This is a genomic window from Pseudoalteromonas sp. 68 DY56-GL68 (assembly GCF_041414825.1).
GTDB lineage: Bacteria > Pseudomonadota > Gammaproteobacteria > Enterobacterales > Alteromonadaceae > Pseudoalteromonas.
The window spans coordinates 807,400-889,467 of the sequence record NZ_JAOCZL010000006.1 but is presented as its reverse complement, the minus strand read 5'-3'; the positions used below and the strand labels follow the sequence as shown (position 1 = coordinate 889,467).

Sequence of the window (82,068 nt, the reverse complement as noted above, 5' to 3'; positions counted from 1 at the left end):
CAATGCGTTCAACCAATTAAGCAGCTTTAACAACAACGGTACGCTCACGCATTACGACTACGACCCGCTGGGTCGACGCATCGCCAAGCATACCGAGCATGGCAAAATTGATTACATTTGGGATAACGACCAGCTAATTGGTGAATACCAGCACGGCGAGTATACTTGGTACATCAACCTACCAAATCAATTTCACCCAGTCGCACTGATTAAACAGGGTGAGGTGTATTACTATCACCTAGACCAGCTGAACACCCCACGTTTTGTGACTAATATAAACGCAGAAGTTGTATGGCAAAACCACGCGGATGTGTATGGCTATGAAGAGCCAGAAGCCGATACTGACTTTAATAAAGAAAACACCTTCACTCAGCCAATACGTTTTCAAGGGCAATATTTTGATGAAGAAAGCGGCTTACATTACAACCGCTACCGCTATTACAGCCCAAAACAACAGCGCTTTATAAACCAAGACCCGATAGGCTTAGTAGGTGGCATAAACCACTACCAATATGCGCCAAATCCAGTTAATTGGGTGGATCCGTTGGGGTTGAGTTGTAAAGAAACTAAAACAATTGAAGTGCCTGCGTATGATCATAACGACCCTATGGCTGATGCAATAACCCCTGTTGCAATTGTGCCCGTAGAGTGGTTCGTAGAAGGGCTTGCAGATGCTGCCGAGGCAATAACCCAAATGGTAGAAACAGGCGTAACAGCCGCAGGGGTTGCGACAGCGGGTATTGCACTTATACCTGGGAGAGTAGCTGACAGAGCGCTCGAGCCTGCTGTTAAAAAGTTAGACGACATTGCAGATGCTGCACAAACAACCGTAACTCAAGCTGCTAAAAAAGTGGCTAGAGAAATGGACTTACATAAAGTAGCCTGTTTCAAAAAGAATAAAAAAGGCACAGATGCTGAGTATGATCGTCAATTGAAAGGCCAGCAAGATGGCATTAATGATATGACAGTTAAGGAATACTTAGATAACCGAGAGGCTTATAAAAAAATTGGCCGTAAAGGAACAGGGGCTGCGCAGCAAAAGGCTAGAGATGAATTTAAAGATAAATTGATCGATAAATATGAAAATGAGCTAGTCGAAAGTGGCGAATATTTTGGTGAAGAAGCACTTCAAAAAGCCCAAGAGCTTGCTAATAACGAAATGAGAACTCTTAATGCTTTACATAACCCTGATATGATAGCAGGTGGTTATGATAGTGTAGTGGACTTAGGCGATGCGAGTGTGAACAAGTCAATTGGTTCACAGTGGAAGAATAATGGTAAAGATGATGCGGGCAAAAAGTTTGCTGCAAGCCGTGTAGAGGTAATGGACAAACAAGCTCAAAAAGCACTCGAAGAACTAGGGCCAGACGCTAAGATGAATGTAGATTTACATAGGTGTAAATAGATGAATAAATTTTTCGATAACTTTTACAATTTTAAAGGCTTTGGCCCCGCGATAAAAGCGACAATGCCAAGCAATGAAACGCTTGAATTTTTTAAAGGCAAACTTCCTGAACGTTTGCTTGAATACTGGCAAGAGTACGGTTTTAGTGGCTGGGGTGATGGCATTTTTTGGATTGTTAACCCACAGGATTACCATGAAATTTTACAAACTTGGCTTGAGGGTACCGAATTCGCTGAACGTGAAAAAAGTGGGTCAGACAGTTATTATGTTATTGGCCGCGGTGCCTTTGGAGATTTAATCGTTTGGGGCAGAACATCAGGTTTGAGCATTAAAATTAATTCAAATTTTGGCATGATTTTCCCAACCGATTATTCAGAAAAATTAAGGGAGAGAGGAGAAGAGCGATCGATCGAATTATTTTTTGCTACCATGAGGAAAGAGCCTCTTGATCAAAAAGGTGTTGATGAAAAGCCTTTGTTTGAGCAAACACTAAAAAAACTAGGTCCATTAGAAGCCGATGAAATGTATGCATTCGTTCCTGCGTTGGCTCTTGGTGGTGTAAATAAGCTTGAAAATTTGCAGAAAGTAAAGGCGATTGAGCATTTGAACTTTCTGGCTGAATTGGGCGAGAAACGCATAATGGCCGATATTGTCGCTATGTCTAATGAACTACATAAGAAGTAACGCTTTAGCGGTTAATCACTTCAACTAAGTAATAATAAATTGAGTATCCCTCGGTGAACTAAATAAGCCATTTCATTGAACGTTAATATGAAATGGCTTTGAAAATAAATACATGAAAAGGACTTTCATATGTCAGTAATTAGAATCCCCCAATCTGTTGGGCTAGGTGGTGTTAATACCCCAGCCGATGTAAAAACAGTACAAACCGCTTTAAATAAATTACTAAAACTTATCTCACCAACAAAAGCGTTGGTTGTGGATGGACGTTTAGGTTCTCGCCCAGAAAACTCTAAAACTGTTGCCGCAATAAAACAGTTTCAAAGCAAAGTTGTAGGTATGGTACGTCCCGATGGCAGGGTAGATCCAAATGGTCGTTCTCACCGAAAAATAAATGAAAAGCTGACAACGATAGGTCAGGTTCATTTTAAATTACCAGTGGCCTCTTCGAATGTACAAGCATTGTCAGAATCTGATTTTCAAGATGTTGCGAATCAACTTGGGTGTAAGGTTGCTGCTATTAAAGCTGTTGCTGAGGTTGAATCCGCAGGTGATGCTTTTTTCTCAAACGGCAAACCTAAGATTCTATATGAAGCGCATATCTTCTCTCGCCTAACGAATCATAAATATGATTCAAGTCATCCGTCTATTTCGAGCAGAAGTTGGAATCGTAGTTTATACGTAGGAGGTCCGCAGGAATACGCAAGGCTTGAAAAGGCTATGGAATTAGATGTAACAGAAGCTTTAAAATCGACTTCTTGGGGGCGTTTTCAAATTATGGGGTTTAACTATAGTGCAGCAGGATTTGCTAGTGTAGAGGCGTTTGTTCAAACAATGTTTACATCACAAAGAAAACAGTTAGATGCATTTGTCAACTTTGTGAAAAGTAAAGGATTAGAAAAACACTTAATAACACTGAATTGGGCTGCATTTGCTGAAGGTTACAATGGTTCTCAATACGCACAAAATAAGTATGACGTGAAATTAAAAAAGGCTTTTGATAAATATGATAAAAAGTAAATTTTCTTCGATTTTTATTGCATTACCAATATGCTTTATTGCTTCGTGCAGCGCATCGCAAAATGAGTCAGCGATTATTTTTAAATGCCATGCGGATAAACCCACTCCGATTGATGTGGTTGTCAGTGAACATGATGGCAGTTATAAGCTTATGCAATTTAACACCGCACAGGTCAAGCTTACTGAAATGACCTCTATCAGTGATGCGAGTAAATCCAGTTATCATCGTTCTTTGGTTAATGAACACAGTATGACGTTTACACACAATGGTAATAAAATAACCGTGAGTGACTACCATAGTGAAGAGCTGGGTATGATTACTAAAGAGAAATCAATCACTATTGAACATGATGCCAAAAAAGACTATTGGCTTTGTGATGATTCAAGTGTTAGCAAATTACCTTCTATTGAGAACTTTTAGGAATGGCTACTAAAAGGGAAGTGGGTAATTAGTTGTAACTTGAATTTTGCACATGATAGTTTAGTAATAAGGCTAGCATATTCAGTCATGGTCTCTGCAAACAGGGCCACTAGTCAACATTTTGTATTTGATATTAAAAAATCAGCTTTTACAGGTGCATTAGGAACAACTGCAGAGGATTTTTGTGATTCTACCTCAGTTACTTTTAATTAAACGGAGGTATTCTCTTTCTCGCTATAAAAAGATAATCTTAAAAAATAAACAAAGTGCCGCAATCCTCGTCACTGAAAAAGGAGCTATAAACGCGAACTCCAAAGCGTTATAGAAATATTATGGAACAACAACACCAACAAACTCTCACACAGCTTGTAAACGATGTTTACAACAAGCCTGATTTAATTGAAGAGCATCAGCCGCTTATTGAGCCTTTGCTGACTGATTTAGTCTCAAATGCGCCTTCAGGCTTTGAAGGCATGGCTGCTATGATTAATACGCATATTTCCAATGGGTTTAAGTTTAAAAATCCTAAAATACAACAGTTTGAGCTTGAGTCAGGGTTGTTAAAGTTAAAAACCTACTTTCAAAAGATTAATCTTTAACAGGAATTTAGACAGGCCTCTGCTAGAAAAACCTAGTTTCAAGGATGATGTGTGACATTAATTAATACATGTATGTTAATGGTGGTTTTACAGCCGTTGTTTGTTTATTTGGCTCTATTTAAACAGCCAGAATTTCCCCCTATGACAGATACACCGGTCAAAAATGATGATGCTCTATTTTTGTTTGTCACCCCTGGGGTATCTGTTTTCTATTTTAGCCAGTTTTTTGAGGCGTTACTCTACCTAGGTGGGGTCTGGGTATTAGGGTTATTACTCGCTGTAATTTTGGCAAGTAAAGCCAAAAAAACCGTCACAAAGGATGATGCGATCAGCTTTACGATTGCAGGCTTTATCTTTTTTGGGATTATAAAATTAATTGCTATGGCAATTGCGTACTTTTTTATGGATGACCCCGCAAAGGCCGCACAGACTGCTATACCCCCCGCAAACGATGAAAGCGTTTTTTCAGTGAGTCAGCTATTCAGTGTAGATTATTTATATAACGCATTGTGGCCTACATTGTACTTTTTAGTCCTCATGATTATAACGCTTGTGATAAAGGTTATTGAACATCATAGTTCATTTAAAAAAGCACCTTCCGGCCTGCTTATTACGCTGGGTGCAGCGCTGGCGGGGATCGCCCCGTTAGCTGGAGAAGCCTATATTGTTGGGATTATTGCTAACTTTATTATCTTTATTGTTTTTTGCTCCTTGTGTTTAAAAATTGATGTAAAACAGGATCCATCAGCAGGGGCTATTGGGCTTTTTTTTGGGTATATACTCATGACGGGAATAGGCTTTAGTGTGATATGCAAAGTTATTTATGAGCTGTTTTTTAATTAAGTTTAAGTGAATTTGCAGTATCTTTTTTGCGCAATTTGCTTGTTATCCGACTTGTACCTTATTAGAATAAATAATTATATTTTTTAGCTGTATTAGTGTGTTTAGCGCTTAAATCGTATTTAAGTCATTATAGATTCTTATTACACGTTTAAAGTAGCTTAATTACAGAGCCTATTTTTTATCAGAATGCTAAAAAGGAGTTTTGCTGTTGTCGCGGTTAAAGTGTTCATTGTTGGCAGTAATCGTGACGATTATGGCGTTATTTACTGGCTCACACGCTTTTGCAAATACTTTTGGTTTGTTTAATAAAGACGATTTTTTGTTATCGGCTCCTATTAAGGGGATTTTATTAGATAATGGGGTGCCCGTTGTAAATACAAAAGTTATTCGTTCACTCACCTATGGCGACGAGTACATAGATGAAACAATAACAAATGAAGAGGGCTTTTTTGTCTTTGATGAAAAACGAATTCGCACCTCAAAGAAATCAAATATGTTTGATAATGATGCACTAATTCAGCATGTGTACCTTGACAATGGCACACCCGAAGGCATTGTGCTGTGGTATGCGGGTATTGCAATTTATGAAAATAGTGAAACGCTAAGGGAGCTTCTTAACGGGTTACGGTGTGATGTTGCTAAGAAACCACACACCTATGATGTGCCTATTAAAGAAGCATTAGATCATTATTTTACAATCTATGGCGCTTGTGAGTTGTGATTTTAAGGAGATTATATTGTTAATAGAGCGATTTAAATTGCCAATGCTTATTGCAGCAGTGGCGTTGCTAATTTTATTTACTACAACACAGGTTTTTGCAAATATGTTTGGTTTTTTTAGTAAGGAAGAGTTTGAACTATCAGCGCCGGTTGAAGGTCGTTTGCTATACGAAGAGCAGCCTGTTGCTGGTAAAAAGGTATTTCGTAAACTAAATTATGGCGATGATTATATTGATGAAGTAACAACGGGTACTGATGGCCGTTTTTCTTTTCCTGAAAAAGTGATCAAAACATCAAAGCCATCAAACATGTTCGACAATGAATCTGTTATTCAACATATTTACACATTAGATGAAAATGCAGAGGAAGTAACTATTTGGGCTGTTAGAGTATTTCCTTATGAGCACAAAGATACACTCACCGAATACTTGAATGATTTGGTGTGTGATATCGCACATGAACCACAAACATATGATATAGCGGCTAAAGAAGATAAGCAGCATACATTTGCTGTTTTTACCACTTGTAAGCTCTAACGTTTAAAACCAATAAAGGGATTTAAAATGAATACGTTAACACCTACTCAAGCAGTTCAATTAGCGTCACTTGCCTATGATGCTAAAGAATTAAAAAATACAAAACTTTTAAATGGGCTGTTGCATGCGTCTTTGCGAGACCAGTTTGATTTCTCTATCAATAGTAAGTCTATACAGGGCGTTTCAGGCGGCTTTTTCTCTCACCTATTTGGCTTAAGCACAGGCTTTGGTCTGGTTGCACATGGTAAAAATGCATTCCAAGGGCATTCAGTTATTACCATTCGCGGGACTGCTTCACTGAGAGACGGCCTAACTGATGCACATTTCGGTTTAAGTGGTGGCGCTAACGGCAGCATGGTTCATGCTGGTTTTAATAAAACGTTTTATACAATGAAGCCAGCTCTTCAAGAGTTTATGGCAGCGAATGTAAGAGATAAAATTACAGCGGGTGTTCATTTGGTTGGCCACAGCTTAGGGGGCGCTTTAGCAACGCTGGCTGCCGATTGGATTAAAGCTGAATATTCGTTACCAGTAAAACTTTATACATTTGGTTCGCCAAGGGTAGGTTTAGAAGACTTCTCAAGATCGGCTACTTCAAGAATAGATCACATTTACCGATGTACGCATGGTGCTGATCCGGTAACTAAAGTACCGTTATGGCCATTTTCTCATGCGCCTTATAACGGTCAAGAAATACGCCTAGACAGCGGCCAAGGCCTTAAAGGTGCGGCACATAAGCTTAGCGGAAACCCAGGTTACGTAAATACAGCCAATAGTAGTGATTGGAATAACTTAACTGTTAAAGCAAACCATTACCTTAACACGCCTGTAAGACTCAACTTTGAAGATAGAAACCAAGCATCATTTAATGCCCATTGGGCCGATAAATTAGGAGCTGCGTTAGTCACTTTATTAAAAGATGCGGGTTATTACAGTGCTGTGGCGGCACAAGCGGCAATTGGTACAGGTTTAACCTTTTACGATATGTTGGCTCGCACATTAGATAAGATTGCTAAAGCGTCTGCTTCATTCGCATCTCAGACTTTGGGCTTAATTGGTCATATGCTGGTTTTTGCAGGGAAAGTGATTGGTAAGGCTGTAGAGCTAACATACAGTGTGATTAAATGGGCATTCGACTCGACGCTTGGTGCCTTATATCAAGCTGCAAGAGATGGTTTAAATGGCCTAGACTAAAATATTTGAGGGCATGCACTGCATGCCCTTTTTATTAGTTGTTATTCCCTTTTAACGTGCCGATATCGATCCCGTTTTTACTTAGCTCAGTTTTAAGTAATGCTGCACTGCTTTGTAGGTTCGGTAAGGTTTGGTTTTCAATTATCGCTACTGCTTTTTTTAGCTCTTCAGATGCATATTTGGCTGACATTTTTCGGTTTATTGCGGCATCTATAATAAATTGGCTCTTACTGTAAAAGCGACGCACTTGAGTTAGAAACTCGCTTGGTGTTTCTAATGTTGTGGGCGAATATTGCATTGTTTGCCAAATGTACTTTTCGATTGTTGGCTTATTATATTCAAGCTCAGACTTAGGTGGGCTTTTAGCCAACAAGGCTGCAAACTTACTAAGATTATCTGCGTTATCCTTCACTTCATCGTACAAAGAAGTACGAAGGTAATAGTTATCTTCCATCTTGCTAAAAGTATCAAACTTTAGCGCTTGCTCTAAACCACTTTGCGCTGCGAGATAAACACCAAAAACAGTTGATAGCACTAAAAAAACTTGATTGAGCCAAAAGCCGGTACTCTTTAGCTCTTTATTATCCACTGTTTTGAGGGCGTTGCTGATCTTTGGTGGGTTTTTATTACTGTTATCCATGATTAGATTCCTTTCATTTATACTATTAAAACATTGTAATAGATAAAGAAAGTTTAATCACTAGATAACAAAGCTAATCTCTTTCTAAAAGCACAGCACCCGAGTGTTCTTCACCTAAATGATCTTCTTTATTATAAATAGGGCACTTAGCCATGGATAAACAGCCACAGCCAATACAGCCGTTCACTCGGTCTCTGAGTCGTTGCATATAGTGAATTTTTTCATCTAATTGAGTTTGCCAGCGTTTTGAAAGCTCTGCCCAGTCTTGTTTTGTTGGTGTGCGTTGCTCAGGTAGAGTACTCAGCGTGTGCTTTATAGCTTCTAGGGTAATGCCCATGGCCTGTGCTGCTTTTATCACGGCGATACGGCGAAGTACATCAGGCTTATAACGACGCTGATTGCCATTATTACGCCAACTACGGATTAAGCCTTTTGTTTCATAAAAATGCAGTGTTGAGACTTTAACGCCACTGCGCTTAGCCACAAAACCAACCGATAGGTTTGCATCAACGAGTTTTTTTTCTGATCCTGACATAATTTGCTCCAAAGTGTTGACCTAAAGTTAGCTTGAGGTTTTACGCTGCGCACATCATAAAAAAAGGAGCAATAATAATGCAACAAAAACCGACTGAAAATACAGTAATCATCTATTCAAGTGCAAGAAAACAAGGAAATACGAGCTTACAAGTTAATGATTATAAAAAGCAATATGGAGGAGATATCATCTGTCTTGATGATTATATTATTTCAGCTTACCGCTACGATAAACAGTATAAAAATGATGATTTTTATGCCGTTTTTGAAGCTCTATTAAGCTATCAACATTGGGTGATAGCATCACCGGTTTATTGGTATAACACAACGCCACAATTTAAAGCTTTTTTAGACCGTATAACTGATTATATGGACGATGAAATTCTCAGACCTAAGCTTAGAACGCTTCGTGAAAAGCAGTTCTCACTGCTATCAAATGCAGGTTCGGTTAACGCGCCAAGTGCGTTTATTGATATGTTTAAAAATACCTTTAACTATTTAGGCATGACCTTTAAAGCACATCAGCATATTGAGGCTAGTTAAAGTCAGAAAAAAAGGTTAGGCTAGAGATAAAAAACAACAGGGTTACTTATGAAATTAACATTGTTGGGTTTATCTCTCGCATTGGTAGCAAATTTAAGTCATGCAGAGCAAAAAGAGCCCGCGATTAAAGGATTTGGTTTTTATTATACTGTGCCAAATCATACGGCTATTGATGAGCAAACAAGGTTTAAAATTGCCTTTGATGTGGCCGATGCCGCAGAAAGAGGTAAGCAAAATAACAGTATTAACTCGCTAGCACGTTTTATTAATATGCACATTGCCCATGGGGTGAAACCAGAAAACATTGAACTTGCTTTGGTTGTGCATGGCAGTGCAAGTGTTGATGTACTCAAAACGGGCGCTTATAAGCAACGTTTTAATAGCGATAATAAAAATCAACAATTGATTTCACAATTACTCGCGCACAACACCGTTGTTTATGTATGTGGTCAGTCGGCAACACATATGCAGGTTAAGCAAGAGCAACTGATACCAGGTGTGCAAATGGCATTATCTGCCATGACAGCGCACGCACAACTACAGCAGCAGGGCTATACCCTGAATCCATTTTAATGAATATTCTTTGTTTTGGTGATTCTAATACCTATGGGATTTCACCGCTAGATGGTAAGCGCTTTGACGAACATACACGTTGGCCATGTTTGCTTGCAGACAAGCTCGGTGCTGGGCATTTGGTTATTGAAGCAGGGCTACCAAATCGTACGATGGCTGATGAGCCACCATTTAGTGGTGATAAATTAGGTGTTAAGTACTTAGAGCCATATCTTAGAGCGTATCATATTGATGTCATCATTATTCAGCTAGGTACGAACGATTTAAAGCGTCGTTTTGGATTAGCAGCCGATGATATTGCCAAAGCACTGGATACGTTAATAGTCGACATCGAAAATCACTATCTGCATCGAGAAATGCCTAAAATAGTGGTGCTGAGTCCATCTGCGGTTTATGAGGTTGGGGCTTATCAGTCTATTTATGCGGGCGCTGCCAAAAAAGCGAAGCAATTAACAGTTGAGTATAAATTAGTCACAGAACGCCATGAGTGTCACTTTATAAACGGTTATGCTCTCCTTGCTCCTTGCCAAACAGAGGGCGTACATTGGCAGGCCCAAGAGCATAAGTTACTTGCCGACTATTTATTTGAATATCTTTAAAGTAGAGTTTGTGAAAGATCTTTAAAAGATTTACCTATTTTCAGGGTTTTACCTGTATTTAGTTCAACAAATTCACTGTTTACAGCTATCACCTTTTGTTTGTTTACTAAAAACGATTTATGAATTTGGGTAAATGAATGGGATAGCTGTTCACTAAGCTGTTTTAGTGTTGTGCTCGCAAGTGTTACTTGCTCAGCTTGATGCACCTTCACATAGTTGCCATATGCCTCAATATACTCAATAGAATCTAAGTTAAACTTTCGTTTTTCTCTATCTACTTTAAGCGTAATGTTATTAGGCTCAGTTATATTTGGTTTAACTAAACGCTCACGCACCTTATTGAGAGCCTGTTCAAGCCTTGGCGCAGACACGGGTTTGAGTAAGTAATCCGTCACATTCAATTCAAACCCTGTTATAGCGTATTCTTGGTACGCGCTTACAATGATGACTTGGGGAGGGTGTGCCAGAGTTCTTAATAATTCGATTCCTGTTAGCTCTGGCATATTTATATCTAAAAACACTAAATCAACAGTGGATTTAGCTAACCCATAAAGGGCATCTTTTGCGCTAACATATTGAGCTATAATCTTAATATCAGAATGTGCCTGTAGGTGATGTTCAATCACTTGATGGGCAAGGGGTTCATCGTCAACGATGATTGCTCTTATCATTTTGATAACTCCAAAGTTAAGGTTGTCTGCCAGTGTGTCGCGTGTTTTTTAGCCGTTAAGGTATGTTTATTTGGGTATAACAGTTCTAGTCTTTTTTGCAGATTACTAAGCCCCATGCCTGGGTGGCTTTTTTCAGTTTGGGTATTTATGGAGTTTTCACAAAAGAGAGTTAGCACAGTGTCATTTATAGTAATTGTGAGTGTTACTTTTGTTGAGTCCGATGCAGGTTCTACACCGTGTTTAATGGCATTTTCGACGATTATAATCAGTAATAAAGGCGCTATATGAAGATCGTCGACTCTATCAGGCCAAGTTAGGTTAAATAAGTATTTGTTTGCGCTTCTAATTTTTTGTAGCTCTATAAAGCTTTTTAGGTATGCCAATTCTTTTTCTAATAAAACCACTGGCTTTTGTCCTTCATAGACAGTGTACCTTAATAAATCTGCTAAATGCATAACCAACTGTGGCGCATGCTCTGATTTTGTGAGCGTGAGTGCATATAAATTGTTTAGGGTGTTAAATAAAAAATGTGGGTTAACTTGTTGTTGAAGAAGTTTTAATTCGGTTTTGGTTTGCTGTTTTGCTATTTCATTTAATTTACTTTGCTGTTGCTGTCTTTCAAAAGCAAGGATGATAGGTGTAGTAATGATCAGAAAGAAAAACATAAACTGATAATTATATTTAGCAAAAATATTTTGGTTACCACTTGGTGTTAGATTCGCAATATGTTGTGGTAAATCATTAATAGGTAATGTTAGCACCAGTGCGACAAGTAACGGGGTTAGTGTAGCCATAAAAATGAGGCATGAGGCCACAAAAGTGAAGACACCGTAGTTTGCTAATAAATGGCGAATAAGCACGTAGCGATTTATTAAATATAAGCTGTATATGATAACGGCATAAACGCCAAGTTGAAGAAAGTAAAATAAAAACTGATCAAACTCTGAAAAGAATTTGCCAACATCAAAAATTAGTTCGAATGGTTGATTTAATAAAGGGTCTTGATGGCTATTAAGTATACCTGCGAACAAAAAAGCCCAACAAATCAGTATCATTAGCACCACGTTATCTAATGATATAAAAGATATAAACCACCTAGCAATTAAGCTGTTTTTATTGGTCTTATTACGCTGTGAAACCAGCCAAAGTAAGCTGGCTAACGAGCACAAAATCCAACATTGCACGCTTAAGTATTGCCATTGAGCGTAAGTTGAAGAAACTAGAGCAAGTGTATATACGCTGAGCGGATACAGAGTGAAGCCTGTAAGCCACACCAAGGTTGGGCTTTTATATGTTCCCTTGAATGTTAAAAGGTGGGCAATTAAAAAGGGCAGGCATTCCAATAACAGTTGCAGATTTATTTTTAAATATAAAGCAGGGGAGTCAAGCCTTAACGACAGGTAGCGTGTATGACCTTCAAGCAAAATGGCCGCAAATACTGGCAGTAACGCAATCAAATATTTGTTATTTGAATTGCCTGATAGAAGAGAAAAAATAGCCCGCAAATGCTACTCCATTTTATTTTTACAACCTAACAAACCAGCTTAATACATGATGACCTATGAGCATAGTTAAAATCATGCTGTTTCATGCCCTTATATACCTAAGTAAGATTAATGATTTTCGTTGTTAATGCACGAATGTAATGATGAAAGTACTATTTTTACTGATGAACGCTAAATACTTACTTTTATCCTGTGCTTTTATAGTTTGATCATAATTGGCTAACCGACTTGGTTACAGTCACTTAATGTAACGATTCGTTAATTAAGGAATGTACCTATGCTTACACTCACAAATATTAATAAGAAATATGCAGATGGCACACATGCATTAAATGACATAACAATCCATTTGCCCAAAGGAATGGTGGGTTTACTTGGGCCAAATGGAGCAGGAAAATCAAGCTTAATGCGAACATTAGCCTGCTTACAAAATGTAGACACAGGTCATATTAATTTTGATGGTTTAAATATTTTAGAGTCCCCAGATGAATTGCGTAAGCAGCTTGGCTATTTACCACAGCAGTTTGGTGTTTATCCTGCAATGATTTGTCATGCTTTGTTAGAGCATATTGCCATATTGAAAGGCCTTAATTCAGAGCAACGAAAGCGACAAATTAATGAATTACTGTCACTTTTAAATTTAACAGGGTTTGCAAACAAAAAAGTAAGTAAATTTTCTGGTGGTATGAAGCAGCGTTTCGGAATCGCACAAGCCTTACTAGGTAATCCTAAACTCATTATTTTAGATGAGCCAACCGCAGGCCTTGATCCTGCTGAGCGTGAGAGCCTTAATAACTTATTAGTTTCAATTAGCAAAGAGCGTTTAGTTTTATTATCTACCCATATTGTTGAAGATATAGAAAATCAGTGCCGCTTTGTCGCAATGATCAATCAAGGCAAACTCATTCAAAGTGGCAATGTTGATGAACTAGTGCATCAACTGGCAGGTAATGTTTGGTTATTGAAACGCTTACCATCAGAGCTACCCGCAGGCTCCCTAGTGTTGAGCAAAAGTTATCGTTATGGTAAGCCAATATTTCGTGTTTACGCCCCTCAATGCCCAGAACCTGAGGCCGTCGCTGCAACGGCGACGCTACAAGATAAATATTTTTATGAGTTGAAATCGCAAGGGGCTAAAAATGCGACTTCGTAATGAATTAAAGTACCTTTTTACTCAACCTATTGTTTGGTTATGTTGTGTGTTTGCGCCACTTTTTGCATTTACGTTATCTTCCGGTTTGGCTATTGCAGAGGGAGATACCCTTAAGCAATTTTCTTTACACTTAATATCAATACACATGATGCAGCTTGCCGTGCTAGTGGGAATACTTGCCCCCGCTATTTTTTTACGGGATCAACTACACAACATGGATGAGCTTATAGGTGTCACCCCGATTACGTCAAAATACAGAGAGCTGTTTCGTGTAGTGAGTTTACTACTATGTCTTATCATGATTTCTTTTATTGGATCTTTGATAGTTTGGCATTGGCAGTTAAGAGTGCAAGGCTTGGATTGGGAAGCTGTTAACTCTCTATTGTTAAATAGTTTTTTGCTACTTATTCCAAATTGCAGCTTTTTGGTGGTTTTGGCTTTTTGGGTTTGTAAGCGGTTTCAAAGTACATTGGTTACTTACACTATTCTGGGTGCCATATGGGTTGGTTATTTGTTTTTCGCAAGTATTACCGGCAATCCCATTTTGGCAGGTAGTGGTATTATAAGTGAGTCTTTATATCAGGCATCTATTTGGCTTGATCCTTTTGCTTACTCCACGATTATTGCGGGCTTCATGGAGCCTCAACATTGGGCGCTTGTAATAAATCGGTTGATGGTAGTAACGCTTACAATTGTTATCTATATTGTGGCAGTTCGCACTACTAAAAAAAATATTAGACAAGGTACAAAGGCCTCAGAGTCAGTCTTAAATTTAAAAGCGCGATACAAGGGTATTGCGCCAAAAGGGCATAATTGCTTCATATTTTTTACACTTTATAAAGTTTCAATTTTAAATGTACTCAAGCTCCCCATAACACAACTGACTTTAGTATTGTGGTCAGTCATTGTATTTAACAGCGTTGCGTCTTCTTTTGAATATGCAGAAGCAATGAGTGTGGTTAGCCCTACGAGTATCGATGCAATTAATCATTATGCGTTTGATATGCATTTGCTCATTGGCTGTTTATTACTTGTGCTTTGGAGTTGGCAGGTTAGTTGTGCGGCAAAACGGTTTCATATGGCTGAACTGATTGCTGCATCGCCAGTAAAAACGGCAACGCTTTTACACAGCCAATTATTCACGGTGGCGACTTTAGCAATTGTTTTTTCTGTGATGAGCTTTTTGGGAGCTTCTTTTGCTGAGTGGTTTGCTGGCAGTGAGTACCATGCTAGTCAGCATATTTATATACTCGCTCTAATGCTGTTACCACTTACATTAGTTGCTTGGGTGAGCGTGTGCATTTTCAATATTTGCCGTTCGCCTTTAGTCGCTGGCTTAGTTGTTATTGTTATCTTAATACTCAAGTTTACGCCAGTAATGACTTCCTTTGGTCTCACACATACTTTTTGGAGCTTAGCTTGGACACCATTACAAGCACCTAGCGAGTTTTGGGGATACAGAGCTAGTTTAAACAGTTATTGGCCATATATGAGCGTGTGGATTGTCGCGGTACTCAGTTTTGTTGTCATAAGCCAGCTTTATAATCATCGTGGTGCTGGGCTTGGAAGACGGGCCATAAAAGTGAAAGACACATGGTTAGCGCTGCCAGTCTTTTTATCTGTTTATTTATTTGCGCAGTTGCATTTTAATTTAGTGGCAGAAAAGCCGTTAACTAACTCACATAAACGTGAAGCATTTAAAGCCAACTATGAAAGCACATTTGCTCATTGGAAATATAAAGAGCAACCAATCATTAGTCATATTGATGCTAATATAGACTTTTGTCCTGACAAACAGCTTGCACAATTTGAACTTAAATATACTCTAACCAACCCTCATTCTACTGCTATAAAGCGCATCCTAGTTGGCAGAGCTGGCTTTTATAAATGGGCAGACATAAAAATTGCAGGTGCAAACCAAGTTGCTTTTTACCCATCATTAAATCAAGCGGTGTATGAGTTTGAGGATGCTATAAAACCCGGTGAAATAAAAATACTCACCACGCAGTTTGAAATTCACCAAGCAAAGCTTTGGCCCGCAGTGGGGCATCAAATTCTTACTCCTGAGTTTAGTTATATTCGTGCTGTTCCTGTGTTGCCAACGATTGGGTATCAGGTTAATTACGAACTAATAGACAAGCACCTTAGGGAAAAGCATGGTTTGTTCGCTAGGACAAGTTCCTTACCTTCAGAGCTGCTTGCTGTTAAGGAAAATCGACCATCAAGGTATGATCGCATAACTATGTCGAGTACGGTATCAACCGCATCAGGCTACTATGTTGTGACGCAGGGCACTCGAATAGCCCATCAACGCGAAGATAATCGCGAAGTTTTTAAGTTTAAAACCGATTCGGCATTTAATAATCTACCTGCATGGCTTACGCTTCCAAGCTCACCGATAAGCGAGCAACTAGGTGAGGTAAAACTACAAATATATGCAAATCGAAAAACGCTTACGGAACCAGCCGATTCAATAGCCGTTAATTTACAGGCGATGAAAGATACACTGACTTGGTTTAAAAATAATATTGTTGCTTATAAAGCAAAGACATTGAGCATGGTTGCCGCGCCCAAGTTTGGTGGAACGGGTTATGCTTTACCTGAGATTATACTTATTGAAAATAATGTGGGGTTTAGGGCATTCCCTAGTTTTGATGCTGGTTTTGATCAGCGCTATCGGCGCGCAGTTCATGAAACGGCTCATCAGTGGTTTGGTCACGATATAGGTAACAGCGTTCCTGATGACAGCGCCTTTTTAGTTGAGTCGATGGCGAAGTACATAGAGTTGGTCATGGTAGAAAAACGCTATGGAAAAGCAGCGATGAATGCACTTGTTGACTACGAAACTAGGCGATATAAGCAAGCTTTAAGGGTTGACACTTTAGCTAAACAAGCACTTGTAAACTCAACAAAAAATTATGATCAATATTCTAAAGCAACGATTGTTTTTGCAAGACTCAGAGAAAAAGTGGGCGATGAAGTCATTATAAAAGCACTTAAGTCTGTTTGGAGAGAATATGCATACCCTAACCGGCCAGCAACTTCTATGGATTTCATACGTGCTTTGCAAACCCATGCTAAAAATAGCGATAGAGTATTAATTAAAGAGTTGTTTTTAGAAATTTAAACAAATTAGCACAAGAAACTTTTAATGTTACTAAGGGAGAGTCTTTGCTGGTTAATGAATCATCGTTTATTTGGTTGGTTTTAACAAACCCTAAAGGATGAGTTTTTTTAATAATTATGTTGCCATATGTTTATTTTTATGTTGATGCTTGTGTCTTATTTAGGTATTGTGTAGAAAATATTTCAAGGAAGAAATAAAATGATTCAGCCAACTTCTGTATTCCTAAAAGCCCAAGCAACGTCACAAAATCGCAGTCATAATTATCAATATTTAATTAAAATGTTAGATGCGTTCTTCGTGCGCGTTAAAATTGATTCGCGGCTGCCATTAGAGTCAATGCGAGAGGAGTTTGATCTTTATCTTATTGATAGTGCAGGGTCTTATTGGCTCGACTTGCTTCCAGCTGAGTTAGTTCAACTTGCCAAAAAACACACTGTGGTTATTTTCAATGCTGAAGTTAACTCTGTGTGTGAAAAGAATTTACTGCTTAATGGTATTAAAGGTGTCTTTTTTGCTGAGCAATCGCCAGAAGATATTTTTGCTGGGCTGATGAAAGTGCTTAATGGCGAGCTACTTTTTAGTTCAAAGAGCATTTCCACTGTGTTTAACTATATGTGGTCAGCTATTTCTCGAAACCAATTTAATACAAATAATGAGACCGCTGGAACAGCAATAGAGCTAAACTCACTTACTAAACGCGAAAAATCTGTTATTCATTTGCTAGCACAAGGAGCAAGTAATCGTGATATTGCTGAAAGTTTGAATATTAGTGACCATACTGTAAAAACCCATCTCTATAGTGCATTCAAAAAAACAGCGTCGCGTAATCGAGTTGAACTTGCTAATTGGGCACAAAACTATATGGCTGTGAGTTTATCTTTGCAAAGATAGTAAGACATCGCTTGGGTTTTATAAGCCGTTGTATAAATAATGGTGCTGATAATCAGCACCATTATTTAGCTTACACCGTTTTAGCTGACCAAATACCTTTATTGATGCCTTTTAGAATTAAGTCACTAAGGGCTTTCTCGATAGCCTGAGTAACACAAATACTCATGGGTTCATTGTCTGTATAGCCTGCTTCTGCTTCGGCAAGTCGTTTATAACTCACATAGCGAAAAAAGCCTGCGCGCATTTCTTGGCTAAGTACTTTTTTGCTGGTGGCGACTGAGAGTAATACCTGTCCTGTTCGTACATCAACAGCGCGCAAATAGATTGAAATCGCATCCTCTCTGTATAGCTCTGATGCACCAATACCAAAATATTCCATACCGATACCGCCCGTTTTAATATTGGTATCGTAGCTAATAATTCCTCCTTCAAGAATTATTTTTGCAGTTGTAAGAGGGGGGAGATCTGGTAAATCCTTATTTTCTGCTTGTGCAGCACGGATTATCTTCCGTTCAGTTAAGATATTTTGTAAACCTTCACGCTCCACAGGAATAAACCAATCAGATTCATGTAAAGCTTGTACAAGAATTGAGTTAGCACCTTGCGTGACGGCGGTTGAGAATGAACTCACATTGGCTTGCGGTTTATATTGACCCGTTTGATCTCTAAATGAATAAACAGAAACAGGAATACTGCCCATAGGATTAGGCAGTGCTTGAAGGGCTTGAAATGTTTCAGTTGGTTCTAATGTCTCGGCTAACTCCTTGCTTGGTGGAACAAGGTTGCCAATTGATGAACAGCCAGTAAGTATCAATAGTATCGCACTTAAAATTACCTTAATCATCATTCAAACCTCGGTACTTCAATAACCGTCACAGTGCCATCTAGTATGCTTGTTATTCTAACAGTGATGGTATCGGTGGTACTGGTGATAATTTGTATTTCATAGTCTCCGGTGATAAATGACGAGTCGCCATTGAAAATGCTGTCATCTACTTCTTCACCAAATGCCATATCGGTGATTTCTCTCACCATACGGTTTAGATAAGTACGCTCAAGTGAATCTTGAAATTTATCTGCATAATTTTGCTCAATAATGGGGGCTTTATGCTTATTCTGTGATTGTGCTTTACTTAATAACATATTGCCATTGAGCGGGCTTCCGCCAAAACTGGGGTTAATTGGGGTATAAACGAGTTCGGTCGCCCAGCTAGTTTGTAAGTTGAAAATTATTATTAGGGTAATGATATATTTCATTTTACCATCCATTTTTTGCCATATCCGGTGATGATTGTTGCATCTGACTGCGCGCCATCGCGTCCATAACACTGTACATTGCTTGTTTTACACGCTCATCCAAAGGTTCAAGGCGACGGCCTAGATAAGTGACATACACGATTTGATTATTCATTCTTAGTACGAGTCGTGTGCCTGCTCGTGGTAATACCGTTTCTTTTATTTCGATATTAAAGCCAGCCGTAGAAGGAAGATCGCGCCAGAGGTTCGCAAATTCAAAATAAAATTGGTGCCCCAAACGGCTTATGCTCCTGTCGAGCACAAGGCCATCAATCTCTAGCTCTTTAGCTTGGCTTGTAAAACAAGTGAAAGCTAAAAAAATGCAATAAATACGGGTTAAAAGTTGTGTTTTCATAATTGAATGAGGGAGCAGAGCTCCCTCCTAAAAGTTTATTCTTGAGTGACAGTTGCGATATTGCCATCACCAATTTGGGTGATCATAACTGCGTTGTTAGAACCAATAATTGAGCCCTCAACAAGGTTCGCATTACCTTCTTGCACAACAACAAATGAGTTATTCTCGCCACCAATTAAAAAAGCACCTTGATCAACACCTACTACAAAGTTTTCAGAGCCAGTCTGACTGATATCAACAGAATGGCCGCTACCTTCCATAATGAGATCTATGGCATTCAACTCACCACTTTGCGCAAATGAAACTTGGTTACTGTTACTATCAAGAACGCTTGCAAATGTAAGAGCGGCTTCATTTAAGCTACCTTCTTGGTTAACGGTAATTTCGTTGTTATTTGAAGTGAGAGAAGTGTCAGGGTATGACGACTGCACAAGTACAGTGTTTTCATTACCAGCCTGGCTAATATCAACGTCATTATCACTACCATTAAAGTTTGCGATATGTGCGCTGTTAGCATCACCAATTTGATTGCTGGTAAATTCATTTTCGTCACCAACGGCACCTAGGTAAGCGTCATTGCCGTTACCATTTTGAAATGCTGTTAGTTCATTATCATTGCCAATGGCATCAAGTGTGACGGTATTACCATCTTGCGATTGGTTAACTAGCAGAGAGTTTCCATCACCCATCATTACAGCAGACTCAAAGCTATTGTTATTACCTTCTTGATCAGCGTTGATTGCATTATCATTGCCAGTGATTTCAGCAATAACAACACTATTTGAATCGCCATCTTGTTCAAACTCTACTTCATTGGCATCTCCACGCAATGAGGTGAGTATAGCGCTGTTGAAAGAACCGGTTTGATCAATAATAATTTCATTACTGTTTCCAACGATTTCATCCGAAGTAAACGCATTGAATACACCGTCTTGTGCTACCTCAAGTGTATTGTTATCACCTTGCACTACATTGAATGTAGCTTCATTTAATAAGCCTACTTGTGATGCGGTAATTGTATTGTCGTTACCTTGCATATTGAAGTTATATAACCAGTGACCGCCATCACCTTGGCTTACTTCAATAGTATTTGCATCACCTTCGATGATATTTATTGACTCATTATTAATGCCAAAGAAACCAGCACCTTGCTGTGTTACATCAATTGTATTGTCTGTACCAGTAACTTCGGATAAAGCACCATTGAGTGTGCCGTTTTGATTGTGGGTTATGGTATTAAAATTACCCGTTGCATTTACGAGTGATAAGTTACTAGTTTGTGTTTGAGTAACTTCAAGTAAGTTGCCATCACCAACACTCACTGTTTCAGTAGTTTGACCAGTACCTTGTTGTATAACAACATGTGAATTACCGATTCCCGATGTCGATGTTTGGTCAATCGAGACTGAGCTGGTCGTGCTTTGTACAGCTACTTGCGTAGCAAGCTCTGAGCTGGATTGAGCTTTATCATCAATATTCGCGGATGCAGTAAAGCTTGAGCCCAAAGCGAAGGTGATTGCGCATGTGAGTAGAGATTTTTTTAACTTCATGATTATTTCCTTTCAGTTATTATTAATCAAAGTTCTAATCAATTTTTGACTTAGAACTATGTACCGGCATGCCTTGCCGGATTAAGTGCGTGATATTCCGTTTGTGACGTTCAGAAGTGTATGAAACGTATTTACTACTCGTTGATAATCTGAATTTTAGATTAACAAGTAATTACTCTAGGCCGATTTTTAGGAATAAAAAATCATCATTTTTTGCTGTTTTTAATATTATTTATTTTCAATGGCTTAAGTCTGATTTGTTAATTTATTGTTTAATTTCTGCTTATCGGTTGGTTAAAAAGTGCTAGTTATTGTGTTTGAGGTTCCTGAATTTGGAACCGGTTAAAAAGTGCTGCATTTCACTTTTTTCTATCATTTTTCCCATTTAAAAGTATGAATCTTTTATTTCGATAGGTATTTTTCTTGCTAGTTGATTGTGATTTGCCATTTATAAAATATGCCATGTGATATTCATTCAGAAGTAATGAGCTTTGTTGGTCGAGCCTACCTCTCGGCCAGCCTAACTAATTATGGATAGAAAATATGAAAACTAAATTATCTGTACTCAGCCTAGCTTTATTACCATGTTTAGGTACTGCGCAAATTAGCACTCCAGCAAAAGCGACCGTAGTCGGTGCAAGTGAAGACTCAGTTTTGGTCATGTATAAAGCTGGTACGTCTGTCGCGATGCGAGAAAATGCTCGCAACCTAGTGAAAGCGACGATTAGTGATGTTAACAAAGATGGTGTTGATGATAATTACTCTGCAATTTTATCTGGTCGTTTAGCTAAATTTAAAATTGTTGGTATGAGCAGCAAAGAAGCTATCAAGCGTCTACAAAGCCATGCTGCAATTGAATATGCCGAACCTGACTATCGTGTGTCGATAGCTAATGTGCCGAATGATCCTGATTTCTCTCAATTATGGGGTTTGCATAATGAAGGTCAAACCGGTGGTATAGAAGATGCTGATATTGATGCTGTTGAAGCGTGGAATATTTCCACAGGGAGCCGTGATGTTGTTGTTGGTGTAATCGATACTGGTGTTGATTACACCCATGAAGATTTAGCGGACAATATGTGGATCAACCCAGGTGAAATTCCAAGTGATGGTATTGATAACGATGGTAATGGTTACATCGATGACGTACATGGTATTAATGCAATCACTGATGCAGGTGATCCTATGGATGATCAGGGTCATGGTACGCATGTATCAGGTACTATTGGTGCATCGGGTAATAATAGTACAGGTGTCGTCGGTGTAAACCAAGAAGCATCAATTGTAGGTTGTAAATTTTTAAGTGCAGATGGTACAGGCTCAACGTCTGATGCGATAAAATGTATCGACTATATGGTTGATCTTAAAAACCAAGGCGTCAATGTACGTGTTTTAAATAACAGTTGGGGCGGTGGTGGCTTTAGCCAAGCATTGGCAGATGCGATCACTGCAAGTGAGCAAGCAGATATTTTATTTGTTGCAGCCGCAGGTAATGATGCAGTAGATAACGATCAAAACCCGCATTACCCGTCAAACTACGAGCACGAGAGTGTGTTATCCGTTGCCAGTACTGATAGCAGAGACAATATGTCGAGCTTTTCACAATGGGGTTTAACCAGTGTTGATTTAGGTGCACCAGGTAGTGCAATTTTATCAACGGTACCTGGTAATGGTTATGCAAGCTATTCTGGTACTTCAATGGCCACACCGCATGTTGCAGGTGCTGCGGCACTGGTGTTATCAATCAACCCCGATTTAACAGCGCTCGAGCTAAAACAACTGTTAATGAATAGTGGTGATCAAAATGAAGCATTGCAAGGTAAAACGGTATCGGGTAATCGTTTAAATGTGCATCAAGCGCTTGAACAAGCTGATCCGACACCAAGCTTCAGAATTTCGGTTTCGCCAGGTTCGCAACAAATCACCGCAGGTGAAACTGCAACCTATACCTTTGAAATTGGCTCAATTGCCGAGTGGGAAGGCGTTGTTAACCTAGCGCTTCAAGCTGATTTAGACGGTGCAACGCTATCGCAAACTGAAGCTGTGCCGGGTGATCTAGTTACATTAACAGTTCCCACACAAGAGGAAACGGCTTGGGGTAGCTATAGTTTTGTTGTTGATGCAACGTCAGGTGAACTAGCAAAACAAAGCACTGTGTCACTATTTGTTAATCCTGTTGGCTTAAATGATTTTACTTACTCAAATGAAACACCTTTGACTATTCCAGATAACGATGACACAGGTATTGATTCAATAATAACTGTTGCTGACGAGCTGACAGTATTCTCAACGGATGCAAGTATTGATATTGCTCATACTTACATTGGTGATTTGATCGTTACGTTAACTTCGCCACAAGGAACAACAGCCACGCTTCACAGCCAATCAGGAGGTGGCGCAGATGACTTAGTACAAAGCTATTCGCTGGCTAACTTTAATGGCGAAGTTGCAACCGGTGATTGGGTACTTAATGTCAAAGATGTACTGGCTGCTGATACAGGTACATTAAACAGCTGGTCACTTACTTTCAGCGCCATTGGTGAGGTAAGCCCGCAGCCACCACAAGCAGGTTTTGCATTTGAAGCATCCGGTTTAAATGTAACGTTCACCAATACAAGCACAGATAGCAATAATGATATTGTTTCTTGGGCGTGGGATTTTGGTGACGGTGCATCATCGACAGATGCAAATCCACTACATACTTATGCCGAAGCGGGTAGCTATGAAGTGACGCTAACAGCAACAGATAGCGAAGGCCAAACAGATACGTTTACGCAAACAGTCGTCGTATCTGATGTTGAAATCGAGTTATCGCTTAAACGCTCAAGTAAAACGCGTTTAGGCACTATGCGTGTTGATTTAAGCTGGCAAACAGTCGCTGATCAAGTAAGCATCTACCGTAACGGAGAACTACTTGAAACAGTAGCTGATCGTGGTTTCTATCGTGATGTAGAGCGTAATGCTGAGTTACCAAGTTATGAGTACAAGGTATGTGTAACTGAAACCGTTTGCTCTAACCCTGTAGCGGTATCGTTCGACTAATAGAATTCCACTTTGAAAAAGCCCAGCTTATACGCTGGGCTTTTTAATTTGTATTACAAAATGAAGTTTTCGCTAAAACGGTGTATAATTTGCGCCCTTTATATCTATTCACGTGTCATATTATTGTGGGGTTGTCGTGAAAGCATTGCTGAAACAGCATGGTGTAATTTTTATTCTGCTAAGTATGCTAACCGGGTTAATGGGAGCATTCGTTAACCCGTTGATGAGCCTATTCATTGTAGAAGGGCTGCAAACACCGCCCGTTTATTTGGGTGTTTATATGGTGGCGGTCACTATTACGGGTTTAGTTATCAGTCAGTGGCTGGGTGGCATGGCTGATAATGGCACCAGTGCGCGTAAGTTATTTATGGTGGCTGTATCAGGTATGGTGTGCGCGTTAGTGGCCTTTGCGAATGCTACTGCATTTTGGCAAGTCCTGCTCGCAGGCGTGTTGTTTCTCGCGATGGGCAATGCGGCAATTCCGCAAATGATGACAGTGGCAAGACAATGGGCAGGGCGTCAACAGAACATCGACATTACCAGCTTTAATTCCCGTTTACGTGCTGCTATTTCCTTTGCTTGGGTGGGCGGTCCGCCGCTTGGTTATTTGTTAGCTGCGGGAGGCGAATTTAGCCGCTCGTTTTACTTTGCTGCGGTGTGTGCATTGGTTGCACTTATTTTTGCATGTAAGTTTATTCCTGACTACAGCGCGAAAAAGTCACAGCACAGCTCAGAGCCAGCAGCCGCAGCGAGTTTTCATTTTGGTTGTTGGGATTAGCCATTACGCTTGGTTCAACGGGCAATATTATGTATTCATCTGCCTTGCCACTTTATAGCATCACTGAACTAGGGTTTGCACAGCATACGCCAGGGCTGTTTATGGGTGTAGTGGCACTGTTAGAAATTCCTATCATGCTGTATGGAGCAAAGTTTGCTAAAAAATACAGTAAAGTCTCGATGCTTGCCCTCGCATTTTGTTGTGCCATTGTATTTTATTTAGGGGTGTTTTTTGCCACTCAAGTATGGCATTTAATCGCGTTGCAAGTTTTAAATGGGCTGTTTTACGGTATTTTTGCGGGCATTGGCTTAACCGTATTACAAGATCAGCTCCCCGAACGAATAGGGTTCACCTCTGCGTTTTATACCAACGCAATTAAACTCGGCGTTATGTGTGGGGCAGGGGCAACAGGGGTTATTGCACAGTTTTATAGTTTTAGATTCGCAACCCTTGGTTCTATGCTAGCTGCAAGCTTGGCACTAGGGTGTTTGCTGTTGTTTAAGCTAGTTAAACATAAAGAATTAACTGCAAAACAAACATTGTTATCTCAGACTGCTATTTAACGAAAAAGCCCAGTAAATACTGGGCTAAAACGAGGGAGGAGAGTAATTAATAAAAAGAGTATTTTAAAGTAAGCGACGTTGTACGGCCGTTAATAGTACGGGCACGGATAATGTCGTTATCTGGTACTGAGCCTTCTTCTGCTTCTGTGATACCTACGGTGTCGAACAGGTTGTTCACGTTAAACGAAAGGCTTAAGTTTTCAGATAGATTGTAACTTACAAAACCATTCACTTGTGTATAGCCATCGAACTCAAGGTCGTTACTGTCTTGTGCGTAAGCATCTGTTGTACCAATAAAGCTTAGACCTGCAGCACCTTTGTCAAAGTTGTAAGTTGCCATTAGTGAGTAAATAAGGTCAGCTTGACGACGTGGTGTATTACCGACTAATTCTGGCGATAACGCATCTTTAGCAATTTCTGCGTCTGTCCAAGTAAAGTTACCACGGAAATCCCAATCACCTACGTAGTAGGTTGATTCAACCTCAATACCTTTTGCTTCGTACTCGCGGTCAAAGAACTTTTGTGATGTGGCTTCAAAGTTTTGCTCTTCAGTTTCTGCGTAAAATGCTGTTGCAAATACTGATAGTGAATCAAAACGTTTTTTCACACCGATTTCGTATTGGTTTACTTCATCAATTGCATCGGCTTCGGCAACCGAACCATCTGCTTCTACTTTACCAAATAATAAGCGGTCTGCATTTGCGCGGCCGCCTTTACTTAAACGGGCAAATGTCGCAAAGCTTGGATCAATTTGGTAGTTCGCACCAATTGAGTATGAGCTGTAGTGCCAGTCGTAGTTAACAATGCTTGGGTTCGCGTTATCAATACCAACAACACTTTGCTCAGGAATTGAGATGGTACCGTCGCCATTCATATCAATAGTAGATGTTACTGCACCTGCGTAGTTACCGCGTGCTTCACCTGAATCATAACGAGCACTTGCATCAATGCTTAAATCACCAAACTTAGTGGCTAAGTTAATGTAAGGTGCGCGTGTTTCGTATTCTGTATCGTAGTTACGTTGACAGCAGTTACCCCAGTAAGGTGTGCCATAAGCGTACAAGCCATTATCTGAGTAGCTGTCGCCATTTGCAGCGTAAACGTCAAGCAATGCAGCGTTGTCGCCTTTTAGCTCCATAACATATGAGTTCCAAAGCCACGACATATCAATTGATTGGCTTGATGCAAAGTAACCAAAGGTTACACTGGTGTCATCAGAGAACGACTTAGTTAACTTAAGGTCATTAACTATTGAACCCATGTCGTTTAGCGTTACATCGAAAGTGTGAATACGCATTGCTAAATCGTCATCGCTATAAGTTTGGCTTGCTGAACCACCATTTGCATAAACAAGCGATGCACCATCACCAGCAATACTAGAAGCGATAGAGCTTGCAGATGCAACTTCAGCTGGAATAAGAGAAATAAAGTTACCGCTTACTGATGATGTTCTGAAGAGGTTTTCGATGCGCCAGTCGTTTTCTAAATCAAATGCCGCTTCAAAGCCAACCGAAGTAACAACCGGGTTCATACCGTCAGTCATATCGCCCGTGCTGATTTGGTTATCACCATTTAAACGCAGAGTTTGTGTGAAAAGCGCTGAATGCGGTGTATCTGATTGCGCATCAAAACCTGGGATTGAGTCACCATTTGAATACATAGGCATAGGTAGGTAACCTACGCTTTTATCATCGAGGTGTTTAAAGTAAACACGCACATAACCGGCATCAAATTCTTTGGTCAGGTTTGCCTTAATTTGGCCACCTTTATTAGATGTATAACCAGTTTCACGAGGGCCTTCACCTTGGCGAACAAAGCCACCAATGTGATAGCGCACACTGTCGTTTAAATACGTACCATACTCAAAGTCTGTACGAATTGAGTCATAATCAAGGCCAACAGTGGTTGATACACTACCTGATTCGTTCTCACCCGTTTTTGAAATAAAGTTGATGATACCCCCAGGAGCATCACTTGCTGCTGTTGAGGCTGAGCCACCACGGATTGATTCAACACTTTGTACTGTTGAATCTAAGCGCATGAAAATATCTGCGTTACCAAAGGCAATATCGCCAAACTGCATAACAGGTAAGCCATCTTCTTGCAGTTGCAAGAATTTAGCACCGCCCGATGCAACCGGTAAGCCACGTACCGCGATATTCGCGTTACCTTCACCGCCCGTCGATTCTGAGCGCACACCAGGGATTGTTCTGAAGGCTTCTGCAGTAGAACGAGGTGTTGATACTTCAATTTCAGCTAATGTCACACTGCTAACCGATGAGCTTGATGCCATGATAGTTGTGCGGCGTGGTACACCTGTTACAACGATTGTTTCAAGGCCGCTTTTTTTGGCCTCTGGTTGTGCTTGCTCTTCGGCGTGTAAGTTTTGGCTTATTGCTAATGCAAGCGCGCTTAATGTGTAAAGGGCATGTTTGTGTGTTGTCATAATGTGCCTCGTCTCAATCCCAGATGGTTTGTTGTCTAAATTGTTATCTTAATCGATTAAGTAAAGATAACAATAATTTTACACAGTGCAAGTCTTTTTAGCAGGAAACTTGCACAATTTATGTTCGATAATTGATTTTTAACGATTTTTATTTAGTGACTTAGTGCACTGTGTTGCGCTAACGCTTGCTCAGCAGGGTTACGTAAGTAGTTATATAGCATGGCTAAAAACAATAAACATGCGAAGCCTGTAGCGAGATAAAAGCCGTACCGAATGTGGCCAAAATAATCACTGATCACACCCATTAATAATGGGCCTGCAGCAGCCGAAAGGGCGGTAAAAAACAAAATAACCCCAGCTACCGCACCGTGCTGTTGCACCGCAAAACAAGAAATACCTTTTGAGTTTAAAGTTGGGTAGATCATTGACATGAACAGCCCTGATAAGGGTAATAAGAATACAGCCCAATCAACGCCACCAAAAATTAAACCTAAATAACACAGTGCGATCCCTAAGCTTAAATACAGCATCGCCGCTTGCCAGCTTAAGTGATTTAACAGCCACACCGCTAAGAAACGCCCCGCAGCGCGTAAAATGAAAAATAAAGTCAGTGCATAGGTTGCCAGCAATTGCCACGGGCCAATGTAGTCGCCAAGCAGAGTAGGCATCCATACGTATATTGCCACTTCGGTTGCAACATAAAGAGCAATCGCTAACGAAAAGCCAAGTGCATATGGGTTTTTCATCATACTCATGGTGGTTGCAAGAGAGGCCGGTTTTGCGTGCTCTTCAAGCTTTTTAGGTTTAGGGTAATCTGCACGCCAAGCAATTAAGGTTAGAACTAAGCATAAAACTCCAGCAATAACATAAAGGTATGTCCAGCTTACTTGTTGGGTGATCAAAAAGCTGACAAGAGCAGGCCCTACAATGGCGCCAACACCAAAGAAGCCTTCGACCAAATTCATGGTTTTTGTATGCTCTAAATTGTTTTTAGAAATATCACCTAACAGCGCTAAAGCACCGGTTTTAAATAGTCCAATTGCAAGACCAATACAGCTAAGCAGCACTACAAATATGCTAAAACTACTGCTAACGGCAAACAGAAAACAGCAAATAGTGAAGATGCCGAGTCCCAGTATGATGGTTTGCTTGCGCCCAAAACTGTCGGCCAAAAAACCTAAAAATAAGCCACTAAAAGCAATAAGTGCCATAGGCGCATAATGAAAGGCACTGGCTTGAGTCATAGTTAAATTAAATTCTTCGATAAGCTCAGGAATAATCATACCAACCGCATCAGAGGTCATCGCAAACATAAAAAACATCATGTATGTCAGCCATCTAATGGTTTGCAAAGGATCGTGTGTTCTATTCATTGTTGTATCCCCACCGAAAGGTCTGCGCCTTTACTATGTATATTAGTGTATAAAAACGATAAAAACTGCTTGAATAATTTGCTGTCGTGGTTAAAGATATATCTTAATCGATTAAGTTTCAACTTGGTATTAACAATTATGATCAACAATAAAGTGCAATTAATCACCTACGCAGACCGTATTACTGGTCAAGGTATTGATGAATTAAGTAATTTATTAAATGGCCCACTTAACAATGTGTTTGCAGGTGTACATTTGTTGCCATTTTATAACCCGATTGATGGCAGTGATGCTGGCTTTGATCCTATTGATCATAGTGAAGTTGACTCGCGTCTTGGTAGCTGGGACGATATTTACGTGCTTGGTGCAAATTATGATCTTATGGCTGACTTAATTGTTAACCATGTTTCAGCACAATCTTTCCAATTTAAAGATGTACTCGCGAAAGGCAAGCAATCTGAATTTTGGGAGTTATTTTTAACTAAAGACGATGTATTCCCAAATGGCATGTCTGAGGCTGAGCAACAAGCGATTTACCGTCCACGTCCGGGTAGCTGCTTTACACCTATTGCGTGTGGTGATGGCCAAACCTATGATTTTTGGACCACATTTACCGATAACCAAATTGATATTAATGTGAAATCAACGGCGGGTATCGAGTATTTAAATACGGTGCTTGGCAAATTTGCTGATAATAATGTCAACATTATTCGTTTAGATGCGGCAGGCTATGCGATCAAAGAAGCTGGCACAAACTGCTTTATGTTGGATGAAACCTTTGAGTATTTAAATAAGCTTTCGGCGCAAGCAAATGAAGCAGGTATGGAAACTATTGCCGAGATCCATAGCCATTTCCAAACTCAGGTTGAAGTCGCAAAGCGTGTAAATATGGTTTATGACTTTGCTTTACCACCCCTTATTTTACACAGCTTGTTTAGCAATGATGCGCAAGCCTTATTGAACTGGCTAACCATTTCGCCGCGTAACTGTTTAACGGTACTCGATACCCATGATGGCATTGGCATTATTGACGCAGGCCCAATGGGTGATAAACCGGGTTTATTAAATGCAGCTGAAATTGATAACTTGGTTGAAACCATTCATGAAAAGAGTGAAGGGCAAAGCCGCCTAGCAACCGGTGCAGCAGCAAGTAATGTCGATTTATATCAAGTAAACTGCACTTACTACAATGCCTTGGGTGCGGATGACTTTGATTACTTATTAGCGCGTGCAATTCAGTTCTTCGCACCAGGTATTCCGCAAGTTTATTATGGTGGCCTGTTCGCTTGTGAAAACGATATGGAATTACTGGCTCGTACCAATGTAGGTCGTGATATCAATCGCCCTTACTTAAATGCACAAGACATTGATGCTGCGCTTGCTAAACCTGTGGTGAAAGGTTTAATTAAGCTGATTCAATTACGCAATGAGCACCCAGCATTTAACGGTGAGTTTATTGCTAAAGGTGAAGGCAGTGTGTGCCGTTTAAGCTGGCATGATGATACCAGCTCAATCGAGTTAAAAGTTGACTTTGCTAGCCGTGAAGTAATTATTGTTGATCATCGCGATGGCGAACAAAGCATTGTTGATTTGGCTGACCTTTTAGCTTAACTACTTTGACCCAATTGCAGTTGGTAGTCGATTTCGGCTGTTTGCTGCTCTTTCGATAAAAACAAGGTCGCTGCAATGCGGCCTTTTTCTTCGCTATTTTGATGGACAGTGGTGAGTTTTGGCACAAATCGTTGGCCTTCATCGATGCCATCAAAGCCAACAATCCTGACATCTTCAGGAATAGATAAGCCCATTTTTAATGCTTCGCGCATGGCGGCAAGGGCGATTAAATCACTCATGCACAACAACACGTTTGGCCTTGGTGTGCTGCTAAGCGCCTCTTTAGCGGCAATGCTAGCAAAGCGTTCGCTGCTTTCTGGAATATTCCATGTTCTATCATCGCCAAGGGTAACACCAGCATCGCTGATTGCTTGGTGATAACCGCGTAGTCGTTGATGAGCAATAGACTGACCGGCTTCAAACTCATGATGTTCGTATACTCGGCATAATACGTCGTTATCGAGTAAACGCAGGCCTAAAATAGCAACCCGATCATCACTTTTGTGCAGTGCATGCTTGGCAATATCGAAACTGGCTTGTTGGTTGTTTACGTTTACTGAGGCATCGCGACCAATATTAAAATCAACCGTCACCACATGCTTGGCAACCTGTTTTAACTGCTCAACAAGTTGTTTATTACGTGGGCGACCGTAGCAAATAAAGCCATCAACAAAATCAACCACGCTATTAAGGTTATCATTGTTACCTGAAAATAATAAAAGATTAATGCCATTTTTTTCGAGTACCGCCGATACACCCCGCATAAAACTGCTAGCAACTGGATCTGACACCATATATTCAACGCTGTCTGGCAATACTAAAGCAACAATATTAAAGGTGCCTCGGCGTAATGATTGCGCCGCCTTGTTAGGACCAAAATAGCCGAGCTTTTTACAGGCCGCCAAAATCTCTTCGCGGCGTGCTTTCGATAATTGATCAGGACGATTAAACGCATTTGATACGGTGGCATTTGAAACGCCTAACTCTTGGGCAATACTTTTCAGCGTCCAGCTTTTTGGCTTTGTCATTGTCGGTTCTTAATCGATTCACTTAATGGTAAATTACCATATAAAGAGTCGAAAAAAAGTGTTTTTAGTCATTAAATTAGGCGTACCATAAGAGAATGAGTTCGAGTATGAGAAAAAGGCGAATAGCGAGTGATTTCTAAGTTACCAAAATGGGTTGAGATTGGCGCATTTATTTTGGCGCTGGTGGCTGGGTGCGTAAATGCAGTTGGTTTACTTAGTTTTGAGCATCAAGCTGTATCGCATTTATCGGGGACTGCCACCTTGCTTGGCGCAGATCTTATGCAAGGTAATAGTCTTGATGCTTTTCATTTATTAGGCGTATTACTGTCATTTTTAGTCGGATCTGGTATTGCTGGGTTTTTACTGCATAGCTCAGCACTTAAACTAGGTCGTCATTACGACACAGCATTATTGATTGAGGCAGGGCTTTTATTGGGTGCACTTTGGTTACTGTTTAATGGCTCTGGCTACGGACACTTTTTAGCCTCTGCGGCATGTGGGCTACAAAATGCCTTGGCAACAACTTACAGTGGCGCAATTGTTCGTACCACCCATGTGACAGGTATCTTTACTGATTTAGGTATCATGTTTGGTCGGGTTTTACGTGGTGAGGCGCTTGATAAACGTAAGGCTAAACTGTTCGGCCTAATTATTATTGGGTTTATTTTTGGTGGCTTAGCGGGGGCATGGTTATTTGCAAAATTGAGCTTTGCGGCGCTTTATGTACCAAGTGCTATTTGTATTTTACTCGCCTTAACCTATCGCGTTTATTCTCATCGCAATCCAGAGCTTAATGATTAGCGATACTCTTAGGTGTTGCGCCAAAGGCTTGTTTAAACACACGGCTAAAATGACTCGGGTTATTAAACCCTAATTGATAACAAACTTGGCTAATCGCCTCACCTTTTTCGAGCAGTTTATAGGCTTTTTGTAAGCGTAGTTGTTGTTGCCAAAGAGCAGGTGTAACACCAAATGCCAGCTTAAATTGCTGATAAAACTTACTACGGCTCATACAGGCAATCTTGCATAACACGTCGATATCGATATTTTCAGCAAGATGTTGTTCTAGGTAGCTAATTACTTGGCTCAGTGGGGTTGCAAGTTTACCTTGCTTGCAGCTTGCGATCATCAAATCTCGGCTTTGTTGCTGTAGCAAGCGGGTTATTAGCTCATTGAGTGATAAATCAATTAAGTAATCTCGGTGTTGTTCATTTTCGCTAAACAGGGTGATCATCCGTTCAAGCAGTTGTTGAGTTTGTAAGTTATGCTGGGTATGCACTAACTTCGCTTGATATTGGAAAAAGTCATCTTGGGTAATTTGTTGATTAAAATTAAGAGCATCAACTACTTGGCTGATTTTATCGGTACTGATTTCAATCGCTAAACAGGTTGTTGGTTGATTAAGAGACGCATTAGGAAAATCGATTAGCACCCCTTGCTCTGGGGCAAGTACAAATGACTGATTAGGTAAAAACTCTTTATGATAGTCACTGTCGGCAACATGCATGATTTTTTTACCGCTGATCATGCCACAGAACAGTAATTCAGTGGAATGTAGCGCCACTTTTTGCGCGTCTAAATAGGTGTCGTAAATGCTTAATTCAGCGTGCTCCCCAGCAAAACTTACTTTATTTTCAATAAGCACATCAATACGTTGGCGTTTTTTATTTGAGCGACTATTAGTGATTGATGTGTTCATTGTTGCCTCACTTTTCCTTATTTATGGACAGATAGTCAAAAAGTCTGGACTGAGAATCAAGTGCATTTTGTGTAACTGGGCTAACGTAAATCGTTAGCGGTTAAATAAACAATAACTCACCGCTTAAATAAAATACAACAATTTGAAGAGAGAACACATTATGATCTATGCAAATCCAGGTAGCGAAGGCGCTAAAGTCAATTTTAAGGCCCAGTACGAAAATTATATTGGTGGCCAATGGGTCGCTCCAGTAAAGGGGGAGTATTTTGAAAACATTAGCCCAGTGAATGGTAAAGTGTTTTGTAAAATACCTCGCTCATCAAAAGAAGATATCGAACTGGCACTTGATAAAGCCCATGATGCAAAAGCCGCATGGGGAACAACATCGGTCACCGAGCGCAGCAATATCTTGTTAAAAATAGCTGACCGCATTGAACAGAATTTAGAAATGCTGGCGGTTGCAGAAACCTGGGATAACGGTAAAGCAATTCGTGAAACACTTGCGGCAGACGTGCCTTTAGCGGCTGATCATTTTCGCTATTTTGCAGGCTGTGTGCGCGCGCAAGAAGGCTCAATTGGCGAGATAGACGAAACCACCGTTGCCTATCATTTTCATGAGCCACTGGGTGTAGTAGGGCAAATTATTCCTTGGAACTTCCCATTGTTAATGGCTGCGTGGAAGCTTGCACCTGCCCTTGCTGCAGGTAACTGTGTGATTTTAAAGCCAGCTGAGCAAACCCCTGCATCAATTTTAGTGCTGCTTGAAGTGATTGGTGATTTATTACCAGCGGGTGTTTTAAATGTTGTAAACGGCTATGGTAAAGAAGCGGGTGAAGCGCTGGCAACCAGTACTCGAATTGCGAAGATTGCTTTTACAGGTTCAACGCCGGTGGGGTCACATATCTTAAAATGCGCTGCTGATAATATTATTCCTTCGACGGTTGAGCTAGGTGGTAAATCGCCAAATATCTTCTTTAACGATGTAATGGAAAAAGACGATGAGTTTTTGAGTAAGGCCATTGAAGGGGCTGTACTTGCGTACTTTAACCAAGGCGAAGTCTGTACGTGTCCATCGCGTTTATTTATTCAAGAAGATATTTACGAGCAATTTATTGAACGTGTACTTGCTCGCACCTTACAAATTAAACGTGGTAACCCACTTGATACTGAAACCATGGTAGGTGCGCAAGCATCACAAGCTCAGTTTGATAAGATTCTAAGCTACATTGAGATTGGTAAAAAAGAAGGGGCTGAAGTGCTCGCTGGTGGTGAAGTCGAGCAATTGTCGGATGAGTTTAACGGCGGTTACTATATTCAACCAACCCTGCTTAAAGGCACTAACGATATGCGCGTGTTCCAAGAAGAGATTTTTGGTCCCGTTATTTCAATGTCGACTTTTAAAGATGAAGACGAAGCGCTAGCACTTGCTAATAGCTCAGAGTTTGGTTTAGGTGCTGGTGTGTGGAGTCGAAACATGAATCGTGCTTATCACTTTGGTCGTAAGATTGAAGCGGGCCGAGTGTGGACCAACTGTTATCACATGTATCCTGCGCATGCTGCATTTGGTGGTTATAAAAAATCAGGCATTGGCCGTGAAACTCATAAGCTCGCCCTTGATCATTACCAACAAACGAAAAACCTATTAGTTAGTTACAGCGAAAACCCGTTAGGCTTCTTTTAAATCCCCTTTCTTATTGTTGTCGAAGCTAACCAAACGCCACTTATATGTGGCGTTTTTTCTAAATAAGTTATTTGAATGGCATGCTTAATAGTGTTGTTAAATATGTATTTTTCTTAGTCGCTTTATATTGGCTCAAACCAATGTCTTGCAAGTCATCGCCCTTTATTGCCACGCTGCGATAGCTTAAAAATAGCTTATCCCACCAAACTAGGCTAAATCCGTAATTACTGTTGGTTTCATCGATGTTTGTACTATGGTGAATGCGGTGCAGTTTCTGGGTAATAATAAATAGGCGTAGGGCTTTTTCTCGCTTTTCAGATAAACAGATATTCGCATGATTGAATAGCGCAAAACCATTGAGTGCAACTTCAAAGATGAGTACGGCTACCGCTGGTACACCAAGCACTGTTATGGCGATGAGTTTAACTAAAATACTCAGGGCAATTTCTATTGGATGAAAACGCAACCCCGTACTGGTATCAACGTGGCAATCAGCATGGTGAACTTTATGGAGCCGCCAGAGTAATGGGACTCGATGGAATAAACGATGCTGCCAGTAAATCAGCATATCTAACATTAATAAACTTAGTGGGATGCTTAACCACAGCGACAGCTCTAAATAGTTAAATAATCCTAGTGCTTGCTGGTGATTAAAATCAGCAAGGGCGGTAAGACTTACCGGCACCACTAAACGTGCAATGATAGAAGATACAATGACTAATGAAAAATTACCAAACCAGCGATACCTTGCTGCAATAGGCGATAATCTTGCAGGTTTTTTCCATTCAAGTAACATCATAATGATTAATATGCTGAGAAAGCAGCCAACTCGCCAATATAATTCATTTGTCATTGTTTAGCTCTTGATGCTTTAGGGTTGAGTAACCACCATAGATGCGTGTAATAATAGTGATGGTACAGGCCACAGCAAATAGGCTAGCTAATACAGGAAAGTAGCTAGGCCATAAGCACAGCGCTATAAACAAAGCGATGGTTTCACTCCCTTCGGTTAACCCATTAAGATAATAGAAGCTTTTGTTTTTGAATTGAGGCTTCTCTAAATGAAACTTCTCAGCAGCAACTGCAAAGGCAAGAAAGCTTGATCCTGTGCCAATAAAACTCACTAGTAAAATTGCGCCAGCAATTGCATTTTGTTGTGGGTCAGCCAAGATAAAACCGAAAGGGATCGCGGCGTAAAATAAAAAGTCGAGAGTAATATCTAAAAAACCACCAGAACTTGAGCTGGTGTTGCTATATCGGGCCAGTGCGCCATCCAAACCATCAAATATACGGTTTAAAATGATAGCAGCGAGCGCCAAATTCCATAATTTAAAGGCAATAAAAGGAACGGCAAGTAGGCCTAGAATGAATCCAGTTAAAGTGAGTTGATCAGCCGTTACGCCTCGTTTATCCAATTGCGTAACAATAGGTAGTAGTAGTGGTTTTATAACTGGTGTAATGTATCTATCAAGCATAGCGTTTTTCCAAGGTTGCTAAGTTAATAATATTCCCTCTGGCTGCTATGGCATCACTATGATCATGCGTGACTATAATAGCGGGTAATTGATGTTCTCTGATTTGTTTAAAAACAATGTCACGAACTTCTTGGCGAAGCTCACTATCTAGTTTACTGAAGGGTTCATCAAGAAGGATGGCTTTTGGTTTACTTAATAAAACACGCAGTAGTGCCACACGAGCTTGTTGTCCGCCAGATAAGCTTGCTGGAGAGCGTTTTTCTAAACCACCTAAGCCAACTTTTTCTAAGGCAAGACTCACGTTTTCAAGGTCTTTCTTTTTGCTTAACTTAGGCATAGCAAATGCAATATTGCCCTCAACAGACAGATGTGGAAAGAGTAATGGGTCTTGATAGAGTAAGCCTATGTGACGCAAATGACAGGGAGTATGGGTAATATTTTGTTGGTTTAAGTAGAGATTACCGTGGGCACTAAACGTGGGTGGCAACATACCTGTTAGCCAATTAAGCAAGGTGGACTTTCCACTCCCTGATGGTCCCATAATGCTTAGGATCTCACCACCTTGAATAGATTCATTAAGTGAAAGAAGTGCTGTTTTATTACGCAAAATTGTGAGTTCTTTAATATCTAATGAGGAATACATATTAAGCCTTGTTTTGATATTTATAGACCAGCTTAGGAGTAAGCCAAGCAAGAACAAATGCTAGAGCTGGAAGCAGCATTTGTATGAGTGCGTACACTGAGCTGGTACGCCGACTTGCGCCACTGGCAAGCACCACAGCTTCTGTAGTAATTGTATTTATTTGCCCAGCGCCATTGAGTAACGTAGGTAAATATTGACTAAAACTAATTGCTAAGCCTAATGCAAAGGCGATGCATATAGGGGTAACTAGCATGGGTAATTTTACTTGCCAAAATACCATAGCCGGAGGTTTTCCCAAGCTTGCTGCCAAAGTTGCAAAGCGGGAGTCAAAGCATCTGTAGCTACTTGCCAGTGACAAAAAAACATAAGGAAGTACAAATAGTAGATGGCTAAAGATAACGTTTAGATAGGCATGATGACTGTTTATTTGCTCCTGCAACCAAACTAAACCAAATAAAAATGCAACGCTAGGAACAAGTAAAGGGAGGTAAATAATAAAGCTGCTGAGGTGAGATAGTGCGTAGGCACGTTGTTGCTCAGCTTCTAATGTTACGAGTACAAGAATGATCGCAATCGCACTGGCAGCAAAGCCAATGTATAACGAATTTAACAGTGCAGGCTGTATATTTGTTAGCGCATTTTGCCAGTGGATTAATACAAGTTGATCAGGCAAAAACGTAGGGAAGCGCCAAAAACCAGCAAATGACCAAAGCACTAAGCCAAGTAAAGATAATAAAATGCTCGCGACTAAGATAACCGTTATTATGCGAGTGAAGTGCATAATCGCATTACCTGCATAGTCACGCTTCCTGTTAGTCACATAAAAATAAAATACGCGCTTCACTATTATTTCTAACAGCCACCAAATTATTAATAAAGTGGCGGTGAGCATAAGTTGAGCAATTGCGCCAGCCGAGGCTTTAATACGTAGCGTTAAATCAACGTCGTTAAACCAGTTAATGATAGCAACAGAGAGAGTTGGCGGCGCATTAGGGCCTAAAATTAATGGGATCTCAACACTGGCACTGGCATAGGCCAACACAGCCAAAACAGGAAGGCGAATATAAGTGTATAAATTAGGCAGTACCACTTTAAAAAATGCAGTCATAGGGCAGTAGCCAAAGCTCATGGCAACTTTATGTTGAGCGCGCAACTTTGCACCTAAATCAGCTTGAGCAAATGCAGCTAAGGCCATCAACAATAAAAAGGGGAGCTCTTTTAGCGTAAGCCCCAAAATCATGCTTACCCCCCATATATCATGAGGGAGTAGCCAGTCTGGCGGTAATTCCCAACCAGTTAACCAAGGAGAAAATAGCCGTGAAATAAAACCCGAAGGGGTAATTAAAAAGCTAATCGCAATAGCTGCTGCGGCATGAGGTATAACTAAAATAGGGCCTAATAAGCGTTGAATTCGTTTCAGCCATGGGCTGTTAAAAAAACAAGCGAGAATCAATATGGTCATTGTAAGTGCCAATAATGTACTAATCAGTGCGCTGCTGGCACTGAGGAATACCATATGGCTAAAACCATCAGTATGTATCAAGGCATTAAAACCCTGTAAAGAGAATTCTTTCATGCCCAAAGCTGGAAGGTAACCAAAAGCAGGTAATAGCACACCGATTAGTCCCCCTATAACAGGTATAACTAATAAGGCGACCAAGAGTGTTGGGCTAAGCTTAATTAAGCGCGTGAATGTGTCATGAGTTTTAATCATTACTTACTGTACCGCGGTTGTAGGTGCCATAGCGTAATTGCCATTGTTGGTTTATTAATGTGCTCCAACTTGGATGTGGCTCAGCTAATACTGGACTTTGATTGTTTGTAGCTAAGCTACTTGGGTGAGGGGCTTGTTGACTGAAAAGTGCAGCTTGCTCTTTCGAGAGTAAAGATAAATCAAGCACCGTGTTGTCTCCCCAGTTAGCGGGTTGTTGCTTTTGGGCTTGTGCTTGAACACTTAACATAAAATTGGCGACTAATTTTGCGCTTTCGCTGTGGCTTGCGTTATACGCAATAGCAACAAAGTGTGTATTACTTAAGCTGCCGTCATGCATTGCGTAACTTCTAGTCGCTAGGGGTAAATCATATCGTTCAACAGCGGCTGGTATTTCTGCGGCTGAAAATGTGAGTGATAAGCTAAGCTCCATATCGCTTACCAAGCGCTTTAATGCTGCGCTGTTTTGTACAAAAAAAGTACCTTTTCGCCATAAAGTTGGGTGTAATTCGTCTAAGTATTGCCATAAAGCGGGCAATAACTGTGCTGCACTTTTCTCAGTGGCAGGTTGATAAAGTAAGCTGCGTTGCTCTGTCGGTGTTAAGTTTATAAGCGCATATTTTAAAAAACTCACCCCGATAAAGTCGGGTGGTTTTGAATACGTAAAGCGACCTTTATTTTTTGTACTCCAGTTTAAAAGCTGTTTTAAGTTTTTAGGGGGATGAATAACGGTTTTACTATCATAATAAAACGTGAGTGAGGCTTGCCCCCAAGGTGATTCCATACCTTGCGTAGGTAATCCAAAATCGTGAGTGACAGCAGGGTTTTTTGCCGGATTTGTTAGGTAGAAATTGGGAAGTTTAGTTGCCCAATCTATTTTTAATAACCCGTGTTTACTCATAGCGGCAAAATTAGCACCATTAATCCATATAAGATCTACTTTACCTTGAGTGTGGTTACCGGCTGACTTTTCTGCAAGCACTCGGCTTACCGCTTCACTGGTGTCTGCAAGTTTAATGTGAACTAAGTCAATGTTGTACTGCTGTTTAACCTGCTTACCAAGCCACTGAATGTAGCTATTAATCTGTGCATCACCACCCCAAGCATGAAAGTAAACAGGTTTATTTACCCCTTCATTTACTGTTGTTTGCCAGCTTTGAGCATGGCCTAAAACCGAATAAGCCATGCTTGCTAAAAACAATAAAAAACGAATTAATGTAGGTTGATCACTGAGTATCATTAAGTGCCCAATCGTAATCTAAAAACTTAATAGCCACCTTGTTTGCTTTTATTTTAGCTATCTGATTATTTGTTAAATTTAATGCGTCTGAGTAAAGCAATATAAATTCACTCAGCGAGTGGGCTCCTCTAAAGCTTTGCTCAAAGTCTTCTTTGTACCACTTAAAAATAGACGATAAGTGAAGTTTATCTTCATTTATATAGTTGCGCGTTGTGTCTGCTAAAAAGCGTGTTGTTTGCTCTTCCAGCTGTGCATCAAGGTGAGTGGCGTTATAGGCTTCACCGCGCAGAGCTGGGCAGCCGATGCTGGCACAATTTACAGCAAAGTGTATGCGTGGTTCTTTATAAGTATCACTCCCTCTGATTAAAGTATGCTCTATGTTATCTAAGCTGCGTGTTTCACCTAATAAAGGGATAAACTCTTTACTCCAAGGAGAGCTAAAGAAACTGCCAAGCTCTTTTATGGAATCAATTTTTGGATACCGAGTTAAAATAAGCTCAATGGTCCACGCATTATAAGCATTGATTAAAAAGGCCAACTGTTTGGACTTTGGCCATGCGTTAAATTCTGCTTGGCTTACTTGAGAAAGTGCACTTAAGTAGCTGCGCAATTGAGTTTGGTCGGCCTTAAATCCCGCATAATCAACTTGCGTACTCGTAGCGTTATTAATTGCAACGACATGCTTGATAAGTAATGCCTGCCAAGCAGAGTGTAACGATGCTTCTTCTTGGGCTGGGTTATCCTTTGCCGTGGCATTGCTAATAATAGTAAGTAAAATTAAAAAACCAATAAAGCGTATAAATTTCAGCATATTAACCTCTTCGCCAAGTGTGATACTTTTCAAGTAAGTTGAGTACTTTTTCGGGGGCGTGGGCACGCTTCCACTCGCCTGCAATATATTTATTTCCTTCGGCCCATGTTGGGTAGCTGTGAATAGTGCCAAGTATCTTATTCAGGCCTAGACCATGTTTCATTGCGAGGACAAATTCAGCAATTAAGTCACCCGCATGCTCAGAAACAATAGTGACGCCTAGAATTTTATCTTTACCTTTAGGTGTAATTACTTTGATGAAGCCATTCGTTGCGCTTTCTGTGATGGCACGGTCTAGTTCTGCAAACTCAAAACGAGTTACTTCGTAGTCTAGATTTTGTGATATTGCATCTTGTTCATTGAGCCCAACACGGGCGACTTCAGGGTCGATAAATGTCGTCCAAGGGATAACACGATAATCGACTTTGAACTTTTTAAAGTGGCCAAATAAACCATTAACCGCGGCATACCAACCTTGATGCGCAGCAACATGGGTAAACTGGTATGGACCAACAATATCACCCGCGGCAAAAATATTAGGGTAAAGGGTTTCGAGATAGTCATTGGTTTGAATAGTGCGGTTGGTTTCAATGCCTAACTCTTCAAGGCCGTAACCACTTAAGCGAGCGCTTCGACCCACAGCGCATAGTAACTCATCGTACTCAATGTCGAACTCTTTCTCTTGATGCTGAACAACCAAGTATTTTTTGTTGTTACGAACTTCGCATCGAAGTGCTTGGTGGTTGGTCAATACATTAACGCCACTGCTTTTCAGTGCTTGAGTAGCAAATTCAGAGACTTCTAAATCTTCTTTTATCATGATCCGCTCAGCCATTTCTACTTGTGTGACCTGCGAACCAAGTCGAGCGAAGCTTTGCGCAAGCTCTGAACCAATTGGCCCACCGCCTAACACAACGAGCTTTTTGGGCGGCTCATCTAACTGAGCAAATTTACTCCAAAGCGTATCACTGGTGACATAACCTGCCTCTTCCAAGCCTGGTAAAGGTGGAACAAACGGACGAGCACCCGTAGCAATCACAATTGTTCGTGCACTAAGAGTTTGTTTACCACCTGTACTTAAAGCAATTTCAACCGTCCATGGATCGATTAATTTGCCATAACCTTTAATAACTTCAACGCCCAGTTTAGTGTATCTTTCAACACTGTCGTGAGGAGCAATATCGGCAATAACTTGGTGTACTCGAGCCATCACCTTTTTGAATGAAAAGGTTGCACTGCTTTTTTCTAAGCCATACTTGTCAGCTTGTTGAAATTGTTCAACAACTTTAGCACTTTTTATAATCGCTTTACTGGGCACACATCCGTAGTTTAAGCAGTCACCACCCATTTCACCTGCTTCAATTAATGTCACTTTTGCTTTTACGGCAGCTGCTATATAACTGGTTACTAATCCGCCGGCACCGGCACCTATGACAATCATGTTGCGATCAAATTGCTTTGGTTTTGAAAAGTTCTTATAGATTCTGCGCTTTTTGATGGTATTTAATAACGCTTTGGCTATAAAAGGAAAAACACCTAATAGAGTAAAAGACAAAATTAAGTTAAACGATAAGATTCCAGATAAGCTTTCTATCTGCGCTAGTTGTGTACCCGCGTTTACAAAGACAAACGTGCCTGCCAACATACCTAGCTGACTTACCCAAAAGAAAGTCCAGGCTTTAATCGCCGTTACACCCATTAAAAGGTTAATGAGAAAGAAAGGGAAAATAGGGACGAGACGTAGCGTAAATAAATAAAAGCTACCTTCTTTTTTAACACCTGCATCTATGGCTGTAAGGCGCTCTGGGAAACGCAATTTTATTGCGTCACGCAGTAAATAACGAGAAACCAAAAATGCGATTGTTGCACCCACAGTTGAAGCAAATGAAGCGATAAGTAGACCTTCAATGAGGCCGAATAACGCACCCGCTGCCAGCGTTAAAATTGTTGCACCTGGCAGTGACAGTGCAGTAACGACAACATAAAGTAAAAAAAACGCGCCTATCACTAATAGTGGTGATTGTTCACGCCACTGACTAAATTGATCCATCGAACCTTTTAAGCCATTCAGTGTTAATAACTGATGTAAATCGAAATAGAAAAATGCAGTAACGGCAATTAAGACGCCGACGAGTAAGATTATTTTCTTTAACATGAGTAGCCCTACTTAAAAGGTATGTTGAAAGGTCAATTTGGCATGAATAGGAAGCTCAGGAAAAACTAAAGTTGAGCCAAAGTAACCGCCTTCAAAAACAGGACGCCAGTTATCTTGATTAGTCACATTTGTGATATCTAAACGTAAAGACGTTTGCTCACTGAAGGCATATCGTGTATTCACATTCAAAGTGTATTGATCGCGAATATGCACGGTTGCTAAAAAATCAAGCGGATAGCTTTTGGTGTATATACCGCCTAAGCCAATATCCCATTGAGGAGTGATAGAAAAACCACTGTTAAAGCTAAATGATTGTTCGGGAATACCTTGCACTCGCCTAGTTGATGGCGGAAAAGACGCGAAATTAGGTGCGCCAATACCTGTACCATTAATAATATCAGGACGAGAATTATCAAATGCATCAGCGACTTGGTTTGAGTCTTGGCTACTTGCTGAATTATCGTAGCGGGCATCTATATAGCTGTAACCGGCATTAAACCAGTATTGCCCAGCATCATAAAACACCTGCGTTTCAAAGCCTTTTGTACGAATACCCGTGTTACTTCCATCACGATTTCTGAGGCTACGACGTTGATTAAATAAAGCCGCATCGACATACCAAGGGCTGTCAGTTGGTGAAAATTTTAAACCAATTTCAGCAAGGGTGTTATCGGTTGCAAAATTTTGTGCGCTAATTTGGTTATCACTTCCTAAAACATTACCACCGGCCATGCTATTGGAGGTCGCTTCGTTATAGCTCCCTGTAATATAAGAGGTTAATTCTGAAGTGAGTTTATAGTTAACACTAATCTGCCCAGCGTGCAGGGTTTCATAAATATTATCGCGCGCTGCAACTTGACCTTGTGGTGCAATGGGATCCCGAGCTTCTACATCATAATAGTCAAGGCGATAGCCTAAACTTGTGCGCAATTTTTTAGTCCATTGACTGTCATGCACAAAAGCAAGCCCCGTTTGCCAACTGGTCGAATCGGTTGTATCAGAGAGTGAAAAATCTCCAACACCGTCGTTATCTAAATCGTATTGAGCTCCGGGAGATACAAATACACCTGGCTTTAATTCAACTAATCTTGATTTTTGCTCTGTTGTGAGCGGGATACGGCGGTTTTCAATCGGACCTGTTAAATCAATGGGTAAGTCTGCTTCTGTGGTAAATTGGCTGAACCCTTTTACTTTGTTAAAGCGAACATCAAACGCAAAAATAGAGCTTTGACTATCATTCCATTGGTAGCTTAACTCAGTGCGGTTTTGGGCTGTGTCAGCACCATCAATGATCTCTACAAAGCTATTTTGAGCGACTTCTTCACGTTGCAGGTGCTGAAAATAAGTTGTATTTTTAAGGGTCGCTTTATCATTTAGTTCACGTTTATAGATACTGTGAAGTAAATAGGTCGTGGCTTCATTGATATTATCGGGGTCTGTTAACACTCGGTTTCGCGGTATACGAACTTGCCCTGTGGGTGAAATAATAGCCCCCGCTCCTGCAATAGTATTGCCATTAGGTTGTATACCTTGACCAGTAATATAAAGTCCATCATCAATAAGCGCTTGAGTAGGGCGATTGATACCTGCGTTATCTGTAAATTCAACTTGATAAAGCTCGAAATTTATATCTAAACTACTTTGTGCGTCAGGCAAGAAGCGCACAGCTGCAAATAAACTATCGCTCTTATAACCTGAAAAATCATAAAAACTACCATTATCAATATGTTCAGCACTTACTCTGAAGCCACTTTTACCGTCTACTATCGGCGCTGTGTAATCGAGCTGTGCCGAGTAGTGATCCCAGCGACCAGCCGAAAGCACCAGTTTGCCTTGAGATTGTTCAGTATTTGCCTTTTTTGAGCTCAGGTTTACAAAGCCCCCATTTCGTTGACTACTACCAAATAAAACGGGTGGTGCACCTTTTACTACATCTATTTGCTCAATAGCATTGAAGGATATTGGAATGCCAAAACCGTTATTACCTGCTTGTCGGCGAACGCCATCTTGAAATAATTCACCTAACTGCCCCCTTAAAGTTGGTAAGCTCGGATTACCAAATCCGCTAGCTGAATAGCTATTAGGTGTAATAGATAAAATATCTTGCAGGGTGGTGATATTGAGTTGTTCGATCATTTCATTGGTGATTGGCGTTACACTTCGTGCAATATCTTGTAGAAAAAGATCATCGCCAAAAGGTCCATTTATAGGCGTATCTTTAGGTGTCATTTGGGTATTTTTTAATTGCTCGCCTGATATTTGAATAACCTCAATCTCATTATTCTCGGTAGCAAGTGATACAAAGCTTGCACAAATACTCAGCGCTAAAAATGCGTATTTCAAAATGTTCTCTCTGCGATTAAATAATTTATTGACGATGAATGAGACCAACAGCCAGAAAAAATACTTTCAAAGCATTTTTATTTTATTTTTGTAATGTTTCTTTTTATTTTCGGTCTTGTTGTTTTTAAGCGTGAATAGTTCAAAGGAAAAATAATGATTCAATCAACTACATCAGATATACACAATCGCTTGCAATGGTCGCTTTTATCATTACGTTTGGGCGTGTTTATCGTTATGTTAATGTGGAGCTTGGATAAATTTGTAAATCCAAGTCATAGTGCTATTGTGTTTGAGCACTTCTATGGGTTGAGTGGCTCAACAGATACAATTGCCTATATTCTAGGAAGCTTGCAAATAATTTTAGTGTTTGCTTTTGTGGTGGGGTTTAAGAAAAAAGTCACTTACGGTTTAATATTTTTATTACACGGCGCATCCACACTTTCTTCGTATGCTCAATATATAGATGGGTTCAATAATTTACTTTTCTTTACTGCATGGCCAATGTGGGCAGCCTGTTTTACATTATATTTAATGCGTGATGAAGATGTGAAGTATGTAGTGTGATTTTATAAACTAGTTTAAATACTCTTAGCCTAATTTAAATAGAATAAATTTATTTTCTTATTTTTATATTAATGATTTTTAATGAAATTTAAATGCGCTAGAAATAAAAAAGCCCAGCGAACACACAAGCTGGGCCTTTTGACAACAATTTGGTTGAGTCACTGCGTGTGCAATGACTCGGAATAAAAAAGCTTAGAGAACACACAAGCTAAGCTTTCGACAACAATGTGGTTGAGTCACTGCGTGTGCAATGACTCGGAATAAAAAAGCTTAGAGAACACACAAACTAAGCTTTTGACAACAATGTGGTTGAGTCACTGCGTGTGCAATGACTCGGAATAAAAAAGCTTAGAGAACACACAAGCTAAGCTTTTGACAACAATATGGTTGAGTCACCGCGTGTGCAATGACTTCGGATATAAAAAAGCCAAGAGAACACACAAACTAGGCTTTTTGTGACAACAATTTGATTAAAGTGCTAAGTTTTTCTTAGCGCGGTTGAGGTTGTGATTAACTAAATCATTACCCGACATTTTTACCGCTTCATAAAAATCTGATAGTGCAGCTGTGTCGTTTTTCGACATAATGCGTGCTATACCACGGTTACTTAAAGCGAATGATGTAAGCTCTCGACGTTTATAGCCGCGTACTTCGCTTTTATTTAGAAGCTTGATAGCTTCGGTACACAAAGATTCCGCGTGGCTGAAATTTTTAGATTTCACGCTTGCTGCGCAACGATTGAATGCAAGTTCATATTGACTATTTAAATCAGTTGCTTGCGCTGTGCTATTTAACACCGCGTCGTATTGGCCTTGCATAATTGCTTGCGATGAATCTGAGTCGTTAATTACCATCAGTTTGTAGTCACTTTGCTCAGCGATTGCAAAAGCTGAACATGTTAGTAATGAGCTAAGAGCAAGTCGTTTTAAAAGTGGTTTAAACATGATTAGTTTCCTCGTTAATCGCAGCATCGTTTGCTGATGAGTTAACTTTAGAGTAATCCCTCTAAATCGACAAACGATTAAAATAAACCTGATAGATGAATTTTTTTAACTTATAGAGTAAAGCCTTAATTAAACTTGCTATTCCAACTTGCAAGTAATGAAAAGTTCTTACTTCTTCTTTTTGGATCTTGTTATATGTGATTTGTGCATGAGTATTTAGCCCGTATTATAGGTATTTTTTAATTAGTGATGAGCTGCACGAAGTGTTTTGTAAAGTGAGAAATAGCTAAGTTAAAAATTAAACTTGGCGGTTAGACTGTTGTTACGAGAAATAGAAACCTTCTTCCCAATGGAGGCATCCACTCGCTGTGATGCACGAGGAGTGGCCGTATTAACTTTACGTGATGAAGAAAAATATGTGCTAAAAAATTAAGCTATTGCAGTGGTTGTCTCGCTTGATAACCAGTTCAGCGCAGATGTTTTAGATTTAAATATCTGCATAGTCATACCTGTTTTTTTATATAAATTGCAGTACGTATTACTCAATAGGTTTCCACCTTCAAGCCCCTCCTTTATGATAAAGGCTGTTTTTTTCGGTGCACTATTCTGGCGCTTTAAATCAGCTAAATACATCATTAGTTTTTCCAGGGCACCAGGCGTTGCCATGCACGAGTTGTCAAACTCAACTAATTCACACCAGTCACCGTGCTCTGCAATGATTTTTTCAATATAAGTTTGTTGAGTAAATGACAGGGCATCAATAATCTCTTCATTGAATGGGCCAACTGCGGTTGTAAAAAGCGTATTTTGACGTTGATAAAACTCAACAAGGCCATGGGGCTTAAAATCTGTGTATGGATAATATTTAGTTGAGGCTATGCTGTGCATTAGTTCAATCCCTGAGCCTTTGATATTAGTTAATAATTATTAGTATTTGATAATAGCAGCGAATTCAACAAGGTCAATATTTATACTCTAAATTGAGATGGTTTGAGTCATGAGCAGAGGGGGTTTATTACCATGTTGAACCCGCTTGTATATAAATTGCATTTTGCTCAGGGCCATGCGCAACATCCACACCGATAGTTATGCCGTAATGTTCATCGACTAGGTAGCGAATTCCTGTTCCGACTGTATCAATTGTGTTGGCTTTGGATAAACCTGAAAAACTGTCAGCAGTCCAGCCCATACCTGTAAACGCATTTAGCTTGATATGTTTGGTTATTTTGTAGCTGAGCTCAGCTTCTGTTACAAGCACATCAAACCCTTGGTATCGTGTTGCTGAGACACCACGTAAATTAATGCTGGGGGGAATGTAGACCGGGAGGCGTTTATTACTTCGATTGGTGACAGTGTCATACTGCATTCGTAATGCTAAGTTAATTCTATTGGTCAATTGCCAGTAATTAAGTGCTGTTAATTTTAGACTTGTGTAATTGACTTTACTACCAATACTTTCATCAAAGTAGAGGTACTCAGCTTTGAAATTATAGCCTTTTTCTGGGTTTAGAGGATTATCACGACTATCATACTCAAGTAAGGGACCAATTCCCGATGTATTGATATCTAACGATAAATGCTCTTTTATTATGTCGTTATCGAGCAAAAAATCTTCAATAGGGTTGTCTGCAAGGCTGATATCGACTTGGCGGTAAATCTGTTTTAAGCCATAAAAAAAATTACTATTACCATAACGTAACTTTAAGTTTTGAAAAACGGCAGGTCCTTCAATATTTAGGGATAACGGTGTAAGAAGCTCTATGTCGTCGAAGGTGTAAAAGTCTAGGTTAATACTCGCCCAGCCAACAATACCTTGGTAGCGTATACGGTCTTGATCCCAAAAAGTAATATGTCCAATGGCAGCACCTTTAGTACCATTTTTGGTGCCCATAAGGCCTACTAAGCTAATGCTATTTGGTAGTGTTGTGCCCGTTTTATTTTTCTTTTCATTATCGTGAAAGAATAAACCAACAACCCCTAAGCCAGGCCCTACAGCTGGCTCAGTGATAAAAGCAGGGATAGGTAAAAAAGAAATTGGCTCATCAATCTTTTGTTGATTATCTAGCTGTGTTTCTGCAGGCTTAATTGCATAGTCATCGTAACTAGAGGCAAAGGAGCAGCTGCTTATTAAAGTTGCAGCCAACAAATTCAGACATACAACTTTTTTCACTTATTTATTGCCTCTGTTTTTTGTTAACGAGAAGAGCATAAATTGCAAAACGATTAGAGCTGATAGTTAAACTCAATGCGATGATCGCCATCCATAAAATCAACATTTTCATTCCAGTTTGCAAAATAGCGTAAGTTCATTCTGGGATTTATTTGATAACTTGCGGCAAATTCGTGTGTTAAAATATGGCTTTGATCGTAACCGTAATAATGGTCTTTGTAGGTATCACTACCACCGATAGTGGTTAGCCAAAAAGGGTTATAGTTGAGCCAAATTTTGTCAGTAATTGTCACTTTTGCGTACATACCCACTAGGCCATAAGCGCCCATAATTGAATAGCCACTATCGCGAGTGCCGTCATCCTCTAACGTATTTTCGCCTAAAGATGTGCCTAAACCTGCTAATGGGTAAAAGGTAAAACGTCCCACGGGCTTTAATGCTTTGATATAGCTGTAGGATAAATCCATGCTTTCATCAGCCACTAAATTAGCATTCAAATTATAGTTGGCATCTATTTGAGTGGCACTCATTGTGGTTAGGTCAACAGAGAAATTACGAAAACGAAATGAATCAATAGAATCTGTTGTTACATGATCGCTTTCCCAACCAAGTGCGTCACCATAAATGCCCTTCACTTCAATAACATTCATTCCGGCAGTTGTTTCGACGCCTGTATCGTAAGCTTGCCCAACCTTAAGATTTATTCCTTTATTGGTTGCACCTGCTCCGACTTGAGTATAAACAGCTAGGGGATCTGACATGTCTTGAACTTCTTTTTGTTCAGCAAGCGCATCAGACAATGGAATTAGTAGTGAAAATAACAGAGTGATTTTTCGACAGTTCATGTGCTTTCCTTACACAAAGTGGAAGTGAAAAAGTACGCTTTAGTTACTTATAATCTATTTAAAGTATTAGTTCAATAGTATTAAAAATGAACAAAGGACTATTTTACAAGTAAGATAATATTATTTGATTTTGCACAAAATTAGATAAATAAAGTAATCAATTTATTCAATGAAAACTTGATTTAAATCGTTTTTTCGTAGTTCGGAACTAGAATAGCTATATTTTTAACCTATACTGAAATAGGCTCTTTTTAGAGTAAAGGTACTAGTTAAACAAAAAGGATGATTTATGAAAAAAATAATAGCGGCCGCTATTTGTAGCTTGGTCTCCACAGTGAGCCTCGCCGCTGATAAGCCAAATGTACTCGCCATTATGGTTGATGATGTTGCCCCCATCTCCCTAAGCGCATACTCTCACGGCATGACTTACCCAACGCCTAACATAGATCGTATAGCAAATGAGGGAGCACTTTTTACAGATCACTATGCTCAGCCAAGCTGTACCGCAGGTCGAGCCGCGTTCTTGATGGGTCAGTTGCCCATCAGAACAGGGCTAACAACTGTGGGTCAACCAGGTAATCCTTTAGGTATTAAAGAAGCCGATCCAACATTAGCTGAGTTTTTAAAAGACCGCGGTTATATGACGGCTCAATACGGTAAAAATCACTTGGGTGATTTAGATGAGCACTTGCCTACTAAGCATGGTTTTGATGAATTTTATGGTAACTTATACCACTTAAATGTATCCGAAGAGCCAGAACAAGCTGATTACCCAAAAGATCCTAAGTTTGTGAAAAAGTTTGGCCCACGAGGTGTTATCGAATCTTACGCTAATGGCAAAATTATTGATACCGGCCCACTTACTCGCAAACGCATGGAAACCTTTGATGAAGAGGTGTTAGAACGCTCACTTAACTTTATGGAACGAGCAGTAAAAGCAAAAAAACCATTCTTTATCTGGCACGCCACAAGTCGCATGCATGTTTACACTCACTTAAAACCTGAAAGTCGAAATTTAGCGACGGGCATTAGCTCTGAAGAAGATGTGTTTGGTAGTGGTTTAATAGAGCACGATGGGCATGTAGGTCAGCTGCTTGATAAATTAGATGAGCTAAAAATTGCTGATAACACCATTGTTATTTATACCAGTGATAATGGCCCTGAGCAGTCAAGTTGGCCTGATGCAGGGACGACTTCGTTCCGCGGTGAAAAGATGACAACATGGGAGGGGGGCGTTCGTGTACCTTTCTTAGTACGTTGGCCTAACAAAATACCAAAAGGCTTAAAGCTAAATGGTATTTCATCGCATGAAGATGTGTTTCCAACAATTGCTGCCGCACTTGGTGAAAAGAACTTGCGTGAAAAGCTTAAAAAGTCAGACAAAGTTTATATCGATGGTGAAAACAACCTTGATTACTGGACAGGTAAAGCGGATAAATCAGCGCGAAACTTTTTCTTTTATTACTATGAGTCTCAGTTAACAGCAATACGCTTTGGTCCATGGAAAATGCACTTTGCAACGAAACCAACGGGCTTATACTATGATGATATGATTACTCATAGCATGCCTAAACTTTTCAACTTACGTAAAGATCCATTAGAGCACTATGATGGCGTAACGGGTTTTCATCAAATTATGCGTAAGAGTTGGTTATTACAACCTATTATTGCAAAGCTGAATGAACACGTTAAAACATTTGTAGAGTTTCCACCTCGTCAAGAGTCTGCTTCTTTAAATGTTAACGAAGCAATAGAGAAAGCTAAATCACTGAATTACGGTCATTAACTACTATATAAATTTAGTTGAGAAAGGGCCATATTGGCCCTTTTTTACTTTATTTATTAATACTATTCATCATTTCAAGTTGCCCAACAAATTGCTGTATTTGCTGATTATTAGGTACTAGGCGTGCTAAGTTACGTGCGTAAAATAGTGCTTGAGCGTAATTTTTTTGTGCGGTGTACCACTGTGCTAAGCTATAGCTAATGTCAGGGTTGTTTGGTGTTAACTCAAATGCCTGTTCAAGAGCTGCAATAGCCTGTGGCATATCTCCTAAATCTTGTAACAGCAAGGCGTAGGTGAAGTGGTAATTGGCATTATCTCTTGCCAGCGTAGTCGCTTGTTGTAGGTGTGTTAGTGCTTTTCTCTTTTCCTTAGAGCGAACTAAACTCATCGCGAGCGCATAGTGAAGGTCAGCACTGGTATTATTGATAGCCAACCCTTGATTTAATATTTCTTTTGCAGCTAACTCATTTTGTTGGTTTCTGTATAAATCAGCTAAGTTAACATAAGCAGGTACAAAAATCGGCTCAATCTGAATGGCTTTTAAATAGTGAGCTTTTGCTTTTTCAGGTTGTTGCAATGAAAGTGCCAGATTGCCAAGGTTTGTATGCGAAAAGCCTCTTTCTGATTGATATAGTTGGTTTTTCTTATACTCTTCGAGTGCAGATTTTAAGCGCTTGGTATCTCGTTCGTTTAAACTACTTGGGAAGGGTTCCATTAACATGGGGGCTAAAGCACGTGCAGCTTCGCTCCTTATCGGTAAGTGTTTGTCATCAAGCAATGGGTTCAGCATTTTCCAGCGTTGATTAATATCAAATGGCATTGCCGCCTCTATGGCAGCTTGTCGCTTGAGTGGCTCAGGGTCTTTGACTGAGCGAACAATTCCAACAATGGCGTTATTATCAGGCGTTGTTGCTAAGCGGCTTAATGCTGACGCACGAATGATGTCAGGAAAGTCTTTATTCTGTACTATTTTCGTTAGCATGGTTGATGCATTAGGTAAGCGGTTATCTGCGGCATAAAAGGCTTCAGAAAAGTGCGCTGTGCCAAGATGTTTTGGATGTGGATGCCAGTCTTTTATTTTTGCAACCGCCCACTGTGGGGTTTTACTTTCGTGACAACTATTACATGCATTCGGGGCGTTGGTTTTTAATGTTAAGTCTGGGCGCGGTACACGAAAGCTATGATCGCGCCTGTCATCGACTTGCATATAAGTTGTTGCTGGCATATGACAATCAACACATTGACTACCACTTGTAGCCACTTTATGGCCGTGATGTTTTGGTGTGTCGAATATCTCCTGACTATGGCATTGTGTACAGGTTTGATTACCCGGTAGCTTTAATTTTCCAGAGTGAGGGTTATGGCAGTTACTACAGGTAACCCCCGCATTGAACATCTTACTTTGTAAAAAAGATCCCCATACATAGTCTTCATCCCAAACTTGTCCGTCAACATGGTACAGCTCGGGTGTTAGTAATGAACCTTGAAAAGTGTGTAAAAAGCTGTGTGGATCTTTGCGGTCATCAAGCTGTGAGCGGCGAGCATGGCACGTTGCACACATTTGCACTTGCTTGCTTTTTACGAGTGGTTGCACGCTTTTCATACTGCCATCTGCTTGTTGAGTAAAAAGTGGGGTTTGCTTTTTAATATTATGAGTAAAGCCCTTATCGGCAATGCTGCTATCGCCATCAGCCCATTTTATATGAGCTTGGGTATCGCCATGGCAGGCTTTACAGCTAACGTTAATACTTGAGTAAGTTGAATCAAAGCTATTAGTTTTAAGGTCAAATTGCTTTTTGAAATCAGTTGAATGGCAATCAGCACACATGTGATTCCAGTTTTGGCCTTTTTGCGACCAATGAAATAGGTCGTGCTTTTTCTGCTCTGGGTGAAGTACAAACCAACGTTGTCCCCCCTCAGCTTTACTACGCGAGTCCCAGGCAAATGGAAAAAGCTGTATGTGGCCTTTGCCCATATCAAACATGTATTGTTGTAATGGCTTATAGCCAAAAGTGTATAAAACTGGGTAGTCAGTTAGTTTGCCATCAAGGTTTGGCATGCTAATAAAAGGTTGTTGGTTTTGTTTGTAAAAACGCGCTTTCTGGTCTTCGTATTCGAGAGTTTGGTCGTTGAAATTACCGAGCACAGTAGCGGCTGTGGCTTTTTCCATTGCATGAAAATGGTGCGAAGACTGCCAATCTTGTACTTGGCTTTGGTGGCAGTTTACGCACTCTGGTTCGGCCTGTAAATTGAATATAGTCAATCCAATAAAAAAGCATACTACACGCACCATTAAATAATTCCTTTTTACTTTTTGCCCACACTTTTAATAAGTTATATTAGTTTTAGAGTGTAAGTAAAGCCAATGACAAAAAGAAAAACGCCTTGCTTTTAAAGCAAGGCGTATAGATTATTTATCTGTATCTTTTACAGCCTTTAGTTTGGCTGCATGGTCAATCTCAAATTCAGGCATGTTTTTATTGCCCTGTATTAAGTAGTTGTCCATCCAACGCATTAGACGAAGGCTGTAATCGTACTGAGCGGCAACCTTACGGTTACCATGTCCTTCACCTGGGTAGTAGACTAAGCGTACATCTTTGCCTTGTACTTTCATGTAACGGTAAAGCTCCATTGATTGAGCAGGGTGTACGCGTGGATCCTCTTTACCATGCATGATAAGCAGTGGTGTTTTAGATTGGCCCGCCCAGTAAATAGGGCTGCGCTCTAAATACCATTGCCATTTATCCCAAGGATATGAGCGTGCGTGAACCAGATTCATTTCGTTAGAAATATCCGTTGTTCCAAATTTTGATAGTTGGTTAGATACACCCACAAACATCACACTTGCTGCAAAGTGTTCAGTCAGCTTTGTTGCACCCCACGCTGAGGCATAACCACCGTATGAGCCACCGGTGATACCAACACGTTTTGTATCAACAAGTCCCATTTCTACAAGGTGATTTTTAAAATCGACCAAATCGTCAAATTCTTTGCCTGCATAGTCGTTTTGGCCTAGTTTTGAGTAATCAACCCCCTTACCTGTTGAACCACGGTAGTTAGGATAGAAAACAGCATAACCACGCGCGGCTCCCATTTGCCCAGGGCGAGAATAATTGGTTACCCAGCCATTTTTATCATGGCTTTCAGGCCCACCATGGACAGACATAATTAGTGGGTATCGGGTACCTTCTTTATAATCAAGAGGGTAAACCAATATACCTTCTATATCGACACCATCACGTGCTTTAAGTGAGATAGTCTCTTGTTTGGCAAAGCGTTTATCATTTAACCAAGGGTTAGAATCAGTTAAACGAGTTGCTTTATTACCACGGATAATAAACACCTCATTTGGATGCTTTGCTGTATTAGCGCGCACAGTTAAGGTTTTATCTGAATCAGACACACTTAAATTGCTGGCAATAAAGCGACCTTCTTCAATGATCTTTTTATACTTTTTACTGCCCGTTTTAATACTTGCAACAAAACTTTCTGTACCAACATTTGCGATGAAGTTTAGTGTATTGCGTTTATGAGACCATTCAAAATCAACGATATGGCCCATAAAGTTTGGTAGCCACTCTGTGATTTCTGCCGTTTTTGTATCAGCAATAAATAAGCGACCAGTAGCTGGATCATGTTTATCCTCAGCACCTAAAATCGCGATATACTTACCATCAGCAGATAATTCGGCATCGCCTAATTTACCTTCGGTTTTAAAAGATAAGGTTACCTGGTCATTTGCAACATCATATAAATGCCACATTGACTTAGTGTATTTGTCATCAATAAGAGCAGTTGGTTGAGTTTTAACAAGTAGTTTTTCACCGTTAGCTGACCAATTCATATCACTAACATAATCACTAACGTTTAATGCCGTTGGCTTTAATGGCGTGTCTGTTTTTGCAAGACTAACAATGAAAAGCTGTTTATTATCAAGACCAAGCTCATATACTTCTGCCATAAAACCTAATTTTTTTAGCTCTTTTTCAGACTTATCTTTGGCAGGGAGTGCTAAAATAGCGACTTGTTGATTGTCAGGGCTTAGCTCGTAACTTGATATTGATGTGTCTTTTAAAGACATTACTTTTTGAGCTTGGCCACCGTCAACGGGTATTTGATACAGTGAAGTGAATTTTTCATCGTTTAATTTAGCAAGAAAATAAATGGTTTTGCTATCTTTAGACCATTGAATGCTGCCGATGTTAACCTTACCTGTAATGTACGGACGCTCAACGCCTTCATCATCAACAATGTAAAGTTCGCTGTAATTACGACCATTTTCATCTTTGTACAGTGTACGTGGCACTGAGCGGGTAAACGCAACCGAGTCACCATCAGGGCTTACGCTTGTTTGGATAACTGATTGTATTGTTGGAATGTCGTCAATTGTAATTGTGTCGTTGGCAGTAGCAAATGTACTTGAAAGACCAACGGCTAAGGCTAAAGCAGTTTTTAGCATAGTAGTTCCCTTCGCTTGTTATGTTCTGCGGTGATTATAGCAGTGTGGAATCGCATTAGTAACAAATGCGATCAGTGGCTGTAACGAATACCTAAATAAAACCGTCGACCATTCTTATAGATGCCCGTAGGAGCATACTGATTACGTTCATATGTGTAGGTTGTTTCGTTGGTAAGGTTTATTGCATCAACAATAATATCAAATTGTTTGTTTAGTTTTATGGTTAAATTACCGTCCAATTGACCGAAGTTTTCCATGATGGTTTCACCTACGCCAGTCGCAAAGTCAGTGCGATAATTGTATGCTAAACGGCCACTAAAGTGTTCGTTTTCGTAGTAGCTAGTTAAGTTTATTGTATGTTTTGAAGTACCAGGAATAGCGTTAAGGCTGGCATTATTACGTTTACTTCTTTGGCCATCAACAAAGGTATAATTTGCAATTAACCCGAAACCATAAAATAGTTCTTGTTGATAACCGAGTTCAAAGCCACGAATCGTACCACCACTGCCATTGATTGGTCTGTCTATTGTCATAGCAATGTTTTCATGCACTTCAACACCACGGTTAAATTCAATAAATGACTCAACATCTTTATTAAATAAAGCGGCAGACAATAGCCCTGCATCAGCAAAGTACCATTCAAGGCTCGCATCAAATTGATTTGCTCTGTAAGGGTCTAAATCAGGGTTACCGCCTTGACCTTGTGCTTGGGTGACATTGTAGTTGGTAGAAGGCATTAAGTGATTATATTGCGGGCGAGACATGACTCTGGCTACACTAAAGCGAGAAATCACATCATCGGTAATATCAATGTTGAGGTTTATACTCGGCAGTAAGTCTGTGTAATTTTTATAGTGGGTTTGCCATTGATAGCTGTCCGGAAGCTCAATAGGTGATGCGATGCGAGCATAAGCAGCGCTATCTTGACGAGTATTAACAACTCGTAGCCCAAGGTTTGCGTTGTATGTATCGCCATTTAAATTTAGCTTAACATAGCCCGCAGTCGTTCTTTCTTGTATATCAAAACGACTGGCTTTTTCTTCCTGCTGTTCAAAATTAAGTGTATTAAATTGCTCTGCAAGTAAATTGATATCAACATAGCTATAGTTTTTTAAAGTATGCTGATTACCAATGCCGGTTAAAAAATCATCTGGGATAGCAGCAGGAAAATCAGCGAGTGTCCAAGCAAGTTGCTCTGTTAATTGATCGTATGAGCCATTAATTGAGCGTAAGCGAATAAAGTCACGTTGATGATCACGGTATTTTACGCCAAATTTTATAGAAGAAATAATTGAATGATCAACGGCACGTTCAAAGTCAGCTTGTATATAAAGCTCTTGATCAGTGGAATCTTGACTGTCGTTTCTGGCCTCGGTGAGTTGCCATTGTGCAGCATCAAGAGGTGAAATGGCATAATCAGCAATGATATTTTGTTGTTGCCGTGTGTCGACACTAAACGCCGTATTTGCTGAGAATTGAGAGGTATAGTCTTGCTTTGAGCCTCCACCGCCATGAGTAAAGCCTAACTGGTAAGTATTATGCCACAAATCAGCCTGTTGCGATGCGATCAACTGAATACTGCTCGTGTCGATTTGTGATTCTCGCCAAATAGCTTCCATTGCAGTGCTATAAGGCCTATTTATATCAGTGACTTTGCTATAACGAGCAAAAGCCAATGTATTGTTGATGATTTCAGCGTCATGAATGCGGCCCCCTCTGGCAAAAACGCTACTTGGTTGCCATAAAAAGTTTTGGTTACTGTTATCGGCATCAAGCACGGAATACAAGCCATTTAGTTGAATATTCCAATCAAAATTAAGTTGGTGCTCAAAAGCAAATGTTGCAGTGGTAAGAATTCGACGTTGCTTAAAGAGTGCCGAACCACCACCGCCTGGCGTCCAAACTCGATTTATATCGGCTAGCCTGTCTACAGGGGAGAGGCTGTTATCATCATTCAAGGCGTAGTTTTGTTCGTGCCACCCCCATGACTCTAGGCCATCACGACGTAATGAGCGCTCATTTCGACTAAAAGTTAGTAATAAGCCAGTGCTCTGTGCACTATTTTTCCAGTTATAGAAGCTCGCTAGTTGTGGATCAAACTCACCTGATAGGTCGTTATACTGCAGTTGCGTATTTATCACAAAGTGCTTATTCGGTGTTGTAAGAGGGCGCATAGTTTTTATGTTAACCGCTCCCCCTAATGATCCTTCATCATGGTCCGCTTGTGGTGTTTTATAGACTTCGAGTGAAGCAACTAAATCAGCGGGCAACAAGGTATAGTTAAACCCTCTGTTGGGTTGTGATGAAATCCACCAATCGGCTGATGCAATTGATTGACCATTTAAATAAGTACGGTTTTGCTCTGGTGTTGTTCCTCTAACACCCACTCGCTCACCTTCACCTTGAATACGTGATAATGAAATACCGGTCACACGTTGGAGTGCCTCTGCGACATTTTTATCAGGAAATTTACCGATATCTTGTGCGCTAATAGTATCTATAATTGATTGACTATTTCGTTTATCATGGAGCGACTTGACAGCGCTGTCATTAAAGCCCCTGATTTGAATGGTTTCTAAAGCGTTCTTTTCTTTATCACTTGTTTGAGCAAAGCTGTACGTTGAACTAAATACAAGTAAAATAAAACCAATATAGGTAAAAATGTTAATAAAATTGAGCGTTCTTAAAGCCATGCCAAATCCAATAAAGCGGTTAATGTGTTCTTCAAGTTGCCTCATGATAATAAAATCAAGAGTTTGTTGCTTGTTGTCAGTACCTTATTTATATTTTACGCTTTCTCGATTAATTTAACCATAGATTAACCTGTGTAACAATTGAACAAATGTCGATGTCAACCCAACAAAAAGTAATGCTTAACGATGTCATCGTTGACTTTGTGAGCCTGAAAATAAAAATACAGAACGAATGGGTTGATGTAGAGTCTAGGCAATTAGCCTTGTTGTCTTTGTTATTAAAAAAACAGGGCGAAGCTGTTTCACGAGAACAGATTATGGATGCGCTATGGGGAGATGTGATCGTCAGTGATAACTCGGTGAGTCAACTGGTCACTCAACTTCGAAAAAGCCTTCATGATAATAAGTCTCCACCGCAAATTATTAGAACGATTCCTCGCATCGGCTATCAGCTAATTGCCAATGTGAGTGAACCGCCAACACTGTTTGATAAGGCTCGTCAACATTCACCAAAAAAGATGGCATTGTTTGGCGTCACAGGTATTGTTGTCGGTGTAATTAGCACTTTACTTTTACAGTATTTATTCACGGCAAAGGGCAAACCGACAGAGTTTAACTACCGTGCTCGCGTGACATCTGCACCAGGCACTGAGGCTTTTTTACGTTACTCCCCTGATGGACGATATTTAGCGTTTAGTCAGTCAAACGAATTACAAAATCAGTTTGACTTAGCTGTATTCGATCAACAAAGCCAAACAGTTCATAATATTAAAAGCTCAGGTTATTCCGAAGAAGCACCAGTATGGTCACCAGATGGTCAGTGGTTGGCATATTATCGTTATGACCCGTTACGCTGTGATATTCGCATAATAGGTGTTAATAACGCGATTGAAACATGGCGTTTGAGTCCAGAGTATACCTTAACACAGTGCCAGCCCAGCAGCGCTCCAACACGGCTCAAGTGGTATAAGCCAGATGCACTTTTTGGCATCGTTTGGCACGACAACCAGCCCCGTTTGATGAAATACACGCTGAGTTTGGGTGATAAAGTTAAAGTGCAAGATACAACCTTGATAGGGGAGTTTAAACCTCTCGCGTTTGATATTAGTGGCGAAGGAAAAATGCTGATTGTTGAAAAGCAGGGCATTTGGTACACACTAAGCGAAGTGAATTTGTATAACCTGAGTGAGCAGCGCATTATTAGTCGTCAGCAGTATAAACAACAGCCCATCTATGGCGCGTTTGCAAAACATATTTGGTCAGTGGAAGATGAACTGATGCGCAGCACATTCCAGGGGGTAAAACACTCATTACATAAACCTATGGGGTTTATTGCCAGTTTAGATGTAAACCCTGTTAATGGCGACGTTGCCCATGCAGAGGGGTTAGCGCAAATAAATGCCTATCAACTCAGTTTACATAAAGGCAGTGACGGAATAAGTGTTGATAAAACCACTCAGCTTGCCTCTTCAACCCGTATGGACTTCATGCCTACCGTATCAAGCAATGGTGAGCAGGTTGCATTTATTTCTGTACAGCGTCCTGGTGTCACTCGGTATTCTCAAGCAGAGATTTGGATTAAACATCAACGCCGAAAAGGAGCCAATCGAGTGGCTCAATTACCCAGCCATATTACGCCAAAATACCTGCAATTTTCGCCTAATGGCGATACATTATTGTTGCTAGATGAAAGACAAAATGTGTATTTAATAAATTCTTTTTCACGCCGATTGGTCCCTGTTATTTCAGGCTTTGAGCAATTGAATGCGGTTCGTTGGTCTGATGATAGCCAAACTATTTTTTATCAAGCAAAATCGCAGCAGGGTGAATGGCAAGATTGGCAGTATGATTTGCAACTGAGCAGTAACTCATTAAAGGCAAATAATGTGACACCCCGCAGGTTATCGCCAGCTCAGCCTCTGTGGCAATTGAATCCGTCCTACATTAACTATGAGCGCACATTGCGTGTTTATCTGTCAGCAGCTTTAGAGCAACATGTTCCCTTATCACAACTATTGCCATCACTTAGTTTATATAAGCCAGCCTTATTTGAAGGGGGGATGTATTATATTCTTCGCGAAGGCCATCAGTTATCTTTGTATTGTTATGTCATTGCTTCACAAAAAAATATATTTATTAAAAAACTAGGTGCTTATGGGTTAGATATAGGAGTTAATTTGACAATGAGTAGCTCTGTGGATGGAACACAATTGGTGTTTAGTCAGGTTGATGGTGTTGAAACTGATATTTTGTTACATCAAGTGGTTAATTAAGTAACGTTAAAAAGGCTGAAATGGCTTGAGTACTCCAGTTTCTGTCGCGTGCTTCATTGAGCGCAGCTTGTGCAGAGAACTTAGCTTGTTCGATTTGTTTTTGTTGTTGTTGAAGTTTGGCCTGTAGCAACAATAGTTGTGGATGGCTTTTATCTAGTTTTAATGCATCATCTAATGCCTGTTGAATATCAGCAACGGGTTCGTTTAATTCAAAAAGAAGTGCTGCTAAATCGCGCTTAGCTCTAAAGTGGCCTTGTACGGCTGCCGCAATTAGCCATTTTCGTGCTTTGTTAGGTGCATAATCAACATACTGTTTGTTTAATAACTCACGACCAAGGCGATATTGAGCATTAGCAAAACCATTTTGCGCGGCCAATAAAACCCAATTTAAGCCTTTTTGCCTGTCTACTCGACCATAATCACCGCGCAGCAAATTAGCGCCTATTCGGTATTGAGAATTAGCGTAACCATTGCGAGCTGAGGTAAGTAATAACTCACTACTGGCGGTGTCTTTTTGCCAGTGATATTTTAATAATTTACTCGCATTGTACTTATCAGAGCTTAACCAATTAGCAATATAGTATTGAACTAGTGCATTGCCTTGTTCGGCTGCATCTATTAATTCGCTTATTTCACTTTGGTAACTTTTTTGCTGACGCTGAAAACTTTGCTGGTATTGCTCACCTTTGAAGGTTGTAAAGTGATAGAGCAAAGAGCGATTATAATATGCGTGCTCTATCTCGCTAGGTGCTTCATATTGCCAACGTTTGACAGCATTTATGAGAGGCTTGTCAAACGTATTTTTGGGGTAAGAGTCTACGAGTGTAATATCGCCAACAGCGCCGTTTTTATCAATATCAAACTCTAACCAAACCCAACCCTCTAAACCATTGTTGTAGGCGTGTTCGGGGTAGGTTGGTTCAACGGTATAGCTACGATACACACTTTGTTCATGCACAGGCTCTGCGGTTAGTTCTGGGCGCAGTTCTTGATCATACTTTTCATAACTAATATTCGTTAACAAGGCTGCGTATGCATCTTCAAGTGCTTGGTGTTGTTGTTCACTTTGTTTGGCGATAAGCCTTGCAGTATCGCGTGCTTCTTCTAGGCCAAAATCAGCGGCTAAATTAAACCACGCATAAGCTTTGGCAGGGTTTTTCTCACGGCCTTGACCATGCAAATACATAACACCAATATTATATATCGCATCTACATTACCTAACTGAGCAAGCTCGTAAAACTGTTGCTGAGCTTTGTTATAATCGCCTTGATGATAAGCTAAGGTGGCATCGAGAAGATCGGCTTTTACACTACAAGATAAAAGAGCATAAGTGACCAGCCATGCAAATAGTTGCATGGTTCGAGTTGCACGTTTTGCATCTTTTGGGTGAGTGGTTATGAGCGACACTGGTAATTTATTTTAAGATTTTAAAAGCTCTTTAGTCATTGATTGTACTTGTTTTAGCCATGATTGCTAGAACAACACATGCTATTTAATCAATAAAAAAAGCGGTGAACAAAGTCCACCGCTCAAAGACCTCAGGGCATTGAGGCTCACCATCCATGGCGATAGTCGGATACCTGTGTTAGCAAGTGTGTCGACTAGAAATTGAAACGAACCCCAGCAGAAAAGCGACGCCCGTCAGCATATACGCCTGTAAGTGCTTGCTTAACGCCTTCCTCTTGATAGCTGAAGGTATGCTCATCTGTTAGGTTGGTTGCTTCGAAAACAGCGGTGATGTTTTCAGTGATATTAAAGTTAAAAGTGGCATCAACTTGGCCGTAATCATCTTGATAACCAGGCCATGCACGACCTGTGTCGTAACCAGTACGGAAGTTATAAGAAATTCGACCGCCAAAACGTTCAGTTTCGTAGTAAGTGCTGATGTTATACGTATGCTCAGAAATACCAGGAATAAGCACATCGTTGCCTTCTAAGTCTTTTGACTCTCCATCAACAAATGTGTAGTTAGCCGCGACCCCAAACCCTTCTGTTATTTCTGTTTGGAAACCAAGCTCTATTCCTTTTAATGTGCCTGACGGACCATTAATCGGACGGCTTATTTCAATTTCCACACCGTTAAATATTTCGGTTTGGGTGTTATTGCCTAAAGTAGACTGTAAGTCTTTATAGAACAGAGCGGCTGAAAAAATGCCTGCATCAGCGAAATACCACTCGTAGCCAACATCAAATTGTGTTGCACGGTATGGGTCTATATTTGAGTTACCACCCGTACCTACACGAGTTTCTGTGTTATAGGTTGTGGCATTCGTCATTGCGGCGTAGTCTGGACGCGTCATAACACGTGCAGCACCAATACGAAGTAACATGTCGTCATTTAAGTCAATTGCTAAATTTAAGCTTGGAAGAATATCAAAGTAACTGGTTTCTTCTTCTTGCCACGCTTTAGCATCAGCAGGTCCTACATAGGCACCTGTGGTTTGTTTGGTTTCAACTAAACGCACACCCACGTTACCACGCATACCTTCCACATCGATATCTGCTTTTACATAACCTGCGAAGATGTTTTCTTCGATTGCAAAGTTACTATCGAACAGTAGGTTATATTGCCAATCAAGGGCATCACCATCACGACGTACTTTTCCAAGATCCGTCATTGCATAATCACGCAATGTACCGCTTGATCCAATATCCGATAAGAAGTCGCTTGGTGCAGGGTTCGAATAGTCGGCTAGGCTCCAGTTTAGATCTGTGCGAGTCTGTGACTGCAAGCGAACATTTTCACGCTTGTGATCACGGTATTTAACACCGAACTTAATTTTACTGAATACTGCGACATCAATTGCACGCTCAAAATCTGTTTGAGCATAGTATTCTTTATCGAGTGCATCATTTGAGTCGTAACGTAAAAAGCCTAAATTCCATAAACTACCATCGGCAGGATCGTTGGCGTAACTTGTTTCAATACTTTCAGTGTTTGCCGCGTTGTAGCTATGTACCGTGTTACCTTCCCAGCCAACGCTTCGGTCTGTTTGAGTTCCTCCCGAACCTTCTGTTACACCAATGTGGTAAGATGATTTCCACGTTTCGCCTTCATGAACCAGTTTAATATCGTATGAATTGGTTTTAAGTTCTGAATTACGAACTTTTGTTTCATCAAGAACATTATTCCCTGTTTCAGATAAACCAAAGGTACCAGCTTGGGCGAAGCGACCTACCTTGTCATGATCAACAACATCTAAAGACGTGTATTGTGAACCACCATAGCCAGGTAACCAAAGGAAGTTTTGGTTGGCATTATTGGCCTTCATGGTTGAATCAAGTGCATTGAAGGTAATATCAATATCGTCTGTTGGGCGGTATTGAAGTGTTAAATTGAAACCTGTTCTGATTCTTTCTTGGGTGAACATGGCTGAACCACCACCACCAGGTGTGTACACATCTTCAATAACAGAGCCATCTTCTAGGGTTACATCACGGTGTGTCCAGCTCCATGCTTCAATACCATCGCGACGAAGATTACGTTTTTGTTTAAAAACAGAGACGAGTGCACCAAACGTTTCGTTGTCATTTTTCCAGCTGTAAAGACCTGCAAGTTGTGGGTCTGTTTCGCCAGAAACCTCGCTGTGCTGCATCAGCACTGAGCCTGCTATTTTATTTGCTTCAAGATCGAGAGGTTTGCGTGTTCTAACAATTACCGTACCACCGATCGAACCTTCATCAATGTCGGCTTCAGGTGATTTATAGACTTCAAGGCCTGATACTATTTCAGAAGGAAGCATTGTATAGTTAAAGCCCCTGCTTGCTGATGAATCGACCCACCAATCTGCAGAGCCAACTGCTTGGCCATTTAATAAAGTACGGTTTTGGTTTTCTGAGGTACCACGAATACTAATACGTTCACCCTCACCAAACGCGCGACTCATTGATACGCCCGTTATACGTTGTAGCGATTCGGCAACATTTTGATCAGGAAACTTACCAATATCTTCTGATGTAACGGCATCTACAATTGAGTTTGCATAGCGTTTTGTATTGAGTGACTTTACAACGCTGCCGCGAATACCGCGGACTTGAATAACTTCTACTTCATCGGTGGTAGCTTTATCTGCCTCATTAGCAAATACAGGTAAACTGATACCCGTACTTACCAATGACAAGCTGATAGCTAAACTTAATTTATTTTTGTTCAAGCTTAACATTGTCGATCCCCTTGAATTCGAACTGTTGTCTTATCATTTGTGTTTGTACTTGTGTGGATGCACATAGCACTGAATTGTTGTCAAACTAACGCAACTTCATGTTGCTTATTTTTCTTGCTCTGATTTTAGGCAGCGCTGTCATTTTTAGTTTGAGAGGCTATTAAACGCTTTTAAATGCAGGGGAGTCTTGAATCTGATTGAAAAGTTGTGAAATGTTAAAAATAGATTAAATTAAATGATTTTTTCTAGTTTATTTAATTGAATTAACAGTGTTTTTTAATTTTAAAAAAGTTTCGTTTCTTTAATAAGTTAAGTTTACTTATTAATTTTGAGGTAAAAATTAGCGCATGATTCATAACTTATAGATGTAAAAGTGTGCAAATATTCGCTATTTGAACTCGTAATTATTAACAGTTCTTTGTGAATGTGGCGACGCGAACAAACGTGTTTTAGGCACGTTTATCCGCATTTTAGTGAAGGCTATTAGGCACCTTGTCGCTTAATTAAGCAAAAGTGCTTTTTACCACGTTGGATTAGCCAATACTGGTCAAATAACCCAAAATCAAGCTCTTGATTATCTGAGGTTACTTTATTGCCATTGACACTAATGGCGTTACTGTCTATTAGTTCCCGCGCAATACGCTTTGATTTAGCTAACCCAGTCTCTACTAATAACGCTAGCATGTTTTGCGTTGCACTTGCTATGCAAGGCAAACCATCGAGTTCTAATTGTTTTAGCTCACTTAAGCTCAACTGCTGAACATGACCTGTAAATAAAGCGTGTGTTATGCGCTGTGCACTTTTAAGTTCTTTTTCACCATGAACAAAGCGTGTCATTTCTGCTGCGAGTATCAGCTGTGCTTCAGGTTTAGCTGTACTTGCTTTGTCTCGTTGTTCAATTGCATTAATGTCTTCACAGCTTAAAAAGGTGTAATAGCGTAAAAGCGTGTAAACATCAGCGTCGCTTGTTGATAACCAAAATTGGTAAAAAGCATAAGGAGACGTTTTTGTTGCATCGAGCCAAATAGCGCCTCCTTCTGTTTTTCCAAATTTAGTGCCATCTGATTTTGTAATTAACGGCAAGGTTAAGCCAAAGACTTGAGCGCTATTTTGCCTGCGAGTAAGATCAATACCACTGACAATATTACCCCATTGATCGTTACCACCAATTTGTATACTACAACCATACTGACGATTTAGCTGTGCGTAATCGTAAGCCTGCAGCAAAGAATAACTAAATTCAGTAAACGAAATACCTTGCTGAGCGCGGTGCAGGCGCTGTTTTACTGACTCTCGGTTGATCATATTATTGACAGAAAAGTGCTTACCTACATCACGGAAAAAAGTGATGACATCTATATCCTTAATCCAGTCAGCATTGTTAACCGTTAGTAAGGGTTTATCTAAATGAGGCAATAATAAATTTTGAATTTGGCTTGTTAATGCCTTAACCCAATCTGTGACTATCTGCTCGCTATTTAAGTTGCGCTCATTAGCTTTAAAGCTAGGATCGCCAATCATACCTGTCGCGCCACCTATAAGCGCAATTGCTTGATGGCCCGCGTCTTGAAAGCGCTTAAGCATAATAAGTGGTACTAAATGACCAATATGAAGGCTTCCCGCAGTTGGGTCGAAACCACAGTACACAGTTTGAGGTGCATCATCGAGTTGCTGCTGCATCTGTTCAATGTTACTGGCTTGAGCAATTAGCCCGCGATCATTTAATTGTTGAATAAGTGTCATCTGTCTTGTCTTAATTTTTACTATCAGGTTGACAGAGTACGGATAGAGAACAGCGATTTGTATGTCTCAAAAGGGACAGTTTTAGGTTTATTGCGTAATTAGGTGGTTTAAGAAAAGCTGGAAAAGTTCACTTAATGAGGCCACGTGTAATTTTGCATAGATGCGTTTTCGGTGGTTTTTAACTGTGCCTTCAGATAAACCAAGCTGGGTTGCTATTTCTTGGCTATCAAGGCCTTGAATAATTAAGGTTACGATTTGTTTTTCACGTTTTGTAAGTAAGTGCTGACCAAAAGTGAATAGAGCATGCTTAATTAATTCGCGTTTTTTCTCAGTATGAAGCGCAGTTTGCAATAAAGATTCAGCGAGAAGAAATTCTGCTTGTAGCCAATGTTGCTGACATAGTGACTGAATTAGACAAAAGTGTGACTTTAATGTGTTTATATCTTCGCGAGTAAATACATGGTCTTTTTTGGTTTTGCCTAAGTAAATAATGACCCAGCGCTCAGGCTCTATCTCAATAACGAGGCAAAGCTCATCTTGCCAACCTGTTTGTAAGTAAAAATGTGAGTAATCGGTTGAGGAGATTTTAGCTTTATTGTTCATGATATCCTTTAAAGAATGAACCCCTTGTTTTTTGTTGCTTAAAATCATCTGATAAAAGGGATCATCACGAAACGATGCCGTTAAGTAGCGCTCAAAAAGTAGCTCACGTGACTCTTTAATTGAGTCATACAAATAAATTGGATGTTTATTACCTCTTAAACCCGTTATAACAGCACAATCAAAATTTACAATATGATTGATAAAAGCCACTAACTTAGGCGTAAACGTGACTGAATTAATTGCCGAAATGGAAGCGGCGAGTAACTGATTAAATGTTTTTTCTATCATGAGATTAAGAGGTAATAATGCGCTCGGTACATCATAACGCAGGGAGGAGTATTTTTAAAAGTGATGGGTGTTATGAGAGTGATGTGAGGTGTAAAAGTTTAAATAAGCTAATGTAATGGCTTATGTAGCCGATAAAGATCTATCTTATATAATCAAGGACGTGTTATGAAGATTAATCCTGGCGCTATGTTGTTTGGCTTAAAACAAAGCAAAAACAATCAACAAGTTAAATTGGCAACACCTGTCGATGCTGAGCTTCGCTTAAATGATGAGTTAAGTAAGCTTGCAACAGATACTTTCCAAAAAAGCGCAACACCTGAAACAGAACCAACATACACAAAGCCTCTTACCATGAGTGCTAGCAAGATTGATTTGAGCAAAACAATTGATGAAGCGATGCGAGAAAAAGCGATTGCGTTAGGGGAGCTTTATTTGCCAGGTGGCAGTGTACCACAAGCTGTGGAGAAGATGTTGTCGCCTTATGACAGGCTGATGTCAGATATAAGTCAGCAGCAGCCAGCTTTAGCGGATAAAGATTGGGGAATTGCTATTAATCAATCTGGCAAATTAGAAGCAACGGGTGCGCTTACAGACAATGAAAAAGAATTTTTAGAAACCAAGCTAAACAACTCAAAAGTTTTAGTAACGGCTATTAATGAATTTAAGTCTAGTTACCTAAAAAATATTGTGTTTGAAAACAATGGGTGGGGCAAGTTTAATGTTACTAAAGAAAACTTTGCTGATGTGTTCGATTTCAAAGAGATACTAGAAGCTTCAAGAAGTGACGAAGGCTTTTATAAGACATGGGGCTACAAAACCAGTTGGTTAAAGTTATATGACAATGTTTTAGCACAACTGAGCATGAATACAACACGGAAATAACCAAATTCTACGCTAATTTTTTAAAATTTGAATAAGCCTGGTTTTTCCCTATTTGCCTTTAAAGCTAGGTAAATCGTTAATACAAGGGCTACAATCGAGCCTCCTCTTTTTAGTACTGTTTATCAAGAGTAATGGTTGGGTGCTTACCGGTAAGATGAAATGATAGATTATTTTCTTAGTATTCTAATGATACTTTCAGCGACTCTATTTTTATTCTTAATAGTTTTGTTTATTTTAGCTCCAAAATACGCAAAGAAAGAGCTTTTCAAAAGCTATTACAGTGGAACAGGTGCTATTTATAATGGTTTTAAGCTATTCAGAACTAAATACTATCGAGAAGATAAAGTGTCGGTATGTAAAGCCATAAAATATTCATCTCTAGCAGTCGTAGGATTATTTATTCTTATGGCTTTTTTAATCAAGTTTGGTGTAAAACTACAATAGCAGTTTGAGAAAGATATATTGAGTTTGGAAACTTTAGCTTATAGATTATAACGGCTGATTAACTCGTCAATTTTTCTTCTCACTGGGGCGACCACATCTGATTGGTTTGCTAGTATGACGACAATGAATCCACTATCAAGATGAATATCTAAACGCGCATCAACCCCTAAATAGGCACCGCCGTGTCCTACTTTACGATTGTTAGGCTCGCCACTTACAGAAAAACCATAGCCATACCAAAAAGCAGAGTTATATTGTGTCTTCTCAGAGTAAGCGTCTTCGGTAAAAGCTTTACTGAGTAATTTAAATTCGGTTAGAGCCAGAGAAAAGTTATGTAAATCTTCGAGAGTAGAAAAACCGCCACCTGCGGGGCTGCCTTTAACCGCTCTGGTGTAACGGCTGTCTACCCAGTGGTCGCTATACGATCTTTTTAAATAACCAGACGCTAAGTTATTTGTTACCGAATCAAGCTCGAAACTTCCTGAATTAGGCATATTTGCTTTATTGTAAATATTTTTTTGAACATATTCGTAATAGCTTTCGCCAGAGACTTTTTCGATAACTAAGCCAAGCATTAACATTCCTGAGTTACTATAGCGGTTTCGTGTACCTGGCTTGAATAGCAGTTTGCTCTTTGATATGAGTGGCTTGTATGCAGCTAGATCTCTGTATATTTCTTTATTACTTTGATTAAATTCGTCGTTAAAAAAGTTTCCTAATCCTGATGTATGTGTCATGAGCTGCCTGATAGTGATCAAATCAGCGTGTTCTTTGGGTAGCCAGCTCTTATCAACATACTGGATTAGCTTATCTTCAAATTTTAATTTCCCTTGCTCAATTAGCTGTAACGCCGCAATTGCAGTGAACATTTTGTTGATTGAGCCTAAGGCAAATCGTGTATCTATTTCATTTTTTTCATGCCATGTTCGATTCGCATAGCCAATAGCGTCTTGATAAATGATGTTACGGCCTTTAGCGACTAAGACAGAGCCTGAAAAAGCATTTTTAGCAGCTAGGTTATTTATAAAGCTAGTCAGTGCTTTTTTTAGTTCTTGCTTAGAAATCGGCTTTTTAGGTATTTCCTGGGATTCAGGGTCTTGTAATGTGAAATAATTAAATTTATGAGGAGGGTTCTCCTCTTTATTGATGATTAGGTTGTATTTTAGCTGATTGTTGCTGGATATAACTTCGACTATTTCATTGTTACCTTCGGATGGTAAAATGTTTACTAGCTGGAGCTCGCCATAGGTATTTTGGGAGTTTAGAAAGACGCCTACATGCGCATCAATACCAAACCTTTCTATTACATTTTCAGACATATTATTAGAAACATAATCAATGACCTCAAGGCGCGAGCCTTCATTAAATACGTTGATGAATGTGGGAGCTAACACTTTATTCGCTAATGAGGGGAGAGAATAAAGTAATGTGGTTATGATTAATAAAAACGTTTTCATTGAAATTCCTTTGCTGATGAAAAGACAGAGTGGAGATAGTGTTAGTTGTTTTATCTTCGTCCACTACTTTTACGCGGCAAGAACTAATTTTGACGTTCATTAAGTGCAAAAACTGCTAGTTAATACCAATAATAAGATGATGCTAAATTAATAACTCTATGTTTGTTTTACAAAAATGTATGCGCGAATTTACTGTGTACTCGGTAAAGAAAATACCTTCTGCTATCTTCTGAATACTTCATTTTTACCTTCTACTAGCAATTTATCGCTGTTTCATAAATGCGACAGCCAGCCCTGAAGAAACAAACGTGACCCCAGCTCCAATATTTAGCCCTGAGACTAGCTTGGGCTTATCTTTCAACCATTTAAAGAGTTGCGATGAAAAAACACCCATTAGGCTAAAGCCAATTGCTGTTAATATCGCAAACCAAACCCCGTAACCAATCATTTGAATTGTTACTGAACCCAAGTTAGGGTTCACAAACTGGGGTACAAATGCCAGAACAAAGATCCCTGGTTTGGGATTTAATGCAGCTGAGAGAAAGCCGGTAGAAAAGATAGTTGTTAGAGATTGCTTCTTAGCAGGCTCTAATGAAAAGAGGTTTTTCGTACGTAGCACTTTTACACCTAACCAAATTAGGTAAGCGGCACCGACTAGTTTTACGACATAAAATGCGACTTCAGAGGTTTGAATTAACAGTGTCAGGCCAAAAGTAGCGGCAATAACATGAAATAAAATACCCGCACCAGAAGACACTCCCGACATAACCGCCGCCATTCGACCTTGGCTTAATCCTCGTCCAATCGCGAGTAAATTATCTGGCCCAGGAGAGATAACGAGCAATAAGCAAGCAAGTGTATAAGTTACAAAAACCTCGAGTGGGAACATGAAACCTCCTTGTTACATGGCAAATAAAGCAAATAACTATATGTTTAAAGACGATGTGTACTTTATTTATACTTTCATTGAATGCTGCTTTTGTAAACTAGTTATATGGACTAATGTAAAGAAGAACTCGATAGGGGAAAGGGTTTTTAACCTTTATTCGTATTGATATTGGTGAGTTATTTTTGGCAAAAAGCCCCAGGAAACCTAGGGCTTAATAGTGTTACAAGCTCTTTTTCGGTGGCAGTGCAACGTTTGCGAATATAAGGCCTGCCACGAGCGACATGAAGATCAAAAAGGTTTGTTGACCAATGTGATCAGCATATACAAAATCTTGACCCTCAATTAATGAGTTAAGACCAATATAAGTTTTACTGCCCGGAACCAATACAATTAAGCCTTGCATAGCAACAATAGAAGCAGGCGCATTTGCTACACGGTTAAATAAATTACTAAACACACCCACAGCAAGTGCACCAACAAAAGTACCTAATGTGTAATCTAGATACATTGCTGAGCCAATACTGGTTCCATAAGCAATAAAGCCAGAGGCAATAGACCAAACGGCATGTTTAATCTTGGTTCTAAAAATGACAATTAGGCTACTACACAGCATAAAAATAGCCAGCCATGCTGTCCACTTGGGTAATGGCTCAGGTTGTATAAAGTCTGTTTGTCCAAAGAGGGCAAAGCCAATTCCAATCCCTATAAAAGCACCAAAATAAAGCTTAAATAACAGCATAAAGGAGTCCATCACCCTTGCTGTACCAGATACTAAGTGTCTTGCTGCAAGTTCAGCGAGCCCAAGGGCAAGGGCAAGCCCAGGTATAAACACAATAATGGCAGAAAGCACTACTAAGCGTATGTTTATTTCGGCATCAAGATAGACACTAATTGCACAGGCTAAAATTGCTGAAACGATTGCGACTAATGGTTCGAGCATATGAGCGACACGTTTAGAACGTGTTGACCAAAGTACAAATAAATAAACAATGAGCGTGAGTAATGCTGACCAAAATACGTCATTCCAGCTGGTGCCCATTAACATTGCAAATGCACCACCAGAGGTTGCAAACGCGACACCTGTGGTAAATTTGTTGTACGGATTAGGCATGGTGTAAATAATGTCGAGCTGTTTATCAACCTCTTGTAACGTTAACTCGCCATTGAGCATTTTGTTTACTAAGTCATCGGTATCAGCCAGCGAGCCTAAATCGTGATCGCCAGGATCTACACGTGCAACATGGGTGTATTCTTCTTCGTGGCCGTCTGTCCAGATCACAAAAGTAACGGATGTGGGCGACATAACAAAGGAAGACTTGAGCCCAAGGTATGTAGCAACTTCCATTAGGTGCGCTTCAAGTCGGTAAGCAGGTGTGCCATATTTATGGAGCATTTTACCCAGCTTAACGATAAATTTTCGTTTTTCAGTAAACGTTGCGTTTTTCAAAGGTGTTTTGAACCAAAGGTTAAATTGTTCAGTTAAGGATAGACCAAATTTCAATAAGATATAGTCATTGCTAAAGACAATATCGGTTAAATTTTCCAGCGCGATTTTAGCGGCAAACGCCGCTATGTCTAGTAATATTTAAGAGGAATTTACTTATTTTTTGCCTCAATCCATTGCGCCATATATTGTGTTGAACGCATAGTGTGATGTTTCAGCATTTGCCCCGTGAAATTTGCTTGCCTATGGCTAATAAGAGATTCACTCACGGCCTTTATTTTAGCGATTAGTTGGGTTTGAAGCTTTGATTTATCATAATATTTTTGCAGTAACTGTTGCCCATGTTGTTGGGCTTGAGTAAATTGCGCTTCGCTTTTGTAAAGTGCAACCGCTGCGTCGGCAAACTGCTCGGTACTTTCGCATAGGGCACCCGGCCAAGGTTCATCTTTGTGCATACCTTCACTGCCAATTGGGGTGGTGACACTCGGTGTTTGCATAATCATCGCTTCAAGTAATTTACCTTTGATCCCAGCCCCAAAACGTAGTGGCGATAAGCACACTTTAGCCTCTTCCATTACTTTATAGGCATCTTCAGCCCAGCCTTTAATTAAAAAGCCTGTTTTTGGATTATTAAGTGCCGTTGCTTTGGGTGGTGGATAAGAGCCGTAAATATGTAATTCGGCATCAGGCAATTGTTTTCGAATAAGCGGCCAAATCTGTTGTAAGTACAAAACAGCATCCCAATTTGGCGCATGACGAAAATTACCTATCGTCATAAAATGTTTGCGCTCACTGAATGATTTAGTGGCCAGGGGCAATGTTGTTAAATCAACTAAAAAGGGGAGGTGATGGAGCAAGGCTGCATCAACGTTGAATACGTCATTCAGTAACTGGATTTCAAAGTGTGAAATGATCAAACTAATGTCAGAGCGCAAGATGGCGGCAATCTCACGTTTTGCAATATCGCTGTGTAAATCTGCTGTGGTAAATTCGCGCCCTGCTTTATGTGCTTCGTGGCGGGCGTTTCTTAAACATTGAAGGTCTTCAGTGTCGAGAATTTTCAGAGCGTTAGGGCAGTATTTATCAATACGCCAGCCAAATTGTTCTTCCATCATAAAACGGTCAAACATAACAATATCGGGATTATAAGATTGCACATAGTCATCAAAACTTGAGCAATTTAGTGCAATAACCTGTGTACTAATGCCATCATCACTGAGGTCGACCATGTGTTCTGTTTTTTGTGCAGGGCTTGCAAATTCAACCTGCCAACCTTCGCTGCGAAAAGCCCGCAATAATGACATCATATGTGTGCCGGCTGCTGAGGAATTTGGCTCAGGCCACACATAGCCGATCACTAACACTTTTTTCATTTACTTGAGTCTCTTATTTGTAGGTTGACGTCCACCAAGGTTCGAACAGGGGGAGTCGACTGATTGAGCAATTCGTTGAGTACTTGGCAGGTTCTTTTGCCTATTTCATCAGCATTGATAGCAATGGTTGATAAAGAAGGCAGCATCAAGCGTGAGTCTTCAAGATCGTCAAAGCCAACGACCTTGATGTCTTTTCCAGGCTCAAGGCCATGTTGGCGCATAGCTTCAATAACGCCGTATGCGATCACGTCATTAAAACAAATAATTGCTTGTGTACAGGGTGCTTGCGTAATCAATTTATCGAACGCTTCGCGTCCACCTTGACGATTAGTGGGGGCTTCAATGACGCATTTTTCATCATGAATGTTAAATTGTTTTAAAGCCGATAAAAAGCCGCTTAACCGTTCATGGTAATCAGATATTTCACTAGTGCCACCTAAAAAAGCAATGTCTTCAATACCCTGTGACAGAATATGGGAGGTGGCTACATGCGTGCCTTTTTTATTATCCGGCAGAATACAAGGGGCTGCAGAAAATGGGATCTCACGCATAATATTAATAACAGGAAACCCGCTTTCTATTAGATCATCTTGCCAGCTTTGCTCAGTGCCAGGAGCCGGACACATGATAAAAGCAGCAACATTATATTCTTTTAATGTTTTTACAACTTGTTTTTGCCTTTCAACATCCTCAGCAATGTTTACCAACATAGGCAACATACCTAAAGCTAAAATATGCTTTTCAAGGCCCACTGCCAGTTGCGCAGAATAGGGGTTAGTTAAGTCATTAATGACAAGGGCAACCAGGTTTGAGCGTTTACTTCTTAGTGCCGCTGCATCACGATTGTATACATACCCCAGCTTTTCAATTGCGCTAAGTACTTTATCCTTACTTTTTTTACTGACCTTATCACTGTTTGTTAGGACTAAAGACACGGTAGATTTGGATACTTGAGCTTCTTTAGCAACATCCCAAATTGTGACTTTGCCTGTTTTTTTAATCATTATATTTAGCGAGAAGTAGTGAAAAGAGTACGCTTATTTTAGCGTAATTTTCAGGTTTAAGTCACTGATTGGCAGCTAAAAGAGTCGAAACTCTTTATGAATTGCCCTAAACTGTCTAGATTATCGAGAATAAAAACGAAAAAGGAACCGATATGAAAGCATTTAAATTGCTTTTTGCGCTAGTTATTGGCGTATCCGTTAGTGCCTCCAGTTTTGCCAACGAAGGATACCAAACTCCGTCACCAGCTCTTGCGGCTGTTGTTGATGCTAAATTAGCGCCCAGTAGCTACCTATCAAATGATGGTCAGTGGTTGGCGTTATTCGATAGAAAACGCATTGAAACATTACAAGACCTGTCAAAAGAAGAGCTTAAGTTAGCGGGTATAAAGCTTAACCCTGCTAATTTCTCACGTTCTCGAGAGCGAACAAAATTTACAAATATCGTTCTAAAGCATGTTGAAACAGGCACCGAAATAGACGTAACGGGGTTACCTCAAGGCATTATTCGCGCGCCAAGTTGGTCTAGCGATAGCCAGTATTTAGCGTTCGTTGTAGAACAAGCGTCTGCTGCAAACTTATGGGTTTATAATGTCAGTACTAAACAAGCAAGGCAGTTAAGTGACACCGCTTTAAACTCAGTGCTTACTCGTTCGCCCTATAGTTGGCTACCAGATAGCAGCGCGTTGGTTGCTAATGCAGCCGTTAATTTAGGCAAAGCACGCCTTTCGAATGACACAACGGGGGCAGTACCCGTTATTCAACAAAGCAGCGGTGAAAAAGCCCCTGCGCGTACGTATCAAAATTTACTTAGTAGCCCATTTGATGAGGCGCAATTTAAGTTTTATGGACAAAGCCAACTTACCTATATTCCGCTTAGCGGTCAGGCACAGCCGATTGGCCAACCAGGCTTAATTAAATCATTTTCAGTCTCACCTGATTCAACCAATATTTTAGTAGGCATGATTGATGAGCCATTCTCATATCAAGTTCCTTACAGCCGGTTTGCAGCCACATGGCAAATATGGGGTATGCGAGGGTATACGTTAGCTGAGCTTGCTAAGCAGCCGCTAGCAGACAACATCCCACAAGGTTATGACAGTGTTCGTACTGGTCCTCGTGAGTTTCAATGGCGTGCAGATCAAGGTGCAGAAGTTATTTGGGCACAGGCGCAAGATGGCGGCGATATGAAAACAGACGTGCCTCATCATGACTATCTTTATAGCTTGCGTGCACCGTTTAAACGTGACCCAAAATTATTTGCTAAAGTCGAACGTCGCTTTGATTCAATAGAGTGGGGCAATAATAATGTTGCACTGTTATCTGAATGGCGCTTTAGTGATAGGCAGTTACGCACATACGTTATTCAGCCGCGCAATGCTGATCGAAATCGCGTGTTATTTTCAGAGCGCAGCTATAACGATGCTTACAAAGATCCAGGTAAACCCATTTATGAGCGAAACGATCTCGGTGTAAGTGTTATAAAAGTCGTTGGCGGGCGTTATGTTTTCCTACGTGGTAATGGGGCATCTGAACAGGGGAATATCCCATTCTTAGATCGTTATGATGTAAAAACAAACTCAAAAACGCGTATTTGGCAATCGGCTGCACCTTATTATGAACGTATTCGTGCGATGCTGGATGATGAAGGTGAGCGACTCATTACCATTAGAGAATCTAAAACCGAGCAACCTAACTTTTTTATCCGTGATTTAGACGACGATACGCTGACACAACTAACGACGTTTGAGCATCCTTATCCTGAGTTTAAAGGGGTCACAAAAGAGCTTATTCGTTATCAGCGTGATGATGGTGTTGAGCTAAGTGGTACCTTATACCTGCCACCAGGCTATGATAAAACCCAAGGCACATTACCTGTGTTAATGTGGGCTTATCCACTTGAATATAAAGATAAAGCGGTTGCTTCACAGGTACGTGAGTCTCCTTATCAATTTACCTATATTGGTTATTGGGGGCCAATGCCTTACCTTGCAAAAGGGATTGCGGTATTTGACGACCCGAAAATGCCAATTGTGGGTGTTGATGGCAAAGAGCCGAATGATTTATTTCGTAAACAGCTGGTGGCAAGTGCTAAAGCTGCGGTTGATGTGTTAGTTGAAAGGGGCATCGCAGATAAAGATAACATTGCTATAGCTGGTCACTCATATGGTGCCTTTATGGTGGCAAACTTATTAGCTCATAGTGATTTATTCAAGACAGGTATTGCTCGCAGTGGCGCTTATAACCGCACCTTAACGCCATTTGGTTTCCAAGGTGAGGAGCGTGATTTTTGGCAAGCCCAAGATGTGTATGCGGCTATGTCACCGTTTTTCCATGCTGAGAAAATCAATGAGCCAATGTTAATGATCCACGGTCAAGAAGATCCAAACTCAGGTACATTCCCAATGCAAAGTGAGCGTATGTACGCCGCACTAAAAGGTCTTGGTAAAGAAGCCCGCTTAGTGATGCTGCCGTATGAGGCTCATGGCTATCGCGCTCGTAAGAGCCTATTGCATGTGCTTTGGGAGCAAGAGCAATGGCTTGATAAATACTTACTAAGTGAAGAAGAGCCCGTAGAGCCAGCTGCCGCAGAAAGTGTCACTCAGTAATGAGTTAAATGTTTATATTAAAAATCCCCCCCCTCGAAGCGGGGATTTTTGTATTTATGGTTGTAAAGTTTCTTTCAAAGTAAAGAAATCGATTTAATGAGTTGTTTTTGTTACTACATTAGCCAAATATCAATTTGCCATTTATTTGCTGTAGATAGAGGTAAGATTTTCTGGTATTAATAATTAGTTATTAAAGGTATTAAGATTAAATTGAGCTAGATATGGAAAAAGCCCATTGGCTTGATATTAAGTTTATTTTAAAAAATGGAGTTTTAATGAAATATATTTTATTGCTTACCTTATTATTAACCTCTTCTTTTTCTTTAGCTTCTAAAGAGTTAGATTTGGAAAAATTCGCACAAACATATTTCAAGCTTATGACAGCTACTCAGTCTCCTAATGCATCTAGTGTTGAGTTAGAAAAATACCTGTCTTTACTAACAGACGATATTGGGCATTCCCATTTACCTTATGTTGTTGATGATTCTAGATTACCTGATGGCAAAGAGTCGATGAGAAAGGGGATGACTTTTTATTTGGGAGCACATACTGAATATGAAGCGACGTTATTAGACGTATTTGTTTTTAACAAATCAGCCATTGCGATTCGATACAAAAATTATGCAAAAGGTGTACACCCACAAAGTAAACAGCCGATTGAATATTCTCAAACAATGATGGAAGTGCTTGAACTAGAAGATGATAAAGTTGCGGTAATTCGTAAGTATCATGAGTAATGTTTATATACAAAATATATTATGTTCTTCTAAACTAGCATCATATGAAAGTTAGTATTTTTATGTGCTTTAAATAGTTCTGGTACTTTGAAAGTGAATTCAAGTAATACGTAAAGGGAATAAAAAATGTTTATAATTCAACTAACGTTCTCAGATAATAAATCTCAAGCTAAAGATTTCATGGAGAGCCATAAAAAATGGCTCCAGTCGGGGTTCGATAAAGGTATCTTTGTGTTATCTGGAAGCTTACAGCCTAACGCAGGCGGCGGCCTTATTGCAGTCGATGTTTCCAAGCAGGAGATCGAAGAAATTGTCGCTGAAGATCCTTTTGTAATCGAAAATATAGTTAAACCTAAAATCATTGAGTTAACGCCGTCTAAAGCTGATGAACGCTTATCATTTTTGCTTGATAACAGGTTGTAATTGCTCGCTTAACCAATCAATAAACACCCGAGTACGCCTTGGTAAATGACGTCGATTCGGATAGACGATATTAATTGGCATGGGCGGCAAGTTATAGTCAGGTAAAACTTGTACGAGCTCACCTCGGTTAAGCTCATCGATAACTCCATGGCGTGGCACTTGAATAAGGCCAAGCCCTGCTAAACACGCTGCTCTATAGGCATCCGTATTGTTAACTGTGAGCTGCGATTTCATGGCTAGAATTTGCCAATCGCCTTGTGTATCTTGGTATTCAAAGCCTGGGTCAAGTTGACCGAGTGTTTGGCTATAGCGAACAATGTAGTGCTCGGCTAAATCAGCCAGTTTAGTGATGTTGCCATGCTGTTTAATATAACTTGGGCTTACACAGTTGATCATCGGGCAGTGGCCAATTCTTTTAGCGATCAGCGATGAGTCTTCTAAATTACCGACTCGCACTACACAATCAAACCCTTCTTCAATTAAGTTCACACGCCTGTCTGAACTACTTAGTTCAATCTCTAATTGTGGGTGTGCAGATAAAAAATGCTCTAGATTCGGCAGTACTAAACGCCGACTAATTGGTTGTGGCATATCTACTCTAAGACGCCCTGATAACGCTTCGTCATTTTTATGAAATAGAGTTTGTAGTTCGTCTATATCAGCAAGCATATCTTTACATCGCTGATAAAAAACAGTGCCTTCGTTGGTGAGTGTAACCCGCCTTGTTGTGCGGTTTAGGAGCCGAGCACCTAGGGTATCTTCGAGTTGTTTAACTAACTGCGAGACAGACGACTTAGGCATGCTCAGTGCAAGTGCTGCAGCTGAAAAGTTTTTTAGCTCAGCTACCTGAACAAAGGTTTTCATGGCATTAAGTTCATTCATGATTGTTTGTTTTTTACGAACAGTTAATTCAATTTTACATGGTTTATCTAGTTTTTCAGTGTAAATATACTGGTTGCTCAAAATTACTTCAAAGCAAAAAGGTAACAACGATGAGCAACAAAATTGCAGTGATCACAGGTGGTAATCGCGGTTTAGGTAAAAATACGGTATTAAGTTTGGCACGTAAGAATATTGATTGTGTGTTTACTTATCGAAGCCATAAAGATGAAGCGCAACAAGTCGTAGAGGAAGTCGCTGCGCTGGGGGCAAAAGCAGTGGCTATGCAACTTGATGTTAGCGATATTTTAGGTTTTGCTGAATTTAAACAATCACTTGAAAGCATTTTAAAAACACAATGGCAAACATCTCGGTTTGATTATTTAATCAATAATGCAGGTCATGGTAGTGACAGTGCATTTGCTGATACCAGTGAAGCCATGTTTGATAATTTGATGAATGTACATGTAAAAGGAGTGTTTTTCTTAACGCAAACACTGCATGAGATGATAAGCGGTGGCGGGCGCATTATTAACTTATCTTCAGGGCTGACACGATTTGCGTTACCAGGTAAGGCAGCTTACGCCACCATGAAAGGGGCTGTTGAGGTCATGACCAAATACATGGCAAAAGAACTTGCAGGGCGTAATATTGCGGTGAATGTCGTTGCACCTGGCGCAATTGCCACTGATTTTGGGGGTGGTGTTGTGCGTGATAATGAAGATGTTGCGCAATTAGTAAGTTCATTTACCGCTATGGGGCGAGTTGGTCAAGCGGATGATATCGGTCCTATGATTGCGCAGTTACTCGGCGATGAAAATCGTTGGGTCACCGGACAGCGTATTGAAGCATCGGGTGGCATGTTTTTATAATCCTCAAACTAGTGTGATGTCAGTGATCGCGTGTTTGTTTGCTTATTGAAATGAATGTGATTTAATCGCCTTCTCTTTTTAAGCAACGAACATGTGATTGCATTTATGCTCGATTTGGCAGTACTCGCGGTTTTTATTCCGACCTTTTTCTTTGTTTCTATTACGCCAGGAATGTGTATGACACTTGCCATGACACTCGGTATGAGTGTAGGCGTTAGACGTACTCTTTGGATGATGGTAGGTGAAGTGCTCGGTGTTGCAGTGGTTGCTATTGCTGCAGTGATTGGAGTTGCCAGTATAATGCTTAACTACCCTGAGTTATTTGCTGTTTTAAAATACTTAGGAGGGGCCTATCTTATTTACCTTGGCATCAATATGTGGCGCGCAAAAACAAGCTTTAAACTTGGCAACGAGGCTGAGCAGAAAATAGCGCGTAGCCAATTATTCTCGCAAGGGTTTATTACTGCGATAGCGAATCCTAAGGGGTGGGCATTTATGATATCACTCTTGCCCCCTTTCATTAATGTTGATGCCGCCGTTGCACCTCAGTTAGCTATATTGCTGAGTATTATTATGCTTAGTGAGTTTATTTGTATGCTTATTTATGCCACAGGTGGTAAGAGCTTGCGGGTGTTTTTAGATAAAGGCGATAACGTTAAGTGGTTGAACCGTATTGCCGGTGCTTTGATGATGGTTGTTGGTGTATGGTTAGCTTTGGGCTAACCATACACTTTTCTAATTAAATGAGCTCTTTATCGTTGGTTACGAGATTAAAGCATTGCTTTAGTGTCTCGATTGCTGTTTTTGTTTTCGCTGCAAGGCTATCTCTAGCGGGTGTAACGGCGAACACAGTATAGTCAGGTAAAGACCACTCAGGAGCAATTTCTATAAGCTCTTTGCTTTTTAATAAACTTCTCACTTCAGGCTCAGGCAGTACACCATAACCTACGCCATCACACACTAGCTTGGTAAGACCTTGCATATTATTGACGATAATTTTTGCCTTAGGTAATGGTTTACTGTCAAGGGTAAGTGCATTGAATGCATTACTGTCGGCGCTGATATGGGAAA

The 82,068-nt window shown here is 40.1% G+C and carries 69 protein-coding genes (1 of these 69 only partly in view); 31 read left to right on the top strand and 38 right to left on the bottom strand.

Annotation, left to right across the window (positions count from 1 at the left end; all coding sequences use genetic code 11):
- The 9 genes from NYF15_RS04735 to NYF15_RS04695 form a co-directional block, all read left to right on the top strand.
- Window positions 1–1,405, top strand: a 1,405-nt coding sequence (locus tag NYF15_RS04735; protein ID WP_371352956.1) for a polymorphic toxin type 15 domain-containing protein, incomplete at its 5' end; no start/stop codon positions are given.
- Window positions 1,406–2,089 carry a GAD-like domain-containing protein gene (locus NYF15_RS04730; RefSeq protein WP_371352955.1) on the top strand — a complete coding sequence of 228 codons (684 nt, stop codon included), beginning with the start codon at window positions 1,406–1,408 and terminating at the stop codon, window positions 2,087–2,089.
- 129 nt (window positions 2,090–2,218) lie between these two features.
- Window positions 2,219–3,106 carry an N-acetylmuramidase domain-containing protein gene (locus NYF15_RS04725; RefSeq protein WP_371352954.1) on the top strand — a complete coding sequence of 296 codons (888 nt, stop codon included), beginning with the start codon at window positions 2,219–2,221 and terminating at the stop codon, window positions 3,104–3,106.
- Window positions 3,093–3,527 (top strand): hypothetical protein, encoded by a 435-nt coding sequence (locus NYF15_RS04720; RefSeq protein ID WP_371352953.1) that lies wholly within the window; start codon window positions 3,093–3,095, stop codon window positions 3,525–3,527. Before NYF15_RS04725 ends, NYF15_RS04720 begins: the two co-directional genes overlap by 14 nt.
- Window positions 3,528–3,859: 332 nt before the next feature.
- Window positions 3,860–4,126 (top strand): hypothetical protein, encoded by a 267-nt coding sequence (locus tag NYF15_RS04715; RefSeq protein ID WP_130151791.1) that lies wholly within the window; start codon window positions 3,860–3,862, stop codon window positions 4,124–4,126.
- Between the two features lie 51 nt (window positions 4,127–4,177).
- Window positions 4,178–4,969, top strand: coding sequence for a hypothetical protein (locus tag NYF15_RS04710; protein ID WP_371352952.1), 792 nt, complete (start codon window positions 4,178–4,180; stop codon window positions 4,967–4,969).
- Between the two features lie 208 nt (window positions 4,970–5,177).
- On the top strand, window positions 5,178–5,690 hold the full coding sequence (locus NYF15_RS04705; protein ID WP_371352951.1) for a DUF6795 domain-containing protein: 513 nt from the start codon (window positions 5,178–5,180) through the stop codon (window positions 5,688–5,690).
- Between the two features lie 16 nt (window positions 5,691–5,706).
- Complete coding sequence (locus tag NYF15_RS04700) at window positions 5,707–6,225, top strand: DUF6795 domain-containing protein (RefSeq protein WP_062567637.1); 519 nt, start codon at window positions 5,707–5,709, stop codon at window positions 6,223–6,225.
- 27 nt (window positions 6,226–6,252) lie between these two features.
- Window positions 6,253–7,419, top strand: coding sequence for a lipase family protein (locus tag NYF15_RS04695; protein ID WP_062567636.1), 1,167 nt, complete (start codon window positions 6,253–6,255; stop codon window positions 7,417–7,419).
- A gap of 34 nt (window positions 7,420–7,453) precedes the next feature.
- Here NYF15_RS04695 and NYF15_RS04690 read toward each other — a convergent pair whose 3' ends face one another.
- A complete protein-coding gene (locus NYF15_RS04690) occupies window positions 7,454–8,059 on the bottom strand; it encodes a hypothetical protein (RefSeq protein WP_062567635.1) in 606 nt (201 codons plus the stop codon).
- 73 nt (window positions 8,060–8,132) lie between these two features.
- Window positions 8,133–8,594 (bottom strand): redox-sensitive transcriptional activator SoxR, encoded by a 462-nt coding sequence (soxR, locus tag NYF15_RS04685; protein WP_237115415.1) that lies wholly within the window; start codon window positions 8,592–8,594, stop codon window positions 8,133–8,135.
- 77 nt (window positions 8,595–8,671) lie between these two features.
- On the opposite strand from soxR, the gene NYF15_RS04680 reads away from it, so the two are divergent.
- The 3 genes from NYF15_RS04680 to NYF15_RS04670 are packed head-to-tail and all read left to right on the top strand — an operon-like array spanning window position 8,672 to window position 10,308.
- Complete coding sequence (locus NYF15_RS04680; RefSeq protein ID WP_237119147.1) at window positions 8,672–9,136, top strand: NAD(P)H-dependent oxidoreductase; 465 nt, start codon at window positions 8,672–8,674, stop codon at window positions 9,134–9,136.
- 48 nt (window positions 9,137–9,184) lie between these two features.
- Window positions 9,185–9,709: a DsrE family protein gene (locus NYF15_RS04675; protein ID WP_341804583.1), complete on the top strand. Its 525-nt coding sequence runs from the start codon at window positions 9,185–9,187 to the stop codon at window positions 9,707–9,709.
- Window positions 9,709–10,308 (top strand): GDSL-type esterase/lipase family protein, encoded by a 600-nt coding sequence (locus NYF15_RS04670; protein ID WP_371352950.1) that lies wholly within the window; start codon window positions 9,709–9,711, stop codon window positions 10,306–10,308. The genes NYF15_RS04675 and NYF15_RS04670 overlap by 1 nt, the downstream gene beginning before the upstream one ends.
- Here the strand turns inward: NYF15_RS04670 and NYF15_RS04665 are convergent.
- The gene (locus NYF15_RS04665) at window positions 10,305–10,979 is read right to left on the bottom strand and encodes a LytR/AlgR family response regulator transcription factor (protein ID WP_371352949.1); all 675 of its coding nucleotides are present in this window, start codon (window positions 10,977–10,979) and stop codon (window positions 10,305–10,307) included. The two genes, NYF15_RS04670 and NYF15_RS04665, sit on opposite strands and share 4 nt — an antisense overlap.
- Window positions 10,976–12,034: a histidine kinase gene (locus NYF15_RS04660; RefSeq protein WP_237119144.1), complete on the bottom strand. Its 1,059-nt coding sequence runs from the start codon at window positions 12,032–12,034 to the stop codon at window positions 10,976–10,978. Before NYF15_RS04660 ends, NYF15_RS04665 begins: the two co-directional genes overlap by 4 nt.
- A 248-nt stretch (window positions 12,035–12,282) precedes the next feature.
- Here NYF15_RS04660 and NYF15_RS04655 point away from each other — a divergent pair, with 248 nt between their 5' ends.
- From NYF15_RS04655 to NYF15_RS04640, 4 genes are all read left to right on the top strand, one after another.
- Complete coding sequence (locus NYF15_RS04655; RefSeq protein WP_371352948.1) at window positions 12,283–12,477, top strand: hypothetical protein; 195 nt, start codon at window positions 12,283–12,285, stop codon at window positions 12,475–12,477.
- Between the two features lie 284 nt (window positions 12,478–12,761).
- Window positions 12,762–13,637 carry an ABC transporter ATP-binding protein gene (locus NYF15_RS04650; RefSeq protein ID WP_371352947.1) on the top strand — a complete coding sequence of 292 codons (876 nt, stop codon included), beginning with the start codon at window positions 12,762–12,764 and terminating at the stop codon, window positions 13,635–13,637.
- On the top strand, window positions 13,624–16,764 hold the full coding sequence (locus NYF15_RS04645) for a M1 family aminopeptidase (protein ID WP_371352946.1): 3,141 nt from the start codon (window positions 13,624–13,626) through the stop codon (window positions 16,762–16,764). Before NYF15_RS04650 ends, NYF15_RS04645 begins: the two co-directional genes overlap by 14 nt.
- Window positions 16,765–16,962: 198 nt before the next feature.
- The gene (locus tag NYF15_RS04640) at window positions 16,963–17,655 is read left to right on the top strand and encodes a helix-turn-helix transcriptional regulator (RefSeq protein ID WP_062567626.1); all 693 of its coding nucleotides are present in this window, start codon (window positions 16,963–16,965) and stop codon (window positions 17,653–17,655) included.
- A 70-nt stretch (window positions 17,656–17,725) separates the two neighbouring features.
- Here the strand turns inward: NYF15_RS04640 and NYF15_RS04635 are convergent, their stop codons facing one another.
- The 4 genes from NYF15_RS04635 to NYF15_RS04620 are packed head-to-tail and all read right to left on the bottom strand — an operon-like array spanning window position 17,726 to window position 20,856.
- Window positions 17,726–18,499 carry a CsgG/HfaB family protein gene (locus tag NYF15_RS04635; protein ID WP_062567625.1) on the bottom strand — a complete coding sequence of 258 codons (774 nt, stop codon included), beginning with the start codon at window positions 18,497–18,499 and terminating at the stop codon, window positions 17,726–17,728.
- Window positions 18,499–18,912 (bottom strand): curli assembly protein CsgF, encoded by a 414-nt coding sequence (locus tag NYF15_RS04630; RefSeq protein ID WP_237115406.1) that lies wholly within the window; start codon window positions 18,910–18,912, stop codon window positions 18,499–18,501. Before NYF15_RS04630 ends, NYF15_RS04635 begins: the two co-directional genes overlap by 1 nt.
- 1 nt (window position 18,913) lies before the next feature.
- Window positions 18,914–19,306, bottom strand: a complete 393-nt coding sequence (locus NYF15_RS04625; RefSeq protein WP_371352945.1) for a curli production assembly/transport protein CsgE — start codon at window positions 19,304–19,306, stop codon at window positions 18,914–18,916.
- Window positions 19,307–19,341: 35 nt separating this feature from the next.
- The gene (locus tag NYF15_RS04620) at window positions 19,342–20,856 is read right to left on the bottom strand and encodes a curlin (protein ID WP_371352944.1); all 1,515 of its coding nucleotides are present in this window, start codon (window positions 20,854–20,856) and stop codon (window positions 19,342–19,344) included.
- 543 nt (window positions 20,857–21,399) lie between these two features.
- Here NYF15_RS04620 and NYF15_RS04615 point away from each other — a divergent pair.
- From NYF15_RS04615 to NYF15_RS04605, 3 genes are all read left to right on the top strand, one after another.
- Window positions 21,400–23,898: a S8 family serine peptidase gene (locus NYF15_RS04615; RefSeq protein WP_371352943.1), complete on the top strand. Its 2,499-nt coding sequence runs from the start codon at window positions 21,400–21,402 to the stop codon at window positions 23,896–23,898.
- A gap of 136 nt (window positions 23,899–24,034) precedes the next feature.
- Entirely contained in the window at window positions 24,035–24,676 is a 642-nt protein-coding gene (locus NYF15_RS04610) for an MFS transporter (RefSeq protein WP_371352942.1), read from the top strand.
- Window positions 24,677–24,705: 29 nt separating this feature from the next.
- Complete coding sequence (locus NYF15_RS04605; RefSeq protein ID WP_371352941.1) at window positions 24,706–25,239, top strand: MFS transporter; 534 nt, start codon at window positions 24,706–24,708, stop codon at window positions 25,237–25,239.
- 46 nt (window positions 25,240–25,285) lie between these two features.
- On the opposite strand, the gene NYF15_RS04600 is transcribed toward NYF15_RS04605, so the two are convergent.
- Together NYF15_RS04600 and NYF15_RS04595 are read right to left on the bottom strand one after the other, a co-directional pair.
- Window positions 25,286–27,685 (bottom strand): TonB-dependent siderophore receptor, encoded by a 2,400-nt coding sequence (locus NYF15_RS04600; protein ID WP_371352940.1) that lies wholly within the window; start codon window positions 27,683–27,685, stop codon window positions 25,286–25,288.
- A 152-nt stretch (window positions 27,686–27,837) separates the two neighbouring features.
- Window positions 27,838–29,058, bottom strand: coding sequence for a sugar MFS transporter (locus NYF15_RS04595; RefSeq protein ID WP_371352939.1), 1,221 nt, complete (start codon window positions 29,056–29,058; stop codon window positions 27,838–27,840).
- 138 nt (window positions 29,059–29,196) lie between these two features.
- On the opposite strand from NYF15_RS04595, the gene gtfA reads away from it, so the two are divergent.
- The gene (gtfA, locus tag NYF15_RS04590; RefSeq protein ID WP_371352938.1) at window positions 29,197–30,669 is read left to right on the top strand and encodes a sucrose phosphorylase; all 1,473 of its coding nucleotides are present in this window, start codon (window positions 29,197–29,199) and stop codon (window positions 30,667–30,669) included.
- Here gtfA and NYF15_RS04585 read toward each other — a convergent pair.
- Complete coding sequence (locus tag NYF15_RS04585; protein ID WP_130151766.1) at window positions 30,666–31,697, bottom strand: LacI family DNA-binding transcriptional regulator; 1,032 nt, start codon at window positions 31,695–31,697, stop codon at window positions 30,666–30,668. The two genes, gtfA and NYF15_RS04585, sit on opposite strands and share 4 nt — an antisense overlap.
- 129 nt (window positions 31,698–31,826) lie before the next feature.
- On the opposite strand from NYF15_RS04585, the gene NYF15_RS04580 reads away from it, so the two are divergent.
- Complete coding sequence (locus NYF15_RS04580) at window positions 31,827–32,498, top strand: YoaK family protein (protein WP_371352937.1); 672 nt, start codon at window positions 31,827–31,829, stop codon at window positions 32,496–32,498.
- Here the strand turns inward: NYF15_RS04580 and NYF15_RS04575 are convergent.
- A complete protein-coding gene (locus tag NYF15_RS04575; protein ID WP_130152418.1) occupies window positions 32,488–33,384 on the bottom strand; it encodes an AraC family transcriptional regulator in 897 nt (298 codons plus the stop codon). The genes NYF15_RS04580 and NYF15_RS04575 overlap by 11 nt on opposite strands.
- 172 nt (window positions 33,385–33,556) lie before the next feature.
- Between NYF15_RS04575 and NYF15_RS04570 the strand changes: the two genes are divergently transcribed.
- Entirely contained in the window at window positions 33,557–35,077 is a 1,521-nt protein-coding gene (locus NYF15_RS04570) for an aldehyde dehydrogenase family protein (RefSeq protein ID WP_371352936.1), read from the top strand.
- 67 nt (window positions 35,078–35,144) lie between these two features.
- On the opposite strand, the gene NYF15_RS04565 is transcribed toward NYF15_RS04570, so the two are convergent.
- The 8 genes from NYF15_RS04565 to NYF15_RS04530 are packed head-to-tail and all read right to left on the bottom strand — an operon-like array spanning window position 35,145 to window position 45,455.
- Window positions 35,145–35,930: a sterol desaturase family protein gene (locus NYF15_RS04565; RefSeq protein WP_371352935.1), complete on the bottom strand. Its 786-nt coding sequence runs from the start codon at window positions 35,928–35,930 to the stop codon at window positions 35,145–35,147.
- Window positions 35,920–36,552: a CDP-alcohol phosphatidyltransferase family protein gene (locus tag NYF15_RS04560; protein WP_371352934.1), complete on the bottom strand. Its 633-nt coding sequence runs from the start codon at window positions 36,550–36,552 to the stop codon at window positions 35,920–35,922. Before NYF15_RS04560 ends, NYF15_RS04565 begins: the two co-directional genes overlap by 11 nt.
- Entirely contained in the window at window positions 36,545–37,195 is a 651-nt protein-coding gene (locus NYF15_RS04555; RefSeq protein WP_130151761.1) for an ATP-binding cassette domain-containing protein, read from the bottom strand. The genes NYF15_RS04560 and NYF15_RS04555 overlap by 8 nt, the downstream gene beginning before the upstream one ends.
- 1 nt (window position 37,196) lies before the next feature.
- Window positions 37,197–38,909, bottom strand: a complete 1,713-nt coding sequence (locus NYF15_RS04550; protein WP_371352933.1) for an ABC transporter permease — start codon at window positions 38,907–38,909, stop codon at window positions 37,197–37,199.
- On the bottom strand, window positions 38,902–40,146 hold the full coding sequence (locus NYF15_RS04545; protein WP_371352932.1) for an ABC transporter substrate-binding protein: 1,245 nt from the start codon (window positions 40,144–40,146) through the stop codon (window positions 38,902–38,904). Before NYF15_RS04545 ends, NYF15_RS04550 begins: the two co-directional genes overlap by 8 nt.
- On the bottom strand, window positions 40,133–40,957 hold the full coding sequence (locus tag NYF15_RS04540) for a DUF547 domain-containing protein (protein ID WP_371352931.1): 825 nt from the start codon (window positions 40,955–40,957) through the stop codon (window positions 40,133–40,135). Before NYF15_RS04540 ends, NYF15_RS04545 begins: the two co-directional genes overlap by 14 nt.
- Before the next feature lies 1 nt (window position 40,958).
- A complete protein-coding gene (locus tag NYF15_RS04535; RefSeq protein WP_371352930.1) occupies window positions 40,959–43,112 on the bottom strand; it encodes an FAD-dependent oxidoreductase in 2,154 nt (717 codons plus the stop codon).
- Window positions 43,113–43,124: 12 nt separating this feature from the next.
- Window positions 43,125–45,455: a TonB-dependent receptor gene (locus NYF15_RS04530; protein ID WP_371352929.1), complete on the bottom strand. Its 2,331-nt coding sequence runs from the start codon at window positions 45,453–45,455 to the stop codon at window positions 43,125–43,127.
- 153 nt (window positions 45,456–45,608) lie between these two features.
- Between NYF15_RS04530 and NYF15_RS04525 the strand changes: the two genes are divergently transcribed.
- Entirely contained in the window at window positions 45,609–46,019 is a 411-nt protein-coding gene (locus NYF15_RS04525; RefSeq protein ID WP_371352928.1) for a hypothetical protein, read from the top strand.
- Window positions 46,020–46,489: 470 nt separating this feature from the next.
- Here the strand turns inward: NYF15_RS04525 and NYF15_RS04520 are convergent, their stop codons facing one another.
- The 4 genes from NYF15_RS04520 to NYF15_RS04505 all read right to left on the bottom strand — a co-directional run bounded on the left by NYF15_RS04520 (window position 46,490) and on the right by NYF15_RS04505 (window position 49,978).
- Window positions 46,490–46,963, bottom strand: a complete 474-nt coding sequence (locus NYF15_RS04520) for a hypothetical protein (protein ID WP_130151755.1) — start codon at window positions 46,961–46,963, stop codon at window positions 46,490–46,492.
- A 429-nt stretch (window positions 46,964–47,392) separates the two neighbouring features.
- Entirely contained in the window at window positions 47,393–47,851 is a 459-nt protein-coding gene (locus NYF15_RS04515) for a hypothetical protein (RefSeq protein ID WP_371352927.1), read from the bottom strand.
- A 127-nt stretch (window positions 47,852–47,978) separates the two neighbouring features.
- Window positions 47,979–49,133 (bottom strand): BamA/TamA family outer membrane protein, encoded by a 1,155-nt coding sequence (locus NYF15_RS04510; protein ID WP_371352926.1) that lies wholly within the window; start codon window positions 49,131–49,133, stop codon window positions 47,979–47,981.
- 53 nt (window positions 49,134–49,186) lie between these two features.
- Window positions 49,187–49,978: a hypothetical protein gene (locus NYF15_RS04505; protein WP_371352925.1), complete on the bottom strand. Its 792-nt coding sequence runs from the start codon at window positions 49,976–49,978 to the stop codon at window positions 49,187–49,189.
- Window positions 49,979–50,267: 289 nt separating this feature from the next.
- Between NYF15_RS04505 and NYF15_RS04500 the strand changes: the two genes are divergently transcribed.
- Window positions 50,268–51,764 carry an arylsulfatase gene (locus tag NYF15_RS04500; protein WP_237119114.1) on the top strand — a complete coding sequence of 499 codons (1,497 nt, stop codon included), beginning with the start codon at window positions 50,268–50,270 and terminating at the stop codon, window positions 51,762–51,764.
- Window positions 51,765–51,813: 49 nt separating this feature from the next.
- Here NYF15_RS04500 and NYF15_RS04495 read toward each other — a convergent pair whose 3' ends face one another.
- From NYF15_RS04495 to NYF15_RS04485, 3 genes are all read right to left on the bottom strand, one after another.
- Window positions 51,814–54,057, bottom strand: a complete 2,244-nt coding sequence (locus tag NYF15_RS04495) for a tetratricopeptide repeat protein (protein ID WP_371352924.1) — start codon at window positions 54,055–54,057, stop codon at window positions 51,814–51,816.
- A gap of 117 nt (window positions 54,058–54,174) precedes the next feature.
- Window positions 54,175–56,223 carry a prolyl oligopeptidase family serine peptidase gene (locus NYF15_RS04490; protein WP_371352923.1) on the bottom strand — a complete coding sequence of 683 codons (2,049 nt, stop codon included), beginning with the start codon at window positions 56,221–56,223 and terminating at the stop codon, window positions 54,175–54,177.
- Window positions 56,224–56,294: 71 nt separating this feature from the next.
- A complete protein-coding gene (locus NYF15_RS04485) occupies window positions 56,295–58,916 on the bottom strand; it encodes a TonB-dependent receptor (protein ID WP_371352922.1) in 2,622 nt (873 codons plus the stop codon).
- Window positions 58,917–59,071: 155 nt separating this feature from the next.
- Between NYF15_RS04485 and NYF15_RS04480 the strand changes: the two genes are divergently transcribed.
- Window positions 59,072–61,189, top strand: a complete 2,118-nt coding sequence (locus NYF15_RS04480) for a winged helix-turn-helix domain-containing protein (protein ID WP_371352921.1) — start codon at window positions 59,072–59,074, stop codon at window positions 61,187–61,189.
- Here NYF15_RS04480 and NYF15_RS04475 read toward each other — a convergent pair.
- From NYF15_RS04475 to NYF15_RS04460, 4 genes are all read right to left on the bottom strand, one after another.
- A complete protein-coding gene (locus NYF15_RS04475; RefSeq protein ID WP_371352920.1) occupies window positions 61,182–62,597 on the bottom strand; it encodes a TonB family protein in 1,416 nt (471 codons plus the stop codon). The two genes, NYF15_RS04480 and NYF15_RS04475, sit on opposite strands and share 8 nt — an antisense overlap.
- 194 nt (window positions 62,598–62,791) lie before the next feature.
- Entirely contained in the window at window positions 62,792–65,353 is a 2,562-nt protein-coding gene (locus NYF15_RS04470; protein ID WP_371352919.1) for a TonB-dependent receptor, read from the bottom strand.
- A 483-nt stretch (window positions 65,354–65,836) separates the two neighbouring features.
- A complete protein-coding gene (gene tyrS / locus NYF15_RS04465) occupies window positions 65,837–67,096 on the bottom strand; it encodes a tyrosine--tRNA ligase (protein ID WP_371352918.1) in 1,260 nt (419 codons plus the stop codon).
- An 87-nt stretch (window positions 67,097–67,183) separates the two neighbouring features.
- A complete protein-coding gene (locus NYF15_RS04460) occupies window positions 67,184–67,987 on the bottom strand; it encodes a response regulator transcription factor (RefSeq protein WP_371352917.1) in 804 nt (267 codons plus the stop codon).
- 165 nt (window positions 67,988–68,152) lie between these two features.
- Between NYF15_RS04460 and NYF15_RS04455 the strand changes: the two genes are divergently transcribed.
- Entirely contained in the window at window positions 68,153–68,869 is a 717-nt protein-coding gene (locus NYF15_RS04455) for a hypothetical protein (protein WP_371352916.1), read from the top strand.
- Between the two features lie 482 nt (window positions 68,870–69,351).
- On the opposite strand, the gene NYF15_RS04450 is transcribed toward NYF15_RS04455, so the two are convergent.
- The 5 genes from NYF15_RS04450 to NYF15_RS04430 form a co-directional block, all read right to left on the bottom strand.
- Window positions 69,352–70,770 (bottom strand): serine hydrolase domain-containing protein, encoded by a 1,419-nt coding sequence (locus NYF15_RS04450; protein ID WP_371352915.1) that lies wholly within the window; start codon window positions 70,768–70,770, stop codon window positions 69,352–69,354.
- Between the two features lie 262 nt (window positions 70,771–71,032).
- Entirely contained in the window at window positions 71,033–71,659 is a 627-nt protein-coding gene (locus tag NYF15_RS04445; RefSeq protein ID WP_130152406.1) for a LysE family translocator, read from the bottom strand.
- 220 nt (window positions 71,660–71,879) lie between these two features.
- On the bottom strand, window positions 71,880–73,106 hold the full coding sequence (locus NYF15_RS04440) for a threonine/serine exporter ThrE family protein (protein ID WP_083515266.1): 1,227 nt from the start codon (window positions 73,104–73,106) through the stop codon (window positions 71,880–71,882).
- A gap of 149 nt (window positions 73,107–73,255) precedes the next feature.
- Window positions 73,256–74,476, bottom strand: a complete 1,221-nt coding sequence (locus NYF15_RS04435) for a glycosyltransferase (protein WP_341804621.1) — start codon at window positions 74,474–74,476, stop codon at window positions 73,256–73,258.
- The gene (locus NYF15_RS04430) at window positions 74,473–75,480 is read right to left on the bottom strand and encodes a LacI family DNA-binding transcriptional regulator (RefSeq protein WP_371352914.1); all 1,008 of its coding nucleotides are present in this window, start codon (window positions 75,478–75,480) and stop codon (window positions 74,473–74,475) included. The genes NYF15_RS04435 and NYF15_RS04430 overlap by 4 nt, the downstream gene beginning before the upstream one ends.
- 152 nt (window positions 75,481–75,632) lie before the next feature.
- Between NYF15_RS04430 and NYF15_RS04425 the strand changes: the two genes are divergently transcribed.
- From NYF15_RS04425 to NYF15_RS04415, 3 genes are all read left to right on the top strand, one after another.
- Window positions 75,633–78,086 (top strand): prolyl oligopeptidase family serine peptidase, encoded by a 2,454-nt coding sequence (locus NYF15_RS04425; protein ID WP_371352913.1) that lies wholly within the window; start codon window positions 75,633–75,635, stop codon window positions 78,084–78,086.
- A 275-nt stretch (window positions 78,087–78,361) separates the two neighbouring features.
- Window positions 78,362–78,823 carry a nuclear transport factor 2 family protein gene (locus NYF15_RS04420; RefSeq protein WP_371352973.1) on the top strand — a complete coding sequence of 154 codons (462 nt, stop codon included), beginning with the start codon at window positions 78,362–78,364 and terminating at the stop codon, window positions 78,821–78,823.
- A 126-nt stretch (window positions 78,824–78,949) separates the two neighbouring features.
- Window positions 78,950–79,246 (top strand): YciI family protein, encoded by a 297-nt coding sequence (locus NYF15_RS04415; protein WP_371352912.1) that lies wholly within the window; start codon window positions 78,950–78,952, stop codon window positions 79,244–79,246.
- Here the strand turns inward: NYF15_RS04415 and NYF15_RS04410 are convergent.
- Window positions 79,220–80,209 (bottom strand): LysR family transcriptional regulator, encoded by a 990-nt coding sequence (locus NYF15_RS04410; protein WP_371352911.1) that lies wholly within the window; start codon window positions 80,207–80,209, stop codon window positions 79,220–79,222. The genes NYF15_RS04415 and NYF15_RS04410 overlap by 27 nt on opposite strands.
- 29 nt (window positions 80,210–80,238) lie before the next feature.
- Here NYF15_RS04410 and NYF15_RS04405 point away from each other — a divergent pair, with 29 nt between their 5' ends.
- Window positions 80,239–80,997, top strand: a complete 759-nt coding sequence (locus tag NYF15_RS04405) for an SDR family NAD(P)-dependent oxidoreductase (protein WP_130152400.1) — start codon at window positions 80,239–80,241, stop codon at window positions 80,995–80,997.
- Window positions 80,998–81,102: 105 nt separating this feature from the next.
- Window positions 81,103–81,720, top strand: a complete 618-nt coding sequence (locus tag NYF15_RS04400) for a LysE family translocator (protein ID WP_371352972.1) — start codon at window positions 81,103–81,105, stop codon at window positions 81,718–81,720.
- Between the two features lie 16 nt (window positions 81,721–81,736).
- Here the strand turns inward: NYF15_RS04400 and NYF15_RS04395 are convergent, their stop codons facing one another.
- On the bottom strand, window positions 81,737–82,068 hold the end of the coding sequence (locus NYF15_RS04395) for a LysR family transcriptional regulator (RefSeq protein ID WP_237119094.1). The gene runs 574 nt beyond the window's last position; the window shows 332 of its 906 coding nt (coding positions 575–906); its start codon lies off the right edge, out of view; its stop codon occupies window positions 81,737–81,739.

What these genes read in the sequence shown, in the direction of transcription:
- NYF15_RS04730 (WP_371352955.1), top strand. Translation starts at nt 1,406, where the DNA reads ATGAATAAATTTTTCGATAACTTTTACAATTTTAAAGGCTTTGGCCCC.
- NYF15_RS04725 (WP_371352954.1), top strand. Translation starts at nt 2,219, where the DNA reads ATGTCAGTAATTAGAATCCCCCAATCTGTTGGGCTAGGTGGTGTTAAT.
- NYF15_RS04720 (WP_371352953.1), top strand. Translation starts at nt 3,093, where the DNA reads ATGATAAAAAGTAAATTTTCTTCGATTTTTATTGCATTACCAATATGC.
- NYF15_RS04715 (WP_130151791.1), top strand. Translation starts at nt 3,860, where the DNA reads ATGGAACAACAACACCAACAAACTCTCACACAGCTTGTAAACGATGTT.
- NYF15_RS04695 (WP_062567636.1), top strand. Translation starts at nt 6,253, where the DNA reads ATGAATACGTTAACACCTACTCAAGCAGTTCAATTAGCGTCACTTGCC.
- NYF15_RS04690 (WP_062567635.1), bottom strand. Translation starts at nt 8,059, where the DNA reads ATGGATAACAGTAATAAAAACCCACCAAAGATCAGCAACGCCCTCAAA.
- soxR (WP_237115415.1), bottom strand. Translation starts at nt 8,594, where the DNA reads ATGTCAGGATCAGAAAAAAAACTCGTTGATGCAAACCTATCGGTTGGT.
- NYF15_RS04680 (WP_237119147.1), top strand. Translation starts at nt 8,672, where the DNA reads ATGCAACAAAAACCGACTGAAAATACAGTAATCATCTATTCAAGTGCA.
- NYF15_RS04675 (WP_341804583.1), top strand. Translation starts at nt 9,185, where the DNA reads ATGAAATTAACATTGTTGGGTTTATCTCTCGCATTGGTAGCAAATTTA.
- NYF15_RS04670 (WP_371352950.1), top strand. Translation starts at nt 9,709, where the DNA reads ATGAATATTCTTTGTTTTGGTGATTCTAATACCTATGGGATTTCACCG.
- NYF15_RS04665 (WP_371352949.1), bottom strand. Translation starts at nt 10,979, where the DNA reads ATGATAAGAGCAATCATCGTTGACGATGAACCCCTTGCCCATCAAGTG.
- NYF15_RS04660 (WP_237119144.1), bottom strand. Translation starts at nt 12,034, where the DNA reads ATGATACTGATTTGTTGGGCTTTTTTGTTCGCAGGTATACTTAATAGC.
- NYF15_RS04655 (WP_371352948.1), top strand. Translation starts at nt 12,283, where the DNA reads ATGTTAAAAGGTGGGCAATTAAAAAGGGCAGGCATTCCAATAACAGTT.
- NYF15_RS04650 (WP_371352947.1), top strand. Translation starts at nt 12,762, where the DNA reads ATGCTTACACTCACAAATATTAATAAGAAATATGCAGATGGCACACAT.
- NYF15_RS04645 (WP_371352946.1), top strand. Translation starts at nt 13,624, where the DNA reads ATGCGACTTCGTAATGAATTAAAGTACCTTTTTACTCAACCTATTGTT.
- NYF15_RS04640 (WP_062567626.1), top strand. Translation starts at nt 16,963, where the DNA reads ATGATTCAGCCAACTTCTGTATTCCTAAAAGCCCAAGCAACGTCACAA.
- NYF15_RS04635 (WP_062567625.1), bottom strand. Translation starts at nt 18,499, where the DNA reads ATGATTAAGGTAATTTTAAGTGCGATACTATTGATACTTACTGGCTGT.
- NYF15_RS04630 (WP_237115406.1), bottom strand. Translation starts at nt 18,912, where the DNA reads ATGAAATATATCATTACCCTAATAATAATTTTCAACTTACAAACTAGC.
- NYF15_RS04625 (WP_371352945.1), bottom strand. Translation starts at nt 19,306, where the DNA reads ATGAAAACACAACTTTTAACCCGTATTTATTGCATTTTTTTAGCTTTC.
- NYF15_RS04620 (WP_371352944.1), bottom strand. Translation starts at nt 20,856, where the DNA reads ATGAAGTTAAAAAAATCTCTACTCACATGCGCAATCACCTTCGCTTTG.
- NYF15_RS04615 (WP_371352943.1), top strand. Translation starts at nt 21,400, where the DNA reads ATGAAAACTAAATTATCTGTACTCAGCCTAGCTTTATTACCATGTTTA.
- NYF15_RS04605 (WP_371352941.1), top strand. Translation starts at nt 24,706, where the DNA reads ATGTATTCATCTGCCTTGCCACTTTATAGCATCACTGAACTAGGGTTT.
- NYF15_RS04600 (WP_371352940.1), bottom strand. Translation starts at nt 27,685, where the DNA reads ATGACAACACACAAACATGCCCTTTACACATTAAGCGCGCTTGCATTA.
- NYF15_RS04595 (WP_371352939.1), bottom strand. Translation starts at nt 29,058, where the DNA reads ATGAATAGAACACACGATCCTTTGCAAACCATTAGATGGCTGACATAC.
- gtfA (WP_371352938.1), top strand. Translation starts at nt 29,197, where the DNA reads ATGATCAACAATAAAGTGCAATTAATCACCTACGCAGACCGTATTACT.
- NYF15_RS04585 (WP_130151766.1), bottom strand. Translation starts at nt 31,697, where the DNA reads ATGACAAAGCCAAAAAGCTGGACGCTGAAAAGTATTGCCCAAGAGTTA.
- NYF15_RS04570 (WP_371352936.1), top strand. Translation starts at nt 33,557, where the DNA reads ATGATCTATGCAAATCCAGGTAGCGAAGGCGCTAAAGTCAATTTTAAG.
- NYF15_RS04565 (WP_371352935.1), bottom strand. Translation starts at nt 35,930, where the DNA reads ATGACAAATGAATTATATTGGCGAGTTGGCTGCTTTCTCAGCATATTA.
- NYF15_RS04560 (WP_371352934.1), bottom strand. Translation starts at nt 36,552, where the DNA reads ATGCTTGATAGATACATTACACCAGTTATAAAACCACTACTACTACCT.
- NYF15_RS04555 (WP_130151761.1), bottom strand. Translation starts at nt 37,195, where the DNA reads ATGTATTCCTCATTAGATATTAAAGAACTCACAATTTTGCGTAATAAA.
- NYF15_RS04550 (WP_371352933.1), bottom strand. Translation starts at nt 38,909, where the DNA reads ATGATTAAAACTCATGACACATTCACGCGCTTAATTAAGCTTAGCCCA.
- NYF15_RS04545 (WP_371352932.1), bottom strand. Translation starts at nt 40,146, where the DNA reads ATGATACTCAGTGATCAACCTACATTAATTCGTTTTTTATTGTTTTTA.
- NYF15_RS04540 (WP_371352931.1), bottom strand. Translation starts at nt 40,957, where the DNA reads ATGCTGAAATTTATACGCTTTATTGGTTTTTTAATTTTACTTACTATT.
- NYF15_RS04535 (WP_371352930.1), bottom strand. Translation starts at nt 43,112, where the DNA reads ATGTTAAAGAAAATAATCTTACTCGTCGGCGTCTTAATTGCCGTTACT.
- NYF15_RS04525 (WP_371352928.1), top strand. Translation starts at nt 45,609, where the DNA reads ATGATTCAATCAACTACATCAGATATACACAATCGCTTGCAATGGTCG.
- NYF15_RS04520 (WP_130151755.1), bottom strand. Translation starts at nt 46,963, where the DNA reads ATGTTTAAACCACTTTTAAAACGACTTGCTCTTAGCTCATTACTAACA.
- NYF15_RS04515 (WP_371352927.1), bottom strand. Translation starts at nt 47,851, where the DNA reads ATGCACAGCATAGCCTCAACTAAATATTATCCATACACAGATTTTAAG.
- NYF15_RS04505 (WP_371352925.1), bottom strand. Translation starts at nt 49,978, where the DNA reads ATGAACTGTCGAAAAATCACTCTGTTATTTTCACTACTAATTCCATTG.
- NYF15_RS04500 (WP_237119114.1), top strand. Translation starts at nt 50,268, where the DNA reads ATGAAAAAAATAATAGCGGCCGCTATTTGTAGCTTGGTCTCCACAGTG.
- NYF15_RS04495 (WP_371352924.1), bottom strand. Translation starts at nt 54,057, where the DNA reads ATGGTGCGTGTAGTATGCTTTTTTATTGGATTGACTATATTCAATTTA.
- NYF15_RS04490 (WP_371352923.1), bottom strand. Translation starts at nt 56,223, where the DNA reads ATGCTAAAAACTGCTTTAGCCTTAGCCGTTGGTCTTTCAAGTACATTT.
- NYF15_RS04485 (WP_371352922.1), bottom strand. Translation starts at nt 58,916, where the DNA reads ATGGCTTTAAGAACGCTCAATTTTATTAACATTTTTACCTATATTGGT.
- NYF15_RS04480 (WP_371352921.1), top strand. Translation starts at nt 59,072, where the DNA reads ATGTCAACCCAACAAAAAGTAATGCTTAACGATGTCATCGTTGACTTT.
- NYF15_RS04470 (WP_371352919.1), bottom strand. Translation starts at nt 65,353, where the DNA reads ATGTTAAGCTTGAACAAAAATAAATTAAGTTTAGCTATCAGCTTGTCA.
- tyrS (WP_371352918.1), bottom strand. Translation starts at nt 67,096, where the DNA reads ATGACACTTATTCAACAATTAAATGATCGCGGGCTAATTGCTCAAGCC.
- NYF15_RS04460 (WP_371352917.1), bottom strand. Translation starts at nt 67,987, where the DNA reads ATGATAGAAAAAACATTTAATCAGTTACTCGCCGCTTCCATTTCGGCA.
- NYF15_RS04455 (WP_371352916.1), top strand. Translation starts at nt 68,153, where the DNA reads ATGAAGATTAATCCTGGCGCTATGTTGTTTGGCTTAAAACAAAGCAAA.
- NYF15_RS04450 (WP_371352915.1), bottom strand. Translation starts at nt 70,770, where the DNA reads ATGAAAACGTTTTTATTAATCATAACCACATTACTTTATTCTCTCCCC.
- NYF15_RS04445 (WP_130152406.1), bottom strand. Translation starts at nt 71,659, where the DNA reads ATGTTCCCACTCGAGGTTTTTGTAACTTATACACTTGCTTGCTTATTG.
- NYF15_RS04435 (WP_341804621.1), bottom strand. Translation starts at nt 74,476, where the DNA reads ATGAAAAAAGTGTTAGTGATCGGCTATGTGTGGCCTGAGCCAAATTCC.
- NYF15_RS04430 (WP_371352914.1), bottom strand. Translation starts at nt 75,480, where the DNA reads ATGATTAAAAAAACAGGCAAAGTCACAATTTGGGATGTTGCTAAAGAA.
- NYF15_RS04425 (WP_371352913.1), top strand. Translation starts at nt 75,633, where the DNA reads ATGAAAGCATTTAAATTGCTTTTTGCGCTAGTTATTGGCGTATCCGTT.
- NYF15_RS04420 (WP_371352973.1), top strand. Translation starts at nt 78,362, where the DNA reads ATGAAATATATTTTATTGCTTACCTTATTATTAACCTCTTCTTTTTCT.
- NYF15_RS04415 (WP_371352912.1), top strand. Translation starts at nt 78,950, where the DNA reads ATGTTTATAATTCAACTAACGTTCTCAGATAATAAATCTCAAGCTAAA.
- NYF15_RS04405 (WP_130152400.1), top strand. Translation starts at nt 80,239, where the DNA reads ATGAGCAACAAAATTGCAGTGATCACAGGTGGTAATCGCGGTTTAGGT.
- NYF15_RS04400 (WP_371352972.1), top strand. Translation starts at nt 81,103, where the DNA reads ATGCTCGATTTGGCAGTACTCGCGGTTTTTATTCCGACCTTTTTCTTT.